98 protein-coding genes, 1 tRNA gene and 3 pseudogenes (1 of these 102 only partly in view) are annotated in these 115,343 nt (G+C 72.1%); 38 read left to right on the top strand and 64 right to left on the bottom strand.

Annotation, left to right across the window (positions count from 1 at the left end):
* The first annotated feature begins 173 nt into the window (after positions 1-173).
* Positions 174-548, top strand: coding sequence for a hypothetical protein (locus tag ABT118_RS25010; protein WP_350672907.1), 375 nt, complete (start codon positions 174-176; stop codon positions 546-548).
* A gap of 53 nt (positions 549-601) precedes the next feature.
* A complete protein-coding gene (locus ABT118_RS25005) occupies positions 602-928 on the top strand; it encodes an ArsR/SmtB family transcription factor (protein WP_350672905.1) in 327 nt (108 codons plus the stop codon).
* A gap of 22 nt (positions 929-950) precedes the next feature.
* Here ABT118_RS25005 and ABT118_RS25000 read toward each other — a convergent pair whose 3' ends face one another.
* The gene (locus tag ABT118_RS25000) at positions 951-2,120 is read right to left on the bottom strand and encodes an aminotransferase class V-fold PLP-dependent enzyme (protein WP_350672902.1); all 1,170 of its coding nucleotides are present in this window, start codon (positions 2,118-2,120) and stop codon (positions 951-953) included.
* A gap of 94 nt (positions 2,121-2,214) precedes the next feature.
* Here ABT118_RS25000 and ABT118_RS24995 point away from each other — a divergent pair, with 94 nt between their 5' ends.
* From ABT118_RS24995 to ABT118_RS24985, 3 genes are all read left to right on the top strand, one after another.
* Entirely contained in the window at positions 2,215-4,287 is a 2,073-nt protein-coding gene (locus ABT118_RS24995) for a S9 family peptidase (RefSeq protein WP_350672900.1), read from the top strand.
* A 247-nt stretch (positions 4,288-4,534) separates the two neighbouring features.
* Entirely contained in the window at positions 4,535-6,916 is a 2,382-nt protein-coding gene (locus ABT118_RS24990) for an immune inhibitor A domain-containing protein (protein ID WP_350672896.1), read from the top strand.
* 175 nt (positions 6,917-7,091) lie between these two features.
* Positions 7,092-8,561 (top strand): helix-turn-helix domain-containing protein, encoded by a 1,470-nt coding sequence (locus ABT118_RS24985; RefSeq protein WP_350672958.1) that lies wholly within the window; start codon positions 7,092-7,094, stop codon positions 8,559-8,561.
* 190 nt (positions 8,562-8,751) lie between these two features.
* Here the strand turns inward: ABT118_RS24985 and ABT118_RS24980 are convergent, their stop codons facing one another.
* The 7 genes from ABT118_RS24980 to ABT118_RS24950 form a co-directional block, all read right to left on the bottom strand.
* Positions 8,752-10,548 carry a glycoside hydrolase family 36 protein gene (locus ABT118_RS24980; protein WP_350672893.1) on the bottom strand — a complete coding sequence of 599 codons (1,797 nt, stop codon included), beginning with the start codon at positions 10,546-10,548 and terminating at the stop codon, positions 8,752-8,754.
* Positions 10,549-10,693: 145 nt separating this feature from the next.
* The gene (locus ABT118_RS24975) at positions 10,694-13,057 is read right to left on the bottom strand and encodes a collagenase (protein WP_350672891.1); all 2,364 of its coding nucleotides are present in this window, start codon (positions 13,055-13,057) and stop codon (positions 10,694-10,696) included.
* Positions 13,058-13,243: 186 nt separating this feature from the next.
* Positions 13,244-14,224 (bottom strand): ABC transporter ATP-binding protein, encoded by a 981-nt coding sequence (locus ABT118_RS24970; protein WP_350672888.1) that lies wholly within the window; start codon positions 14,222-14,224, stop codon positions 13,244-13,246.
* On the bottom strand, positions 14,221-15,201 hold the full coding sequence (locus ABT118_RS24965; RefSeq protein WP_350672886.1) for an ABC transporter ATP-binding protein: 981 nt from the start codon (positions 15,199-15,201) through the stop codon (positions 14,221-14,223). The genes ABT118_RS24970 and ABT118_RS24965 overlap by 4 nt, the downstream gene beginning before the upstream one ends.
* Positions 15,198-16,187 (bottom strand): ABC transporter permease, encoded by a 990-nt coding sequence (locus tag ABT118_RS24960; RefSeq protein ID WP_350672883.1) that lies wholly within the window; start codon positions 16,185-16,187, stop codon positions 15,198-15,200. Before ABT118_RS24960 ends, ABT118_RS24965 begins: the two co-directional genes overlap by 4 nt.
* A complete protein-coding gene (locus ABT118_RS24955; protein ID WP_350672882.1) occupies positions 16,184-17,173 on the bottom strand; it encodes an ABC transporter permease in 990 nt (329 codons plus the stop codon). Before ABT118_RS24955 ends, ABT118_RS24960 begins: the two co-directional genes overlap by 4 nt.
* Positions 17,174-17,189: 16 nt before the next feature.
* A complete protein-coding gene (locus tag ABT118_RS24950; RefSeq protein WP_350672879.1) occupies positions 17,190-18,926 on the bottom strand; it encodes an ABC transporter substrate-binding protein in 1,737 nt (578 codons plus the stop codon).
* Positions 18,927-19,194: 268 nt separating this feature from the next.
* Here ABT118_RS24950 and ABT118_RS24945 point away from each other — a divergent pair, with 268 nt between their 5' ends.
* Both ABT118_RS24945 and ABT118_RS24940 read left to right on the top strand, forming a co-directional pair.
* On the top strand, positions 19,195-20,631 hold the full coding sequence (locus tag ABT118_RS24945) for an aminopeptidase P family protein (RefSeq protein WP_350672878.1): 1,437 nt from the start codon (positions 19,195-19,197) through the stop codon (positions 20,629-20,631).
* Positions 20,632-20,689: 58 nt separating this feature from the next.
* A complete protein-coding gene (locus ABT118_RS24940; RefSeq protein ID WP_350672876.1) occupies positions 20,690-21,088 on the top strand; it encodes a MerR family transcriptional regulator in 399 nt (132 codons plus the stop codon).
* Here the strand turns inward: ABT118_RS24940 and ABT118_RS24935 are convergent.
* From ABT118_RS24935 to ABT118_RS24920, 4 genes are read right to left on the bottom strand one after another with little or no spacing between them, the layout of a single operon-like run.
* Positions 21,067-22,080 carry an NAD(P)H-dependent flavin oxidoreductase gene (locus ABT118_RS24935; protein ID WP_350672873.1) on the bottom strand — a complete coding sequence of 338 codons (1,014 nt, stop codon included), beginning with the start codon at positions 22,078-22,080 and terminating at the stop codon, positions 21,067-21,069. The genes ABT118_RS24940 and ABT118_RS24935 overlap by 22 nt on opposite strands.
* The gene (locus ABT118_RS24930; RefSeq protein ID WP_350672869.1) at positions 22,080-22,793 is read right to left on the bottom strand and encodes a TetR/AcrR family transcriptional regulator; all 714 of its coding nucleotides are present in this window, start codon (positions 22,791-22,793) and stop codon (positions 22,080-22,082) included. The genes ABT118_RS24935 and ABT118_RS24930 overlap by 1 nt, the downstream gene beginning before the upstream one ends.
* 56 nt (positions 22,794-22,849) lie before the next feature.
* Positions 22,850-23,482 (bottom strand): response regulator, encoded by a 633-nt coding sequence (locus ABT118_RS24925; protein WP_350672866.1) that lies wholly within the window; start codon positions 23,480-23,482, stop codon positions 22,850-22,852.
* A complete protein-coding gene (locus ABT118_RS24920) occupies positions 23,479-24,696 on the bottom strand; it encodes a sensor histidine kinase (protein ID WP_350672864.1) in 1,218 nt (405 codons plus the stop codon). The genes ABT118_RS24925 and ABT118_RS24920 overlap by 4 nt, the downstream gene beginning before the upstream one ends.
* Positions 24,697-24,875: 179 nt before the next feature.
* On the opposite strand from ABT118_RS24920, the gene ABT118_RS24915 reads away from it, so the two are divergent.
* Together ABT118_RS24915 and ABT118_RS24910 are read left to right on the top strand one after the other, a co-directional pair.
* Entirely contained in the window at positions 24,876-25,946 is a 1,071-nt protein-coding gene (locus ABT118_RS24915) for an ABC transporter permease (protein ID WP_350672862.1), read from the top strand.
* On the top strand, positions 25,943-26,638 hold the full coding sequence (locus ABT118_RS24910) for an ABC transporter ATP-binding protein (protein ID WP_350672861.1): 696 nt from the start codon (positions 25,943-25,945) through the stop codon (positions 26,636-26,638). The genes ABT118_RS24915 and ABT118_RS24910 overlap by 4 nt, the downstream gene beginning before the upstream one ends.
* Here the strand turns inward: ABT118_RS24910 and ABT118_RS24905 are convergent.
* The 26 genes from ABT118_RS24905 to arc all read right to left on the bottom strand — a co-directional run bounded on the left by ABT118_RS24905 (position 26,635) and on the right by arc (position 51,053).
* Positions 26,635-27,222, bottom strand: coding sequence for a Uma2 family endonuclease (locus ABT118_RS24905; protein ID WP_350672859.1), 588 nt, complete (start codon positions 27,220-27,222; stop codon positions 26,635-26,637). The genes ABT118_RS24910 and ABT118_RS24905 overlap by 4 nt on opposite strands.
* A gap of 100 nt (positions 27,223-27,322) precedes the next feature.
* Positions 27,323-28,000 (bottom strand): hypothetical protein, encoded by a 678-nt coding sequence (locus ABT118_RS24900; protein WP_350672856.1) that lies wholly within the window; start codon positions 27,998-28,000, stop codon positions 27,323-27,325.
* A gap of 107 nt (positions 28,001-28,107) precedes the next feature.
* Positions 28,108-28,818: a GntR family transcriptional regulator gene (locus ABT118_RS24895; protein WP_350672854.1), complete on the bottom strand. Its 711-nt coding sequence runs from the start codon at positions 28,816-28,818 to the stop codon at positions 28,108-28,110.
* A 70-nt stretch (positions 28,819-28,888) separates the two neighbouring features.
* Positions 28,889-29,788 carry an ornithine cyclodeaminase family protein gene (locus ABT118_RS24890; protein WP_350672852.1) on the bottom strand — a complete coding sequence of 300 codons (900 nt, stop codon included), beginning with the start codon at positions 29,786-29,788 and terminating at the stop codon, positions 28,889-28,891.
* The gene (locus ABT118_RS24885) at positions 29,788-30,819 is read right to left on the bottom strand and encodes a proline racemase family protein (RefSeq protein ID WP_350672849.1); all 1,032 of its coding nucleotides are present in this window, start codon (positions 30,817-30,819) and stop codon (positions 29,788-29,790) included. The genes ABT118_RS24890 and ABT118_RS24885 overlap by 1 nt, the downstream gene beginning before the upstream one ends.
* Positions 30,816-32,189: an aldehyde dehydrogenase family protein gene (locus ABT118_RS24880; protein ID WP_350672847.1), complete on the bottom strand. Its 1,374-nt coding sequence runs from the start codon at positions 32,187-32,189 to the stop codon at positions 30,816-30,818. The genes ABT118_RS24885 and ABT118_RS24880 overlap by 4 nt, the downstream gene beginning before the upstream one ends.
* A 157-nt stretch (positions 32,190-32,346) precedes the next feature.
* Positions 32,347-33,348: a proline racemase family protein gene (locus ABT118_RS24875; protein WP_350672844.1), complete on the bottom strand. Its 1,002-nt coding sequence runs from the start codon at positions 33,346-33,348 to the stop codon at positions 32,347-32,349.
* Between the two features lie 74 nt (positions 33,349-33,422).
* Positions 33,423-34,286, bottom strand: coding sequence for a dihydrodipicolinate synthase family protein (locus ABT118_RS24870; protein ID WP_502884661.1), 864 nt, complete (start codon positions 34,284-34,286; stop codon positions 33,423-33,425).
* A gap of 150 nt (positions 34,287-34,436) precedes the next feature.
* Positions 34,437-35,807 (bottom strand): FAD-dependent oxidoreductase, encoded by a 1,371-nt coding sequence (locus ABT118_RS24865; RefSeq protein ID WP_350672840.1) that lies wholly within the window; start codon positions 35,805-35,807, stop codon positions 34,437-34,439.
* Complete coding sequence (locus tag ABT118_RS24860) at positions 35,788-36,102, bottom strand: (2Fe-2S)-binding protein (RefSeq protein WP_350672838.1); 315 nt, start codon at positions 36,100-36,102, stop codon at positions 35,788-35,790. The genes ABT118_RS24865 and ABT118_RS24860 overlap by 20 nt, the downstream gene beginning before the upstream one ends.
* Positions 36,103-36,128: 26 nt before the next feature.
* Complete coding sequence (locus ABT118_RS24855; protein WP_350672836.1) at positions 36,129-37,280, bottom strand: NAD(P)/FAD-dependent oxidoreductase; 1,152 nt, start codon at positions 37,278-37,280, stop codon at positions 36,129-36,131.
* A 112-nt stretch (positions 37,281-37,392) separates the two neighbouring features.
* A complete protein-coding gene (gene tatC / locus ABT118_RS24850; protein ID WP_350672834.1) occupies positions 37,393-38,334 on the bottom strand; it encodes a twin-arginine translocase subunit TatC in 942 nt (313 codons plus the stop codon).
* A complete protein-coding gene (gene tatA / locus ABT118_RS24845; RefSeq protein WP_350672831.1) occupies positions 38,331-38,603 on the bottom strand; it encodes a Sec-independent protein translocase subunit TatA in 273 nt (90 codons plus the stop codon). The genes tatC and tatA overlap by 4 nt, the downstream gene beginning before the upstream one ends.
* A gap of 100 nt (positions 38,604-38,703) precedes the next feature.
* A complete protein-coding gene (locus ABT118_RS24840; RefSeq protein WP_350672829.1) occupies positions 38,704-38,871 on the bottom strand; it encodes a hypothetical protein in 168 nt (55 codons plus the stop codon).
* 11 nt (positions 38,872-38,882) lie between these two features.
* Complete coding sequence (locus tag ABT118_RS24835) at positions 38,883-39,113, bottom strand: hypothetical protein (RefSeq protein WP_350672827.1); 231 nt, start codon at positions 39,111-39,113, stop codon at positions 38,883-38,885.
* Between the two features lie 3 nt (positions 39,114-39,116).
* Positions 39,117-40,034 (bottom strand): helix-turn-helix transcriptional regulator, encoded by a 918-nt coding sequence (locus ABT118_RS24830; protein ID WP_350672955.1) that lies wholly within the window; start codon positions 40,032-40,034, stop codon positions 39,117-39,119.
* 26 nt (positions 40,035-40,060) lie between these two features.
* A complete protein-coding gene (locus ABT118_RS24825; protein WP_350672825.1) occupies positions 40,061-41,038 on the bottom strand; it encodes a helix-turn-helix transcriptional regulator in 978 nt (325 codons plus the stop codon).
* Between the two features lie 125 nt (positions 41,039-41,163).
* Entirely contained in the window at positions 41,164-41,535 is a 372-nt protein-coding gene (locus tag ABT118_RS24820) for an FKBP-type peptidyl-prolyl cis-trans isomerase (protein ID WP_350672823.1), read from the bottom strand.
* Between the two features lie 53 nt (positions 41,536-41,588).
* The gene (locus ABT118_RS24815; RefSeq protein ID WP_350672822.1) at positions 41,589-42,878 is read right to left on the bottom strand and encodes an FKBP-type peptidyl-prolyl cis-trans isomerase; all 1,290 of its coding nucleotides are present in this window, start codon (positions 42,876-42,878) and stop codon (positions 41,589-41,591) included.
* Between the two features lie 120 nt (positions 42,879-42,998).
* Positions 42,999-43,985 carry an FKBP-type peptidyl-prolyl cis-trans isomerase gene (locus ABT118_RS24810; RefSeq protein WP_350672820.1) on the bottom strand — a complete coding sequence of 329 codons (987 nt, stop codon included), beginning with the start codon at positions 43,983-43,985 and terminating at the stop codon, positions 42,999-43,001.
* Between the two features lie 87 nt (positions 43,986-44,072).
* On the bottom strand, positions 44,073-45,434 hold the full coding sequence (gene pafA, locus ABT118_RS24805) for a Pup--protein ligase (RefSeq protein WP_350672818.1): 1,362 nt from the start codon (positions 45,432-45,434) through the stop codon (positions 44,073-44,075).
* A gap of 111 nt (positions 45,435-45,545) precedes the next feature.
* Complete coding sequence (prcA, locus tag ABT118_RS24800; RefSeq protein WP_350672815.1) at positions 45,546-46,286, bottom strand: proteasome subunit alpha; 741 nt, start codon at positions 46,284-46,286, stop codon at positions 45,546-45,548.
* A 36-nt stretch (positions 46,287-46,322) separates the two neighbouring features.
* Positions 46,323-47,165, bottom strand: coding sequence for a proteasome subunit beta (prcB, locus tag ABT118_RS24795; protein WP_350672813.1), 843 nt, complete (start codon positions 47,163-47,165; stop codon positions 46,323-46,325).
* Positions 47,166-47,318: 153 nt separating this feature from the next.
* Entirely contained in the window at positions 47,319-47,537 is a 219-nt protein-coding gene (locus ABT118_RS24785) for a ubiquitin-like protein Pup (RefSeq protein WP_350672810.1), read from the bottom strand.
* Between the two features lie 135 nt (positions 47,538-47,672).
* On the bottom strand, positions 47,673-49,184 hold the full coding sequence (dop, locus tag ABT118_RS24780) for a depupylase/deamidase Dop (protein ID WP_350672808.1): 1,512 nt from the start codon (positions 49,182-49,184) through the stop codon (positions 47,673-47,675).
* Between the two features lie 102 nt (positions 49,185-49,286).
* A complete protein-coding gene (gene arc, locus ABT118_RS24775) occupies positions 49,287-51,053 on the bottom strand; it encodes a proteasome ATPase (RefSeq protein WP_350672804.1) in 1,767 nt (588 codons plus the stop codon).
* 287 nt (positions 51,054-51,340) lie between these two features.
* On the opposite strand from arc, the gene ABT118_RS24770 reads away from it, so the two are divergent.
* Complete coding sequence (locus ABT118_RS24770; RefSeq protein ID WP_350672802.1) at positions 51,341-51,643, top strand: ferredoxin; 303 nt, start codon at positions 51,341-51,343, stop codon at positions 51,641-51,643.
* A 33-nt stretch (positions 51,644-51,676) separates the two neighbouring features.
* Here ABT118_RS24770 and ABT118_RS24765 read toward each other — a convergent pair whose 3' ends face one another.
* The 3 genes from ABT118_RS24765 to ABT118_RS24755 form a co-directional block, all read right to left on the bottom strand.
* Positions 51,677-52,246, bottom strand: coding sequence for a hypothetical protein (locus tag ABT118_RS24765; RefSeq protein WP_350672800.1), 570 nt, complete (start codon positions 52,244-52,246; stop codon positions 51,677-51,679).
* Between the two features lie 149 nt (positions 52,247-52,395).
* On the bottom strand, positions 52,396-53,340 hold the full coding sequence (locus ABT118_RS24760; RefSeq protein WP_350672799.1) for a tRNA (adenine-N1)-methyltransferase: 945 nt from the start codon (positions 53,338-53,340) through the stop codon (positions 52,396-52,398).
* 48 nt (positions 53,341-53,388) lie between these two features.
* Complete coding sequence (locus ABT118_RS24755; protein ID WP_502884658.1) at positions 53,389-54,549, bottom strand: site-2 protease family protein; 1,161 nt, start codon at positions 54,547-54,549, stop codon at positions 53,389-53,391.
* 211 nt (positions 54,550-54,760) lie between these two features.
* Between ABT118_RS24755 and ABT118_RS24750 the strand changes: the two genes are divergently transcribed.
* Together ABT118_RS24750 and ABT118_RS24745 are read left to right on the top strand one after the other, a co-directional pair.
* Positions 54,761-55,753, top strand: a complete 993-nt coding sequence (locus tag ABT118_RS24750) for a RecB family exonuclease (protein WP_350672796.1) — start codon at positions 54,761-54,763, stop codon at positions 55,751-55,753.
* Positions 55,750-56,421, top strand: a complete 672-nt coding sequence (locus ABT118_RS24745) for a response regulator (RefSeq protein ID WP_350672794.1) — start codon at positions 55,750-55,752, stop codon at positions 56,419-56,421. Before ABT118_RS24750 ends, ABT118_RS24745 begins: the two co-directional genes overlap by 4 nt.
* Positions 56,422-56,478: 57 nt before the next feature.
* On the opposite strand, the gene ABT118_RS24740 is transcribed toward ABT118_RS24745, so the two are convergent.
* The 3 genes from ABT118_RS24740 to metH form a co-directional block, all read right to left on the bottom strand.
* Entirely contained in the window at positions 56,479-58,080 is a 1,602-nt protein-coding gene (locus ABT118_RS24740) for an ABC transporter substrate-binding protein (RefSeq protein WP_350672791.1), read from the bottom strand.
* Positions 58,081-58,394: 314 nt separating this feature from the next.
* On the bottom strand, positions 58,395-59,099 hold the full coding sequence (locus ABT118_RS24735; RefSeq protein WP_350672788.1) for an HAD family hydrolase: 705 nt from the start codon (positions 59,097-59,099) through the stop codon (positions 58,395-58,397).
* Between the two features lie 135 nt (positions 59,100-59,234).
* Positions 59,235-62,756, bottom strand: coding sequence for a methionine synthase (gene metH, locus ABT118_RS24730; RefSeq protein ID WP_350672785.1), 3,522 nt, complete (start codon positions 62,754-62,756; stop codon positions 59,235-59,237).
* A gap of 155 nt (positions 62,757-62,911) precedes the next feature.
* Between metH and ABT118_RS24725 the strand changes: the two genes are divergently transcribed.
* The 3 genes from ABT118_RS24725 (at position 62,912) to ABT118_RS24715 (ending at position 66,364) form a co-directional block, all read left to right on the top strand.
* Positions 62,912-63,934 (top strand): glycoside hydrolase family 18 protein, encoded by a 1,023-nt coding sequence (locus ABT118_RS24725; RefSeq protein ID WP_350672782.1) that lies wholly within the window; start codon positions 62,912-62,914, stop codon positions 63,932-63,934.
* 126 nt (positions 63,935-64,060) lie between these two features.
* A complete protein-coding gene (locus ABT118_RS24720; RefSeq protein ID WP_350672780.1) occupies positions 64,061-64,837 on the top strand; it encodes a serine/threonine protein kinase in 777 nt (258 codons plus the stop codon).
* Positions 64,838-64,849: 12 nt separating this feature from the next.
* The gene (locus tag ABT118_RS24715) at positions 64,850-66,364 is read left to right on the top strand and encodes a serine/threonine-protein kinase (protein WP_350672777.1); all 1,515 of its coding nucleotides are present in this window, start codon (positions 64,850-64,852) and stop codon (positions 66,362-66,364) included.
* A 48-nt stretch (positions 66,365-66,412) separates the two neighbouring features.
* On the opposite strand, the gene ABT118_RS24710 is transcribed toward ABT118_RS24715, so the two are convergent.
* The 3 genes from ABT118_RS24710 to ABT118_RS24700 form a co-directional block, all read right to left on the bottom strand.
* On the bottom strand, positions 66,413-66,784 hold the full coding sequence (locus tag ABT118_RS24710; RefSeq protein WP_350672775.1) for a hypothetical protein: 372 nt from the start codon (positions 66,782-66,784) through the stop codon (positions 66,413-66,415).
* 118 nt (positions 66,785-66,902) lie between these two features.
* Positions 66,903-67,532: a TetR/AcrR family transcriptional regulator gene (locus ABT118_RS24705; RefSeq protein WP_350672773.1), complete on the bottom strand. Its 630-nt coding sequence runs from the start codon at positions 67,530-67,532 to the stop codon at positions 66,903-66,905.
* Positions 67,529-67,891, bottom strand: a complete 363-nt coding sequence (locus ABT118_RS24700) for a DUF1304 domain-containing protein (protein ID WP_350672950.1) — start codon at positions 67,889-67,891, stop codon at positions 67,529-67,531. Before ABT118_RS24700 ends, ABT118_RS24705 begins: the two co-directional genes overlap by 4 nt.
* A gap of 212 nt (positions 67,892-68,103) precedes the next feature.
* Between ABT118_RS24700 and ABT118_RS24695 the strand changes: the two genes are divergently transcribed.
* Positions 68,104-69,048, top strand: a complete 945-nt coding sequence (locus tag ABT118_RS24695; protein ID WP_350672769.1) for a PAC2 family protein — start codon at positions 68,104-68,106, stop codon at positions 69,046-69,048.
* Between the two features lie 85 nt (positions 69,049-69,133).
* On the opposite strand, the gene mshC is transcribed toward ABT118_RS24695, so the two are convergent.
* The 4 genes from mshC to ABT118_RS24675 all read right to left on the bottom strand — a co-directional run bounded on the left by mshC (position 69,134) and on the right by ABT118_RS24675 (position 72,754).
* The gene (gene mshC / locus ABT118_RS24690) at positions 69,134-70,363 is read right to left on the bottom strand and encodes a cysteine--1-D-myo-inosityl 2-amino-2-deoxy-alpha-D-glucopyranoside ligase (RefSeq protein ID WP_350672766.1); all 1,230 of its coding nucleotides are present in this window, start codon (positions 70,361-70,363) and stop codon (positions 69,134-69,136) included.
* Positions 70,364-70,468: 105 nt separating this feature from the next.
* A complete protein-coding gene (locus ABT118_RS24685) occupies positions 70,469-71,266 on the bottom strand; it encodes an SCO1664 family protein (RefSeq protein ID WP_350672948.1) in 798 nt (265 codons plus the stop codon).
* A gap of 44 nt (positions 71,267-71,310) precedes the next feature.
* Positions 71,311-71,880, bottom strand: coding sequence for a DUF3090 domain-containing protein (locus ABT118_RS24680; RefSeq protein WP_350672763.1), 570 nt, complete (start codon positions 71,878-71,880; stop codon positions 71,311-71,313).
* 169 nt (positions 71,881-72,049) lie between these two features.
* Positions 72,050-72,754 (bottom strand): histidine phosphatase family protein, encoded by a 705-nt coding sequence (locus ABT118_RS24675; RefSeq protein ID WP_350672761.1) that lies wholly within the window; start codon positions 72,752-72,754, stop codon positions 72,050-72,052.
* Between the two features lie 80 nt (positions 72,755-72,834).
* Between ABT118_RS24675 and corA the strand changes: the two genes are divergently transcribed.
* Positions 72,835-73,815 (top strand): magnesium/cobalt transporter CorA, encoded by a 981-nt coding sequence (gene corA, locus ABT118_RS24670; RefSeq protein ID WP_350672759.1) that lies wholly within the window; start codon positions 72,835-72,837, stop codon positions 73,813-73,815.
* 301 nt (positions 73,816-74,116) lie between these two features.
* Here corA and ABT118_RS24665 read toward each other — a convergent pair whose 3' ends face one another.
* Positions 74,117-74,908, bottom strand: coding sequence for a hypothetical protein (locus ABT118_RS24665; protein ID WP_350672756.1), 792 nt, complete (start codon positions 74,906-74,908; stop codon positions 74,117-74,119).
* A 67-nt stretch (positions 74,909-74,975) separates the two neighbouring features.
* Positions 74,976-75,446, bottom strand: coding sequence for a UCP032817 domain-containing protein (locus ABT118_RS24660; RefSeq protein WP_350672754.1), 471 nt, complete (start codon positions 75,444-75,446; stop codon positions 74,976-74,978).
* Positions 75,447-75,724: 278 nt separating this feature from the next.
* Between ABT118_RS24660 and ABT118_RS24655 the strand changes: the two genes are divergently transcribed.
* Positions 75,725-76,441, top strand: a complete 717-nt coding sequence (locus tag ABT118_RS24655) for a DUF5919 domain-containing protein (protein ID WP_350672946.1) — start codon at positions 75,725-75,727, stop codon at positions 76,439-76,441.
* 2 nt (positions 76,442-76,443) lie between these two features.
* The gene (locus ABT118_RS24650) at positions 76,444-76,914 is read left to right on the top strand and encodes an NUDIX hydrolase (protein WP_350672752.1); all 471 of its coding nucleotides are present in this window, start codon (positions 76,444-76,446) and stop codon (positions 76,912-76,914) included.
* A gap of 113 nt (positions 76,915-77,027) precedes the next feature.
* On the opposite strand, the gene ABT118_RS24645 is transcribed toward ABT118_RS24650, so the two are convergent.
* A complete protein-coding gene (locus ABT118_RS24645; protein WP_350672750.1) occupies positions 77,028-78,074 on the bottom strand; it encodes an LLM class F420-dependent oxidoreductase in 1,047 nt (348 codons plus the stop codon).
* Positions 78,075-78,269: 195 nt separating this feature from the next.
* Between ABT118_RS24645 and ABT118_RS24640 the strand changes: the two genes are divergently transcribed.
* Positions 78,270-79,250 carry an aldo/keto reductase gene (locus ABT118_RS24640; RefSeq protein ID WP_350672744.1) on the top strand — a complete coding sequence of 327 codons (981 nt, stop codon included), beginning with the start codon at positions 78,270-78,272 and terminating at the stop codon, positions 79,248-79,250.
* A gap of 82 nt (positions 79,251-79,332) precedes the next feature.
* The gene (locus ABT118_RS24635) at positions 79,333-81,324 is read left to right on the top strand and encodes a helix-hairpin-helix domain-containing protein (RefSeq protein ID WP_350672741.1); all 1,992 of its coding nucleotides are present in this window, start codon (positions 79,333-79,335) and stop codon (positions 81,322-81,324) included.
* A 68-nt stretch (positions 81,325-81,392) separates the two neighbouring features.
* On the opposite strand, the gene ABT118_RS24630 is transcribed toward ABT118_RS24635, so the two are convergent.
* Entirely contained in the window at positions 81,393-82,010 is a 618-nt protein-coding gene (locus ABT118_RS24630; RefSeq protein ID WP_350672739.1) for a hypothetical protein, read from the bottom strand.
* Between the two features lie 335 nt (positions 82,011-82,345).
* On the opposite strand from ABT118_RS24630, the gene ABT118_RS24625 reads away from it, so the two are divergent.
* Positions 82,346-82,540 (top strand): DUF5703 family protein, encoded by a 195-nt coding sequence (locus ABT118_RS24625; RefSeq protein ID WP_350672944.1) that lies wholly within the window; start codon positions 82,346-82,348, stop codon positions 82,538-82,540.
* 60 nt (positions 82,541-82,600) lie between these two features.
* On the opposite strand, the gene ABT118_RS24620 is transcribed toward ABT118_RS24625, so the two are convergent.
* The 3 genes from ABT118_RS24620 to ABT118_RS24610 form a co-directional block, all read right to left on the bottom strand.
* Positions 82,601-83,440 (bottom strand): chaplin, encoded by an 840-nt coding sequence (locus tag ABT118_RS24620; protein ID WP_350672736.1) that lies wholly within the window; start codon positions 83,438-83,440, stop codon positions 82,601-82,603.
* A gap of 214 nt (positions 83,441-83,654) precedes the next feature.
* The gene (locus ABT118_RS24615; protein WP_350672733.1) at positions 83,655-83,897 is read right to left on the bottom strand and encodes a chaplin; all 243 of its coding nucleotides are present in this window, start codon (positions 83,895-83,897) and stop codon (positions 83,655-83,657) included.
* 280 nt (positions 83,898-84,177) lie between these two features.
* A complete protein-coding gene (locus ABT118_RS24610; RefSeq protein ID WP_350672731.1) occupies positions 84,178-85,515 on the bottom strand; it encodes a M20/M25/M40 family metallo-hydrolase in 1,338 nt (445 codons plus the stop codon).
* Positions 85,516-85,749: 234 nt separating this feature from the next.
* Between ABT118_RS24610 and ABT118_RS24605 the strand changes: the two genes are divergently transcribed.
* Positions 85,750-85,837, top strand: a tRNA-Leu gene (locus ABT118_RS24605).
* 936 nt (positions 85,838-86,773) lie between these two features.
* On the opposite strand, the gene ABT118_RS24600 is transcribed toward ABT118_RS24605, so the two are convergent.
* On the bottom strand, positions 86,774-87,181 hold the full coding sequence (locus ABT118_RS24600; protein ID WP_350672728.1) for a hypothetical protein: 408 nt from the start codon (positions 87,179-87,181) through the stop codon (positions 86,774-86,776).
* A 348-nt stretch (positions 87,182-87,529) separates the two neighbouring features.
* On the opposite strand from ABT118_RS24600, the gene ABT118_RS24595 reads away from it, so the two are divergent.
* The gene (locus ABT118_RS24595) at positions 87,530-88,078 is read left to right on the top strand and encodes a phage tail family protein (protein ID WP_350672726.1); all 549 of its coding nucleotides are present in this window, start codon (positions 87,530-87,532) and stop codon (positions 88,076-88,078) included.
* Between the two features lie 128 nt (positions 88,079-88,206).
* On the opposite strand, the gene ABT118_RS24590 is transcribed toward ABT118_RS24595, so the two are convergent.
* Positions 88,207-88,674 carry a hypothetical protein gene (locus tag ABT118_RS24590; RefSeq protein WP_350672724.1) on the bottom strand — a complete coding sequence of 156 codons (468 nt, stop codon included), beginning with the start codon at positions 88,672-88,674 and terminating at the stop codon, positions 88,207-88,209.
* 127 nt (positions 88,675-88,801) lie between these two features.
* Between ABT118_RS24590 and ABT118_RS32780 the strand changes: the two are divergent.
* From ABT118_RS32780 to ABT118_RS24540, 11 genes and pseudogenes are all read left to right on the top strand, one after another.
* Positions 88,802-88,957 (top strand): annotated as a pseudogene (locus tag ABT118_RS32780) (Gp37-like protein); the annotation flags it as partial.
* 28 nt (positions 88,958-88,985) lie between these two features.
* Positions 88,986-89,288 (top strand): annotated as a pseudogene (locus ABT118_RS24580) (Gp37-like protein); the annotation flags it as partial.
* 202 nt (positions 89,289-89,490) lie between these two features.
* Positions 89,491-89,568 (top strand): annotated as a pseudogene (locus ABT118_RS32775) (hypothetical protein); the annotation flags it as partial.
* A gap of 15 nt (positions 89,569-89,583) precedes the next feature.
* The gene (locus ABT118_RS24575; protein ID WP_350672960.1) at positions 89,584-89,742 is read left to right on the top strand and encodes a hypothetical protein; all 159 of its coding nucleotides are present in this window, start codon (positions 89,584-89,586) and stop codon (positions 89,740-89,742) included.
* Positions 89,743-90,886: 1,144 nt separating this feature from the next.
* Complete coding sequence (locus ABT118_RS24570; RefSeq protein ID WP_350672722.1) at positions 90,887-91,711, top strand: FAD binding domain-containing protein; 825 nt, start codon at positions 90,887-90,889, stop codon at positions 91,709-91,711.
* The gene (locus tag ABT118_RS24565) at positions 91,708-94,467 is read left to right on the top strand and encodes a molybdopterin-dependent oxidoreductase (RefSeq protein ID WP_350672720.1); all 2,760 of its coding nucleotides are present in this window, start codon (positions 91,708-91,710) and stop codon (positions 94,465-94,467) included. Before ABT118_RS24570 ends, ABT118_RS24565 begins: the two co-directional genes overlap by 4 nt.
* A 101-nt stretch (positions 94,468-94,568) precedes the next feature.
* Positions 94,569-95,807, top strand: coding sequence for an MFS transporter (locus ABT118_RS24560; protein ID WP_350672717.1), 1,239 nt, complete (start codon positions 94,569-94,571; stop codon positions 95,805-95,807).
* Between the two features lie 34 nt (positions 95,808-95,841).
* The gene (locus ABT118_RS24555) at positions 95,842-96,957 is read left to right on the top strand and encodes an aminotransferase class V-fold PLP-dependent enzyme (protein ID WP_350672715.1); all 1,116 of its coding nucleotides are present in this window, start codon (positions 95,842-95,844) and stop codon (positions 96,955-96,957) included.
* Positions 96,958-97,376: 419 nt separating this feature from the next.
* A complete protein-coding gene (locus tag ABT118_RS24550) occupies positions 97,377-99,944 on the top strand; it encodes a tetratricopeptide repeat protein (RefSeq protein ID WP_350672713.1) in 2,568 nt (855 codons plus the stop codon).
* Positions 99,941-101,344, top strand: coding sequence for a leucyl aminopeptidase (locus ABT118_RS24545; protein ID WP_350672711.1), 1,404 nt, complete (start codon positions 99,941-99,943; stop codon positions 101,342-101,344). The genes ABT118_RS24550 and ABT118_RS24545 overlap by 4 nt, the downstream gene beginning before the upstream one ends.
* Positions 101,345-101,423: 79 nt before the next feature.
* The gene (locus ABT118_RS24540; RefSeq protein WP_350672709.1) at positions 101,424-101,960 is read left to right on the top strand and encodes a hypothetical protein; all 537 of its coding nucleotides are present in this window, start codon (positions 101,424-101,426) and stop codon (positions 101,958-101,960) included.
* Between the two features lie 30 nt (positions 101,961-101,990).
* Here ABT118_RS24540 and ABT118_RS24535 read toward each other — a convergent pair whose 3' ends face one another.
* The 3 genes from ABT118_RS24535 to ABT118_RS24525 all read right to left on the bottom strand — a co-directional run bounded on the left by ABT118_RS24535 (position 101,991) and on the right by ABT118_RS24525 (position 103,962).
* Positions 101,991-102,521, bottom strand: a complete 531-nt coding sequence (locus ABT118_RS24535; protein WP_350672707.1) for a GNAT family N-acetyltransferase — start codon at positions 102,519-102,521, stop codon at positions 101,991-101,993.
* A gap of 62 nt (positions 102,522-102,583) precedes the next feature.
* The gene (locus ABT118_RS24530) at positions 102,584-103,117 is read right to left on the bottom strand and encodes a CchlQ (protein ID WP_350672706.1); all 534 of its coding nucleotides are present in this window, start codon (positions 103,115-103,117) and stop codon (positions 102,584-102,586) included.
* 80 nt (positions 103,118-103,197) lie between these two features.
* Positions 103,198-103,962 (bottom strand): bestrophin-like domain, encoded by a 765-nt coding sequence (locus ABT118_RS24525; RefSeq protein ID WP_350672704.1) that lies wholly within the window; start codon positions 103,960-103,962, stop codon positions 103,198-103,200.
* 262 nt (positions 103,963-104,224) lie between these two features.
* Between ABT118_RS24525 and ABT118_RS24520 the strand changes: the two genes are divergently transcribed.
* The 3 genes from ABT118_RS24520 (at position 104,225) to ABT118_RS24510 (ending at position 114,716) form a co-directional block, all read left to right on the top strand.
* Positions 104,225-113,008: a DUF7927 domain-containing protein gene (locus ABT118_RS24520; RefSeq protein ID WP_350672702.1), complete on the top strand. Its 8,784-nt coding sequence runs from the start codon at positions 104,225-104,227 to the stop codon at positions 113,006-113,008.
* A gap of 116 nt (positions 113,009-113,124) precedes the next feature.
* Complete coding sequence (locus ABT118_RS24515; protein WP_350672699.1) at positions 113,125-113,727, top strand: hypothetical protein; 603 nt, start codon at positions 113,125-113,127, stop codon at positions 113,725-113,727.
* A 59-nt stretch (positions 113,728-113,786) separates the two neighbouring features.
* Positions 113,787-114,716 (top strand): LysR family transcriptional regulator, encoded by a 930-nt coding sequence (locus ABT118_RS24510; RefSeq protein WP_350672697.1) that lies wholly within the window; start codon positions 113,787-113,789, stop codon positions 114,714-114,716.
* 9 nt (positions 114,717-114,725) lie between these two features.
* On the opposite strand, the gene ABT118_RS24505 is transcribed toward ABT118_RS24510, so the two are convergent.
* Positions 114,726-115,343: the 3' portion of a type 1 glutamine amidotransferase domain-containing protein gene (locus ABT118_RS24505; RefSeq protein WP_350672695.1), read on the bottom strand. Its footprint extends 51 nt past the window's final position; 618 of the gene's 669 nt are visible here — the last part of the coding sequence; its start codon lies off the right edge, out of view; its stop codon occupies positions 114,726-114,728.

The following is a 115,343-nucleotide window of genomic DNA, read 5'->3' as shown; positions in this document are numbered from 1 at the left end:
GGTGATCGGGTCGGATTCGCAGTTGCAGAAGTCTTCAAATCACTGATCGGTGATCACTTCAGGTTCTGCTTCGGTCGATTGCCGACAGACCGCCTGCGGACGGCCCGGTCCTTCCTACAGTCGTCCCACCGAGCCCGCCTTCCGGTGCGGGCTTCGTCGACTGGAGGATCGCGATGTCGAATCTGGAGAGCTCGCTCAAGGAAGCCATGTCCATCGACGGCGCGATCGGCGTCGCCCTGGTCGACTACGACAGCGGGATGGCGCTCGGCACCCTCGGCGACAACACCGAGCTCGACCTCAACGTGGCGGCGGCGGGCAACACCGACCTGGTGCGGGCCAAGATGCGCACCATGCAGATGCTCAACCTGCACGACAACGAGATCGAGGACATGCTGATCACCCTCACCACCCAGTACCACCTGATCCGTCCGCTCACCATGCCCAACGGCCGCGGCCTCTTCCTCTACCTCGCACTCAACCGGCAGCGGGCCAACATGGCGATGGCCCGCCACCAGCTCCGCCGGCTGGAGGCCACCCTTGAGCTCTGACCGGCGCTCGGCCGCCGGCGGATCACGGGCATCAGGGAGAGGGGAGAGCTGCGGTGCCCCAGCTGTACCAGGCCAAGGCGGAGCTGTTCCGGATGCTCGGGCACCCGGTCCGGATCAGGGTGCTGGAGATCCTCCAGGCCGGGCCCACGCCGGTCCGGGACCTGGTGGTGGCGCTGGACATCGAGCCGTCCAGCCTGTCCCAGCAGCTCGCCCAGCTCCGCCGGGCCGGGCTGGTGACCGCCGCCCGGGAGGGCTCGACCGTGGTCTACGCCCTCGCCGGCACCGATGTCGCCGACCTGATGCGGGCCGCCCGCCGGATCCTGACCGAGCTGATCGCCGACCGGGGCGAGCTGCTGGCCGAGCTCCAGGCCGCCGACTGACGCTGCATCAAGCGCCCCCGGCTCAGCGGCCGCCGATCAGCTCGCCGATCCCGGCGGCCAGCGCGCGGTACTCCTCCGGCCGGTTGTAGACCTGCGCGCTGATCCGCAGCACCCCGCCGCCGGACCACGGCCGGATCGCCACCCGGGTGGCCAGCCGCCGCCGGATCGCCACCATCATGGCCTTGGCGGTGTGCTCGCTCTCCGCGCAGCCCGGGGGCAGCCGGACCGCCCGCATCGCCAGACCGGGCATCGACGGCAGCTCGCGCAGCCCGGCCCGCTCCACCAACTGCTGCTGCCCGTAAGCCGCCAGGGCCTCGTTGTGCACCCTGACCCGCTCCACCCCGAGCTGCTCCAGCAGCCCGAACCCGGCCGGTGCGGCCAGCCAGGGCGTGTAGTCGCAGGTGCCGCGCCACTCCACCCGGCCGGGGAAGCCCCGGTCGTGCTCCCAGGAGAACATCAGCGGCCGGACCCGCGAACGCCAGGCCCCGTGCACCGCGAGCACCGCCCCGGCCCGGGGGGCGAAGGCCCACTTGTGCAGGTTGCCGATCCAGAAGTCGGCTCCGCCCGCCTGCTCGCCCAGGTCGACCGGCAGCATGCCGGGTGCGTGCGCGGCGTCCACCACGGTGATCACGCCGCGCGCGCCCAGCTCGGCGAGCAGGACCGGATCGGCGATCTGCCGGGCGGTCGGCGAGCTGACCAGGTCCAGCACGGCGACCCTGGTCCGGTCGTCCACCGCGGCCAGGATCCGCTCCCGGACCGCCTTCTGGTCGGGCGTGTGGACCGAGAGCCGGACCGTCCTGACCCGGGCACCGCACTCCGCCGCCCGCCGCTCGGCCGCCCTGGTGACCACGCCGTAGCCGTGGTCCGTGACCAGGACCTCCTCACCCGCCGCCAGCGGCAGCGAGTCCAGCACCACCGCGATGCCCTCGGTGACGTTGGTGACCAGGGCGAGCCGGTCGGCCCGGCCGCCGAGTGCGGTGGTGATCCGGGCCCTGGCCCGGGCGATCCGGTCCGGGAGCTCGTGGAAGAAGCCGTCCGGGTCCAGCTCCTGCTCGGCCCGCAGCCGGGCCTGGACCCGCTGGACGGGCAGCGGCACCGCGCCGTACGAGCCGTGGTTGAGGTGCGCCACCGCCGGATCGAGGGTGAACAGCGAGCCGGTGCCCGGGAGTTGGTGTGGCGGTTCGATGCTCATCGGGTCCCCTGATCAATGCTGGTACTCATGATGTGTGACATTTCACACTGCATACTTCTAGCCGAACTCCCCCGCCCGGGGCAACCATCGGCCCGTGACCCACACCGATCCCTTCCTCGCCCTGAGCGCCCGCACCGGCCGGTTCGGCTACGGCGCACCCCGCGCCGCCACCCTCGCCGCCGACGGCTCCCGCCTGCTCTACCTGCGCTCCACCGGCCCCGAGGACCCGGTGGAGCGGCTCTGGCTGCTCGACCTGGAGACCCGGCAGGAGCGCCTGGTCGCCGACCCCGCGACGCTGCTCCCCGGCCGGACCGGTGACCCCGCCGACCTGCCCGCGCTGGAGCGCCGCCTGCGCGAACGGCTCCGGCTCTGGGCCCCGGGCATCGGCTCCTTCGCCGCCACCGCCGACCTCTCGGTCGCGGTCTTCGCCCTCGACGGCCGGCTCTTCCGCAGCAGCACCGCCACCGGCGCCAGCACCGAACTCCCGGTCGCCGGGCCCGCGTTCGACCCCCGACCGGCCCACGACGGTGCACTGGTCGCGTACGTCACCGGCGGCGCCCTGCACCTGACCGACCGGGTCGGGCCGTTCAGCCCGGCCGACGGCGCCGTCTGGGGCGTGGCCGAGTTCGCCGCCGCCGAGGAGCTCGGCCGCACCCGGGGCCACTGGTGGTCACCGGACGGCCGCGCCCTGCTGGCCACCCGGATCGACGAATCCGCCCTCCCGCTCCGCCACTTCGCCGACCCGGCCCGCCCGGAGCTGCCCGCCGAGAGCTTCGCCTATCCGCAGGCGGGCGGCCCCAACGTCGACCTCCAGCTCTGGGTGCTCGGCCTGGACGGCACCCGGGTCCGGCTGGACTGGGACACCACCGCCTTCCCGTACGTCTGCGCGGCCGGCTGGGAGGGCGACGGCGAGCTGCTGCTCACCGTCGCCGACCGGCTGCAGCAGACCGTGCTGCTGCTCAGCGCCGACCCGGCCACCGGCGCCACCCGTGAACTCTCGTGCACCGTCGACGAGTTCTGGGTGGACGACCTGCCCGGCACCCCGGCCCGGCTGGACGACGGACGGCTGCTCACCGCCGCCGACACCCCGACCGGCGATGCCCGGGGCGTCGCGCTGGACGGGAAGATCCTCACCGACGAGCGCACCCAGGTCCGCCGGGTGGTCGGCCGGCTGCAGGGGCGGCTGCTGATCGAGGCGGGCCAGGACGACCCGGCCGACCAGCACGTCTTCCTGCTCGACCCGGACAGCGGCGAGCTGGAGCGGCTCAGCTCCGGCCCCGGGGTGCACTCCGCCGTCAGCGCCGGGGAGACCCTGCTGCTCACCTCGGCCACACCGGCCGGCCTCTCCCGCGTGCTGCACTTCCGGGGCGAGGTGGTCCCGCTGCCGGACCACGCAACCCCGCTGCCGTACCAGGTCGCCCCGCAGCTGGCCCGGGTCACCGAACTCGGCCTGCCCACCGCCGTGGTGTACCCGCGCGGCCACGTCACCGGCCGCCGGCTGCCCGTCCTGCTCGACGTCTACGGCGGCCCCGGCTACCAGGCCGTCGCCAACGAGCCGCGCCGCTGGCAGGTCCGCCAGTGGTGGGCCGACCAGGGCTTCGCGGTCGTCACCACCGACAACCGGGGCACCCCGTTCGTCTCGCCCTCGTTCGCCCGGGCGATCTTCCGGCGGTTCTCCGCCGTCGCCCTGGACGACCAGGTCGCCGCCCTGCACGCCCTCGCCGACACCCACCCCGATCTGGACCTCACCCGGGTCGGCGTCCGGGGCTGGTCCTACGGCGGGTACTTCGCCGCCCTCGCGGTGCTGCGCCGCCCGGACGTCTTCCACGCCGCCTGCGCGGGCGCCCCGCCCACCGACTTCCGGCACTACGACACCGCCTACACCGAGCGCTACCTCGGCCTCCCGCAGGACAACCCCGAGGGCTACGCGGCCGACGCGCTGATCGCCGACGCGCCGTCACTCACCCGGCCACTGCTGCTCATCCACGGCCTGGCCGACGACAACGTGCACCCCTCGCACACCCTGCTGCTCTCGCAGGCCCTGACCCGGGCCGGCCGGGCGCACTCGGTGCTGCCGCTGCCCGGCGTCAGCCACATGACGCCCGACGGCGTCAACGAGCAGATCACCGAGGCCGAGCTCGCCTTCCTGCGCGGCTCCCTGGGCTGACGCCCGAACACTCCGAGGCCCGGCGTCCGCACCTGGCGCCGGGCCTCGGGCACTTCCACCGCGGGCGGGACGAGACGGATCTCCCCGCCCCCCGACCCGCTCCGATGTCGCCGCAGGCCGACAAGCCACTGCGGCGAAAGGGAGTTGGCGGCCACATCGGTTCTCCCTGGGCCTTCCATGTGATGGATGACATGTGAAATATTACCCTCGCTCACCCGACCACCCCCGTCCGGAAAGGACCGGTCAGTTGCGCAGACTGTCCGCAGCCGTCACGGCTGCCCTGACCACCAGTGCGATAGCCGCCACCCTGCTGAGTGGCAACGCCTACGCCGCCCCCAAGCCCTCCCCCGCACTGCAGTCCACGGACGCCCCGGCCGAGGCCCAGGTGGGCCCGGAGGGCAAGGAGGCCCCCGAGGGGCCGCTGGCGCCGCAGGAGAAGACCCGGCAGGCGCTCCGCACCAAGGCCCTGGAGCAGCTCAACCAGGGTTCGCTGGCCAAGACTTCGGCGGGCACCGCGCCCAAGAAGGTCAAGATCGGCAACGACTACGTCCAGCTCGCCCAGGAGCGCAAGGACAAGGTCTTCGTGATCCTGGCCCAGTTCGGCGACCAGGTCGACAACTCGACGCTGTACAACGGCGTTCCGCGCTACGCGGGCACCGCCGGGCCGAAGCACAACGCGATACCCAAGCCCGACGGCAGCGACACCCACACCTTCTGGAAGAACGACTTCAGTCGTGCCTACTACCAGCAGATGTTCTTCGACGACAAGGCCGGCGCCAACTCGATGCGGAACTTCTACCGCACCCAGTCGTCCGGCCGGTACGACCTCGAAGGCACCGTCACCGACTGGGTGACCCTGCCGTACAACGAGGCGCGTTACGGCAGCAACAAGGGCCCGCAGGGCAACGGCGCCTGGACCCAGGCGCAGGAGTTCATCCGGGACGCCACCAAGGCCTGGTACGACGGCGAGCTGGCGAAGGGCCGTACCGCGGAGGCCGTCAAGGCCGAGATCAAGCAGTACGACGTGCACGACCGCTACGACTTCGACAAGGACGGGAACTTCGACGAGCCGGACGGCTACATCGACAACCTGGTCGTCGTGCACGCGGGCGTGGACGAGACCTGGGGCGGCGGCGCCCAGGGCGCCGACGCGATGTGGGCGCACCGCAGTTGGGCCCTCCCGGACCCGACCGGCCAGGTCGGTCCGCAGGGCAACAAGATCGGCGGTGCGCCGGTCGGCGACACCGGCGTCTTCGCCTACGACTACGTGCAGGGCGGCGAGAACAGCGGCGTCGGCCTGTTCTCGCACGAGTACGGCCACAACCTCGGCCTGCCGGACCTCTACCCGACCTCGGGCGGCGACAACAGCGTCAGCTTCTGGTCGCTGATGTCCTCCGCCTCCTACCTGGGCCGGGGCAAGAACACCACCGGTGAGTACCCGGGCGACCTGGACGCCTGGAGCAAGCTGCAGTTCGGCTGGCTCAACTACGACGAGGCGCAGGCCGCGACCCGGTCCAGCCACGCGCTCGGCGTCAGCGGCTACAACACCGACCAGGCCCAGGCCGTGCTGGTGCACCTGCCGCCGACCACCAAGACCACCACGCTGGCCGACCCCTTCCAGGGCGCCTCGCAGTGGTACAGCGGCACCGGTGACTCGATCGACAACTCGCTGACCCGGACGGTGGACCTGACCGGTCGCACCGGCTCGGCCGCGATCTCGGCGGCCACCTGGTACGACATCGAGCAGGACTACGACTTCCTCTCGGTCGAGGCCAGCGCCGACAACGGCAAGACCTGGAAGGCCCTGGGCGGCACGGTGGACGGTGCGCCGATCGGCAACACCACCGCCAACACCCCCGGCCTGAGCGGCACTTCCAACGCCTGGCGGCAGCTGAACATCCCGCTGGACGCCTACCTCGGCCAGACCGTGCAGCTGCGCTTCCACGTCACCTCGGACAACAACACCCACGGCAAGGGCGTCCTGATCGACGCCGTCAAGATCACCGCCGGCGGTGCCACCCTGCTCGAGGACGGCGCGGAGAACGGCAACCAGGGCTGGGTGCTGAACGGCTTCACCCCGCTCAAGGGCAAGGACTCGGTCAAGGAGCACCCGCGCGCGTACCTGGTGGAGAACCGCCGCTACGTCGGCTACGGCGCCTACCTGCAGACCGGCCCGTACAACTTCGGGTACAGCGGTGTCGAGGGCAAGGCCGGCGTGATCGACAACTACCCGTACCAGGAGGGTGTGCTGATCTGGCTCTGGGACACCAGCTACCTGGACAACAACACCAAGGACCACCTGGGCGGCGGCCTGATCCTGCCGATCGACTCCCGTCCGCAGGCGATGAAGTTCAAGGGCGGCGTGCTGGTCAACGGCCGGGCGCAGAGCCACGACGCGACCTTCTCGCGCAACCCCACCTCGGCCTTCACCCTGCACAGCGCGGGTGTGGCGACCAAGTACCCGGCGAAGCCCGGCATCCCGGTCTTCAACGACCGCACCGGGGTCTACTCCGACCCGGCCATCCCGCAGCTGGGCGTGGCCGTCCCGAACACCAACACCAAGATCGAGGTCGTCCGGGAGACCCAGGGCGGCAAGCTGACCACCATCAAGGTCGGCCCCGCCTCCTGATCCACCGTCAGCAGCAGCCCCGGTCCGCGCACCCCTGCGGGCCGGGGCTGCGGCCTGCCCGCGTACGATCGATGCAGGTCAGCACGGGTCGACGCACACGCAGGTCGATGCGGGCACAGGCCGAGGCAGGCACAGGTCGAGGCAGGTCGGCGAGGGAGGTACGGTCTTGCTCACGGTGCAGGAGGTCACCCGGCTGTTGAGCCACCTGCGGGGCTCCGGGCCGGTGGACCGGCGCCTGGAGCGCCTGCTCGACTGGCTGGGCGGCGCGGTCGGCGGTACGGCGCAGCTGACCGGCACCCCGGGCGGGGCCCGACTGCCGCCGGAGGCCGCCGAGACGGCCGAACAGCTCACGGCGGGGCGGCTGCGTTCGGCCGCGTTGCAGGACGGTTCGCGGCACCTGCGGCTGACCGCGATCGGGCCCGAACCGCCGTACGCCGTCCTGACCGTGGCCCGTTCGGAGCCGTTCGACGGACGGGCCGGCGCCCTGGTCACCGCTGCGGTGGACCTGATCGGGTCGCTGGTCGAGCTCCGGGCGGCCGCCGCCGACCGGGAACGGCTGCGGACGGTGGCGGCGGCGCTGCGGGTCGCGGTCTTCCAACTGCTGATGGGCGGTGAGGTGACGCTGGCCCAGCGCACCTCCGAGGGCCTGACGGCCGGGCTGCTGGACGCCGAGCAGCAGCGGGTCTACGTGCTGGAGGGCCCGGCGGCCGAGCGGGACGAGCTGGCCCTGCGGTGCACCGAGGCCACGGCGGGGCAGGCTCTGGTGGTGCGCTGCCCGGCGTACGACCAGCACCTGATCGTGGTCGCCCCGCTGCGCGGCCCGGTCACCGAGGACGGCTGGGACCGGGTCGGCCTGGCCCTGCGCGACTTCGTGGCCGACCGGCCGGACCGCTTCCTCGGTGGCAGCGGCCGGCTGCCGCTCGCGCAGACCGCCGGGTGCTACGGCGACGCCACCCGGGCGCTGGCCGTGGCCCGGCTCCAGCCCGGGCGGGCCGCCCTGTACGCGGCGGAGAGCCGGCTCGCCGAGGTGCTCGACCCCCGGGCGGCGGCGGCCTGGGCGGATGCCCTGCTCCGTCCGCTGCACGCACTGCCGCTGAGCGGTCGGGACCAGTTGCTCGGCACTCTGCACCTGGGCCTGGAGTTCCCCGCCACCAGCGCCGCGAAGATCATCGGTATCAGCCGCAACACCGTCCGGGCCCGGCTGGACCGTGCGGGCGACCTGCTCGGCCTGGATCTGACCGGGGTGCGCGAGCGGGCGGTGCTGCACCTGGCGCTGCGGATGGCCGGCCGGGACGGTGCCGCCGCAGCCCCGGTGCCGCCGGTCGAGGTGCCGGCCGAGGTGCTGACCGAGGCACTGGTCGAGGTGCTGACCGCGCCGCCCTCGGTCGAGTGGGCCGGGACGCTGCTCGACCGGCTGTCCGAGGACGGCCGGGAGCTCCGGCGGACCCTGCTCGGCTGGCTCCGGGCGAACTGCGGGGTGGACCTCACCGCCACCGCCCTGGACCTGCACCCGCAGACCGTCCGCGACCACCTGCGCGCGGCCGAGCGCCTGCTGCAGCGTCAACTGCTCTCCGGCGGTGGCGGCGTGTACGAGGTCGTCCTCGCCTTCACCGCCCTCGGCGAGCTGCCGCCCGTGCACGGCTGAGCCCCGGGCGGCCCGGGACCGTGCAGTCGTGCGGTACCGCGCACCGGCGGACCCCGCCTAGAGTCGGTGCCGAGCTCACCGGGCGGGGCCCGCTGCCACGGATCACTCCGTCGGCCCCGCCCGGTGCACAGGGGTGCTCACCGGGCGGACTCCTCCACGGTCCTCCGCCCGGTGGGCGACGGGCCCGCGGTCAGCGACGGAGCGTCAGCAGACCGCCGAGCGGGACGTGCAGGGAGAGTTCGAGCCCCTCCACGTTCGGGGCGGCCTCGGCGACGGTGCCGCCCATGGCGTCCTGGACCAGGACCGTGAGCCGGCCCGGGGGCCGGTCGAAGGTCAGCCGGACCAGCGTGTCGGGGTCGGCGTTGCCGAGCAGCAGCAGGTCCCACTCCCCCGCCACCGCGACCGGCACCGGCGCGTAGCGGCCGAACGCCCGGGCGCCGCCCCGGCGGGACTCGATCAGCGGGTAGGCCAGCTCGGGCCGGTGCGGGCGGAACTCGGAGCGCTGGAGCAGGTCCCGGTGCTCGGCCATGACGGCGAGCCAGAACCGCAGCGCGGCGAGCTGGCCCGGGCCCTGCGCGGCCAGGTCGACCGAGACCTGCGGGGTGGCGAACAGCACCGAGAGCAGCAGCACCGCGATCTGCGCGGGCGCCTCGTCCGGGTGCCAGGTCAGCGGGTCGGCGTGGACCGCCAACGGGCCTGCGGTGAGCCGGAGATCGGCGGTGCGGGTGCGGTTCTCGGTGGCGTTGTGCGGGCAGTCGGTGGCCCGGACCATGGTCGCGTACGGCCACAGGCCGGGGCCCATGTACTGCTGCCGATGCTCGATCAGCACCTCGGGCCGCACCGCGCGGAGCCGGGCGTCGAGTTCGGCCAGCAGGCGGCGGACGCCCTCGGCCACCTCGGTGCAGTCCGGGTCCGGGGAGGCGGTGGTGGGCTCGCGCAGGAAGGTGTCGATGAAGTCGATCTTCAGACCGTCGACGCCGTGCTGCTCCACCGCCGCCGCGAGCCGCTCGACCTGGTGCGCCCGGACCACCGGGCTGCGCGGGTCGAGCACGTACGTCTCCAGCGCCGGCAGGTGGGCCAGCGCGTGCTCGGCCAGCGTGCCGATCGCCGCGCTGCGGTCGCCGGCGAACGGCAGGGCGTGCCAGAGCAGGTAGTTGAGGCCGAGCGCGCGCACCCGCGCGACGTGCTCGGCGAAGTCCGGGAAGCCGACCGGGGCGGGCTGCCAGTCGCCGGTGGTGGCGTAGGAGCGGCCGTTCTCGTCGGTCTGCCAGCCGTCGTCCACGATCAGTGCGCCGAAGCCGAGCGGGGCGGCCAGCTCGGCCAGCTTCTCCACCTCGGTGGCGGTCATCGCCAGGTGCAGCGCGTACCAGGTGCAGAAGACCGGTTCGAAGGCGCTGTCCGGCACCACCGACAGCGGCTGCGAGGCGCCCCACCAGTCGGCCGCGCCCCGGACCGTGTCGGCGAAGTGACGCCCGCTCAGGTCGAGCAGCAGCCGCAGCGTGCCGCCCTCGTGCTCGACCCACCAGCTGAACTCGCCGGTCTCCTCGACCGCGCCTTCGCCGATCGAGACGGGCCGGACGGTCTCGCCGACCGCGAAGGTGCAGAGCGCGGCGTCGGCCGTGCCGACCAGGCTGCCGACCGGCGCCCCCTTGGGCAGCGCGGCGATCCGGGGCAGCGCCCAGGACGGCGGCAGCCAGCGGGTGCCGGTGCCCGGGGTCCAGTAGCCGGTGGCGCCGGTGCACGGCAGCCGCCACTCCACCCGGGCCCGGACCGGTGCCTCGTCGGTGGGGTCCCCGGGGCTGACCTCGATCAGCAGCACCCCCGGCACCTCCTGCGGGGTGACCCGGACCGCGAGGTCGGCGGCGCCGACGGCGGTGGCTCTGACCCGCAGGCCCGCCAGGTCGAGTCCGGTCTCCACCGCGCACGCGGTCTCGGTCCGTCCGGAGGGGTGGGCGCTGCCGTCCCAGCTGAGCGGGGCTGTGGTCACGAGGGGTGGCCTTTCTGAACATGTCGGAACCCGTGCGGGACAACCGCGGAAGCGGTTGGACGGTTGCCCCGCACGGGCGTTGTGGGACCTGGTCGGACGCGGCCCGCCGTTACGGTTCCCCGCCGCGTCCGACCAGGGGCATGGATCACCTGCGGAGCGGACCCTCGCAGGTGTAGTCGGAGGTGCCGGCCTTGCCGCCGGGCCAGACGTTGACCGGCCCGAACCAGCAGTTCATGTCGTCCAGGTTGTTGGCGACGCCCTTGGTCCGGGTCAGCAGGAAGTAGTCGACCGTGTAGGACATGTCCTTGAACACCCGGTCGGGGTTGCCCGCGTCGGCGAGGTTGGCGGTGATGGCGCCGGTGCAGACGAAGCGCATCGGCTTGTTGGCCCAGTCCCCGTTGTCCTTGCAGTTGGGGGTGTTCTGGGTGGCGGCGGCGATCGCGGACTGCACCTCGGCGGGGTAGGCGAACCTGAGCGCCCCGTTGGCGGTGTACGAGGTGCTGGGCACGTACAGGCTGCCGGCCTTCGCGATCTGCGCGTCCAGGAAGGCGTTGTACTCGGCCTGCAGGCCCCGGTCCGCGCCGGTGCGGGTGCGCCAGGCGTCGAAGCCGGCCGGGTCGTCGGCCCGCAGGTAGCCGTACATCTCGCGCAGCCGGGCGGGGTGCTCGGCCCAGAGGAACTCGTAGAACGTCCCGGCGTAGTTGTAGAAGTGGAACGCCGGGGTGTCGTCGTAGCTCGCGTGCAGCAGCTGGTCCACGGTGAGCCGCGGGATGCCGGCCGCCTCGTCGCTGGCCAGCTTGGCCACCAGCGACCTGCGGACCTTGACGCCCTGGTCGCGGGTCGAGCCGTCGAAGAACTCGGCGGTGCCCTCGTCCATCGCGGTGGTCAGGTCCTTGGCGTACCAGCGCGCCTCGCCGAAGTAACCCGGGGTGGCCCAGCGGCCGTTGAGGTAGTGGGTGTACTCGTGCCGGAACAGCTCCTCCAGCGTCAGGTACGACTCCGCCGGGGTGCGCTGGTAGGTGTAGAAGGTGGCGCCGCGCTCGATGTAGATGCCGCCGTTGTTGGTGGCCATCCCGGTCAGCAGCGGGTGGTACACCTCGTAGTCCGAACGCGTCGCGTACAGGTGGATGTTGAGGGTGGCGTTGGTGTCCCCGGCGAGCGGGACATCGGTGCCGAGCACCCGGAAGAACTGGGTCTTCACCTGCTTGGAGGCGTAGTACATCTGGTCCACGGTGGCCCGGTCGAGTGCGGTCCTGACCGCGACGGCGCCGTTGTCGTAGCTGTAGGTGTACGGGAAGAGCTTCGCCTCGATCTTGTCGGTGCAGACCCCGAACTCGGCACAGTTCCCGAAGGTGTTGGCCCAGCCCACCACCTTGATCCAGGGGCCGGAGTACTCGCCGAAGGCTGCCTTGGTGGTGGCCAGCAGGCCGCCGATCTCGGCGGTGATGCCGGCCCGCAGCCCGGCGATCTGGCCGAACCGGCCGTACTCGCCGACGCCGTCCCGGGCCATCCACTCGTTCTGGGTGCCCTTCAGGTGGGCGTAGCCCGCGAAGACCTTGAAGGCGGCCCGGTAGGAGGGGTCGGCGACGACCTGCGGCAGGAAGGCCGGGTCCTGGTTGCCCACCCCGAGGAAGTTGAGGTTGAGCGCGGCCAGGCCGGCCGTGCCCCAGCCCCAGCTGTCGGCGATCCGGGTGCCGGGGGCGAACTTGGCCAGGATCCGCTTGGCCAGGCCGAGGTTGTTCTGCCGCAGGCCCACCGAGCCGGCGGTGGTGGTCATCTCACGGATCGTCACACCGGCGAGCTCGGTGTCGTCGAAGGCGTGCGGGCTGTTCCCGTACGCGGTGACGGCCTGCTGGATCGCGGCCAGCGTGGCGGCGTCGGTGACGTCGATGCCGCCCTGGGTCCAGTCGAAGTAGACGGTGGCGTGCAGGAAGGTCCACAGCTCGTAGAGGTGGGCGGCGCCGGTGCCGTTGTCGGCGGCCGAGAGCTGGGTGATCCGCCGGGCCACGGCCTGGACGTGGGCGTCGTCCATGGTGGTGTTGTACCGGGCGTCCCAGGTCCACAGGAAGCTCTTCAGGCAGCCGTCCACGGTGACGGCCGGGTCGGTCAGGAAGTCGGCGAGCCCGTTCGGGCTCAAGCCGGCCATCCCGTCCACCGTGCACGGCACGCCGGCCGCGGTGGTGGCGGCGCTGCCGCTCGCGGCGAGTTCGGTGGCGGTCGGGGCCGGGGCGCCGACCCGGTCCGGCAGCATGCCGGGGACGTGGCCCGAGCCGAGCGAGCCGCCGCCGGGGGCGGGGGCCGCGGTGCCGGTGCGGGCGACCGCGTCGCCGAGGCGGTCCACCTCGTCGTAGCCGGTGGGCACCGTCGGCGCGGGAGCGGTGGCCTTGGCCGCAGGGCCGGCCACCGGGGTCTGGGCGACGGCCTGCACGGTCTGCACGGCGGGCAGCGCGAGCGAGGCGGTCAGCACGGCGGCGAGCAGGACTCGGCGTGCGGTACGGGGAGTTGCCATGGTTCTTCTCCAGAGGGGGTGGAGACGTGGGGGCGCATCGCGTGGGGGCGGTGCGTGAAGCAGTGCTGCGTGCAGGGGTGGTACGTGCGGGGGTGGTACGTGCGGGGGTGGTACGCGGGGTGGTACGCGCCGCCGCCACCGGTCGAGGGTGCGCGGCGGCGGCGCGGGTCGAGGGTGACGGGGAGGTCAGGCCTCGGGGAAGTGGCAGGCGGCCTGGCGGGCACCGCCCGCCGTGGTGAGCTGGAGCAGCGGCCGCTCGGTGCGGCAGATCTGCTGCGCCTTCGGGCACCGGGGGTGGAAGGTGCAGCCGCTCGGCGGGTTGGCCGGGCTCGGCGGGTCACCGAGCAGCACGATCCGCTCCCGGGCGCGTTCGGCGGCCGGGTCCGGCAGCGGGACGGCGGAGAGCAGTGCCTTGGTGTACGGGTGCGCCGGGTTGGCGTACACCTCGTGCTTGTCGCCGATCTCCACGATCCGGCCGAGGTACATCACCGCGACCCGGTGGCTGATGTGCTTCACCACGGCCAGGTCGTGGGCGATGAAGACGTAGGCCACGCCGAGTTCGCGCTGCAGCCGCTCCATCAGGCCGACGATCTGGGCCTGGATGGAGACGTCCAGGGCGGAGACCGGCTCGTCCGCGACCACCAGCTCGGGGCGGGTGGCCAGGGCGCGGGCGATGCCGATCCGCTGGGCCTGACCGCCGGAGAACTGGTGCGGGTAGCGGTCCAGGTGCTCCGGGGCGAGGCCGACCAGTCGGATCAGGTCCCTGACCTCGCGGTTGAGCTCCGCGGTCGGGGTGTCCTGGGCCCGCAGCGGTGCGGCGATGATCTGCTGGACCGTCTGCCGCGGGTTGAGCGAGGCGAACGGGTCCTGGAAGATCATCTGGAACTTGCGCCGCAGCGGCCGCAGTTCGCGCTGCGTGGTGCGGGTGATGTCCTTGCCCTTGAAGGCGACCTGACCGGCCGTCGGGTCGAGCAGCCGGACCAGCATCCGCCCGGTGGTGGACTTCCCGCAGCCGGACTCGCCGACCAGGCCGAGCGTCTCGCCGGGGCGGACGTCGAAGCTGACGTCGTCGACCGCCCTGACCCCGGCCCGGCGGCCGAGGCCGGAGCGGGGCCCCGGGAAGGTCATGCCGAGGCCCTCGACGGTGAGCAGCGGTTCGGTGGTCATGACGTCACTCCGTCGAGTCGGCAGGCGTTGCGGTGCCCCTCCGCCACCAGGCGGAGCAAGGGGCGCTCCCCGGTGCAGAGTTCACTGGGCTTCGCGGCGTAGACCGGGCAGCGCGGGTGGAAGGCGCAGCCGGCCGGCGGGGCGAGCAGCGAGGGCGGGCTGCCGGGGATCGAGCGCAGGCTCTCCCCCTCGACCGCGTCCACCCGGGGCAGCGAGTCCAGCAGCCCCCGGGTGTACGGGTGCCTGGGGGTGGCGAACAGCGTGTCGGCGGAGGCCTGTTCGGCGGCCGAGCCGCCGTACATGACCAGCACCTCGTCGGCCACCCGGGCGATCACCCCGAGGTCGTGGGTGATCATCACGATGCCGAGGCCGCGGTCCTGCTGGAGCTTCATCAGCAGTTCCAGCACCTGGGCCTGGACGGTGACGTCCAGGGCGGTGGTGGGCTCGTCCGCGATGATCAGGTCCGGCTCGCAGGAGAGCGCGAGCGCGATCATGGCGCGCTGGCGCATCCCGCCGGAGAACTGGTGCGGGTGCTCGCTCGCCCGGCGGGCCGGCTCGGGGATGCCGACGTCGCCGAGCACCTCGACCGCGCGGGCCCAGGCGGCCTTGCGGGTACCGCCGTTGTGCTCCCGGTACGCCTCGGCGATCTGGTCGCCGATGGTGAAGTACGGGTGCAGCGAGGTCAGCGCGTCCTGGAAGACCATCGCCATCCGGCGGCCGCGCAGCTTGCGGACGGTCTCGTCCGGGGCGCCGAGCAGCTCGGTGCCGTCGAACCGGACCGATCCGGTGACCCTGGCACTCCGGTGCAGGCCCATCACGGCCAGCGAGGTGACCGACTTGCCGGAGCCGGACTCGCCGACGATGCCCAGCGTCCGGCCGCGCTCGACCGTGAAGTCGACGCCCTTGACCGCCTCGACCACGCCCTCGGCGGTGTTGAACTCGACGTGGAGATCGGTGACTTCGAGCAGCGTACTCACGCCAGCCTCGCCCTCGGGTCGATCCAGGCGTAGACCAGGTCCACCACCAGGTTGGAGGTCACGATGAAGAAGGAGGCCAGCAGTGTGACGCCCATGATCACCGGTTGGTCGGACTTGTTCAGCGAGTCCGCGAAGAGCTTGCCGACACCGGGGAGGCTGAACAGCGACTCGGTGATCAGCGCGCCGGCCAGCAGCCCGCCGAGGTCCATCCCGAGCATGGTGGCGACCGGGGTCAGCGCGGGCCGCAGCCCGTGCTTGGCGACCACCCGCCGCTCGCGCAGGCCCTTGGCCCGGGCGGTGCGGACGTACGGCTCCTCCATGGTCTCGATCACCGAGTTGCGGGTCATCCGGGCGTAGAGCGCGGCGAACAGCAGGGACAGGGTGATCCAGGGCAGCACCAGGTTGCGGATCCAGCCGACCGGGTCCTCGCCGAAGGCGATGTACCGGGGCAGCGGCATCAGGCCGAGCACGGTGACCACCAGGTAGAGCAGCATCATCGCGGTGAAGTAGACCGGCAGCGCGGCGATGCCGATGGTGCCGATCATGACCGTGCGGTCCACCCAGGTGTTCCGCCGCAGCGCGGAGACCACGCCGGCCGACAGGCCGAGCACCAGCCAGCAGACCGCCGCGCCGAGCGCGAGCGAGGCACTGACCGGGAACCGGTCCATCATCAGGTCCCAGACCGGCTGGGCGCTCTGGAACGAGTAGCCGAAGCAGGGGAAGCCGCACTCGACCGCGTACTGGCCGCTGCCCAGGGTCTGGCCGGCGAAGATGCCGACCAGGTAGCGGCCGAACTGGATCACGATCGAGTCGTCCAGGCCGAGCTGCTGACGGACCATCTCGACCCGCTCGGTCGAGCAGTCCTTGCCGCAGAACTGGGCCGCCGGGTCGGCGGGGAAGAGGTAGAACACCGCGAAGGTCAGCGCGCAGACCACCACCAGGGTGAGGGCGATGCCGATCAGACGGCGGATCAGGAACCCGATCACGACTTGCCGCCCTTCGGGTCGAGGGCGTCGCGCAGCGCGTCACCGAGCAGGGTGAAGCCCAGGACCACCAGGAACAGGCAGGCGCTCGGCAGGATGAAGAACATCGGGTCGACCTTGTAGTAGAGCACCGAGTCGGCGATCATCTGGCCCCAGGACGGCGTCGGGGGTCGGACACCGACGCCGAGGAAGGTCAGCGCGGCCTCGGTGCCGATCAGGCCCGGGATCGCCAGCGTGACGTAGACGATGATCGTGCCGGACAGGTTGGGCAGGATCTCGGTCAGCAGGATCCGGCCGCTGCGGGTGCCGCTGGCGCGGGCCGCCTCGACGTACTCGCGGTGCTTGAGCGAGAGCGTCTGGGCCCGGATCACCCGGGCCACGTACGGCCAGCTGAACACGCCCATCACGATGACCAGCAGCAGGACGCGGTTGACGTCCCGGGCCACCGAGAGCAGCGCGATCATGAAGATCAGGCTGGGGAAGGACATCATGACGTCCATGAACCGGGAGATCAGCGAGTCGATCCGGCCGCCGAAGTAGCCGGCCAGGATGCCCAGGGTCACCCCGATCAGGGTGATCATGATCGCCGCGGAGAAGGCGACCAGCAGGCTGATCTGGGCGCCGTACAGCAGGCGGGCGAAGATGTCCCGGCCGAGCATCGGCTCGACGCCGAGCCAGTGCTCGGGGCTCATCCCGCCGAAGCTGCCCTTGGGCAGGCCGCCGAGGTAGGAGTTGATGGCCTTCTTGTCGGTGTCCGCCGGGCCCGTGCCGCTGATCGCGGTGAGCACCGGGGCCAGCAGGGCGGCCAGGAGGAAGAAGACGATGATGCCGAGGCCCGTGAGTGCGGCCTTCTGGCGGCGCAGCCGGTGCCAGGCCAACCGCCAGGGGGAGGCGGGTTGTTGCCGGCGGTCGGCGGTGGAGACGGGGGCAGCGGGACTGGCCGCCGCCCCCGCTCCCCCGGCCTCGGCCGGAGAGAGCGGGGCGGTCATGGCAGGTACTCCCGACTTACTTCGCGGCCTTGAGGCCGATGACGGCGTAGTCGAGCTGACCCGCCCAGACGGGGTGGGCGAAGGCGCCGGCGATGTTGGAACCGACCAGCAGCGGCTTCTTGGCCCAGACCAGCGGCACGGCCGGCGACTTGTCCATGATCTTGCCGTCCAGCTCCAGCCACGCCTTGTTGGCCTGCTTGACGTCGGCCATCGCGGCGATCCGGTCCAGGTCGGCGATGGTCTCCGGGTCGTTGAACCGGGTGACGTTGCCCTGGTTGCCCTTGTCCTTGATGGTGCGGCCGTCGAAGATCATCGGCAGGAAGGTGGCGGCCGACGGGTAGTCGGGGCACCAGCCGCCGACCGAGAGGCCGGGCTGCTTGGTCTTGTCACCGGTGATCGAGTTGACCGCGGTCGGGTCGACCGTGGTGATGGTGACCTCCACGCCGGCCTTCTTCAGCGCGGCCTGGAGCGCCTCCGCCTGCTGCTTGCCACCGGTGGAGGTGACCAGCTCGGTGGCGAAGCCGTTCGGGAAGCCGGCCTCGGCCAGCAGCGCCTTGGCCTTCGCGGTGTCACCGCCCGGCTTGATCAGGAAGTGGTCGACCGGCGCGCCCTCGGTCAGCACCGGCGGCAGGTACGTGGTGGCCACGTCGGTGAAGGCCGGGCCGCCCATCGCGGCCGCGAAGGCCTCCTTGTCGACCGCGTACTGCATCGCCAGGCGGACCTTGGCGTTGTCGAACGGCGCCTTGGTGTTGTTCATGTCGAGCTTGGTGGTGCAGCCCGCGTTCTCCGAGATCAGCCGCTTCTTCAGCTCAGGGTTGGTCAGCACCTCGCTGATCTTGGAGGGCACCAGGTCGACGTAGGAGATCGCGCTCTGGTCCTCGGCCTGGTCGGCGATCAGGCGCTCGGCCACACCGGTGCCCTTGAGGGTCTGGTCCACCACGATCTTGTCCGGGTAGGCCTTGCGGACCGAGTCGCTCTTCGGGTCCCAGAAGGTGTTGCGGACCAGCACCATCCGCTTGCCGCGGTCATAGCTCTCGATCTTGTACGGGCCGGAGGAGACCGGGTGGTTGTCGTAGTTGGCCCCGGCCTCCTTCGCCTTCGGCACCGGTGCGAAGGTCGGCAGCGTGACGGTGTAGCCGAACTCGGCCACCGGGCGCTGGAGGTGGAAGACGATGGTCTTGTCGTCCGGGACCTCGATCGACTCCTTGCCCAGGCGCTGGCCGGCCAGCGGGCCCTTGTAGTCGGCCGGGGCGACCAGGTAGGTGCGGGCGTAGTCCGGGCCGCCGGGCAGCTCGGGCGAGTAGGACCGCTCGACGTTGTACTTGATGTCGTCGGAGACGATCGGCGTGCCGTCCTCGTACTTGAGGCCGTCCTTCAGCTTGAAGGTCCAGGTCTTGCCGCCGTCGCTGGACTGGCCGAGGTCGGTGGCCAGGTCGGGCTCGATCTTGAGGCCCTCGGCACCCGGGGCCGCCTTGAAGGTGGTCAGGGTGCGGTAGAGGGTGCGGACCCCGAAGTCCATGACCGGCATGGTCCAGCTGCGGGTCGGGTCCAGGTGGTCGAAGTCGGTGTTCGACAGCAGGGTCAGGGTGCCGCCCTTGACGGGCGTCCCGCCGATGATGCCGTTGCCCTCGGTGGTGACACCGCCCTGGGTGGAGTCGTCGCCGCTCCCGCCGGTGCTGGAACAGGCCCCGAGGCCGAGGGTGAGTGCTGCCGCGATCGCTGTCGCGAGGGCGGCATGGGTACGCCTGGTCATAGTGCAACTCCGGGGTGGGAGGCCGCAGTTGCGGCCTTGGTTCGCCCCGGGGCTGATCCGGGGCCACCGAGAGGGCGACCGCTGAGGTCTAGCCGCTCCAAGGTGTGACCCGTAACATAGTAATGTGAAATTGCACTGGCAAGAGATGGAGCCACCCGTTACCGAGCTGTGTCCGGCAGTGGCCCCAACTCCCGTCCGTCGCAAGGTCGTCAACACCCCGCAAACCGGACAGACCACCCTCCCCCGCACCGCCGAAGGAGTCGCAGCCGTGACCACCGACCCCCGCCCGCTCAACACCGGCAGCCACGACCTGCCCGTCTCCGCCGCCCTGGACGCCTTCATGGGCACCGGCTGGGCCACCACCCCGCTGCCCGCGGGCGACCGGGTGCCCGGCTACGCCTCGATGCCGGCCCGCCGGGCCCGGCTCGCCGCCGCCTTCCCCGGCGAGCGGCTGATCGTCCCGGCCGGGCAGCTGAAGGTGCGCAGCAACGACTGCGACTACCGCTTCCGCCCGCACAGCGCGTACGCCTGGCTGACCGGGCTGACCGGCGAGGAGCAGGTCGGCCACGTCCTGGTGGTCGAGCCCAACGGCGAGCCGGTGCTCTACCTGCGCCCGCGCTCACCGCGCGGCGGCGGCAGCCCGTACGGGTCCGAGTTCTTCCGCGACCGCCGCTACGGCGAGTTCTGGGTCGGCCGCCGCCCCGACCTGGCCGAGGCCGAGCAGCTCACCGGCATCCGCACCGCCCACCTGGACGACCTGGAGAAGCTGCTGACGGGCACTCAGCCCGCCACCCGGCTGCTCGGCGGGGTCGACCCGCTGCTGGACGCCCTGCTGTCCGCCGACTCGCAGCTCGCCACCACCCTCTCCGAGCTGCGCCTGGTCAAGGACGCCTGGGAGGTGGACCAGCTCCAGCTCTCCGTCGACCTCACCTCGGCCGGCTTCGAGGACGTGGTCCGCGCCCTGCCCGCCGCCCTGCGGCACGGCCGGGGCGAGCGCTGGCTGGAGGGCACCTTCAACCTCCGGGCCCGGGCCGAGGGCAACGGCACCGGCTACGACACCATCGTCGCCTCCGGTGCGCACGCCTGCGTGCTGCACTGGATCCGCAACGACGGCGCGCTCGACCCGTCCAAGCTGCTGCTGCTCGACGCCGGTGTGGAGACCGACTCGCTCTACACCGCCGACATCACCCGCACCCTCCCGCTCGGCGGCACCTTCTCGCCGGTCCAGCGGCAGGTCTACGAGCTGGTGCTGGCCGCCCAGGACGCCGGCATCGCCACCCTTCGCCCCGGCGCCAGCTTCCGCGACTTCCACCGGGCCGGCATGCGGGTGATCGCCGAGGGCCTGGCCGACTGGGGCGTCCTCAAGATCTCCGCCGAGGAGGCGCTCCAGGAGGACAGCGGCCTGTTCCGCCGCTACACCCTCTGCTCCAGCGGCCACATGCTCGGCCTCGACGTGCACGACTGCGCCAAGGCCCGGGCCGAGACCTACCTCGACGGCGTGCTGGAGGAGGGCCAGGTGCTCACCGTCGAGCCCGGCCTCTACCTCCAGCCCGACGACGAGACCCTGCCGGCCGAGCTCCGTGGCATCGGCGTCCGGATCGAGGACGACCTGGTCATCACCTCCGACGGCGCCCGCCTGATGTCCGGCGCCCTCCCCCGCACCGTCGCGGGCATCGAGGAGTGGATGGGCACCCTGCTGGGCTGACGTCCGGTCAGCGGGACGGGCCTGTCCGGCCCGTCCCGCCAGGCGCGATGATGGCCGCATGACCAACGCCCCCGCTGCCGCCACGGCCCCCGCTGCCACGTTTCTGACGCCCGCTCAGGCGGTCGAGGAGTCCGGCTTCAGCCTGGACACCCTGCGGTACTACGAGAAGATCGGGCTGCTGGGGAACGTGCAGCGGTCGGTGAGCGGGCACCGGCGGTTCAGCTCCGAGGACCTGGCCTGGCTCGGGGTGCTCCGGTGCCTGCGGGACACCGGGATGCCGATCTCGGAGATGCTGCACTTCGCCGAGCTGGTCCGGTCCGGGGACGGGACCTTCGGCGCCCGGCTGGCGCTGCTGGCCGCGCACGACGACCAGGTGGAGGTGCAGATCGCCACCCTGCGCGAGCGCCAGCAGGTGATCCGGCACAAGATCGCGTACTACCGGGACGCGCTGGCCTGAGCCAGCAGCTCCTCCGTCAGCCCGGCCGCCGACCCGGTGCGGGCCAGGCGGTGGGCGGTGCCGGCCCAGAGGTGCATCGCTTCCAGGTCGCCCCGGCGGGTGGCGGCGGCGCGCAGCGGCCGGGTGAGGTGGTGCACCTCGGGGTAGCCGACCGGGGCGTCCGGCTCGTAGCGGTCGATGAAGGCGTTGCGCAGGCCCCGGGCCGGTCGACCGGTGAAGGCGCGGGTCACGGTGGTGCCGCCCCGGTGGGCGGCCAGGGCCTGCTGGTAGCGCGGGTCGGCCTCGGACTCGTCGGTGCGCAGGTACGCCGTGCCGAGCTGGGCGCCGACCGCGCCCGCCCGCAGCACGGCCGCGATCGCCGCGCCGTCCGCCAGCCCGCCGGCGGCGATCAGCGGCAGCGGGGTCACCGCCCGGACGGCGCCGAGCAGTTCGGGCAACGGGCGGCCGTCGGGCACTGCCGCCTGCCGGTGCGTGCCCCGGTGGCCGCCCGCCTCCGGGCCCTGCACGCAGAGCGCGTCCATCCCGGCCTCCGTCGCCGCCCTGGCCTCGGCCGGCGTGGTCACCGTCCCGATCTGCAGGGTGCCGACCGCACGGAAGGCGGCGGCCTCGGCGGGCGAGGGCAGCCCGAAGGTGTACGAGAGCACCGGCACCGGATCGGCCAGCAGTGCCTCGACCTTGGCGTCCCAGTCGTCCCGGTCCGGCGCGATCCGCTCCGGCAGCTCCACCCCGTGCCGCTCGGCCTCCGGCCGCAGCCGCTCCCGGTAGGCGTCGACCAGCGCCCGGTCGGCCGGTACGTCCGGCACGAAGAGGTTCACCCCGAACGGACGTCCCGTCAGCTGCCGGACCGCCCCGATCCGCGCTGCCAGCGCGTCCGCCGACAGGTACCCGGCGGGCAGGAAGCCGAGCCCGCCGCCCTCGTTCACCGCCGCGACCAGCGCGGGCGTGGACGCGCCCCCGGCCATCGGCGCGGCCACCACCACCGGCAACTGCATCAGGACACCTCGCGGAGTTCGTCGGTACGGGCGGTGGCGCCACGGACGGCGTCGGTACGGGCAGCGTCGGTACGGGCGGCGGCGATCCGCTCGGCGGGGCAGCCGGCCAGCCGCAGCGCCGCGTCGGCGACCGCCGGGGCCACCTCGGCGGCGGTCCGGTCCGGGTCCTCCCGGGTGGCGGCCACGCCGCCCTCCAGCAGGCCGACCAGCAGGTCGGTGCGCAGCTCCAGCTCCGGGACCGGGCCCATCCGGGTGAGCAACTCGCGGTAGGCGGAGCGCAGTTCCGCCCTGGCCCGGCGGAACTCGGCGAACCGCTCGCCCCTGACCTCGGGCAGCTGGTACAGCGCGCCGAGATTGTAGAGACCGCCGAAGAGCAGCGCGGAGTCGTACCTGGCCAGCGCCCACAGCGCGGCGGCCGGATCGGCCCCGGGGTCGTCGAGCAGGGTGCGGGCGAAGGCCAGCGAGGGCTCGACCGTGCTCTCCAGCAGGGTGGCGAGCAGGTCCTCCTTGCGGGCGAAGTAGTGGTACATCGACGCCTGCCGCAGGCCCGCCAGCTCGGCCACCGCCCTGGTGGTGGTCGCGGCGTACCCGTTCCGGGTGAACAGCTCGGCGGCGGCCGCCAACACCTGTTCCCGGGGCGACAGTTCGCTGCTCGACGGCCCGGCGGCACGCGGCCGCCCCACCCGGGGCCTGGGGAACGCGGTACCTGACACCTGGTGATCATCGCACAGCGGTACCGGCGGGTACCCGCCGGTCGCGGCGGGAGGGATCAGGACGGCCGGATCAGCCCGCTGGTCAACCCGGAGGCGATGGCCGCCGTCCGGCTGTCCACGCCGAGCTTGTCGTAGATGTGCACCAGGTGCGTCTTGACCGTCGCCTCGCTGATGAACAGCCGCTTGGAGATCTGCTTGTTGGCCAGCCCGAGCGCCAGCAGTTGGAGGATCTCGGCCTCGCGCGGCGACAGCGTCGGCCGCCCGGCCCGCACCCGCCCCAGCAGCCGGGCCGCGACCGGCGGCGCCAGCACCGTCTCGCCCCGGGCGGTGGCCAGCACCGCTGCCGCGAGCTCCTCCGGCGGCGCGTCCTTCAGCAGGTAGCCGGTCGCCCCGGCCTCCACCGCCGCCAGGATGTCGGCGTCGGTGCTGTAGGTGGTGAGGATCAGCACGGCCGGCGGGTCGGGCAGTGCGGTGATCCGGCGGGTGGCCTCGACCCCGTGCATGCCGGTGCCCATCTGAAGGTCCATCAGCACCACGTCGGGACGCTGCGCGAGGCCCTCCAGCACCCGCAGCGCCTCCGCCCCGTCGGCGGCCTCCCCCACCGCCTCCAGCTCGGGCAGCTCGTCCACCATCGCGCGCAGCCCGCGCCGCACCACCGGGTGGTCGTCCACCAACAGCACCCGGATCACTGCGCTCCCGCCTCCGTCAGCACGGCCTCGGCCGTCTCGATCGTCCGCAGCGGCAGCGAGACCGCCACCACCGTCCCCTCGCCGGGCGCCGACTCCACCGTCAGCCGGCCGCCCAGCGCCGCGATCCGCTCCCGCATCCCGTGCAGGCCGAACCTCGGCCCGTCACCCGAGGGCAGCGCCTTCGGGTCGAAGCCCACCCCGTCGTCGAAGACGTCCAGCGTCACCTCGTCGTCCAGGTAGGTCAGCGTCACGGCCACCGCCTCGGCCCGGGCGTGCCGGGCCGCGTTGGCCAGCGCCTCCTGGGTCAGCCGCAGCAGCGCGACCTCCGCCTCCACCGGCAGCGGGTACGGCTCGCCGTCCAGGTGGAACACCACGCCCCGCCCGTCCGCCACCCGGCGCAGCGCCTCGGTCAGCGTCACGTCGTCCAGCGCGGGCGGGGTGAGCGCCTGCACGAAGCGGCGGGCCTCCGCCAGATTGGCCGAGGCCGTCCGCCCGACCTCGGCGATCCGCTCCCGGGCGGCGTCCGGATCGGCCGCCACCGCGGACTCGGCCGAGCGGGCCAGCAGCACGATGCTGGACAGCCCCTGCGCCAGGGTGTCGTGGATCTCCCGGGCCAACCGCTGACGCTCCGCCAGCCGGCCCGCCTCGCGCTGGGTGGCGGCCAGCTCGTCCCGGGCCCGGACCAGGTCGTCGATCAGCCGCTGCCGCTCCCGGCTCTCCCGGTACAGCGCGGCGTACCCGTACGCGGTGAGCAGCGCGACCACCGCGCCCGCGACCGGGCCGAGCACCTTCGCCGTGGTCAGCCCGCCGTCGGTGCCCGCCTGCGCGGCCACCACCACCACGGTCAGCGCGGCCACCGCGGGGACGGCCCAGCGCACCGGCATCAGGTGCAGGCAGACGAAGTAGAGCGGGAAGGCGAGGTAGCAGAACTCGGGGTGCTGGAGCGTCAGGCCGATCCAGAGCAGCAGTACCGCCCCGAGCCAGAGCCCGGCCCACAGCCGGGTGGTGCGCACCCGCTCGACCGCGCCGCCGCTCAGGTAGGCCGCAGCGAGCACTATCGCGGTCAGCAGCCCGCCGGGCCCGAGCCAGCCGTCGGCCAGGCCCCGGGCCACCAGCACCACCAGCAGGGCCAGGAACAGGCCGTGCAGGGCGAGGTTCATCAGCCGCAGCGCGGGGGTGTTCCCGGAGTGGCCGGGCGGTTCGGTACTGGTCACGCCTTCCGAGAGTACGGGGTGCGGGGCCGGGCCCGGTCCGCCGCGGCATCAACCGTTCGATGGATTCCGGGGTGCATCGCCCGCACGAGTGGAGTCCCCCTCCTCTCCCTGATGGAACCGGGCCCGCGCGCCGACAGGGTGGAGGAGTCGTCAGAAACCTCCGTACCGGGAAGGCCGCCGTGTTCGTCGCGCTCCGTGACATCCGCTTCGCCAAGGGGCGGTTCGCCCTGATGGGGGCGGTGGTCACCTTGATAACCACCCTGGTCGTCTTCCTCTACGGCCTGACCGGCGGGCTGGCCTCCGCCGCCTCCTCCACCATCGCCGAGCTGCCCGCCGACCGGATCGTCTTCGGCGCTCCCGCCGGGGCCGCCCCGACGGTCTCGTTCAGCAGCAGCACCGTCTCCCCCGCCCAGGCGGCCGCCTTCGCCGCCGCACCGGGCGTCGGGTCGGTGCAGCCGCTGGGCATCTCGATGACCCGGCTGACGGCCAGCGACTCGGCCGCCTCGGTCAGCGTGGTCGGCGCCCCGGCCGGGCTGCTGCCGCCGCTGGAGTCGGGCAGCGCCCCGGCTGACGGCCAGATCGCGGTCGGTGCCGACACCGCCGCCGAGTACCACCTGACGGTGGGTGAGCAGGTCAAGGTCGGCCCGCGCACGGTCACCGTCTCCGGCCTGACCGCCGAGCGCTCCTACGGGCACGCCCCCACGGTGTGGACCACGGTCGCCACCTGGGAGCAGGTGAGCAGCCAGAGCCAGCCGACCGCGCTGGCGCTGACCGTCTCGGGTGCCGACCTCGCCGCCCTGGACGCGGCGCAGGGCACCGAGACCGTGTCGCTGGACGACTCGCTGTCCGGCATCAACGGGTACTCCGCCGAGCAGGGCAGCCTGCAGATGATCCAGGGCTTCCTGTTCGCGGTCAGCGCGCTGGTGGTCGGGGCCTTCTTCACGGTCTGGACGGTGCAGCGCAAGCCCGACATCGCGGTGCTCAAGGCGGTCGGCGCGAGCAGCGGCTACCTGGTCCGGGACGCGCTGGCGCAGGCCGCCGCTGTGCTGCTCGGCGGGGCGCTGCTGGGCGGGGCGATCGGCGGCGCCGGCGGGCTGCTGGCCGCCGCCACCGTGCCCTTCGACGTCAGCCCGGCGAGCGTGGGCGTCCCGGTCGCGGCGATGGTCGTGCTCGGCCTGCTCGGGGCCGCCCTCGCCGTCCGCCGCATCACCTCCGTCGACCCGCTGGCCGCGCTGGGAGCCAACCGATGACCACCACCGCCCTGACCACCCGTACCGGCCTGGCCCTGACCGACGTCACCCTCACCTACCCCGACGGCGAGGCCCGGCTGACCGCCCTCGACCAGGTCTCGCTGGCCGTCGCGCCCGGCGAGTTCACCGCCGTGGCCGGGCCCTCCGGCTCCGGCAAGTCCTCGCTCCTCGCGGTGGCCGCCACCCTGCTGCGGCCGGACCGCGGGCAGGTGCTGATCGACGGTCAGGAGGTCGGCGCACTGGGCGAGAAGGCCCGCTCGGCGCTGCGCCGGGACCGGCTGGGGATCGTCTTCCAGCAGTCCAACCTGCTCGCCTCGCTGACGGCGGTGGAACAGCTGCTCGTGCTGGAGTCGGTCCGCGGCGGCAAGCCCCGCGCCGCCCGCGCCCGGGCGGAGGAACTGCTCGCCTCGGTCGGCCTGGACGCCTCCAAGCAACGGCGCCGCCCGCACCAGCTCTCCGGCGGCGAACGCCAGCGGGTCAACATCGCCCGGGCGCTCTTCGGCTCCCCGTCGGTGCTGCTGGTGGACGAACCCACCTCGGCCCTCGACCACGAGCGCGGCGCCCAGATCGTCGACCTGCTCGCCACCATCACCCGCGAGCACGGCACCGCCACCGTGATGGTCACCCACGACCGCGACCTGCTGGGCCGGGTCGACCGGGTACTGGAGATGCACGACGGGCGGCTGGTCTAGCCCTTCGCCCCGAGCACGCCGTCCACCGACAGCGTCACGGCCGCCCCGATCGACTCGGGCAGCGTGAAGCTCTGGCCCCGGTGGTGGACGGCGTGCACGCGGTACTCACCCCCGGACGGATCGGTGAGGACCCTGACCTTCTGGGCCTTCCGGTCCAGGATCACGTAGACCGGGACGCCGGCGGTGGCATAGGCACCGGGCTTGAGCTTCAGGTCGAGGTTGTAGTTGGAGGACGTGACCTCCAAGACCATCCGGAAGACCGCCGGGTCGTAGCAGTTGAACTCGACCCGGTGGTCTTCCACGTCCGCGTCGACCACAGCCAGGTCGGGAATGGCATAGTCCGACGGACCGTCCGGCAACCAGATGCCCACCGCCTGCAGGACGGCCGTCTCATCGCTCTGCAGCCCCGCTGCGAGCAGCGGGATCATCACTTTGGTGAGCGAGCGCCCGTGCGAGGCGTCGGCAGGTGGCGTCACGGTGATCTGGCCCCCGATGATCTCGACCCGGTGACCGATCAGCTGGTCGGACATCCTGTCGGCGACCTCGAGCAACGTCGGGTGCTGCTCAACTGCTGCTGCGGACATGGTTTCCTCCGGCTGGCCGGTGTCGAGAGCATCATCGTAGAACGCCCTCGCCGCGCGCGACCCGGTGCCAGGCGGTTCACCCGTACGGGAACGGGACGGTTCAGGACACGGGGTAGCGGGCGGCGAGGTCGGCGTAGCCGCCGGCCTGCCAGATGCGGTGGCGGAACTCCTGGAGGGTGAGCGCCCGGGAGGGTTCGTCCGGGAAGTGGGCCGTGCCGCAGCGGGCGCAGTACCAGGCCGTGGCCCAGAGCTCCTCGGCGGCGGGGCGGCCGGCCAGCCGGGTGCGGACGTCTGCGGTGCGGCGGCCGACGACGATGACGACCAGCACCGCCACGAGCAGGGCGAACCCGGAGATCCAGCCGAGGAAGGCCAGGTCGGGGCGGTCCACCACCGGCGGGCGGAAGCTGCTCGACCAGCTGGTGTAGGGCGAGGCCGCCGGGGCCGGGTCCTCGGAGAACCAGTGCCCGCCGAGCGCGCCGCCGATGAACGTACCGATGGAGACGAGCAGGGCGATGACCCCGAGGAAGCCGATCCCCGCGGTCTTCGCCGCCGCTCCCACCACCAGGTGCTGCGGTACGGGCGAGAGGGCGTCCGACACGGCCGTGGTGACCGTCCGGGTCACCGTGGTCGACCGGCCGTCAGTGTCCCGGGACGGAACCAGGATGCGGTCGCGTCCGGCCAGGTACACCGCCGGGACGCCCTTGACCTCGTCCGTCAGGCCGCAGCTCGGGCAGGGCACCAGGGTGTGCCCCGGTCTGCCGTCGTGGATCTCGCTCATCTGTCCCCCCGCGGGCCCGGCCGGGGAGTCCGGCCGCTGCTCGTCTGCGCAGACGCTGCAACGAGGCGGCCGGTTGCGGCCCGACGGCCCGGCGGACTGACGGACCGTCAGCGCGCGCCGAGGCGGAGGGCCGGCTGCTCGGCTGCCGCGGCCTCTGCGCCGGCGGCCCAGAGGGAGCGGATGTGGCCGAGGTGTTCGGCCATGCAGGTCTCGGCGGCGGGGGCGTCGCCGGAGATCATCAGGTCGAGCAGGGTGAGGTGTTCCTCGGCGGAGGAGACCAGCTCGCCGCGCTGGTCCAGGCGGTTGAGGCCGTAGAGGCGGGAGCGCTTGCGGAGGTCGCCGACCACGTCGACCAGGCGGGCGTTGCCGGCCAGGCCGAGCAGGGAGAGGTGGAACTGGCGGTCCGCCTCCAGGTAGCCGATCAGGTCGTGCTTGCGGGCGGCGGCGACGATGGCCTTGGCCTCGGGGCGGAGCGCCTCCAGCTGGTCGCGGTCGGCGGTGCGGGTGACCCGGCCGATGGTCGGGACCTCGATCAGGGCGCGGATCTCGGTGTAGTCGTCGAGGTCGCGCTCGGTCAGCTCGGTGACCCGGAAGCCCTTGTTCCGGACGGCCTCGACCAGGCCCTCGCGGGCCAGGTCGAGCATCGCCTCCCGGACGGGGGTGGCGGAGACGCCGAAGTCGGCGGCCAGGGCCGGGGCCGAGTAGACGACGCCGGGGCGGAGCTCGCCGGAGATCAGCGCGGCACGCAGGGCGTGGGCGACCTGGTCGCGCAGGCGCTCCTGGACGGAGATGAGGGCGCGGGGCTTGAGGTCCGCCATGGTGTTCCTCCGGGGTGGCTTAGCAGGACACCATTGTACAATGTCACGTTACGTTGATTTGTAAAACAATTCAGGCCGACGCGCCTGTTTCGTACTGAGCCGCCGCCACCGCGAGGTCCTGCCAGGCCATCCCGACGCTCTTGAAGAAACGTGGGCGATCCGTGGGCACAACTGCCTTGCCGTTGACCAGTTCTGACAGGTTAGCAAGCCGGGAACCGGCCACACCAGGAATCAGCAGGTCGCCCGCCTCCCGCAACGCCACCGAACGCGCCTCCACATAGAGCGCCGCCCGCTCCACCAGCGCACTGTCGACCTCGCGCGCCGTCGGCTCGTGCGAGCCCACCGCCGCCACCGCCGCGTGGTCCGGCACCAGCGCGCCGTCGAACAGCGGCTCCCGCGCCGTGGTGCAGCAGACCACCAGGTCCGCCTCGGCCACCGCCCCGGCCCCGCCAGCCGCCGCGTCCAGGCCCAGCCCCCGGGCGTACGCCACCAGCGCGGCGACAGGCTCGGGCGAGCGGCCGACCACGGTGACCCGGGTCAGCGGCCGGATCGCCAGCAGCGCGTCCAGGTGCGCGTACGCCTGCGGGCCCGAGCCGAACAGCACCAGGTGCGCGGCGTCCGGCACGGCCAGCAGGCGCAGGGCCAGCGCGGTCACCGCCGGGGTGCGCAGCGAGGTGAGCGCGATGCCGTCCAGCAGGGCGAGCGGCTGCAGGGTCGGCCCGTCCAGCAGCAGGTAGCTGCCGGTGATCCGGGGCAGGCCCCGGGCCGCGTTGGCCGGGACCACGCCCGCGATCTTCACCCCCGCGTACGCGCTGTCGGCGGCGGGCATCAGCAGCAGCTCGCCCGCCGGGACGGGGATGTTGCTGCGGGCCGGGCAGTCCTCCGGGTCGAGCCCGTTGAGCAGCGCGGCGGCCAGGGCGTCGACGGCCTCGGCGGGGGTGAGGGTGAGCGGCAGCTGGGCGATGGTCATCAGAGCAGGAACCCCGTCCCGAGAGAGTCGTCCGGGTCGAGCAGGAAGCGGTGCTCGCCGGTGCGGTGGGCGGTGCCGGTGACCTCGGTGATCCATCCGTCGCGGTGCTGCCCGGCGAGCCGTCCGGTGAACACGCTACCGATGATCGACTCGTGCCGCAGTTCCTCACCCTCCGTCAGGCGGCCCTCGGCGGCCAGCAGGGCGAGCCGGGCCGAGCTGCCGGAGCCGCACGGGGAGCGGTCGATCTGGCCGTCCGCGAACACGGTGACGTTGCGCTGGCTCGGGCCTGACGGGGTGTCCGGCAGCTCCTCGTACAGGATCACGCCGTAGACCCCGGAGAGCAGCGGGTCGGACGGGTGCCGGGTGGCCGGTTCGTCGGCCAGCGCGGCCCTGATCTCCCGCCCCAGGGCGGTGAGTTCCGGCAGCTCGGCGAGCGAGACGGTCAGGCCGAGGTCGGCCGCCCGGACGGAGGCGTAGCAGGCGCCGGAGTGGGCCAGGTCGACCTCGACGGTGCCGCGCGAGGTGGGCACGGCGAGCTTGCGGGCGGTGACGGCGGTGGGCACGTTCCGGAACGTGACGCCGGTGGTGCGGCCGCCGCTGCGGTGCACGGCGGCGCTGACCCGGCCGGACGGGACGTCGATCCTGACCCGGGCGGTGCCGTCCGCCGGGGCGGCGACCAGGCCGGAGTCGACCGCCCAGGCGCCGAGCGCGATGGTGCCGTGGCCGCAGGCGGTGGAGTAGCCGTCCTTGTGCCAGAACAGCACCCCCAGGTGGGCCTCGCTGTCGTCCGGCGGGACCACGAAGCCGCCGTACATCCCGGCGTGCCCGCGCGGCTCGCGGGTGAGCAGCCGGCGGACGTCGTCCAGCGCGCTCGGGCGCGGGTCGGTGGCGGTGCCGCCCGCGCCGAGCGCGATGGCCCGGCGCTCGGCGACGGTGTCGCCGGGGACCGGCGGCAGCCCGGCGGTGACGATCCGGAACGGCTCGCCGGCGGTGTGGTAGTCGACCGTGTGGACCGGCGTCAGCGCGCTCATCGGGGCGATCCGGCGGGCAGCAGCGTGACGGTGCGCTCGGCGGTGTAGAAGTCGAGCACCGCCTGGCCCTGCTCGCGCGGCCCGTAGCCGGCGCCCTTGGCACCGCTGAACGGGACGTGGAAGTCCACGCCGCTGGACGGCGCGTTCACCCGGACCATGCCCGCGTCGAGGCGGTCGGCGGCGGCCAGCGCGGTGTCCAGGTCCCGGGTGTGCACCGAGGTGGAGAGGCTGTGCCGGGTGTCGTTGGCGACCTCGATCGCCTCGTCCAGGTCGGCGGCCCGCAGCAGCACGGCCACCGGGCCGAAGAACTCCTCGGTGCGCAGCGGGTGTTCGGCCGGCACCTGCTCCAGCAGGGTCGGCTCGATGAACCAGCCCGCGCGCTCGATCCGGCTGCCGCCCGCGAGCGCGGTGGCTCCGGCCGCGACGGCGCTGTCCACCGCCCCGGTCAGCCGCTCCAGCGCGGACTCGTTGATCACCGGGCCGCAGACCTCGGTCAGCGCGGTCGGCCCGGCGATCGCGGTCAGCGCCTTGGCGAGCGCCTCGGCCAGCGGCTCGTACGCGTCGCCGACCGCGATCACCCGGCTGGTGGCGGTGCACTTCTGCCCCGCGTACCCGGCGATCGCGGCGGCCAGGTGGGCGGCGGCCTGGGCGATGTCGGCGTCCGGCAGCACGATCGCGGCGTTCAGGCCGCCCAGCTCGGCCTGCACCGGGATGCCGCGCCCGGTGGTCGCGGCGACCACGGCCCGGCCGACGGCGGTGGAGCCGGTGAACGAGACCACGTCGGCGGCCGCGACCAGCGCCGTCCCCTCCTCGGCACCGCCCGGCAGCACGGTCAGCACGCCCTCGGGCAGGCCCGCGAGCTCGGCCAGCCGCAGGGCGCAGGCGGTGCCCTCGGGAGCGGGCTTGAGCACGACGGTGTTGCCGACCGCGAGCGCCGGTGCGGCCTTCCAGGTCGGGATGGCGAGCGGGAAGTTCCACGGGGTGATCAGCCCGGCCACGCCGTACGGGCGGCGGCGGGTCAGCAGCAGCCCCTCGCCGGCGGCCGGCTCGTGCACCGCGCCCGACGCGGCGTAGGGCGCCTGCGCGTAGTAGCGCCAGATCGCCGCCGTCCGGGCCACCTCGCCGCGGGCCTCGGCGTGCGGCTTGCCGACCTCGCGGACGATCAGGGTGGCGAGTTCGTCGGCGTGGGCCTCGACCGCGTCGGCGGCCCGGCCCAGCGCGGCGGAGCGGCCCGCAGCGCCGATGGCGAGCCAACCGGCCTGCGCGGTACGGGCCTTGTCGACGGCGGCCACGGTGCCGAGGGCCCCGGCAGCTTCGACCTCGATCACCAGATCGCTCGGGTCGGCGGGGTTGTACGAGCTGACGCTCACTTGACAGCCTTTCATGCAGTTGCAGCACCAGGGGCTCGGGGAACGGCGGCGCCGACCTCAGGAGCGTTCAACGTGCGTACAAGGTCAGGCACTTTCGCAGTGACCCGAACGCCAGATCTCGTCGCCGTTCCCCGAGCCCCTGGACAGTGCAACTAGCTCAGAGCAGGAAGCCGGCCGGGAACGGGTCGGTCGGGTCGAGGAAGTACTGGGCGGTGCCGGTGATCCAGGCGCGGCCGGTGACGGTGGGAACGACGGCGGGGAGGCCGGCCACGGTGGTCTCCTCGATCAGGCGGCCGGTGAAGGTGGTGCCGATGAAGGAGTCGTTCCGGAAGTCGCGGTCGAGCGGGAGTTCACCCCGGGCGTGCAGCTGGGCCATCCGGGCGGAGGTGCCGGTGCCGCACGGGGAGCGGTCGAACCAGCCGGGGTGGATGGCCATCGCGTGCCGGGAGTGCTCGGCGGTGGAGCCGGGGGCGAGCAGCTGGACGTGGTGGCAGCTGTGGATGGACGGGTTCTCCGGGTGGACCGGGCGGTCGGCCGCGTTGATGGCGTCCATCAGGGCCAGTCCGGCGTCCAGGATGTCCTGCTTCCGCTCCCGCTCGAACGGCAGCCCGAACTCGGCCAGCGGCAGGATCGCGTAGAAGTTGCCGCCGTACGCCAGGTCGTAGTTCACCGCGCCGTAGCCGGGGACCTCGATCTTCCGGTCCAGCGCGACCGAGTACGAGGGCACGTTGCGGATCGTCACGGCCTTGGCCGCGCCGTCCTGCACGTGCACGTCCGCGATCACCAGACCGGCGGGGGTGTCCAGGCGGACGGTGGTGACCGGTTCGACCACCTCGACCATGCCGGTCTCCACCAGCACGGTGGCCACGCCGATGGTGCCGTGGCCGCACATCGGCAGCAGGCCCGAGACCTCGATGTAGAGCACGCCGAAGTCGGCGTCGGGCCGGGTGGGCGGCTGGAGGATCGCGCCGCTCATCGCCGCGTGGCCGCGCGGCTCGTACATCAGCAGGGTGCGGAAGTGGTCCAGGTGCTCCTGGAAGTGCACCCGGCGCTCGGCCATGGTGGCGCCGGGGATGACGCCGAACCCGCCGGTGATCACCCGGGTCGGCATGCCCTCGGTGTGCGAGTCGACGGCGTGGAAGACGTGACGGCTGCGCATGGATCGGTCCCCTCGGTGGGAGGGCCGGCTGCCCCCGCAGCCGGCCTCTGGTACGTCCCTGGATTGACGCCGGGTCAGATCAGGCCGTCGGCGATGGCCTTCTCGGTCGCGGCCCGGACGGCGGTCTCGATCTCCGGGGAGAGCGGGAAGCGCGGCGGGCGGACCGGGCCGCCGGGGCGGCCGGCGATGTCCATCGACAGCTTGATGGCCTGGACGAACTCGGTCTTGGAGTCCCAGCGCAGCAGCGAGTGCAGCGACTTGTAGAGCGGCAGCGCGGTCTCCAGGTCGCCGGCGACGGCGGCGTGGAACAGCCGGGCGCTGGACTCGGGCAGCGCGTTCGGGTAGCCGGCGATCCAGCCGACGGCGCCGGCCAGGGCCAGCTCCAGCAGCACGTCGTCGGCGCCGATCAGCAGGTCCAGGCCCGGGGCCAGCTCGGCGATCTCGTACGCCCGGCGGACGTCGCCGCTGAACTCCTTGACGGCCACGATCGAGCCGTCCCGGTGCAGGTCGGCCAGGAGCGAGGGGACCAGGTCGACCTTGGTGTCGATCGGGTTGTTGTAGGCGACGATCGGCAGGCCGGCGCCGGCCACCTCGGCGTAGTGCGCCCGGACGGTGGCGTGGTCGGCGCGGTAGGCGTTCGGCGGCAGCAGCAGGACGGAACCGGCGCCGGCCTCGGCGGCCTGCTCGGTCCAGCGGCGGGACTCGGCGCTGCCGTACGCGGCGACACCGGGCATGACCCGGGAGCCGTCACCGGCGGCCTCGACCGCGGTGGTGACGACGCGGGCGCGCTCCTCGGCGGTGAGGGTCTGGTACTCGCCGAGCGAGCCGTTGGGGACGACGCCGTCGCAGCCGTTGGCGATCAGCCACTGGACGTGCTCGCCGTAGGCGTCGTAGTCGACGGAGAGGTCGGCACGCAGCGGGAGCGTGGTGGCGACCATGATGCCGCGCCAGGGACGGGTGGGCTCGTGCGTTGCGGACACGGGGACGACTCCTTGGGAGGTGAGGTGTGACATTTTATTAGATGGAATGAGCTGACACAAGAGGGGCGCGGCGGACGGGCCGCGCCCCGGCAGGGGAAACGACGACGGCTAGTGGTCCACACCATCTGCCAGGCCGGCCAGTGGCACGGGGCAGGCGAGCGGGCGGGAGTCGGGGCGCAGCTCGGCGCTGCCGGAGAGACAGGCCACGGCGGGGCCGCACATCCGGCCCTGGCACCAGCCCATGCCCGCACGGGTGAGGAGTTTGACGGTCCGGGCGTCGGTCGCGCCGAGCTCCTCGACCGCCGCGCGGACGGCGGCGACCGGGACCTCCTCGCAGCGGCAGACATCGGTGTCCGGGCGGAGCCAGTCCGTCCAGCCCGGGCCCGGCCGGTGCGCGGCGGCCATCAGGCCGGCGAACGCCCGGCGGCGGTCGCGGCGGCGGCGCAGCGCGGTCGGCACCGGCGCACCGGCGATCACCCGGGCCGCCAACTCGCCCTCGGCGACGGCCAGATCGGCCCCGCCGACGCCGCAGGTCTCGCCCGCCGCCCAGAGACCGGGCAGGGTGGTGCGCAGCTGGTCGTCGACCTTGAGCGCCACCGTCCGGTCGGCGGTGAGCACGGTCTCGGCGCCCAGCTCGGTGGCCAGCTCGATCTGCGGCAGCAGGCCGTGGCCGATCGCCACCGCGTCGCAGTCGATCCGCCGCTCGGTGCCGGGCACCGGCCGCCACTCGGCGTCCAGCTTCGCCACCGTCACCCCGGTCACCCGGTCGGTGCCGTGCGCCTCGACCACCGCACTGGAGCGCCGCAGCCGGACGCCGCCGCGCAGCAGGGTCGCGCCGTGACCGGCCCCCTCGACCAGCTTGGCCGGGTTGGCCGCCAGCGTGCCGAGGCCCCGGGCGTAGCCGAGGTAACTGCCCGCCTCGACCACCGCGGGGACCTTCGCACCGGCCGAGACCAGCGAGGAGGCGGCCGCCAGCAGGAGCGGGCCCGAGCCCGCCACCACGATCCGCCGGCCCGGCAGGACCAGGCCGGCCTTGAGCATCGCCTGCGCACCGCCCGCGGTCACCACCCCGGGCAGGGTCCAGCCGGGGAACGGGAGTTGGCGCTCGTACGCGCCGGTGGCCAGCAGCACCGCCCTCGCCTCGACCACGACGGCGGCCTCGTCGGCCATCGCGTGCAGCCGCCAGACCTCGAACCGCTCGGCGGTCCAGACCTGGTGCCCGGTCAGATGGGTGACCGTACTGGCGGCCAGCCGGTCGCGCAGGCCGGTGAAGGTGGACCAGCCGTGGTGCAGCCGCTCGGGGTGGGCGGCGCCCAGGCCGGGTGCGGGGTGGCGGTAGTACTGGCCGCCGGGCCGGGCGCCCGCGTCCAGCAGGACGCAGCGCAGGCCGAGTTCGGCGGCGGTGACGGCGGCGGCCAGCCCGGCCGGGCCGGCGCCCACCACCGCGAGGTCGTACGGCTCAGACGGCGAGGTCGGCACGGCCGTGGCCCTCCTGGGTGGTGACGGTGTCGCCCGGCTCGGCGGGCAGCAGGCAGGTGCGCTGGTTCGGGCGGCCGTTGACGGTGGCCAGGCAGTCGTAGCAGGCGCCGATGCCGCAGAAGGCGCCGCGCGGACGGCCGTTCACCCGGGTGGTGCGCCAGGCCAGGATGTCGGCGGCCCAGAGGGCGGCGGCGATGGTCTGGCCCGGCAGCGCCGGGACGGGGCGGCCGTCGAAGTCGATGGTGTGCCCGGGCTCGGGGCGCGCGCCGACCAGTTCGGCGGGGGTTCGGCGCATGGTGCGTCCTCTCCGGGGTTCGGTGCTCACGCGGCGGCCTCGTCGAAGCGGTCGGCGCGGAACGGGGTGAGGTCGAGCTCGGGCCGTTCGCCGGTGAGCTGACGGGCGATCAGCAGGCCGGTGGCGGGGGCCAGTCCGATGCCCGCGCCCTCGTGGCCGCAGGCGTGGTACAGGCCGGGCACCCGGGGGTCGGCACCGATCGCCGGCAGGTGGTCGGGCAGGTAGGGGCGGAAGCCCCGGTAGGCGCGCTGGACCGCGACCTGGCGGAGCACCGGGAAGAGCGCGGCGGCGTTGGCCGCCAGCCGCTGGAGCACGTCCACCGACAGGGTGCGGTCGAAGCCGACCCGCTCCCGGCTGGCGCCGATCAGCACCGGCCCGCCGGGCGTGCCCTCGACCACCGCGGAGGTCTGCAGGGCGGCCGATCCGCTGGCCACGTCGGCCACGTAGTCGGCGGCGTAGACCTTGTGCCGGACGATCCTCGGCAGCGGCTCGGTGACCAGCACGAACCCCCGGCGGGGCAGCACCGGCAGCGCCACCCCGGCCAGCGCGGCCAGCTCGCCGCCCCAGGTGCCGGCCGCGTTGATCACGGCGGTGGCGTCGATCCGGCCCCGGTCGGTGGTGACACCGAGCACCTCACCGGACGGGCCGGTGCGGATCGCGGTGACGGTCTCACCGAGCCGGATCGACGCCCCGGAGGCCCGCAGCAGGTGAGCGGCTGCCAGCGCGGGCTGTACCTGGGCGTCCTGGGGGTAGTGGAAGCCGCCGGCCAGGCCGGGGGCCAGGTGCGGCTCCAACTCGGCCAGCCGGTCGCCGGGGACCTCGGCCGAGACCACCCCGGCCTTGGCCTGCTCGGCGGCGAAGCCGCGCAGCGCGGCCATCCCGGCCTCGGACGAGGCCACCACCAGGCCGCCCTTGGCCTCGTACTCCACCTCGGCGCCGAGCTGCTCGCCGAGCTCGCGCCAGAGGCCGGTGGAGAGGAGGGCGAGGTCCAGCTCGGGGCCCGGCTCCTTGTCGGAGACCAGCAGGTTCCCCTCGCCGGCGCCGGTGGTGCCGCCGGCCACCGGGCCGCGGTCGACGACGGTGACGGCCAGGCCGGAGCGGGCGGCGTAGTAGGCGCAGGCGGCACCGACCACGCCGGCGCCGATCACCACGACACTGTGGGGGGATCTCTTGGACACGGCAGTAATATGTCACATGGTTCGGTCGATGCCAAGGCCGTGGACACGACAGAAAGGCCCCGGCTGCTGGAAGGACCAGCAGGCCGGGGCCTCACCCAGAACCGACACTCTGTCAGGTGATGTCGTCCAGCTGCTCACGGCGCGCCGCCGGGACGGCGGTCGGCAGCCCGGGGGCGGCCGAGGCCTCGATGCCCTCGGCCGAGTCGACCTGGTCCACCGAGAGGTCCAGGTGCGAGGCCTCCTCGTCGTCCAGGCCGGCGTCCGGGTTGTTCCGGGCCTTGCGGCGGTCGTTCAGGATCGCCACACCCACCGCGACGAAGTACAGCAGGATGATCGGCACGGCCAGGCCCAGCATGCTGAGCGGGTCCGTGCTCGGGGTGGCGAAGGCCGCGAAGACGGTGATCGCCATCACCATGCCGCGCCACCAGCCGAGCAGCTTCCGGCCGCTGACCACCCCGACCAGGTTGAGCATCACCAGCAGCAGCGGGAACTCGAAGCCGAGGCCGAAGACCAGCACCATCCTGGTGATGATGTCGAGGTAGTTCTCCACCGGCAGGATCGAGGTGACCCCGTCGGCGCTGAACGCGATCAGCATCTGCGCCGTCACCGGCATGATCAGGTACGCCAGCGCGGCGCCCGCCAGGAACAGCGGGGTGCCGAAGCCCAGGAACGAGAGCGTGTACCGGCGCTCGCTGCGGTGCAGGCCCGGTGCGACGAACCGCCACAGCTGGTAGAGCCAGACCGGGGTGGAGAGCACCACACCGGCCGTGAGGCTGACCTTGAGCACCACGGCGAAGGCGCTCATCAGGCCGATGTTGGAGACCAGCGCGCAGTGGTCGTCACCCGGCTTGGGCTTGCCGTCCACGCAGGCGGGCAGCGGGGCGATCAGGAAGTTGGTGATCTGCCGGTGGAACACCAGCGCGACGATGGTGATCGCGATGATCGCCAGCATCGACTTCACCAGCCGGTTGCGCAGCTCGCGCAGGTGCTCGGCGAGCGCCATCCGGCCTTCGGGGTCCTTGGCCGACTTCACGGCCTTCTCGGACTTGCTCAACCTCGGTCCTCAACTCGTGCGTTCTGGCCGGGGGCGGACTTGATGACCCGGGGGGCCTCGATCGGTTCGGCGGCCCCCTCCTTGGCGGCTGCCACCGTCTCGTCCTTCAGGTCCTTGGCGGCTGCGACCGTCCCGTCCTTCAGGGCCTTGGTCTCGGCCTTGAGAATGCGCGCCGACTTCCCGAGCGAACGGGCCAGGTCCGGCAGCCGCTTGGCGCCGAACAGCAGCAGGGCCAGGACGACGATGATCAGAATCGTGCCGATCCGCATGGACGACCGCCTCTCCTCCAGGGGCAGCACTCCCCCACTTCGGGCGATGGTAGCCCCTGCGGGTGGCCGAGCGGGAACAGGGGCCGCGCCCCGGTCCCCGCTACGCCTCCGGCTTCAGCTGCTCCGCCGCCCCCGCCAGCGCCCGGGACGCACCGTCCACCTCGCGGGCCAGCGACCTGACGTCGAGCCAGAGGCGGCAGGCCAGCGCACCGAGGACCAGCAGCCCCGCGGTGGCCAGCAGGACGGCGGCGGTCATGGTCCACGGCACGGTGGCGACTCCTAACGTTCGACCGGCAGCAGGCGCATGGTGCTGACCCCGGCCCTGGTCAGCGCCGCCACGATCTTCTCACCTGCGGGCTTGCGCACCGCCGCACCGCAGGCCGGGCAGGTGAAGCTGTAGAAGGTCCGCTCCCGGGTGGCGCCGAGCGCCAGCCGGAAGGCGTCCGCCGCCAGCTCCACCTTCTCCCGGCAGTCCGAGCAGTAGACCTTGAACCTGGTGCCTTCGGCCACGGATCAGTCCCGGTACCCGTCGAGGGCCGCCAGGGCCGCGGCCCGGGCCGAGTCGGCCAGCTCGGCCGGCGAGACGATCCGCCCGTCCTTGCCCAGCCGCAGCGCGAGCGGGCGCAGCCCGGCCGGGTCGGCACTGCGCAGGGTGATCCGCAGCCCGCCGTCCGGGAGCTCCTCGGCCGAGTCGTGGGTGTAGTACTCGGCCACCCAGCGGCCGCCGGGGCCGACCTCGACCACCACCTCGGGGTCGTCGGCGGCCGGCGAGACCAGCCCGGCCGAGAGGTCGCGCGGCTCCAGCCGCGGCGGGGCGGCGGGCTCGTCCAGCACCTTGATCTCGGCCACCCGGTCCAGCCGGAACACCCGGCGGTCCTCCGAGGTCCGGCACCAGCCCTCCAGGTAGGTGTGGCCCTCGGTGACCAGGCGGATCGGGTCCACCAGACGCTCCGTCATGCCGCCGCGCCCGTGCGACCAGTAGCGCAGCCAGATCAGCCGGCCCTCGCTCAGCGCCCGGTCGATGTCGGCGAAGACCTGGCCCTCGGCCTCGAAGGTCACCCCGACCCGGGCGCTGGACTCGGCGTTGTCGCCGGCCGCGTCCTCGATCTTGGCGACCGCCCGGGTGAGCGCCTGCCGGTCCCGCTCGCGCAGCCCGGGCAGTCCGGCCACCGCGCGGGCGGCCACCAGCAGCGCGGTCGCCTCGTCCGCGGCCAGCCGGAGCGGCTGGGCCACGTCGTCGACGTTGTGCCACCAGATCCGCTCGCCGTCGGTGTCGATGTCGAGCAGGTCGCCGCCGCGGAAGCTGGTGCCGCACATCGGCAGCACGTTCAGGTCGTTGATCAGCTCCCGCTCGGTGATCCCGAACGCCCGGGCCACCTCGGCCACCTCGGCCCCGGGACGCTCGCGCAGGTAGGTCACCAGCGAGAGCATCCGCCGGGTCTGGTCGATCGCGTTGCTCACTGCTGCCCCTCCAGCGCAAGGCCGGCCACCGCGCGCAGCCGGTCGATGACGTCGGCCCGGAGCTCCTCGGGCCCCAGCACCACCAGGTCCGGGCCGAACTCGGCCAGGTCGGCGGCCAGGCCGTTGCCGTACGGGATCTCCAGCTCGTCCCAGCCGCCGTCCAGCTCCCGGACGTTCAGCGCCTTGGTGCGGAGCGGGAAGCCCGCCCCCCGGCGCAGCTTCACGGTGGCGCTGGCGGTGGCACCCTCACCGGCGAACCGGGCCACCACCGCGCGCACGTCCACGTGCTCGGGGACGGCGCCGGTGAACTGCCCGGCCTTCGAGCGCACCTTGCCGGTGATCCGGCTGAGCCGGAACACCCGGGCGGCCTCCCGGTCGCGGTCCCAGCCGGCCAGGTACCAGTGGCCGCGCCAGCACTCCAGCGCCCAGGGCTCGACCGAGCGCTGCTCGGCGGCCGAGGCACCGGCCTTGCGGTACTCGAAGCTGACGGGCCGTCGGTCCCTGGCCGCCGTCAGCAGCGGCTCGAAGGCCGCCTCCCGGGCCGGGATCCGGGGCTCCAGCGCGCTGTGCTCGTGGTCCTCGTTGAACGGCACCCCGGCGGCGCGAAGCTTCTGCAGCGCCCCGCTGGCCGCACCGGACATCTTGGCCTGCTGCCAGACCCGGGCGGCCAGGCTGAGCGCGGCCGCCTCCTCGGCGTCCAGCGCGATCTCCGGCAGCCGGTTGCGGTCCCGGCGGGCCAGGTAGCCGACCTCGCCGTCCAGGGCGTTCTCGTCGACGTCGATGACCAGCCCGAGCTCGCGCAGGTCGTCCTTGTCCCGCTCGAACATCCGGTTGAAGGCCTCTTCGCTGCCCTGCTGCCAGGCCTCGCGGTACGCCTCGACGGACTCCCTGAGCTCCTTCTTGGAGAGCGGACGTCTGGTGTTCATCAGGCACAGGGCGAGGTTCATCAGCCGCTCTGCCTTGGCGATCGCCATCGCGGACCCTTCCGGTAACTGGGGTGCATCTTGATCCGCCGACGACCGTACCGGTAGCGACCCGGCCGGGGAAAGCCGAGGGCCGCACCCCGCGACTGCGGGGTACGGCCCAGGGTGAGGATCCGTCAGACGCCGAGCAGGTCGACCACGAAGATCAGGGTCGAACCGGCCGGGATCAGCGGGCTCGGGGACTGGTTCCCGTACGCCAGGTGCGGCGGGATGACCAGCTCGCGCCGGCCGCCGACCTTCATGCCCTGGACGCCCTGGTCCCAGCCCTTGATGACCCGGCCGCCGCCCAGCGGGAAGCGGAAGGTCTGGCCGCGGTTCCACGAGGCGTCGAACTCCTCGCCGGTGGCGAAGGTGACACCCACGTAGTGCACGTCGACCATGGCGCCGGCCTTGGCCTCGGCACCGTCGCCCACGACGATGTCGCGGATCTGCAGCTCGGCGGGCGCGTCGCCAACCGGGAAGTCGATCTCCGGCTTGGTAAGGCTCACAACAAAGCTCTTCTCGTTCGGTGATGTTGTAACAGGGCTACGTTACGCGACGACTAGTCGGACCCGCCCACACCCGCGTCGAGAATGTCGATCACGAAGACCAGGGTCGAGTTGGCCGGGATCTTCTCCGAGGCCTTGTCGCCGTAGCCGAGGGCCGGCGGGATGACGACCTCGATCCGGCTGCCGATGGCCTGGCCGACGACCGCCTTGTCCCAGCCCTCGATCACGCTGCCGCCACCGGTGACGAAGCTGAACGCCTGGCCCCGCTCCAGCGAGGAGTCGAACTGCTTGCCGTCCGCGAACAGCGCGCCGGTGTACTGGACCACGACCTTCTCGCCGGACTCGATCTTCCGGCCCTTGCCCGCGACCAGCACCGAGGTCTTCAGCTCGGTCGGCGCCGCGGCACCCGGGACCGGGGTGATGGTGGACGGCTTCTTGCCGTTGTCCTTCACCTTGGGCATGCCCTCGGCGGGCTCCGCCACGTCACCGCTGACGATGGCGTCCGGCGCGGTGGCCTGCTTGATGTCGATCACGAAGACCAGGTTGTCCTTGGGACCGACACCCATCTGCGTGTTGCCGTCGGCGCCGAAGGCGGCCGCCGGCGGGGCGATCACCAGCACCCGGCTGCCGGCCTTCTGGCCGGCCACCGCGTCGTCCAGCGCCGGGATCAGCTTGCCGCCGCCGGCCTGGAACAGCTGCGGCTTCTTGTTGTCGAAGGAGCTGGCCATGTCCTTGCCGGTGGTCCAGTCCTTGCTGGTGAAGTCGGCGGTGACCCAGTTGCCCTTGTCCACCTTCGGACCGTTGCCCTCGATCAGGGTCTTCACCACGAAGTTGCCGTCGGGCGCCTCGGCCGGCAGCTCGATCACGGCCTTCTGGCCGATCTCGCCGGAGACCTTCGGCAGCACCTTGGCGTCGTTCTTGATCGGCGGCACCGGGGCCTGGGTCGGGCTGGCCGGGGCGCTCGGGGCCGCGTCGGCGGCGGCCGGCTTCTTGCTGTCCGGCCGGTTGACCAGGTACAGCGTCACGATGCTGCCGATGATCAGCACCGCGAGCACCGAGCCGAGGATCGCGCCGAGCCGGCCGGCCGAGCCCGGGTTCTCGTCGTACCCGGCCTCCGACAGGTCCTTCTTGCGCACGTTGGACGCGAAGACCTGCGGGGTCTCGTCCTTCTCGCCGCTCTCCACCCGCCTGGCCTCGGCCTGGCCCCAGCCCGCCGACTGCTTCAGGATCGCGGGCGGGACGACGATCGACTCGCCGTCACCGGGCAGCGGCCCACCGGGCCGAGCGGCTGCCGGATCGGCCACCGCACCGTCGTTCGCGCCACCGGCACTCTTGTCAGTCATGACTCCCCATCCATCTCGCCGCGCCGCGCCCTCACCGGGTCCTGACGGACTCCTGCCACAGTGCGCGACAGTATGTCAGGTGGAGGTGAGAGCGCGGTAAGAGGCGGGACCCGGGGATTCTCAGACGGCCTCGAGGATGTCGATCACGAAGACCAGGGTCGCGTTCGCCGGGACGGAGGCCTGCGCCTTGTCCCCGTAGCCGAGCGACGGCGGGACCACCAGCTCGACCCGGCTGCCCACGGTCTGGCCGACCAGGCCCTGGTCCCAGCCCTTGATCAGGCTGCCGGTGCCGACCTGGAGGGCCTGTGCCCCGCCGTGGCTCCAGGAGGAGTCGAACTGCTTGCCGTCGGCCCAGAGCACGCCGGTGTACTGCACCACCAGGGTCTGGCCGGACTGCACCTGCTTGCCGTCGCCCTTCACCAGCACGAAGGTCTTCAGCTCGGTCGGCGGCGCCGGCGGCCCGGCCGGGATCGTGATGGTCGGCGCGGCCTTGCCGTTGTCCTTCACCTGGGGCATGTCGGCCGGCGGCTGGGTGATCGCGCCGCCGATGGTGGAGTCCGGCGGCAGGCTCTCCATCACGTCGAGCACGAAGACCACGGTGTCCCCCGCGCCCACTCCGAGGTCGGCCTTGCCCTGGGTGCCGAAGGCGGCGGCCGGCGGGGCCACCACCAGCAGCCGGCTGCCGACCTTCTTGCCCAGCACGCTCTGGTCGAACGCGGGCACCAGCTGCCCGCTGCCGGCCTGGTACAGCTGCGGCTTGCTGCCGGAGTCGTAGGAGCTGGTGACGTCCTTGCCGGTGGTCCAGTCCTTGGCGGTGTAGTTGACGGTCACCCAGTCGTTCTTGGCGATCGTGGCGCCGTCCCCCTCGCTCACCGTGTTCACCACGAACTGGCCGCTGGGCTGCTCGGCCGGGATGGTGATGGTGGCCTTGCTGCCGAAGCTGCCCGTCACCGTGGGCATCGGCGAGGCCGAGGCCACCGGGCTCGGCACCGCCGCGGCGGAGGCCGAGGAGGTCGAGGACGCCCCCGAGGATGGCGACCCGTCACTGCTGCACGCGGCCAGCAGGACGAGCGGGAGGACGGCGAGCAGACCGGCGATACGACGCACGGTATTCCTAACTGTCGGTCAAGTACGAGTACGGCAAAGCTCGCCCGACAGCGTATGACCCGATCTGCCCACCGCCCGGGAGGCGCACTACATACCGGCGATCAGCTTCTCCACCCGCTCGTCGACCGAGCGGAACGGATCCTTGCAGAGCACGGTGCGCTGCGCCTGGTCGTTCAGCTTCAGGTGCACCCAGTCGACGGTGAAGTCCCGGCGCTGCTCCTGCGCCCGCCGGATGAAGTCGCCGCGCAGCCGGGCCCGGGTGGTCTGCGGGGGCACCGACTTGGCCTCGAAGGTCTTCAGGTCGGTGGTCACCCGCTCCGCCTGGTTCTTGTTCTGCAGCAGGTAGAACAGGCCCCGGCGGCGGTGGATGTCGTGGTACGCCAGGTCGATTTGGGCCACCCGGGGGTTGGACATGCTCATCTGGTGCTTCTCGCGATACCGCTCGATCAGCTGGTACTTCATGATCCAGTCGATCTCGGTCCCCACGCTGGCCAGGTTCTCGGTCCGGACCGCCTCCAGGGTGCGGCCCCAGAGCTCCAGCACCTTGGCCACCGTGCCGGTGTTGATGCCCTTGCGGTCGGCGAACTCCAGCGCCTTGGAGTAGTACTCCTCCTGGATGTCCAGCGCGCTCGCCTCCCGCCCGTTGGCGAGCCGGACCTGGTGGGTGCCGGTCAGGTCGTGGCTGACCTCGCGGATCGCCCGGATCGGGTTCTCCAGCGTGAGGTCGCGCATCACCACGCCGGCCTCGATCAGCCGCAGCACCAGGTCGGTCGCGCCGACCTTGAGCAGGGTGGTGGTCTCGGACATGTTGGAGTCGCCGACGATCACGTGCAGCCGGCGGTACCGCTCGGCGTCCGCGTGCGGCTCGTCCCTGGTGTTGATGATCGGCCGGGACCGGGTGGTCGCCGAGCTGACGCCCTCCCAGATGTGCTCGGCCCGCTGGCTGACGCAGTAGACCGCGCCGCGCGGGGTCTGCAGCACCTTGCCCGCGCCGCAGATCAGCTGCCGGGTGACCAGGAACGGGATCAGCACGTCCGCCAGCCGGGAGAACTCGCCGTGCCGGGCCACCAGGTAGTTCTCGTGGCAGCCGTAGGAGTTGCCGGCCGAGTCGGTGTTGTTCTTGAACAGGTAGACGTCGCCCGCGATGCCCTCCTCGTGCAGCCGCCGCTCGGCGTCCACCAGGAGCCCCTCGAGGATCCGCTCACCGGCCTTGTCGTGCGTCACCAGCTCGGTGACGTCGTCGCACTCGGGGGTGGCGTACTCGGGGTGGGAGCCCACGTCGAGGTAGAGCCGGGCCCCGTTGCGCAGGAAGACGTTGCTGCTGCGGCCCCAGGAGACCACGCGGCGGAAGAGGTACCTGGCCACCTCGTCCGGTGACAGCCTGCGCTGCCCGCGGAACGTGCAGGTGACGCCGTACTCGTTCTCGATCCCGAAAATTCGGCGGTCCATAAGGCTCCTCTTCTCTGCCCGAGGCCTTGCGAAACCCTTCGGCGGACCGGGCCGGAGCACCGGCCGCCGCGGCGGAGCGGGAGCCCGGCCGCGGGCTCCCGCTGCTACCGGCTACTCGGAGGCGTCCGAGTCCTCCGCGGCGGCGGACTCGTCGCCGCTCAGCAGGCGGCCGAGCTGGCCGCCCAGGATGCGCTTGAACTTCCGCTGCTGGAACCGGGTCCGGTCGAGCACCGCGACCTCCAGCTGATCCGGCGTCAGGGTCCGCGGGGTGCCGCCGTTCGGGTCCCTGGCGAGACCGTCGACGGCCAGCTTGAGCGCCCCGGCCAGGGTGAGCCCGGAGCGGTGCTTCTCGCCCAGGTAGTTGCCGATCGAGTCCGCGTTGCCGCCGACCACGACCGCGTTCTTCTCGTCCACCACCGAGCCGTCGGGGGTGAGCCGGTAGATCTGGTCGTCCTCGGTGCTGCTGCCGACCTCGGCCACGATCAGCTCGACCTCGTACGGCTTCTCGCCGGTCGAGGAGAAGATGGTGCCGAGGGTCTGGGCGTACACGTTGGCCAGCCCGCGGGCCGTCACGTCGGCCCGGTCGTAGGAGTACCCGCGCAGGTCGGCGTAGCGCACGCCGCCGATCCGCAGGTTCTCGAACTCGTTGTAGCGGCCGACCGCGGCGAACGCGATCTGGTCGTAGATCTCGGACACCTTGTGCAGCGCCCGGGAAGTGTTCTCGGCGACGAAGAGGATGCCGTCGTCGTAGGTGAGCACGACCACGCTGCGGCCACGCGCGATGCCCTTGCGGGCGTACTCCGCGCGGTCCGCCATGGCCTGCTGGGGCGAGACGTAGAACGGTGTGGACACCGGCGATCGTCCCCTTCCTGGTTGGGAACCGGCGGGTTAGAGGAGTGGGGCCTGCGGACCGTTGGGGTGCTCGAGCCGGCCGTCGGTGATCGAGTGCGCGATCGTGGAGACCTCGTCGTCGGTGAGCCGGCGGAAGCCGTCCTCGGTGATCAGCGAGACGATCGGGAAGATCTTCCGGGCCATGTCGGGCCCGCCGGTGGCGGAGTCGTCGTCGGCGGCGTCGTACAGCGCCTGCACCACCACGGTGGCGGCCTGATCGGCCGTCAGGTCGGCCCGGTAGAGCTTCTTCAGCGAGCCCCGGGCGAAGACCGAGCCGGAGCCGGTGGCCGCGAAGCCGCGCTCCTCCGAGCGCCCGCCGGTGACGTCGTAGGTGAAGATCCGCCCGCGGCCCAGCCGGAGGTCGTACCCGGCGAACAGCGGGACCACGGCGAGGCCCTGCATGGCCATCCCGAGGTTGCCCCGGATCATCGTGGTCAGGCGGTTCGCCTTGCCCTCCAGGGAGAGGACGGTGCCCTCGATCTTCTCGTAGTGCTCCAGCTCCAGCTGGAACAGCCGGACCATCTCGACCGCGAGGCCGGCCGTGCCGGCGATGCCGACCGCGCTGTACTCGTCGGCCGGGAAGACCTTCTCGATGTCGCGCTGGGCGATCACGTTCCCCATCGTGGCGCGGCGGTCGCCCGCGATCACCACGCCGCCGTCGAAGACCGCGGAGACGATGGTGGTGCCGTGCGGCGCCTCGATCGTCAGGCCCTCGGGCAGCTTGCGGCCGCCGGGCAGCAGCTCCGGCGAGTGCTGGCCGAGGAAGTCGTAGAACGACGAGGACCCCGGAGTCAGGAAGGCAGCCGGTAGACGCCCGGTGCCACCAGTGTTGGCTTCCACACGATTCCTTCCAGGTAGATCAACTAGACGCTGCCCCGGACACTACCCGTTTGCCGGGTGTGATCCACCTGACAGGAGGTCCGAAGTTTGCGCGCGGCAACCCCGTGCATTTCTGACGGGATTGCCGCGCGCGACGAGAAGAACTGACGGCGGCTACTGGCCGCCCTTCTGGACGAACTGCCGGACGAAATCCTCCGCATTCGACTCGAGCACGTCGTCGATTTCGTCCAGGACCGCGTCCACGTCGTCGTTGAGCTTTTCCTGGCGCTCCTTGAGGTCGTCCGAGGACTGCGCCTCTACGGCCTGCTCCTCGACCTCCTCGGAGGAACGGTTCGCCCGCTGCTGCCCACCGCCGGTGTCCTTGCTGGCCATGTACCTCACCCCGCTCGCTCGGTTGGTCCGACCCTATCCACCGGCTACGACTTCCGCGTCCGGTTCCTGTACAACGTTCGTCGTTCGTCAGGATGATTCCCCGTCGTGGGATGTTCACCCGTGGTGATCGAAAAGTTACCCGCCGGAGAGGATCCGGACCAGGTCCTCGGCCGTGCGACAGCGGTCCAGGAGGGCCTCGACGTGCTCCCTGGTCCCGCGCAGCGGCTCCAGCGTCGGCACCCGCTGGAGCGAGTCCCGGCCCGGCAGGTCGAAGATGACGGAGTCCCAGGAGGCCGCCGCCACGTGGTCGGCGTACTGCTCCAGGCAGCGCCCGCGGAAGTACGCCCTGGTGTCCTCGGGCGGCTTGGAGACCGCCCTGGTGACCTCGTCCTCGGTGACCAGGCGCTCGAACCTGCCGCGCGCCACCAGCCGGTTGTAGAGGCCCTTGTCCGGCCGTACGTCGCTGTACTGGAGGTCGACCAGCTGGAGCCGGGAGCTGTCCCAGTCCAGGCCGTCGCGCTGGCGGTAGCCCTCCAGGATCTCCTTCTTGGCGATCCAGTCGAGCTGCCGGGACAGGCTCATCGGGTCGTTCTCCAGCCGGCCCAGCACGTCCTCCCAGCGGGCCAGCACGTCCAGGGTCTGCTCGTCGGCATCCTGGCCGTAGCGGTCCTCGACGTACTTGCGGGCCAGCTCGTAGTACTCCAGCTGGAGCTGGACGGCGGTCAGCCGGCGGCCGCTGCGCAGCTGGAGCTGGTACTTGAGCGAGGGGTCGTGCGAGACCCGGTGCAGGGTCCGGACCGGCTGGTCGACGGCGAGGTCGGAGGTGATGAAGCCTTCCTCGATCATCGTCAGGACCAGCGCGGTGGTGCCCAGCTTGAGGTAGGTGGAGATCTCCGAGAGGTTGGCGTCGCCGATGATCACATGGAGCCGGCGGTACTTCTCGGCGTCCGCGTGCGGCTCGTCCCTGGTGTTGATGATGGGCCGCTTGAGCGTGGTCTCCAGACCGACCTCGACCTCGAAGTAGTCGGCCCGCTGGCTGATCTGGAAGCCGTCCGAGTTGCCCTCCTGGCCGAGACCGACCCGGCCCGCGCCGGTGATCACCTGCCGGGAGACGAAGAACGGGGTGAGGTGGCGGACGATGTCGGCGAACGGCGTGGCCCGCTGCATCAGGTAGTTCTCGTGGGTGCCGTAGGAGGCGCCCTTGTTGTCGGTGTTGTTCTTGTACAGGTTGATCCGCTGGCCGTTCGGCAGCTCCAGCGCGCGGGCGGCCGCGGCGGCCATGATCCGTTCCCCGGCCTTGTCCCAGAGCACCGCGTCGCGCGGGTTGGTGATCTCCGGTGAGCTGTACTCGGGGTGCGCGTGGTCGACGTAGAACCGGGCGCCGTTGGTGAGGATGATGTTGGCCAGGCCGATGTCCTCGTCGGTCAGCTGGCTGGAGTCGGCCACGTCGCGCGCGAGGTCGAAGCCCCGGGCGTCGCGCAGCGGGTTCTCCTCCTCGAAGTCCCAGCGAGCCCGCCGCGCCCGGTGCATCGCGGCCGCGTAGGCGTTGACGATCTGGGACGAGGTGAGCATGGCGTTGGCGTTCGGGTGGCCCGGCACGGAGATCCCGTACTCGGTCTCGATCCCCATCACGCGCCGTACGGTCATGCGGCCCTCCTCTGGAATATCCCGAGACGCGCCGTCCGGCTGCGGGGCGGGTGGGCGCCGCAGCCGGACGGTGAGTTGAGCTGTCCTTCAGGTGGAGCGGTGCTACAGGTACTGCCCGGTGTTGGCGACCGTGTCGATCGAGCGGCCGGACTCGGCCCCCTGCTTCCCGGTGACCAGCGTGCGGATGAAGACGATCCGCTCGCCCTTCTTGCCCGAGATCCGGGCCCAGTCGTCCGGGTTCGTGGTGTTCGGCAGGTCCTCGTTCTCCTTGAACTCGTCCACGCAGGCGGCGAGCAGGTGCGCGACCCGCAGACCGTGCTGGCCGGTGTCGAGGAAGGCCTTGATCGCCATCTTCTTCGCCCGGTCGACGATGTTCTGGATCATCGCGCCGGAGTTGAAGTCCTTGAAGTACAGGACCTCCTTGTCACCGTTGGCGTAGGTGACCTCCAGGAAGCGGTTCTCCTCGGTCTCGGTGTACATCCGCTCGACCACGGCCTGGATCATGCCGAGCACGGTCGCGGCGACCGAGCCCTCGTGCTCCTTGAGGTCGTCCGGGTGGAACGGCAGCGAGTCCTTGAGGTACTTGGAGAAGATGTCCTTCGCGGCCTCGGCGTCGGGGCGCTCGATCTTGATCTTGACGTCCAGCCGGCCGGGCCGGAGGATCGCCGGGTCGATCATGTCCTCGCGGTTCGAGGCGCCGATCACGATGACGTTCTCCAGGCCCTCCACGCCGTCGATCTCGGCGAGCAGCTGGGGGACGATGGTGTTCTCCACGTCCGAGCTGACACCGGAACCGCGGGTGCGGAAGAGCGACTCCATCTCGTCGAAGAAGACGATGACCGGAGTGCCCTCGCTGGCCTTCTCCCTGGCCCGCTGGAAGACCAGGCGGATCTGCCGCTCGGTCTCACCGACGTACTTGTTCAGCAGCTCCGGGCCCTTGATGTTCAGGAAGTAGCTCTTGCCCTGCGGGCGCCCGGTCACCTCGGCGACCTTCTTGGCGAGGGAGTTCGCCACCGCCTTGGCGATGAGCGTCTTCCCGCAGCCGGGCGGACCGTAGAGCAGTACGCCCTTGGGCGGGCGCAGCTCGTACTCCTTGAACAGGTCGGCGTGCAGGTACGGGAGCTCGACCGCGTCGCGGATCTGCTCGATCTGGTTGCCCAGACCGCCGATCTGCCGGTAGTCGATGTCCGGGACCTCCTCGAGGACCAGGTCCTCGACCTCCGACTTGGGCACGACCTCGTAGACGTAGCCGGAGCGGGGCTCCAGCAGCAGGGCGTCGCCCGGGCGGAGCTTGATCCCGTGCAGCGGCTCGGCGAGCCGGACCAGCCGCTCCTCGTCGGTGTGGCCGGTGACCAGGGCGCGCTCGCCGTCCTCCAGGACTTCCTTGAGGGTGACGATGTCGCCGATGCTCTCGAAGGCCATCGCTTCCACGACGTTGAGCGCCTCGTTGAGCATCACCTCCTGGCCGCGCCGGAGTTCGTCGAGGTCGATGCTCGGGCTCACGTTCACCCGCAGCTTGCGGCCACCGGTGAAGATGTCGGCGGTGCCGTCCTCGTTCTGGCTGAGGAAGGTGCCGAATCCGGCCGGGGGCTGGGCGAGCCGGTCGACTTCCTCCTTGAGGGCCACGATCTGGTCGCGGGCCTCTCGGAGCGTGGAGGCGAGCCGTTCGTTCTGGGCGGTGACACCGGCCAGGTTGGTCTGGAGCTCGACGATGCGGTCCTCGAGAATCCGAGAACTGCGCGGTGAGTCGGCGAGCTTGCGGCGCAGGGCGGCGACCTCCTGCTCAAGGTACGAGACCTGAGCAGCCTCGTCGGAACCCCGAACGGGCCGGCCGGCGCTGCGGTTGTAGTCGTCATCGTGGGATGCCACGGTCCTCACCTCCTCCTGGGGGAGCTGGACGACCCAAACCTACCTGGGACCAGGGGGGTGTAAACCCCTAGATCAGAAAGTTGGAACGGGCGTGTCCGATCTTCGCCCTCGGATTGCTTCCCCTCTGCTAGGGAGATACCCAGCGCGCACCGGTCAAAGCGGACCAGATGTATCGTCGGTCGGGTCAATATCCGATCGTGACCAGGGGACGCGGTCGGATCAGTGTACGAATGGCAGGAATGCCCCAGGACGGGATAGACCGGACTGGGCAGGAAACGGCAGGGGACATGTCGGTGACCGGCGAGGCCACGACGGGTGAAGCGCTTGAGGTCTGGATCGACCAGGACCTCTGCACCGGGGACGGGATCTGCGTCCAGTACGCCCCCGAGGTCTTCGAGTTGGACATCGACGGGCTGGCCTACGTCAAGGGCGACGACGACGAGCTGCGCCAGCAGCCCGGGGACACCGCACCGGTGCCGCTGACGCTGCTTCAGGACGTGGTGGACTCGGCCAAGGAGTGCCCCGGCGACTGCATCCACGTCCGCCGGGTGGCCGACCGGGTCGAGGTATACGGCCCGGACGCGGACTGACCGTCAGGTCACGGGCGCCCGGGCCGCGGGCGCTCAGGTCTTGGCGGCCGGCTCGGTGGTCCTGCTGCGGAGCCAGTCGCCGCCCTGCCGGTGCCATGACAGCAGCACCGTCAGGTCCGGGGCGTAGCGCGGGATCTCGTCGCTGGAGTAGCCCCGGGCCCGGGCCGTGACCGTGCCATCGCTGCGCAGCCTGAGCTCGGTGACGGTCAGGCCCTCCTCGGGCTTCACCAGGGCGGCCGAGATCTGCGGCCGGCCGTCCTGACCCGGGATCAGCAGGTAGACGCCGTCCGGCGGGGTGCCGTTCTCCGCCGCGCAGTGCGCCGCCGCCACGGTGGTCGGGCGGCCGTCCAGGACGGCGGCGAAGCTCAGCGCCACCGTGGTGGGCAGCGGGCCGCAGTCGAGCGGCAGCAGGGCCCGGCCGGGGTCGGGGGCGGCGGCGCTCGGGAGCGCGCTCGGCGCGGCCGGTCTGGTCGCGGTCGGTACGCCCCTGGCCGGAACCACCGCCAGCGCCCCGGCGATCACCGCTGCGGTGGCCGCCGCCACCAGCACCCAGTGCCGCACCCGGGTCCGGGCGGTCGGGGGCCCGACCTGCTGCTCTGTCATCTGCACCGTCTCGGCCGCGAGTTCCACCAGGCAGTCCCCTCCAGGGTGGGGTGGCATCGAGCGTGCATCATTTCACGCCCCGCGCCCGGGAGACCAAACAGGGGCGCGGAGCCTTCCGGCTCCGCGCCCCTGCTGTGCTGTCGGTGCTGTTACCCGGCGTCCTTGGCTGCGGCCCGGGCGGCCGCGCGCTCGGCCAGCGTGGGCTCCGCCGGACCGGTGCCGTTGTCGTAGTCCTCGCCGTAGGCGCCCTTGGCCGGGCGGCGGCGGCGCAGCGGCGGCTCGACGCCGTCGGCCAGCCGACGGGACGTCAGCAGGAAGCCGGTGTGGCCGATCATGCGGTGGTCCGGGCGGACCGCGAGACCCTCGACGTGCCAGGTGCGGACCATGGTCTCCCAGGACTGCGGCTCGGTGAAGGTGCCGTGCTCGCGCAGCGCCTCGACCGTCCGCGAGAGCTGCGTGGTGGTGGCCACGTAGCAGCAGAGCAGGCCACCGGGGACGAGCGCCGCGGAGGCGACGTCCAGGCACTCCCAGGGGGCGAGCATGTCCAGGATGATCCGGTCGACCTCGGTCTCCACCAGGTTGTCCTGGAGGTCACCGACCGTCAGCTTCCAGGCCGGGTGCGGGCTGCCGAAGTAGCGCTCGACGTTGGCCTTGGCGATGTCGGCGAAGTCCTGGCGGCGCTCGTACGAGGCGAGCAGGCCGGTGTCACCGACGGCGCGCAGCAGGTACGTGGAGAGCGCGCCGGAGCCGACGCCCGCCTCGACCACGCGGGCGCCCGCGAAGATGTCGGCCATCGCCAGGATCTGCCCCGCGTCCTTGGGGTAGATCACGGCGGCGCCGCGGGGCATGGAGAGGACGTAGTCGGGGAGCAGGGGGCGCAGCGCGAGGTACGGGACGTTCCCCGTGGTGCGCACGACGGTTCCCTCGGGGGCACCGATCAGCTCGTCATGGGGGAACGCACCCTTGTGGGTGTGGAACTGGTTCCCGGCCTGGAGCGTGAACGTGTAGTGGCGGCCCTTGGGGTCGGTCAGCTGGACCTGGTCCCCGACCTGGAAGGGCCCGCGTCGGCGGGTGGCACCGGTCGGTTCGGACATGCGGACAATCCTAAGGGAAACGGAACGCTCCGCCGACCAAGTGATCTTTCAGCGGCCGCGGACGGCCGTGCTCAGCCGCTTCTCCAGGTCGGTCAGGGTCAGCACCCCGTACACCGTGCCGTCCGGCCGGACCACCAGGTACTCGGTCGCCGGGGTGGCGCGCATCGCGGTCAGCAGCTGCTCCCCGGTCAGCTCCACGCCGAGGCGCAGGCCCGGCACCACGTCCCTGGCCAGGGCGCCGACCGCGACCCAGGGGCGGCGCTGCTCCGGGACGGCGTTCACCGCCGCCTCCTTCACCAGGCCGGTCGGCTCGCCGTTGCCGTCCACCACCACGACCGCGCCGGCCTGGGCCTCCCGGGCCCGCCGGAGCGCCTCGCCGAGCGGGGTGTCGGCGGTCACCGAGACGCTGCGCCGGGCCAGTTCGGCCAGCCGGAGGCCGGGCAGCGCCGCCTTGAGCCGGGCGTTGCGCAGGGCGCCGCCGGCCCCGTTCCAGATGATCACGGCCAGCACGGCGGCCAGCACGCTGTCGATCAGGCTGTCCGAGGTGGAGCGCTCCGGGCCGCCGCGCGCGGCGGCGTACATCGGCAGGCCGATCAGCACCACCAGGGCCAGCCCGCGGCCGATCCAGGCCGCGGCCACGGTGCCGGCCATCGGGCGGCCGGTGACGCCCCAGACCAGTGCGCGCAGGATCCGGCCGCCGTCCAGCGGCAGGCCGGGGAGCAGGTTGAAGGCGGCCACCACCAGGTTGCTGACGAAGAGTCCGGCCAGCAGCACGCCGGGCACGCTGGACGGCTCGACCGCCTGGAAGACCAGGTAGAACAGGCCGCCGAGGACCAGCGAGAGCAGCGGGCCGACGAAGGCCAGCCAGAACTCCCGGGCCGGGGTCTCGGCCTCCTTCTCGATCTCCGAGACGCCGCCAAAGAACTGGAGCTGGATCCGCTTGGGGTTGAGCCGGAGCCGCAGCGCCACCACGGTGTGCGCCAGCTCGTGCACCAGCACCGAGGCGTAGAACGCGACCGCGAACGAGAACGAGACCAGGTAGCGGGTGCCGCCGAGCTCGGGCAGCACCTCGGTGAGCTGGCCGCCGAAGATCCAGGTGATCAGTGCGGCGATGACGAACCAGGACGGTGTGACGTAGACCGGGACGCCGAACGGACGACCCATCAGGATCCCCCCGGGCCGTTCCTGCCGCCCGCTGGTCTCGCTCACCGTGGCCCCTTTGTCTCGTCGATCGCTGCTGTGTCCGGCCACGGGCCGCTGCCCTGCCACGCTACGTGATCCCGCCCCGGATCGGCCGACCGCCCCGTCCGAGGTTCTCTACCCGTCCAACGCACGGCGGAGTGCCGTCGTTGCCGAGCTGTGTCCGGGCGTGACAGCGGGCTGTCGGCGGGATGACGGCCGGGGGCAATAGGGTCGGGGTATGCACCAGACCGACAGCGCCCATCCCGAGGCTGTCCCCACCGACTCCGCGGCCGACTCCGCCACCGCGGTTCCGGCCCAGCGCACGGCCCGGCCGCCGACCGGGCTGTCGCCGAGCCGGGCGGGCGATTTCATGACCTGCCCGCTGCTCTACCGGCTGCGGGTGATCGACCGGCTGCCCGAACCGCCCAGCGCCGCCGCGACCCGCGGCACCGTGGTGCACGCGGTGCTGGAGCGGCTGTTCGACAGCCCGGCCGCCGAGCGGACCCCGGAGCAGGCCCTGGGCCTGCTCCGCCCCCAGTGGGAGCGGCTGCTCGGCGAGCGGCCCGAGCTCTCCGGGCTCTTCCCCGAGGACCCGGACGGCGCGGCGCTGGCCCGCTGGCTCGGGGACGCGGAGAAGCTGATCGACCGCTGGTTCCGGCTGGAGGACCCGACCAGGCTGCACCCGGTGGAGCGCGAGCTCTACGTGGAGACGGTGCTGGAGTCGGGCCTGCTGCTGCGCGGCTACATCGACCGGGTCGACGTCGCGCCGAGCGGTGAGGTCAGGCTGGTCGACTACAAGACCGGCCGGGCGCCCTCGCGGGACTTCGAGGGCAAGGCGATGTTCCAGATGAAGTTCTACGCCCTGGTGGTCTGGCGGTGGAAGGGCGTCCTGCCCAAGCGCCTCCAGCTGGTCTACCTCGGCGGCGGCGGGGACGTGGTCAGCTACGACCCGGACGAGGCCGACCTGCTCGCGGTGGAGCGGAAGCTGACGGCGCTGTGGGAGGCGATCGGCCAGGCGGTGGCCACCGGCGACTTCCCGGCCACCCGCAACCGGCTGTGCGACTGGTGCGACCACCAGAGCAGCTGTCCGGAGTTCGGGGGCACTCCCCCGCCGTACCCGCTGCCGCTCCAGCGGGGGCCCGGTGCCCCCGGCGAGCGCGATGACGAGCGCGCCGACGCGCGCACCGACGACGGTCCCGTGACGGGACAGACGGGCAAGGAGTCCGAGTGACGATCCGAGTGCTGCTGGTCGACGACCAGCCACTGCTGCGTACCGGCTTCCGGATGATCCTGGAGGCCGAGTCCGACCTGGTGGTGGTCGGCGAGGCCGGGGACGGGCAGCAGGCGCTTGAGCAGGTCCGGGCGCTCCAGCCGGACGTGGTGCTGATGGACATCCGGATGCCCCGGATGGACGGCGTCGAGGCCACCCGGCGGATCGCCGGCCCCGGCCGGGACGGCCCGGCCAAGGTGCTGGTGCTCACCACCTTCGACCTGGACGAGTACGTGGTCGAGGCGCTCCGGGCGGGGGCCAGCGGCTTCCTGCTCAAGGACGTCCCGGCCGAGGAGCTGGTGCAGGCGATCCGGGTGGTCGCGGACGGCGCGGCGATGCTGGCCCCGTCGATCACCCGCCGGCTGCTGGACATGTACGCCACCAAGCTGCCCTCCGGCGACGAGACTCCGCCGCAGGCGCTCGCCTCGCTGACGGAGCGTGAGCTGGAGGTGCTCAAGCTGGTGGCCCGGGGGCTGTCCAACGCGGAGGTCGCGAGCGAGCTGTACGTCAGCGAGACGACGGTGAAGACGCACGTCGGCCACGTGCTGACCAAGCTCCAGCTGCGCGACCGGGTGCAGGCCGCCGTGTACGCGTACGAGAGCGGTCTGGTCCGGCCGGGCGCGCAGTAAGGCACACAGGAAGGGCCCGCCCCCGGTGACCGGGGGCGGGCCCTTCCTGATGAACCGTTACTTCTTGGCGGCGCGGCCGATCTCCCAGAACCGGAACACGCCGGTGGTGTCCACCGTGCCGTCCACCCCGGTGATGTCGGTGCCCGAGGCGTAGAACGCCTTGTTCTGGAACAGCGGCACCAGCGGCGCGGCGTCGGCGACCAGGTTCTGCATCTGCGCGTAGGCGCCACCGGCGGTGCGGTCGGTCTGCTTGATGCTCTCCGGCACCAGCTTCTGGCTGATCCGCGGGTCGTCCCAGCCGGTGTGGAAGGCGCCGCCCTCGACCACGAGCGGGGTGACGAAGTTGTCCGCGTCCGCGTAGTCCGGGGTCCAACCGACCACGTAGGCCTGGTACTTGCCGTCGATCCAGCCCTGCTGGTAGGCGGTCCAGTCCGACTCCTGCTGGACCGTCACCTGGAACAGGCCGCTGGCGTCCAGCTGCTTCTTCAGCTCCTTGGCCTCAGCCTCGCCGGCCCGGGCCCGGGACCAGGTCAGGCTGAGCTTGACCGGGGTGGCCACCTTGGCGGCGGTGAGCAGCTTCTTGGCCTTGGCCACGTCCGGCTCGCCGTAGTGGTCGAAGAACGAGGTGTTGTGGCCGTTGATCCCGGCCGGGACGACCGAGTAGAGCGGCTGCACGGTGCGCGCGTACACGTCGCGGGCCAGCACCTTGCGGTCCACCAGCTGCGCCACCGCCTGCCGGACGGCCGGGTTGCCGGTCACGGCGTCCTTGGTGTTGAAGGCCAGGAACCGGGTCTCGGCGCTCTCGCCCTCGGCGATCTTGATCTTGCCGGTGCCCGCCAGCTGGTCGTCCTTGAGCTTGGCGGCGGTGGCCGGGTCCAGGCCGTTGTCGGCCAGGTCGATCTCGCCCTGCTCCAGCGCGGTCTTGAGCTGGGCGCCGTCGTCGAAGTAGCGCAGCACGAACTTGTTGTTCTGCAGCTTGGCGTCGCCGTGGTACTCCCCGTTGGCGGAGAGCGCGACCTTGCGCAGCCCGGCGTCGCCGTTGGCCTCGATCGAGTCGATCTTGTACGGGCCGGAGCCGACCAGCTTGTCGTTGGCCAGCAGCGCGTCGGCCGGGAAGACCTGGTGGTCGACGATCGAGCCGGCCGCCGAGGCCAGCTTGGCCGGGAGCACCGCGTCCGGGGTGGTCAGCTGGATGGTGACCTCGGCGGCGCCCTTGGCCTCGACCGACTTGATGGTCGAGAGCAGCGCGGAGGGGCCGTTCTCGTCGTTGATCTTCTGCATCCGGCGGATCGAGAAGACCACGTCCTCGGCGGTCAGCGGGTGGCCGTTGGAGAACTTCAGCCCGCTGCGCAGCTCGCACTTGTAGACCAGCGCGTCGGCCCCGGTGAAGGCACAGGACTCGGCCGCGTCGGGCATCGGGCTGGTGGCCCCGGCGGGGAACTTCAGCAGCGACTGGAAGGTGTTGTTGAGGATCAGCCAGGAGCCGGCGTCGTAGGCACCGGCCGGGTCCAGCACCGTGGTGCCGCTGGTGCTCCCCATCGTGATGGCGCCCTTGTCGTCACTGCCGGTGACCGCCTTCTTGGCGGAGGCGCAGCCCGCGGCCGTCGTGGCGACCAGTGTGGCGCATGCCAGCACGGCCAGTCTGTGGGCTGAAGTCATGCGGAACACGTTCCTTCTGCGGGCTGACCGGGGGTGAACCGGTGGCTGCCGTCGTGCGCCCGCCGGGGTGTGGCGGGACGTCTTCGGTCGGGGTCTGATCGGATGTAGCGTGCCATATCGATCACGCACGAATACCATCCGTCGAGATGACCGGACATTTGATGACGGAGCGTCAGGACCGCGGATCTGGCGAGTTGTCAGCCAATGCCCGTTTTCTCCCGCACACAGCGCTGCCCGCCGTCACCGGTCGGCGACGGCGGGCAGCGCGGGCGAGAGCAATCTCACACCCGGAGCAGCACCCGGAGCTGGGGCCCTCAGACCCGGGCGGCCACTACGGAGCGCAACAGGTCCAGGTCGAGCTGCTCCAGCGAGCGCAGCACCGTACGGCCCGGGCCGGGCTCGATCGGGGCCACCGAGGGCACCGCGATCACCGGGCAGCCGGCCGCCTCGCCGGCCAGCACCCCGGTCGGGGCGTCCTCGACCACCACGCAGCGGCCGGGCTCGGCACCGAACCGGGCCACCGCCGCCAGGTACGGGTCGGGGTTCGGCTTGGTGCGGGCCACCTCGTCCCCCGCGATCGAGAAGGCGAAGTGGTGCCGGCCCAGGCTCTCCAGCACGATGTCGATGATGTGCCGGTGCGAGGCGGACACCAGCGCGGCCGGGATGCCGTGCGCGGCCAGCGTGTTGAGCAGCCGCTCGGCCCCCGGCATCAGCGGGACGCCGCCGGCCAGCAGGTCGACGAAGCGCTGGTTGATCAGCCGGGTCAGCTCGGCCGGGCCGATCCCGACGCCGGTGGTGGCGATCAGGTAGTCCAGCACCCGGCTCATCGGACCGCCGACCACGTGCGCCCGGTCCGCCTCGTTCAGCTCGTGGCCGAGCTCGGCGAAGAGCGAGACCTCCGACTGCCACCAGAAGTCCTCGGTGTCGACCAGGGTCCCGTCCATGTCGAGCAGGACGGCCTGGAGGCCGTCACCGGGCCCGTGGTCGAGCAGCTGGATGGCGGTGGAGCTGGTGGTCATGGTGGGCGTCCTTCCGTCCGGCCGTCCCCGGGGATGGCACAGGCCGGCCCGCTGGTCAGCGGACCGGCCCGTTCAAGGGTGATCCAGGATACGCCCCGCGCACCGAAAGGACGCGAACGGAGCGCGGCATCCTGGTTACCTGGCGTTGAAGTACTTCGCCTCCGGGTGGTGGATCACGATCGCGTCGGTGGACTGCTCCGGGTGCAGCTGGAACTCCTCCGAGAGCACCACGCCGATCCGCTCCGGCTGCAGCAGCTCGGCGATCTTGGCCCGGTCCTCCAGCTCGGGGCAGGCCCCGTAGCCGAGCGAGAAGCGGGCGCCGCGGTACTTCAGCGCGAACATGTCCTTGACGTCCTGCGGGTCCTCGTCGCCGAAGCCCAGCTCGAACCGGACCCGGGCGTGCCAGAACTCGGCCAGCGCCTCGGCCAGTTGGACCGAGAGGCCGTGCAGCTCCAGGTAGTCCCGGTAGGCGTCGGCGGCGAACAGCTCGTTGGCCGCCTCGGAGATCCGGTTGCCCATGGTGACCACCTGCAGGCCCAGCACGTCCTTCTGGCCGCTCTCCTCCGGACGGAAGAAGTCGGCCAGGCAGAGCCGGCGGCCGCGGCGCTGCCGCGGGAAGGTGAAGCGGGTGCGCTCGCTGCCGTCCTGGTTGTAGACCAGCAGGTCGTCGCCCTTGGAGGCGGCCGGGTAGTAGCCGTAGACCACGGCGGCCTCCAGCCAGCCCTCGGTCTGCAGCCGGTCCAGCCACATCCGCAGCCGGGGGCGGCCCTCGGTCTCCACCAGCTCCTCGTACGAGGGCCCGCCGTTGCGCGCCGCCTTCAGGCCCCACTGGCCCTTGAACAGCGCGTCCTCGTCCAGCCAGGAGGAGTAGTCGGCGAACGGGATGCCCTTGACGATCCGGTCGCCCCAGAACGGCGGGGCCGGAACCCGGTTGTCCACCGAGACGTCGGAGCGGATCTGGCCGAGGTTGACCTCCTCGACCTCCTCCACCTCGACCCGGGCGTGCCGGCGCTGCTTGAGCTCCGGCAGCACCGCGCCGGGGACGCCGCGCTTGACCGCGATCAGCGCGTCCATCAGGCGCAGGCCCTCGAACGCGTCCCGGGCGTAGCGGACCTCGCCCTCGTAGATCTCGTGCAGGTCCTGCTCGACGTAGGCCCGGGTGAGGGCGGCGCCGCCGAGGATGACGGGGAAGTCCGCGGCGAGCTGACGCTGGTTCAGCTCCTGCAGGTTCTCCTTCATGATGACGGTGGACTTCACCAGCAGGCCGGACATCCCGATCACGTCGGCCCGGTGTTCCTGGGCCGCGTCCAGGATGGCGGAGACGGGCTGCTTGATGCCGAGGTTGACCACGGTGTAGCCGTTGTTCGACAGGATGATGTCGACCAGGTTCTTGCCGATGTCGTGGACGTCGCCCTTGACGGTGGCGAGCACGATGGTGCCCTTGCCCTCGTCGTCGGACTTCTCCATGTGCGGCTCCAGGTGGGCCACCGCGGTCTTCATCACCTCGGCGGACTGCAGCACGAACGGCAGCTGCATCTGGCCGGAGCCGAACAGCTCGCCGACCACCTTCATGCCCGCCAGCAGGGTCGAGTTGACGATCTCCAGCGCCGGACGCTCCGTCAGCGCCTCGTCCAGGTCGGCTTCGAGGCCCTTGCGCTCGCCGTCGATGATCCGGCGCTGCAGCCGCTCCTCCAGCGGCAGCGCGGCCAGCTCCTCGGCCTTGGAGGCCGCGCTGGAGGCCATGCTGACGCCCTCGAAGAGCTGGAGCAGCGTCTGCAGCGGGTCGTAGGCGTCCTCGGTGTCGGTGGCCGGGCGGCGGCGGTCGTAGACCAGGTCGAGCGCGACGGCGCGCTGCGCCTCGGGGATCCGGGCCATCGGCAGGATCTTGGAGGCGTGCACGATCGCCGAGTCCAGACCGGCCTCGACGCACTCGTTCAGGAAGACCGAGTTGATCACCTGGCGGGCGGCCGGGCTGAGGCCGAAGGAGATGTTGGAGAGGCCGAGCGTGGTCTGCACGTCGGGGTGACGGCGCTTCAGCTCGCGGATCGCCTCGATCGTCTCGATGCCGTCCCGGCGGGACTCCTCCTGGCCGGTGCCCAGGGTGAAGGCCAGGCAGTCGACCAGGATCGAGCCCTCGTCGACGCCGTACTCGGTGGTGAGCTGGGTGATCAGCCGCTCGGCGATCGCCACCTTCGTCTCGGCGGTGCGGGCCTGGCCCTCCTCGTCGATGGTCAGCGCGATCAGGCCGGCGCCGTGCTCGCGGGCCAGGCCCGCGATCCGGCCGAACCGGGTGTCCGGGCCGTCGCCGTCCTCGTAGTTGACCGAGTTGAGCACCGCCCGGCCGCCGAGCGCCTCCAGACCGGCCCGGAGCACGTCCGGCTCGGTGGAGTCCAGCACGATCGGCAGGGTGGACGCGGTGGCCAGCCGGCCCGCGATCTCCTTCATGTCGGCGACGCCGTCGCGGCCGACGTAGTCGACGCAGAGGTCGAGCAGGTGGGAGCCGTCGCGGATCTGGTCCCGGGCGATCTCCACGCAGGCCTGCCAGTCGCCGGCCAGCATCGAGTCGCGGAACTTCTTCGAGCCGTTGGCGTTGGTGCGCTCGCCGATCGCCAGGTAGGAGGTGTCCTGCCGGAACGGCACCGGCTGGTAGAGCGAGGAGGCGGCGGGCTCGGGCTGCGGGTCGCGGACGACCACCGGGCGGCCCTGGACCCGCTCGACCACCGCGCGCAGGTGCTCGGGGGTGGTGCCGCAGCAGCCGCCGACCAGCGAGAGGCCGTACTCCCGGGTGAAGGTGTCGTGCGCCTCGGCCAGCTCGACCGGGCTGAGCGGGTAGTGCGCGCCGTTCTTCCCGAGCACGGGCAGGCCCGCGTTCGGCATGCAGGAGAGGCCGATCTTCGCGTTCTTGGCCAGGTAGCGCAGGTGCTCGCTCATCTCGGCCGGACCGGTCGCGCAGTTCAGTCCGATGTAGTCCACGCCGAGCGGCTCCAGCGCGGTGAGCGCGGCGCCGATCTCCGAGCCGAGCAGCATGGTGCCGGTGGTCTCCACCGTCACCTGGACCAGCACCGGCAGGTCCAGCCCGGCCTCGGCCAGCGCGCGCTTGGAGCCGAGGATGGCGGCCTTGGTCTGCAGCAGGTCCTGGCTGGTCTCCACCAGCAGCGCGTCGGCGCCGCCCGCGATCAGACCGGCGGCGTTCTTCTGGAAGCCGTCCCGGAGCAGCTCGTACGGGGCGTGGCCGAGCGTCGGCAGCTTGGTGCCGGGGCCGATCGAACCGAGCACCCAGCGCGTCCGGCCGTCCTGCGCGGTGAAGGCGTCGGCGGCCTCGCGGGCGACCCTGGCACCGGCCTCGGAGAGCTCGAAGACCCGCTCCGGGATGTCGTACTCGGCCAGCGCCGCGTGGTTCGCACCGAAGGTGTTGGTCTCCACGCAGTCGACGCCGACCTCGAAGTAGGCGTCGTGCACCGCGCGGACGATGTCGGGGCGGGTCAGGTTGAGCACCTCGTTGCAGCCCTCGAGCTGCTGGAAGTCCTCCATCGACGGGTCCTGCGCCTGGAGCATGGTGCCCATCGCGCCGTCGGCCACCACCACCCGGGTGGCGAGGGCTTCGCGCAAGGCGTTCGCGCGGTCTTGAGCTGCGGACGAGGGGACGACGGTGGCCATGCGGCTGCTCCCTGGGTGCGACGGCTGTCGGCTTTGCGACCCCTCCCATTTACGGGGACGCACGCGGTCAGCGTATCCGGACACCCGCCCGGGCCGAGAACCCGTTTCGCATCCTGAGCGTCCTCTGCCCACAAGGAGGACAAATGATCAGTTCGATGAGGCGGCGATTCCGGGCCAGGCCGAAGTGGCAGAAGGTGCTGCTCCCGGCCGTGCTGGGGCTGGTGCTGCTGCTGGTCCCGGTGGCTTCGGCGGCGGCCGCGCTCCGGCTCCAGTACGCCGGCGAACCCTCGACCGAGGCCCGCACCCGGGGCCGGGACGCGCTCTGGCTCGGGCACGCCTGGGTCGACGGACGCAAGGGGGAAGCGGATGTCGAGGGGTTGACGCGGCTGCTCGCCGGGACCGGGATCCGGGACCTCTACGTCCACACCGGGCCGTTGGAGTTCGACGGCTCGCTGCGCGCGAACCGCTACCCGAGAGCCGCGCAGTTCCTCGCCGAGGTGCACCGGGCGATGCCCGGGGTACGGGTGCAGTCCTGGCTCGGCCAGGAGGTGGCCCCGGAGAAGCCGGGGCTGCACCTGGACCGGCCGGAGACCGTGGACCGGATCGTGGCGGCGGCCGGGCAGGTGCTGGACGCCGGCTTCGACGGCGTGCACTACGACATGGAACCCGTCCGCCCCGGCACGGCGGGCTTCCTCACCCTGCTCGACCGCACCCACGCGCTGACCACCGCGCGCGGCGTGCCATTCTCCGTCGCCGCCCCGCAGATCGACCCGCTGCCCGGGCTGCACCGGATCACCACCGGGGTGACCGGCCACGGGAAGTGGTGGCCCCAGTCCTACTTCGCCGAGGTCGCCCGCCGGGTGGACCAGGTCGCCCTGATGTCGTACGACACCGGGATGCCGCTGGAGTCCCTGTACGGCGGGTACGTGGCCCAGCAGACCACGCTGGCACTGGAGGTGACGCCCCCTCAGGTCGACCTGCTGATGGGCCTGCCCGCGTACTGGGACGACACCTCCAGCCACCGGGGCTCGGCCGAGACGGTGGCCGCCGCCGTCCGGGGTGCCCGACTCTCGCTCGACCGCGAGGCGCCCGGGCGGCAGGCCTTCGGCCTGGCGCTGTACGTCGACTTCACCGCCACCCCGGCACACTGGGCGGCGTACCGGGAGGGGTGGCACTGAGACCCCGGCGGACCGGCCGCCGCTGACCCGAACGGCCGCCACCCGTACGGATGGTGACCGGCCGACAGCGGAGCGTCTACCATGGTTCGCGCACGACCACCCGTCGCCGTCGGCAGGAGGAACTCCGTGGACACGGTCATCGTCCAGCTGCCGCCCCGCCGGGGTGACGCCCCGTCGGACCGGCCCCGACTGCTGCGGATGGGCCCCGGCGAGCAGGCGGACTTCGGCCGGGGCGCACCGGACTGCCCGGTCGCGATCGAGCTGGCCGACCAGGGGGTCTCCCGCCGGGCCGGCGAGGTGACGGCGGCCGAGGACTACTGGCGGCTGTCCAACTTCAGCTCCACCGCGACCTACGTGGTGGAGAACCTGGAGGGCGCGGGCGAGCACGTCAAGGTGGCACCCGGGCGGCTGGGCGCACCCGTGCCGTTCGAATTCGCCCGGGTGGTGCTGCCCTCGGTCGGCGGGCCGAGCGACTTCAAGGTCTTCGCCCCGCAACACGCCTATCTGGACGGGCTGCCCTCGCACAAGGACGGCGAGCTCACCGTCAGCCCGTTCGCCCTGGACCCGACCGCCAAGTACTTCCTCGTCCTGCTGGCGCTCTGCGAGCCCCGGCTGCGCGACCCCTCGGCGGCGGCCGTGCCCGGGGTGAACGACGTGCTGCAGCGGCTGCACCCGCACCCCGACTGCCGGGCGCTGACCCGATCCGCCGTCAACTACCACATCGACTACCTGGCCGACACCAAGCTCCGGCTCCGGGAGTGCGAGGACGGCGGGCGGACCGGCCGCAAGCGGGAGGAGCTGGTCTCGCTGGCGCTGCGCTTCGACCTGGTCCGGGAGGAGCACCTGGCACTGCTGGCCGCTCCGGCCCCGACCCTGGTCGCCGCCGCCCCGCGCGGCCGCTGAGCCCCGGCCCCGATGGAGCCGCGCGACGCCACCGGCGACGTCCTCGGTAACACCGCCACCGGTGACGCCATCGGTGACGTCCCCGTCGGCTACTCGGTGGCCGGCTACCGGATCTCCGGCCTGATCGGGGCCGGCGCCTGGGGGCGGGTGTACGCGGGGTGCAGCGAGGCCGACGGGAGCCGGGTGGCGGTGAAGGTGCTGCCGCCGGGGCGGCTCACCCCCGGACAGCGCCGGACCCTGGCGGAGCTGACCCGGCGTGAGATCCGCTTCAGCAGGAGGGCCGACCACCCGCAGCTGATCCGGACCCTGGCGGTGGTCACCCTGCGAGACCCGGGACGGCCCGCGCTGGACGGCGCCGTCGCGCTGGTGATGGAGCGGGCCGAGCGCAGCCTCCAGCAGCTGCTCCAGGACGCCGAGCCGGGCCGCCCGCTCCCCCGGGCCGGGCCGATGCTGGCCGAACTGTGCACCGGGCTGGCGCACATGCACGGCCGGGGCTGGGTGCACGGCGACCTCAAGCCGGGCAACGTCCTGCTGATGGCCGACGGCGGTGTCCGGCTGGCGGACTTCGGGCTGACCACGGAGCTGGAGGGCACCCATGCCTACGTCCCTCCGCTCGGCTCGCTGGACCACGTGCCGCCCGAGTGGTGGTCCCAGCGCTCGGGGCCGCGCGGCATCCAACTCCGGCCCGGGGCCGACGTCTGGGCCTTCGGGGTGCTGGCCCATCAGATGCTCACCGGTGGGCTGCACCCCTTCCTCGGTGCGACCGCCCGGGCCCGGGGGCTGGCCGCGCAGGCGTACGCCCGGGGTGTGACGCCGCTGCGGCTGGACGAACGGCTGCCGGCCGGGTGGCGGGCGCTGATCGCCGACTGCCTGGCGGTGGACCAGGCGGTACGGCCGGAGGCCGGCCGGCTGGCGGCCCGCTTGTGGGCGCTGCAAAGTCCACCCCCTCGACGATGGAACCGGATCGGCCGCCTGGTGACGGTCGCTCTGCTGGCCGCCGCCCCGGCGGCCGGTTGGGCCGGCCTGCCCGGGCGGGTCTCTCCTCCGCCGCCTGCGGCGCCGGTGGCCGGCGCCCTGCCACCGGACGCCGACGTGCCGACCGCGTTGCGCGAGCCGATCGACCGGGCCGCCCGGGCCTGCCCCGAGCCGGAGATCAGCCCGGCCTTCCTCGCCGCCCTGCTCAAGGCGGAGAGCGGCTTCGACCCGGCCGCCGCCCGCCCGGAGACACAGGAGTACGGGATCGCGATGTGGACGCCCTCGGTCTTCAAGGCCTGGGCGCAGGACGGTGACGGCGACGGCCGCAAGGACTACATGTCGGCCCCGGACGCCATCATCACCATGGGCAACTACGTCTGCTGGCTGGACCAGCAGCTCAAGCGCCGGGGCACCGGCGGCGACCTGCACGGGCTGGTCGCCGCCGGGTACCGGACCAGTGACAAGACGGTGGCCGATGCCGGCGGCGTCCCCGAGCGAGTCCGCCCCCATGTCGACCTGGTGCTGCGCTACCTGGCGCAGTACGGGGGCTGACCGCTCGTCAGCCGACTGCTTGTCAGCCGACCGCCGGCGGGCCGGCCGTCAGCAGTAGGGCAGCCCGGGGACGGGCTGGTCGTTGCCGCCGCCGGAGATGTAGACCGCGTTCACCCAGACGCCCTTGTTGCCGCTGTCGTCGTCGGTCTTGCCGTACCAGACGTTGTAGTAGTCACCCTCGTACATCCGGGTGCCCTTCGCCTGGCAGTAGAAGTAGTTCTCCCCCGCGTTGAGCGTGCCGGCCCGGACGTTTCCCGGCCAGAAGCTCGGGGCGGTCTTCCACACGTGGCAGTTGTACTTCCCGCCGCCGATCCCGTAGCAACCGCTCGCCGCGTCAGCGCTGACGGCGGTGGCTCCGAGGGAGGCGATGCCGAGCGCGATCGCGGCACCGGCCATGGCCAGCCTGCGTACACCGAACATGAGGACTCTCCTTGCTGGTCGCGACGCGGACTCTCCCGCGCCGAGACTCAGCGAACCACCGGGCTGGACTGCCCGGTACCTGACACCTGTCAGGGTCCCCTGGCGGAGCCAGGCGGAGTCAGGCCGGGTCAAGTGGCGTCCGGTGCAGGGCGATCAGCAGCCGCCAGCTCCGGCCGGCCAGCTTCTCCGGCGTCGCGGCGATCCCCCCGTGCAGCCAGTCGGCCAGCAGCCCGGTGAAGGTCGCGGCCACCGCGGTGGCCACCAGGCCGGCCTGCGGCGCACCGGCCAGCTCGCGCTCCCGCCGACTGTACTCGCGCAGCTCACGGTGCATCAGTTCGCCGAGCGGACCGCCGCCCTCGGGGGTGAGCAGCGCCCGGTACAGCGGGCCGTGCCCGGCCAGCGTGCCGAGGAAGCGGGCCAGCGCGGGCGGCGGCACCGCCGGGTCGGGCAGGCCGCGCCAGGCGTGCAGCGCCTCTACCCCGGCCCGGACCACCTCGGCGCAGGCGTCCACCGCGAGCGCCTGGAGGTCGGGGTAGTGCAGGTAGAAGGTGGCCCGGCCGACGCCCGCCCGCCGGGTCAGCGCGGCCACGCCGAGCTCGGCCAGCGGCCGTTCGGCGCACTCGGCGAGCAGCGCCGCCCGCAGCCGGGACCTGGTCCGCTCGGTCCGCGGGTCCTGGTCTGGCCCCGCCTGCCCCGGGCCCGTCTGCCCCGGGCCCGCCTGCCCCGGCCCCACCTGCTTGGGGCTCATCCGGCCACCAGCACCGCGGCCAGCGCGATCGCACCGGGCAGCGCCTGGGCGAACAGGATCCGCCGGTTGGCGGTGGCCGCCCCGTACAGCCCGGCAACCACGACGCAGCCCAGGAAGAAGACCTGCACCCGGTGGCCGGTCGGGTCGCCGGCGATCAGGCCCCAGACCAGTCCGGCCGCCAGGAAGCCGTTGTAGAGCCCCTGGTTGGCGGCCAGCGGGGCGGTGGCCCGGGCCATCCCGGCGTCGAAGCCGGAGAGCTTGCGCCCCGGCCCGCGCTCCCACAGGAACATCTCCAGCACCAGGATCCACGCGTGCAGCGCGGCCACCAGGCCGACCAGGACGTTCGCGGCGATCTGCATGACCGTCTCCTTCTCGAGTCCGAACTTCATGGACAACTGTCCATGATTCCTGGACATCTGTCCAGTTTCCCCGATAACTGACTGTGTCGCGGCAGCCGCGCCGGGATAGGCTCGACCCCTCTCGGCCGAGGCATCAAAGCTCGTAGGCTGGGCAGGTAGGGACCATGGAACGGACCGTTCCATGCGGAGTCAGGTCCGGAGGGAGACGCTGGGTGATCGAGCTGGAAGATGTTCCCGAGTTGATCGACCCGGTGATGGTCTGCGCGTTCGAGGGCTGGAACGACGCGGGAGACGCCGCTTCGGCGGCCGTGGGGCATCTGGACGAGACCTGGGGCGGCAAGGTGTTCGCCGCCCTCGACGCCGAGGACTACTACGACTTCCAGGTCAACCGGCCCACGGTCTGGCTGGACGGCGGGGTGCGCCGGATCACCTGGCCGACCACCCGGCTCTCGGTGGTCCGGGTGACCGAGCCCAAGCCGCGTGACCTGGTACTGGTCCGGGGCATCGAGCCCAGCATGCGCTGGCGCTCGTACTGCAACGAACTGCTCGGCTTCGCCCACGAGTTGGGCGTCGAGCTGGTGGTGATCCTGGGTGCCCTGCTGGGCGACGCCCCGCACAGCAGGCCGGTGCCGGTCAGCGGGGTCACCTCGGACGCCGACCTGGCCCGGACGCTGGACCTGGAGGAGAGCCGCTACGAGGGCCCGACCGGCATCGTCGGGGTGCTCCAGGAGGCCTGCGCGCACGCCGGGGTGCCGGCCGTGACGCTCTGGGCGGCGGTGCCGCACTACGTGGCCCAGCCGCCGAACCCGAAGGCCTCGCTGGCGCTGATCAACAAGCTGGAGGACCTGCTCGACCTGCGGATCCCGCCGGGCGAGCTGACCGAGGACGCCCGGGCCTGGCAGCTCGGGGTGGACCAGCTGGCCGCCGAGGACAGCGAGATCGCCGAGTACGTCCAGCAGCTGGAGGAGGCGCAGGACACCGCTGAGCTGCCCGAGGCCTCCGGCGACGCGATCGCCCGCGAGTTCGAGCGCTACCTGCGCCGCCGGGACAACCTGGGGCCGACCGGCGAGAAGCCGGTCTCCGGCCATGCCACCGCCGAGCGCCCGACCGAGCCGGAGCCGCGCACCGACAACCCGCCGGACGAGCCGGAGAGCTGAGCCCGGCCAGCCCGGCTCCGGGCACGGACACGGTGAAGGGCCGTCAGCACCGGTGCTGACGGCCCTTCACCCGTTCAGGTCCGGGTTACAGCGCGACGCCCAGCAGGGCGTCGACCGTGCGCGAGACCAGGCCCGGTGCACCGAGGTCCGTCCCGCCCTCGGCGGCCTGCTGCTCGGCCCAGCGGTCCACCGCCGCGAGCGCGGCGGGGGCGTCCAGGTCCTCCGCCAGTGCGGCCCTGACCTCGGTCAGCAGTGCGTCGGCCGACGGGCCGTCGGGCCGGGAGACGGCCGCGCGCCAGCGGGCCAGCCGCTCCTGCGCGCGCTCCAGGTCGTCCTTGGTCCACTCCCAGTCGCTGCGGTAGTGGTGGGCCAGCAGGGCCAGCCGGATCGCCGCCGGGTCCACGCCGTCCCGGCGCAGCGCCGAGACGAAGACCAGGTTGCCGCGCGACTTGGACATCTTCTGCCCGTCCAGCGCCACCATCCCGGCGTGCACGTAGGCCCGCGCGTAGGGGTGGGTGCCGCTGGCCACCTGGGCGTGCGAGGCGCCCATCTCGTGGTGCGGGAAGGCGAGGTCGGTGCCGCCGCCCTGGATGTCGAACTCCATCCCCAGGTACTCGAGCGCGATCGCGACGCACTCGATGTGCCAGCCGGGCCGGCCGTGGCCGAGCTCGGTGTCCCAGGCGGGCTCGTTCGGCCGGGCGGCCAGCCAGAGCAGGGCGTCCAGCGGGTGCTTCTTGCCCGCCCGGTCCGGGTCGCCGCCGCGCTCGCCGAAGACCGGCAGCATGGCCTCCCGGGTCAGCCCGGAGACCTCGCCGAAGTGCGGGTCGGACTCGACCGAGAAGTAGATGTCGCCGTCCAGCTCGTAGGCGGCGCCGCTGGCCAGCAGCTTCTTCACCAGCGGGACGATCCACGGGATGGACTCGACGGCGCCGATGTAGTGGGCCGGGGGCAGGATCCGCAGCGCGGTCATGTCCTCCCGGAACAGCGCGGTCTCGCGCTCGGCCAGCACCGTCCAGTCCTGACCCGTGGCCACCGCGCGCTCGAGCAGCGGGTCGTCCACGTCGGTGACGTTCTGCACGTACAGGACGTCGTGGCCGGCGTCCTTCCACACCCGCTGCACCAGGTCGAAGGTGTTGTAGGTGGCGGCGTGACCCAGGTGGGTGGCGTCGTAGGGGGTGATCCCGCAGACGTACAGGCGGGCGGTCGGGCCCTGCGGGACGACCTCCCGGACGCTGCCCGTGGCGGTGTCGTGGATTCGGAGGGGAAGCCCCTGACCAGGCAGGGCGGGTACCTCGGAGGCGGGCCAGGAATGCATGGCTCCGACTCTAACCTTGCGATCATTTGAAAGGCTAACCAGTGGACGAGATCGGCCGGAATGAGTTTCCGACCGGTCCTGACCGTTCGGGCCCGGGACCGGTGCTCAGACCGGCGGCCAGGGAATCGACGGCCAGTCAGGGGCGGGCAGCGGGTGCTTCCCGGTGCGACGGAGCTCACCCACCCGGGCCCGGGCGGCGGCCAGCTCGACCGGAGTGAGATGGGGGCGCAGGCTCTCCCCCAACGCGCCCTCCAGCGCCTCGGCCAACCCGGTCAGCACCTCGACCGCCCCGTCCGGCAGCGGCTGACCGGCCCAACCCCAGAGCAGCGTACGGAGCTTGGCGGGCTCGGCGAAGGTGACGCCGTGGTCGATCCCGTACAGCCGGCCGTCCACGGCGGAGATCCAGTGGCCGCCCTTGCGGTCGGAGTTGTTCAGCACCGCGTCCAGCACCGCCAGTCGGCGCAACCGCTCGTCCTCCCGGTGCACCAGCAGCGCGGTCCGGCCGCCGCCGACGTCGGCCCGGACGATCGGCAGCCAGCCCGGCTCGGGGCCGGCCGGGTCCTGCAGGTCGATCAGGTCCTCGGCGGACTCGTCCGGCTCCACCCAGAGCTGCACCGTGCCCGGGCCGTGCGGACCCTCCCGGAGCACGGTGGGCGGGATCAGCCCCCAGCCGGTGGCGGCCGAGACCAGGTAGGAGGCGAGCTCGCGCCCGGCCAGCGTGCCGTCGGGGTAGTCCCAGAGCGGGCGCTCGCCGGCCACCGGCTTGTAGACGCAGGGCGCCGTCCGGCCGTCCAGCGTGACGGTGCAGTAGAGCACCCCGTTGGAGGCGGTGGTGATCCGGCCGTGCACGGCCAGCTCGCCCCGCTCCAGCAGGTCCAGCGCGGTCGGCGGGTCGGCGGCCAGCGCTGCGCTGGCCACCGGGTCGGCCACCGGCACCGTCTCGGCGTTCAGCGCCGGTACCCGTTCGCGCGGGGGCAGAGGTGGCCCTCCGGGTCGAGCGGCAGGTTGCAGAACGGGCAGGGCTTGCGGCCGGCCGCGACCAGGTCGAGCGCCCGCTTGGCGAACACCCGGGCCATCGCCCCGCTCAGCCGGACCCGGAGCAGGTCGGGACCGTGCTCCTCGTCCTCGAACGAGGAGGTGTCGTCCTCGCCCTCCTCCTCGGCCTCGGTCACCGCCTGTGCCTCGACCACCAGGCACTCGTCGTTGCTGTCCCAGGCCAGGGCCATCGTGCCGACCCGGAACTCCTGCTCCAGCGGGAGGTCGAGCGGCGCGGTGTCGATCAGCTCGGCCGGTGCCACGGGCGGGATGTCGGCCTCGCCGTCGGTGCGCCGCAGCGCCTCGTCGAGCACCTGCTCGACCCGCTCGGCGAGCGCCGCCACCTGGGCCTTCTCCAGCAGCACCGAGGTGATCCGCCCGCGCGCGCTGGCCTGCAGGAAGAACGCCCGGGCGCCGGGCTGACCGACGGTGCCTGCGACGAACCGCTCGGGCTGGTCATAGAAGTGGACCTGACGGGTCACTCGCTCGCTCCGGGTTCTCAGACCGACCGGCAAGCTGCGGTCGGCCTTATCGATCGTGGTCTCACCGGTCACCCTACGGCCTGGGCGCCGCAGTTGGGAGACCGGACCGTGGTGGTGCGTCAGGTGATCATCCGGTCTCCGTGAGCACCGGAGTCAGCGGGCGCCGGTGTCAGCGGGCGCCGGTGTCGCCGCCGACCACCGCGTCGCCCTCGTCCCCCGCGGACTCGGCCGGGGCCGGGGCGGGCGCCAGCGAGGCCAGGCTGCCGGTGTCGCCGACCCGGAGCACGAACGGCCGGTGCGGGGTGTACCGGATCGCGGTGACCGAGCAGGGCTCCACCGAGATCCGCTGGAAGTGGTCCAGGTGCAGGCCGAGCGCGTCGGCCACCACCGCCTTGATCACGTCCCCGTGCGAACAGGCCACCCAGACCGCGCCCGGGCCGTGCTCGGCGGCGACCTTCTCGTCCCACTCCCGGACGGCGGCCACCGTCCGGTGGCTCAGCTCGCGCAGCGACTCGCCGCCGGGGAAGGCGGCGGCCGAGGCGTGGTCCTGGACGGTCCGCCAGAGCGGCTCCTTGGCCAGCTCGCCCAGCGGGCGGCCGGTCCAGTCGCCGTAGTGGCACTCGCCCAGCCGCTCGTCCTGCGCCGCCGGGCCGAGCTCGGGGCGGGCCGCCAGCAGCGGGGCCAGCGTCTCGCGGCAGCGCTCCAGCGGGCTGGTCACCGCCTGCACCAGCGGGATGCCCGCCAACCGCTCGGCCAGCCCGGCCGCCTGGGCCTGGCCGGTGTCGTCGAGGTGGACGTCCGGTGTCCAACCGGCGAGCACCCCGGCCGTGTTGGCGGTGGAGCGGCCGTGGCGGACGAGCAACAGGGTCGGCATGGGGCCAGCGTACGACCTCCGGACGGTGCGGCTGCCGGATATGGTGCCCTTTCAGGTCGTCGGACAGCAGAATGGACCGCATGATCGTCGACAGCGCCACCTACCGCGGCGGCCACCGCACCGAGGGGCCCGAGGACTACTCGGACGCCCTGGCGGCCGCCCGGCAGTCCGGCGACGCCTTCGTCTGGCTCGGCGTGGTCGAACCGACCGCCGAGGAACTCGACCTGATCAGCGACGAGTTCGGCCTGCACCCGCTGGCGGTCGAGGACGCCGTCTCGGCGCACCAGCGGCCCAAGCTGGAGCGGTACCCGGACTCGCTGTTCATCGTGCTCAAGACCCTCGGCTACGAGGCCGACGGACACACCGTCAGCACCGGCGAGCTGATGCTCTTCCTCGGCGACAGCTACGCGATGACGGTCCGGCACGGCACCGAGAGCCCGCTCTCCGGGCTGCGGGCCGAGCTGGAGAAGGACCCGGAGCTGCTCGCCCAGGGTCCGGCCGCAGTGCTCTACTCGGTCGCCGACCTGGTGGTCGACCAGTACCTGGAGGTCGCCGCCGCACTGCAGGCGGACCTGGACGACCTGGAGGCCGAGGTCTTCGCCCCCGGCCGCCCGGCCCGCGGGCTGGCCGAGCGGATCTACGCCTTCAAACGGCAGGTCACGGCCGTCCGCAAGTGCACCGGCCCGCTCCAGGACCCGCTGCTCCGGCTGGCCGACGGCAGTGTCCCGGCCCTGCCGGAGAAGCTCCGCCCCTACCTGCGCGACGTGGCCGACCACCTGGCCCGGGTGAACGAGCAGGTGGAAGCGCTGGACCGGCTGCTCTCGGACATCCTGAACGCCAACCTGGCCCAGGTCAGCGTCCAGCAGAACAACGACATGCGGAAGATCTCGGCCTGGGCCGCGCTGGCCGCCGTGCCGACGATGATCGCGGGCGTGTACGGGATGAACTTCGAGCACATGCCGGAGCTGCGGCAGCCCTGGGGCTACCCGGCAGCGGTCGGGCTGATGGTGGCGATCTGCCTGGTCCTGCACCGGGTGTTCAAGCGCAGCGGCTGGCTCTGAGGCCGCCCGCCGGGCTCCCCTGACCAGGCGAACCCGGCCCGCTCCAACGCCTCGCCGCCGGGGCCAGATCCGTTGATCCCGTAGCGAGTACCCGGACGGCGTAAAGCCCTCGTCACCCGTAGGACGTCCTACGGGTGACGCAGCACGTCCGTCCACCGCCGGTCGCGCAGCACCGCCTCGTAGGCCGGCGAGACGGCCACCTCCGGCCTGCCACGTCCGCCGGGGCCGCCCTGCCCGGACTCCGCCTCAGCCTCAGCCTCAGCCGACCGAGGTGAGCAGAGCCGGACGCCCGGGTCGGCGGTCACTCGTACGCCGCGGCCCACGCCTCGGCCGCCTCGGCGAGCCTCACGCGCTGCGGTAGAGCCTCCTCCGCTGTCCGGCTCGCCCACGCGGCACGGATGGTCCGGGCGAACACGGCCAGCCGGTCGGGGTCGGCTTCCCGGTACGCGGCGACGGTCCGTGCAGCTCGATCGGCACCGTCGAAGCTGTGCCCAGCAGCGATCAGCCGGGGCACCCACAGCGCAGCGTCCGTCCACTCCGGCCCCGGGCACGACAGGGCCCAGTCGATCACCCGGACCGAGGCACCTGAGGAGATCAGGTTGAACTCCCCCATGTCCGTGTGCGCCAGCGAGTAGCCGTCCAGAGCCCCCATTCCATCCGTCGGGATGAAGCGGGCCAGGCGGCCACTCAGCGGCTTCTTACGGATCGTCACTGGCCACGGGAAGGAGGACACCACGGCCAGCGTCGCGGCCACGAACGGCAGGTCGGCGGACTCCGGGGAGAAGTCGGGGTGACGGCCGGGCCAGAACTCGTACCCGTAGAAGCTCCACCCGCCGCCCTCCGAACGCCACTTCGGGAACGCTGCCAACGGGGCCGCGGCGGACACGTCCGCCTCGTGGCGGTAGACCCATGCCCCCGGAGCATCCGTCGGTACGCCTTTGACGAACACCTCATCACCGTCCATCTGCAAGAGACTGGCAAACGCAGAGTTGACCCCGTTGTCCGCGCTCTGCGCCTTGACGACAGGTCCGGTCAGAGCCTCGACGGCTTGCCTCGCCTCGGAGGGAAGTCGGTTCCATTCGGTGCGCGCCACTGCTGAGTTCCGATCGTGAGTCAAGGTGGGCCGGGGCCCACAGCGGAGCCCCGGCCGAACGGCGAACCTACTGGCCCGTGAACGGACTGTCGGAGCAGTTGGCATGGCACTGCGAGCAGTTGGCCGACTCGATCTCCGGCCAGAACGTGTCCTCCAGCAGGAAGCCCAGTGAGGCCATCACGTCGATCGCCCGCGCCCGGAGCACCTTCCCGCCACCGTGCTCCTCCGGGTCCAGGAACCCGGGCTTGTGGTGCACCATCTTGCCGAAGCTGGCCATGCACCAGTCGGCGTACGCCTCAGTGTTGAGCACGAAGGCATGCCAGTAGTCGTCCACCTCCGGTGACGGGCTCAGCGGCCGGTCGCTGACCGCACACGCCGTCAGGAAGGCAGCCATCTGACCCACGCCCTGTTCGGTCCGGACCTCCGTCACCTCCGGGTGGTTCGCCCGGTAGGTGACGAGGATCAACTCTCGGACCTCCGGGCTGATCAGGTCGCGCGGGTCCGTGGTGAGAGCCACAGGCGTACGGGTGTCACTCATGGTGCCTACCTCCGTGCGGAGTTGTGAAGTCTCCCGGCAGACGACTGTGTCTGTCGGGCTGTGCAACCCCGTCCGCCCCGGAGCGCGGACGGGAGATCAGGCGCAGCACGGTCGGCGAACCACGCGTGCCCAGGGCATTCCTGCTGCTCATCCATGGCGCTGATGATTGGGCAAGGCACCGGGACGAAGGAACCTCACACGAACCACACTTCGGGACGTCCCACGTCATGTAGAACGTCCCTATGGGCACGGCACCGAATGAACGCCTTCGCGAAGTCATGGCGGGCGGCGGCTGGACACACGCCGCATTGGGCGAGGCCACGGGGGTCGACCCCAAGTCAGTTGAGCGCTGGGTCAACCTCGGTAGAACACCTCGGCGAGTCACAGCCATGAAGGCGGCAGAGACCCTGGGCGAGGACGTTCACGCTCTCTGGCCGTCCCTGCGGCAGGCCCGACCGACGCGGGCCGTCAGCGCTGAACTGGTCACCCTGTACGAGCAGCGTGCCGACGTACCCGCGTCCAGCTTCGTGGAACTCCTCGGCAGCGCCCGGGGACAACTGGACGTGCTGGTGTACGCGGCCGTGTTCCTCCACGAGGCGTATCCGCGTCTCAACGAGCGGTTGAAGCAGCAGGCGGCAGCCGGGTGCCGAATCCGGATCGCCCTTGGTGACCCGGACAGCGACAACGTCCTGCAGCGCGGCCAGGAAGAGAAGTTCGGCCACGGGATCGAGTCGCGGTGTCGGCTCGCGGCCATGCACTACCGGCCATTGCTCGGCGTGCCCGGCGTAGAGGTCCGCGTGCACGGAACAACGCTGTACAACAGCCTCTACCGCGCAGACGACCAGATGATGGTCAACGCCCACGTGTGGGGCGTGAACGCGTTCGGGGCCCCCGTCTGGCACCTACGGCGCGCAGGGGACGGCGGGATGTTCGACACCTACGCTGAGAGCTTCGATGCCGTCTGGTCGACGGCAACGCCCCTGGCGGAAGGCTGACTATGGCACGCACCGAGTACTACGACGACCCGTCGGCCCCGGCCCCGAACAGCATGGTCGTAGCGGCCTCGGCCGTCGTCGCCGACGACGCCGGGCGGATCCTGATGCAGCGTCGGGCGGACAGCGGGCTCTGGGCCCTGCCCGGCGGCGGGATGGAGTTGGACGACTCACTGCCCGGCACGGCCGTCCGGGAAGTCAGGGAGGAGACCGGCCTTGACGTCGAGATCACCGGACTCGTGGGCACCTACACCGACCCCCGGCACGTCATCGCGTACACCGACGGCGAGGTGCGGCGGCAGTTCAACGTGTGCTTCACCGCTCGGGTGGTCGGCGGGAGGCCGGCCGTCTCGGACGAGTCCCTGGAGCTGCGCTGGGTCGCGCCGGACGAGACGGACGGCCTCCCGATGCACCACACGCAGCGACTCCGGGTCCAGCACTACCGCGAGGCCCGGCCGACGCCGTACCTGGGCTGAGTCGGAGAGGTCCCACGGTGGGACCTCGGTCCTGGCGCCGGCAGGGTCCCCAGCGGCCGGGGCGGCTCACGTCGCTGAACGCGGGCGGACCCGGCCGCTGGGGGTGCCCACCGTCAGGCGAGGCCGGCCCGCTCCAGGGCCTCGACGCCGGTGCGCAGGGCGGTGATCCGCTCCTCCAGGGTGAAGCCGGCCGGGGCCAGCGTCAGCGTGGTGACGCCCGCGTCGGCGTAGGCCTGCATCCGGTCCGCGATCCGCTCGGTGGTGCCGAGCAGGGCGGTGGCGTCGATCAGGTCGTGCGGGACGGCGGCGGCGGCACCCGCGTAGTCCTTGGCGAGGTACTTCTCCTGGATCTCGTCGGCGGCCTGCTCGTACCCCATCCGCCGGGCCAGCTGGTTGTAGAAGTTCTTCTCCTTGCTGCCCATCCCGCCGATGTACAGCGCGGCGTACGGCCGCTGGACGTCGGCGGCGGCCTTGATGTCGTCGCCGACCGAGATGGTGACGGTCGGGCAGAGGTCGAAGCCCTCCAGGGTCTGCCCGGCCTTGGCGCGGCCGGCCACCAGCGGGTCGATCGAGAGCGCGGCGTGCTCGGGGGCGAAGAAGATGCCGAGCCAGCCGTCGGCGATCTCGCCGGTCTGCTCCAGGTTCTTCGGGCCGATCGCCGCGATGTACAGCGGGACGTGCTCGCGCACCGGGTGCACCGTCAGCTTGATCGGCTTGCCCGGGCCGCCGGGCAGCGGCAGGGTCCAGTGCGCGCCGTCGTGCACCAGCCGCTCGCGGGACATCGCCTTGCGGACGATCTCCACGTACTCCCGGGTCCGGGCCAGCGGCTTGTCGAACTTGACGCCGTACCAGCCCTCGGAGACCTGCGGCCCGGAGACGCCCAGGCCGAGCCGGAACCGGCCGCCGGAGAGGGTGTCCAGGGTGGCGGCGGTCATCGCGGTCATCGCGGGGGTGCGGGCCGGGATCTGGAAGATGGCCGAACCGACGTCGATCCGCTCGGTCTTGGCGGCCACGTAGGAGAGCACGGTGGCGGCGTCGGAGCCGTACGCCTCGGCGGCCCAGCAGACCGAGTAGCCGAGCCGGTCCGCCTCCTGCGCGACGGCGACGTTGTCGGCGTCCATGCCGAGTCCCCAGTAACCGAGGTTGATGCCGAGTCGCATGTGGATGCCTTCCGGAGAGTCGTGAGTGGCCGCCATGGGAGCGTAGCCGCTGGACCTACTCACCGGTAGGTGTGCCACGGCCGACCCGTCCTGCGGGTCGGCGCGGCACGCCGGGCCCGGTTCGCTACGCTCTGCCGACAAGGGGGCGGCACCTCGCCCACCTGCGTGTCCGCCGGCCGACGGAGGTTCTGCCCGATGGAGAAGCGTCACCTCGGACGGACCGGACTGCGGGTCTCCAGACTCGGCCTCGGCACCATGACCTGGGGACGGGACACCGACGAGCACGACGCCGCCGAACAGCTGAAGACCTTCGTCGACGCGGGCGGCACCCTGCTGGATACCGCCGACGTCTACGCGGACGGCGGCGCCGAGTACCTGATCTCCCGCCTGACGGACAGCCTGATCCCCCGCTCCGAGCTGGTGATCGCCACCAAGGCGGGCAGCGTCCCCGACCCGGACCGCCGCTTCGACACCTCGCGCGGCAGCCTGCTCTCCGCCCTGGACGCCTCGCTGCGCCGGCTCGGCACCGACTACGTCGACCTCTGGCAGGTGCACGCCTTCGACCCGGCCACCCCCGACGAGGAGACGCTGTACGCGCTCGACCTCGCGGTCGCGACCGGCCGGGCCCGCTACGTCGGCGTCTCCAACTACTCGGGCTGGCAGCTCGCCAAGGCCGCCGCCTGGCAGCGCGCGCACCCCGGGCGGGTGCCGCTGGCCGGGACGCAGATGGAGTACTCGCTGCTCCAGCGCGGCATCGAACGCGAGGTGCTGCCCGCCGCCCTGGACGCCGGGGTCGGCCTGATCGCCTCCTCGCCGCTCGGCCGGGGCGTGCTCACCGGCAAGTACCGGCACGGCGTGCCGCCCGAGTCGCGCGGCGCCTCGCCCTATCTGTCCGGCTTCGTCCAGCCCTATCTCGGCGACCGCTCCCGGCGGATCGTGGACGCCCTCGCCACCGCCGCCGACGGGCTGGCCAGCAGCCCGCTCGCGGTCGCGCTGGCCTGGGTCCGCGACCGGCCCGGCGTGGCGAGCGCGCTGATCGGTTCCCGGACGGCCGGTCAGCTGCTTGCGGCGCTGTCGGTGGAGGCGCTTACGCTTCCGGATGAGATCCGCGGTGCGCTGGACGACGTGTCGGCACCGGTGCACCGCTACCCGGACCAAGACTGGACGGAGCTGTAGGAGCGAAGTGGTGGGCGACGTGGAGGAAGTACAGGACGTGGCCGAGGACGCTCCGGAGGTCGGGCCGGCATCTCAGGACGGCGTGACTCCCACTCAGGAGACGGCAGCGGACGGGCCGCAGGCACCGGCCCCGGCTCGGAACGCCGATGCAGTGGCCGCGCTGGCCGAGGCGATCCGGACGGTCGGATCGGGCGGTTCGGCCGGACCGGGCGGGAAGCCCGGGACGGCGGAGGGGGCCGGAGCGGCCGCTCCCGCCACCGACGCGCAGCGCGAGCAGGCACTGCGCGACACCGCCGAGGTGCTCGCCGCCGGCGGCGCCCCGGCCGAGTTCGCCACCGCTGCGGTGGCGCTGCTGGGCGACGGCGCGGCAGCCGCGCTCCGCGAGGACCCGTGGGCCGTGCTCGGGCTGCCCGGCGTCCGCCCCGACCAGGCCGACGGCTTCGCCCGGGGCCTGCTCGGGGCGGAGGCCGGCCCGGGCGACCCGCGGCGGGCGCAGGCGCTGGTGCCGTGGGTGCTGGAGCAGGCCGCGCTGCAGGGCCACTCGGCGATGGAGATCGGCGAGGTGGCGACCGGGCTGGAGAAGCTCGGGCTGCCGGACGCCGCCGCCGCGCTCCAGGAGGTCGTGGTGGACGGCCGGGTGATGGCCTTTCAGGAGGAGCTCCCCGGCCACCGCCCGTCCGACGACGAGGAGGACGAGCCGCCGATGCGGACCCTGCTCGCGCTGGAGCGGCTGGCCCTGGCGGAGGAGAGCCTGGCCGACGGCCTGGTCCGGGTGATGTCCACCTTCGTCCCGGGCACCGACGACGCACCGGCCGAAGCGGACGATGCGGACAGTGCGGACGAGGAGACCGAGGCGGGTGAGGAGGCCGGGGACGGAGACGTTCCCGTCCAGCCCGGCCCGGCCGCCTGGGAGGCGGCCGCCGTGGCCGCCCCGTCCTCCTCCGCGACAGCGCTGGTCCGGGCGGTGGCCGAGAGCGCCGTGGTGCTGCACACCGGCGGCGAGGCCGCCCGGGCGGAGGCCGCCGCGGTGCTCACCGCCGCCCGCGGCCTCGGCCTGCGCGCCTGGGCCGCGACCTGGACAGCGGAGGGCAGAGACGCTCTCCGCGGCTCCACCGACAGCGCCGAGGTGGCCGTGCTGGCCGAGCTGCTGGCCGGCGCCGCCGGCCCCGGCCGGGCGCCGGACGGCTCGCTCGCGCTCGACCTGCTGATCGTGCTGGACGCCCCGCTGCTCGACGTCGAGCTCGCGGCCACCCTGCTGGAGTCGCTGGCCGACGGCACCCGGCTGGTGCTCAGCGGCGACCCGGGCCAGCTCTGGTCCGCCGGCCCCGGCCGCTTCTTCGCCGACCTGCTGGCCGCCAAGGCCTACCCCGCCGTCGCCTCCCGGACGCCGGACTTCGGCCCGATCGGCGAGCTGGTCTCCGCCATCGGCATCGGCGAGCTGCAGCCGGTCGAGGCGCCGGACAAGGAGGTGGTGATCCTCACCGCCAAGGACGGCGGCGAGGCGGTGCACCGCGCGGTGCAGCTGCTCACCGACTCGATCCCGCGCGCGCTCGGCATCCCTGCCGAGCAGGTGGTGCTGCTGACGCCCGGCCACGGCGGCACCGGCGGCACCCGGGCGCTCAACGCGGCGGCCAAGGCCCGGCTCAACCCCGGCCCCGGCCGGTTCGGCGGCTTCGACCCGGGCGACCGGGTGGTGCACTCGCCCGCTCCCGGCGTGGTCCGGCTCGGCCGGGTGCTGGACGGCGACGCCGCCGGGCTGCACCTGGAGCTGACCGACGGCTCCCGGCTCACCCTCTCGCCCGCCCAGGCCGCCGGCCTGCGGCACGGCTGGGCGCTGACGGGCCATCAGGCGGTCGGCCGGCGCTGGCCCGGGGTGGTCGCGGTGCTGCCCGAGGACGCGGCCGCCGGGCTGACCAGGCAGTGGGTGTACACCGCCTTCGGCCGGGCCGAGCGCCATCTCTCCGTGGTGCACGCGGCGGGCCAGGCCCTGCCGCAGGCGGTCGCCGAGCGCCCGGCCCGGCCGCGCACCACCCGGCTCCGCGCCATCCTGGCGGAGCAGGCCGAGCAGTACTAACCCGCACCGGACGGGTATGAAGGAGGGGCGGAGCCGCAGCGGCTCCGCCCCTCCTCGCCGCGTGGTGGCTACTCCTCGTCCAGCGCGTCCAGGTCGTCGTCGTAGACCTCGCTGACGTCGAACCGGCAGATCAGCAGCTGCGGGTCGGCCCCTTCGAACGGCTCCGGCAGCCACTCCCCCGGGTCGGCCGGCTCGGTGGCCGCCACCCAGAGCGTGGAGTCGCCCTCCTCCAGGCCGAACTCCTCGCACCGGGCCGCGATCTCGTCCGGCTCGTACTCGCCGAACAGCACCCCGATCGCGGCGTTCACCCCGCCGCCCTCCGGGACCGAACCCGGGGTGAGCGACTCGTCCACCCGCTCGGCCTGCTCGCGCAGCCGCTTCGGGTCCGCGATCAGGTAGTCGCGGCGGATCAGCACGCTGATCGCCTCGGGGTGTTCCGGGCCGGAGTACCCGCCCGCTCCCTCGTCGCCGGGCACCTCGAACGGGGTGACCTCGTCGTAGACCTCGTACAGGATCTGGTCGTAGGCGATGGCCGCCGCAGCGAGCTCCTCGTAAGCGCTGGCCACGACGGGATCGTCCGCCGTGGTGGGGCCGGAGACCGCGGCCAGGTGGCGGTCGATGGCGGCCTTGACCGCCTCGGCGGCGGCCCGTACCTCGATGATGGAGAGCTGCGCGGCATCAGACATGGTGCTGACGCTATCTCCCTCCGGGCACGACGCGCACAGGGGTTGTCGTCTAGTTCCGGGAATTCACGGCAACTTCCGCCCTGATGTCCGGTCCGGACGGTTCTGTACCGCACCCGGAGCAGTGCATCCGCACCCCGGACCGGGCGCGTCACGTCCGCCCGCGCGGGGTATCTCGTCAGTGGTACGAAAACTGATTGACTGTCAGCAGCTCCCGAGCGCAGGCTCGCCCGAGGCGGCAGGTGCACTCGGCGGCCCGGGCAGCCGTGAATGTCGCAGGCGGGTCGTACCCTTGCCTGCAAGCGTCCCGCAGGAGGAGAGCCTTGACCCCACCCAAGCTGGTTCGGCAGCCGGAGTACGAGTACCAGTCGCTGAGCATCCCGCGCGGCACCAGCCGCAATGCCGCCCGGCAGCTGCTCACGGACCACGCCGAGTACGGGCACTGGGAGCTGGACAGGCTGAAACTCTTCCCGGACGGCCGTCGTACCGTCCGGCTGCGCCGCCGCATCATCCGGCAGGTCCGCAGCTGGTGACAGCAGGCACAGGGGGCGGGCCGGTCCACCGGCCCGCCCCTCACGTCACCCGGTGCGCCGTCAGCGGGCGCCGACCCGGGAGCGGCGGTACAGCACGCCGCCACCGAGCATCAGGGCCGCGCCCGCCACGGTGAGCAGCTGCAGGCCCTCCGAGCCGGTCTGGGCCAGCTGCGCCCGGCCCGCCGCGGCGTGCGCCGGAGCCGGGGCGGGCGGCGGGGTCTGGAGGTAGGAGGCGGGCTGGGCGACGGACGCTGCCGGGGTGCCGATCTCCTCCGAGCCGGGCAGGCCGCCCCGGCCCGCGCCGTGGCCGGAGCCGCCGCTCTCGCCGCCGGTCTGGGTGGTGCCGGGCGGCTGGGTGCTCGCGGGCGGCGGCGGGTTGTGCGCCCCGGGCGGGCAGTCCTCGTCCTGGGCGGGCGGGGGCGGGGTGGCCACGTTGCCGCAGTCGTTGCCGAAGGCGGGGTTGCCGATGCCGACCACGTTGACCGAGTCGCCGCAGGCGTTGAGCGGGACGGAGACCGGGGCGTGGATGTTGTTGCCGGAGGCGATGCCGGGCGAGTTGGTGGCGGCGCCCTGGGCCTCGGCGCCCCTGGTCCCGCTGTCGTGGCCGCCGCCGTGGCTGCCGTGGCCGCCATGGCCCTCGGCGCCCTTCCCCGGGCCCGAGGAGTTGGCGCAGTCGTTGCCCATCGCGGGGTTGAGCAGGCCGACCACGCTCACCGTGTTGCCGCAGGCGTTGACCGGGATGTCGATCGGCGCCTGGATGTTGTTGCCGGACCCGATGCCGGGTGAGTTGGCGGCGGCACCCTGCGCATCCGAGCTCGCGTAGGCGTAGCCGGAGGCCGAGGCCAGTACGCTGCCGGTGGCGACTGCGGTGAGGATGCCCTTCTTTGCGACCTGACGCATGTACTCCCCTGATGAGTTGTGATTGTCGGAATTCCTGACGCGGTCTTCCCCGGTACACCGAACAACGAGTCCGGGCGTTCTCCGGTTGAGCCGAACGAGCGCTTTCACCCCATCGAGTGAGTTCCGGACATGCCGACGGGCCCCCGGCATCAGCCGGGGGCCCGTCGGTCTCACTGCCTCAGCGGTCGATCCGGCCGGGACGGCCGGCGACTGCTCAGAAGTTGGCGCAGTTGTTGCCGAACGCCGGGTTCAGCAGACCGATCACGCTGACGGTGTTGCCACAGAGGTTCACCGGCACGTGCACGGGGACCTGGACATTGTTGCCCGACAGCACGCCCGGGGAGTTGGTCGCGAAACCGTTCGCGGCCGCGCCACCGTGAGCGGCGGCGGCACCCGCACCCGCGAGCACCAGACCACCGGTGGCGGCGACAACGGCAACGATCTTCTTGACCTTCATGGGTATTCCTCCTGGTCGATTCCTGTGTTCCACAGGCCGTTGTTCCGGCCTGCATATGAGTGAACGAGGCTGGGCCGAACGGGGTACGGAGTGGATCACCCATTCACCCGCAGCGGTGACAACTCGCACACGCAGTCGACCAATTGACCACTGGAGGAATCCTTTCTGCATGCGGCGTTTCGCCGCTCCGCTCGTCATTCGCTCCGACAATGCGGACGGCCCGCCCCCGGGAACCCCGGGGGCGGGCCGTCCGATCGAACCGTGGACCGTGGACCGTGGATCAGCAGGCGTCGATGAAGCGGTCCAGCACCCGCACACCGAACTTCAGGCCGTCCACCGGCACCCGCTCGTCCACGCCGTGGAACATGCCGGCGAAGTCCAGCTCCGGCGGCAGCTTGAGCGGCGCGAAGCCGAAGCAGCGGATGCCCAGGTCCTGGAAGGACTTCGCGTCCGTCCCGCCCGACAGGCAGTACGGCACCGCCCGGGCGATCGGGTCCTCGGCCTGGAGCGCCGACTGCATCGCGTCCACCAGCGCGCCGTCGAAGCTCGTCTCCAGCGCCTTGTCGTAGTGCAGGCTCTCCCGCTTCACCCGGGGACCGAGCACGCTGTCCAGCTCGGCCAGGAACTCCTCCTCGTAGCCGGGCAGGAAGCGCCCGTCCACGTGCGCGGTGGCCTGGCCGGGGATCACGTTCACCTTGTACCCGGCGCCCAGCATGGTCGGCTGGGCGGTGTTGCGCAGCGTGGTGCCGATCATCTTGGCGATGCCGCCGAGCACCCGGAGCGTCTCGTCCATGTCGTTCGGGTCGAGCTTCACGCCCAGCGCGTCCGACAGCTCGTTCAGGAACGCCTGCACGGTCTTGGTGATCCGCAGCGGGAAGGTGTGCTTCCCGAGCCGGGCCACCGCCTCGCACAGCTCGGTGATCGCGTTGTCGTCGTTCTCCATCGAGCCGTGCCCGGCCCGGCCCTCGACGGTGAGCCGCATCCAGTGCATGCCCTTCTCCGCCGTCTCCACCAGGTACAGCCGGACCTGGTCGTTGACGGTGAAGGAGAAGCCGCCGACCTCGCCGATGCCCTCGGTGACGCCCTCGAACAGCTCCGGGTGCTTGTCCACCAGGTAGCGCGCGCCGTACGTGCCGCCCGCCTCCTCGTCCGCGACGAAGGCCAGCACCAGGTCCCGCGGGGGCTTGCGCCCGGTCCGCAGCCGGTCGCGGACGACGGCCAGCGTCATCGCGTCCATGTCCTTCATGTCCACCGCGCCGCGGCCCCAGACGCAGCCGTCCGCGATCTCGCCGGAGAACGGGTCGTACGTCCAGTCCGCCGCGTTGGCCGGCACCACGTCGGTGTGGCCGTGGATCAGCAGCCCGGGACGCGAACGGTCCTCGCCCTCGATCCGCACCACGGTGGAGGCCCGGCCCTTGGCCGACTCGAAGATCTTCGGCTCCAGGCCGAACTCCGCCAGCTGCTCCGCGACGTACTCCGCCGCCTTCCGCTCCCCCGGCCCCGACCCGTCACCGTAGTTGCTGGTGTCGATCCGGATCAGGTCGCGGCAGATCTCGGCGACCTCCGACTCGGCATTCACCTTCGGGCCGCCCACCTGCCCCGCCTTCGACTCGCTCACGGTGTCTCCTCGTCGTCTCGCCCACCCGGCGCACCTCCACGCCGCCACGGCACCCAGCACCGCGGCCGGCAGGCACAGTCCCGCCATCCTCCCCCAGCCGCCGCCCCACCCCAAGGCCATTCCCCCGGATCGAAGCCGCACGACCCCCACCAGGGACGGTTTTGGGTCCTGGAGCCGATCCTTGCTACAGTTACACATGTCGACGCGGGCAACAGGCCGCAGAGACAACACCCGGTCCGGGTGGCGGAATGGCAGACGCGCTAGCTTGAGGTGCTAGTGCCCTTTATCGGGCGTGGGGGTTCAAGTCCCCCCTCGGACACCAGCTAAGACCCCACTTCACGTGGGGTTTTTTGCTTTTCCGGGCTCCGTGCAGTGGCTGCGTGACCCACTGCGTGACCCACAGGAATGATCTTGCTCTAGATGGGCGCAGCACGACCCACGCGCGGGGCGAGTGGTGCCCGGCGTTCGCCGACACCTCCACCGGATTCTCTCCGCTTCGAGATCGTTGCTGATCCGGCTGTGCCGTAGGTCGTGGATGCGGAAGCCCTCCGGGAGGTTCAGGCGGGCACGAACAGTCCGCCATCGAGCCGGGACCTTCTCGGGGTCCTGCGGGCCCCCTGCCCCGCCCTCCTTGAACAGCTTGAAGCCGTCCCTGGCGAACACGAGATCGTTCTCGTCCCACCCGATGATCAGAGCATTGTCGTCACCGTCCTTACTGCGCCGCAGTCCGGTCGGGGCCCAGACGGTCCACAAGGGAGCGTCACGCAGGCAGTCGTGGAACGGGTCGCACTTGCGGTTGCCACACGGGTCCCAGATCGAGGCCAGGAAGCGTGCGGTGTCGGAGTCGTCCACGATCTCGAACCGCTTCTCCTGGGACCGGATCTGACGCTCGGTCGGCGGGTTGGCCGTGGACGCCGGTCTCAACTACGCGGTGTCCCGCTGCGGGGGCCGGCTGGCCCAATGCCCTCTCGGGCACCCGGGGCTACTGGACCGGGACCAACAGCACCTCACCGGGCCTGGCCCTGATCGGCGAACACGGCCCGAACTGGTCGACTTCCGAGGAGGTGAACGCGTCCACAACGCCAGCTCCACGGCCGAGATGCTCGGCGGGCGCCGCTACGAGGCCAAGCACGAGGACACCACTCAGGCCACCCTCAGGGCACTTCAGCAGCTGGAGGTGGTGTACGGAATCTGATCAACAGAAGCGAGTGGCCCGGCAGTTGCCGGGCCACTCTCAATTCTGGGGGTCCCGGACCTACTACGGCCTGTTCAGCCAGATCGAGTTGATCGGCGTCATGTCCACCACCACGGCAGTGTTCCAGCCGTTCGGCTGGACGTTAACGACCGTGCCGGTGCAGTTTCCGCCCCAGTAGTTGTAGCACATGACTGCGGTGGCGTTGCTGCCCCCGGTCTGGTTGTTGACTACCCAGTGGTTGCCGTTGACGTTGTCCAGGTTGTTGGCGCCGTACCGCTCGAAACGGGCGATGATGTTCCCGTTCTGGAGGGAGCCAATAGTGCTGTCGGCGTAGACGCACACGAAGCCGGGCTGGCAGCCGAAGGCGGAGGAGGCTGCGTGCGCCGGGCCTGCCGCAATAATCCCCCCACCCAGTGCCATGAAGCCGGCGGCCACCGTCGAAGCAATCTTCCTGCGGATCAACATGATCATCCCCTAATCATCCGAGCCGGGCAGGTCACCCACCCGCGCGCACCCAAGGGTGAGGCCGCAGGGCCTCGGGAGGAACCTGCAACCTCATAGGTTGACTGCGGGTCCGAAATTGCACAACCTGCTTTGTCACTAAGGCACTTCAGCAAATGGAGGTCATGCACGGAATCTGACGATCAGGAGACTCTATGCCCATTCCCGCTGTACTGGTCTGAGCCGAAGAGACACCAGCACCTCCACCCGGTCTGCCGGAGGCCGTCCACTGGCAGCACACCTACGTGACCATCACCGGCAGCAACGGCCACAGGGCGAGGAGATCGCCCTCACCGGCTTCGCCGGCCCTCGAGCATCATGCAGGCCGGAGCACTCGGCCTGGACGCACCGCCCATCGAACTGCACGCCGACGACAGCCCGAACCTGGACGGCGGGCTCTTCCGGGGCACCCGCGCCGTGGCCCGCGAGGTCCTGCTCCCCGTCTACATCTACAGCCCCGACCGGCGCACGCTGAAGGAGACGAAGCGGCGCCTCGTGGCCGCGCTCAACCCCCGGCGCGGGTACGCGCTGCTGCGGTTCACCGAGTCCGACGGGCAGTCCCGATACCTCTACGGCTACTACAAGGACGGCATGGAGGGGAACGAGGCCGAGGACCGGACCGGGTTCCGGTGGGTGAAGTATGGCATCAAGCTCATGTGCTTCGACCCCTGGTTCTACTCGGACGAAGTCCGCTCCGAGAGCTGGGACTTCGGCAAGGGGCTGCCATTCCTTCGGTCCCCTTTCCTTCTGCTGACCCTCAGCGAGGGCATCGAGTCCGGGGCTCCGGTCATCGAGGCCGGCCGGACCCTGACCATCGACACCCGTCCCGGCCACAAGAGCGCCAAGGACGACCAGGGAACGAATTAATACCCCGAACTCGCGTCGAACCCACAGATGTTCAACCTGCCGCCGGGGCGCTCGACCGTCCGCTTCGATGTCGTCGCGGGCAGCGGAAAGCCGTCCGTCCAGCTGACTTTCCGGCCCCGCTACAACTCCTACTGACCGGTTTGCCTCTCCGGCCACGTCTTACCCTCGCAGACGACCTGCAAGATGGTCACGCCGCTGATCACCGAACTGCTGCTGGCGGCCGTCGGCCTGGCCAAGAGATCGTCCGCGTAGCCCCGCGTCTGTCCCGCCAGCCTCTCAATGTTGTTACTGACATCTGCGTGCTGAGCCAACTTGCGGGCCTGGTCCAGCTCATCGGCCATGCCCCTGACCTGTGCCACCATGCTCGTGTTGCCAGGCGTGTCGGACAGATACAGGAGGGACTTGAAGACGCGCTCAGCCGCCACGCATCCCGGATCTTTAACCCGGCTGGGCGATATCTTCTCCTCCCCCACCAGCGAGGGCCCAAGCCCCCCGAGTGTCTGCGGAAGGAGGCTGATCACCCAAAACGCTCCCATCGCAACAATCGGCACGATCACAAGAGTGATCCACGGTGAAATCCTTCGAATCTCTGGCATGCCCATCCCCCGTAGCAGCAGCGAGCCACAGTCTGCGTATCCAAATCCCTTCTCGCCAGGCTGAGTTGCCAAACCAAAGCTATCGAGGCTTGGTGCTCCCCAACCCGCCCAACTAGGCAGAACCGAGGTGATAACCCTGGGTTGCCGCATTGAAGTGCGAGACCGTGACATGAGGCGCGTCGGCGAGATCGACACGTGGATCAAGCTGGACCTCACCGTCCGGTACAGCCAGATGGGCAGCTGGCAGCTGCTGGTGAAGTCCGGCACCGAGCAGGTCGAACTGCTCCCAGAAGGGAGGCGGTGTCGCCGTCTACCAGGACGGAGTGGAGCTGCCGCTTCTGACCGGCCGCATCGACTCATTCCAGGAGTACTGGACGGTCCAGCAGCACACCGAGCAGGGGTCGCTGAACGTCGGCGGCAGGTGCGACAACGCGCACGCCTACAGCCGCCTGGCCTTCCCCGACCCGGCCAAGCCGGTCGGCCAGCAGTACACGGCCGCGGAGTCCCGGACGGTCTCCGCAGTGCTGCGGCAGGAGCTGAACACCTCTCTCGGCCCCGGCGCTCTTCCCGACCGCCAGGTGCCCGGCATCCTGATGGACCCTCAGCCCACTGTCGGGGCTGTCGTCTCGGACGTGCAACGGGATCGAGTACTCGGACATCAAGGAGGGGGCGAACGCCAAGTTGGGCGTCGCCACCCTCGCGGCCGGCACCGTGACCGTGCCCACCACCGCGTGACCACACCCGCCAGATCAATGCTCACCGCCCAGGCTCCCGGCGGCACCCCGGGCGCTCTGTGGGTCAACGCCCGCACGGGCGGGCGCCTCGTTCGTCATCAAGTCCACCGGCGCATCCGACACTTCGAGCGTCGCGTGGCTAATCGTCGACCCCGCCTGAGAGGAGGCAGCACGAATGAACTCAACCGAGGTGTTCGCCTTCGCCGGCACGGCGGTCTCCGTGACCGCTGCCCTGGTGATGCTCCGGGCTGCCTGGCAGATCAACACCGCCAAGATCTGGCGCGAAGAGGCCGAGGCCCAGAAGACCCGCGCCGACGCCTCCAGGCGGACATGAATGAAATCAAGGACCGGCTGACGAAGATCGAGGCCGAGAACTCCCGCCCGGTCGAGCTGATGACCGCGCTCGACCCGGCCCGGATTCTCAACCGCTGACAAGCACCGCCGCGATGACCAGCACCACCATGCCCACCACCGTCATGAAGCACCCAGATCTGTTCATCGGCCAGTTCCCCCGAACCACATCGCTGTGAGGCCGCCCCGCCCTTCGGGACGCGAGCCCACTCTTTCCGCTTCGGTCGTGAACTGTCCACCCGATCAAGGAAGTTGCATGGCCCACTCCGCTTGACAGCTCAATTCATTCACTCACCAACGAGGGGCCGACAACGCGTCGGCCCCTTTCGCGTTCCCGAACGGAGAGAGACCAAATGACCCAAGCTTCTGCCCTGCTCAGCCTCGCTCGCCGGGCCTGGGCCTGGTCGGCCTCCGGGGAGGTGAACGCTTCCGCAATGCACGAGCTGCTGCCGGGCGGCGTCGGAGGTCTGGACGAGTATGAGCGGGCAGTCGTTTCCGTAGCCGCCCTTGCACAGACAGAGCATCCACTGGTCCGTCTGCTTGTTGACGACGAGGTGCGGGCCTTCGTAGTTGTAGATCTTGTACGCGCCGCGCTTGTTCCACATGCTCTGAATGCCCGACTCGACGGACGTGCCCTAGTAGATGCAGGCGTAACCCGAGGGGCAGTCGGTGGCCGCCTGTGCGGGTGCCGCCGCCGCGATCTCCGTTCGACGTCCCGGCCACCTCTCCCGGGACGGTCATCGCAGCGGGGTGAACTCTCACCCTCGACACCGGCCCGGGCACAAGAGCGTCCCGTGGACCTGATGGCCGGCGGCCTCGGTTGGGGCGCGCTCACCAATCCGGGATCGAGGCGGCGATGACGAGGAACCACGACACGGCAGCCGCCAGGGCGACGACCACCAGGAGCGCCACGAAGCACCCGAACGCCTCCCAGCCGACGGACCGTTCCCGGCCGTCGCTGCGCGCCCTTCGCGTTCCCGGGCCGGCCCCGACCCGTCGTCGAGGTGCCGTGAGGATGGTGGATCCTCCAGTCCGTCGGGCGGTCACTGGTGTGCGAATCCACTCGTTCCCGCAGGTGGGGCGTTGCTTCAATCTCCGTATCGAGCGGTCGAGGACGGGGCAACGGCGTGGATCTGAACACGGTGGTGGAGGTGCGCGACGCCCGTCGTCGCGAGGCGTGGCAGCCGGGGGACGCGTGGCTGGGCGGCGGGACGTACCTGTTCTCGGAGCCGCAGCTGCACGTCCGGCGGCTGATCGACCTGGGCCGGATGGGGTGGGAGCCGTTGACGGTGGGGGCGGAGGGCGGGCTGGAGATCGCGGCGACCTGCACGATCGCCGAGCTGTCGCAGTTCCCGAAGCCGGCGGAGTGGGCTGCGGCGCCGCTGTTCGAGCAGTGCTGCCGGGCCTTTCTCGCCTCCTGGAAGATCTGGCACATGGCCACCGTCGGCGGGAACCTGTGCAACGGGCTGCCCGCCGGGCCGATGATCTCGCTGACCGCCGCCCTGGACGGGGTCTGCCTGCTGCTGTCGCAGAGCGGTGCGGTGCGCGAGGTGCCGGTGGCGGACTTCGTCGTCGGGGCCGGGATGAAGGACCTCCAGCCCGGCGAGCTGCTGCGCTCGATCACGCTGCCGGCCCGGGCGCTGGCGGGCCGGACCGCGTTCCGGCAGGCCTCGCTGTACGGGCTCGGCCGCTCGGGGGCGCTGGTGATCGGGGCCGTCGACCCGATCGACGGTGAGCTGACCATCACCGTCACCGCCTCGACCGTACGGCCGATCCAGCTGCGGTTCGCGCTGCCGCCGAATGCGGAGGCGCTGCGCGAGGCGCTCGAGTACGGCATCGCGGCGCACGAGTACTTCGACGACATCCACGGACTCCCCGCCTGGCGACGGCACATGACGTTCCGTTTCGCCGAGGAGATCCGCCGCGAACTGACCGAGGAGGCCGGACGATGAGCTTCTCGATCCGCGTCAACAACGAGGACTTCGACGCCGAACCCCGGCCGGGCCAGTGCCTGCGCACCTACCTGCGCGACCGCGGCTGGTTCGGGGTGAAGAAGGGCTGCGACGCCGGGGACTGCGGCGCCTGCACCGTGCAGGTGGACGGCCGGCCGGTGCACAGCTGCATCTACCCCGCCGTCCGGGCCGAGGGCCGCGCGGTGACCACCGTCGAGGGGCTGGCGAAGGACGGCGAGCTGCACCCGATGCAGCAGCGGTTCCTGGACGCGCAAGGCTTCCAGTGCGGCTTCTGCACGGCCGGCTTCCTGATGACCACCTCGGCCCTGAACGAGGAGCAACTCACCGACCTGCCGAGGTCGTTGAAGGGAAACCTGTGCCGCTGCACCGGCTACCGGGCGATCGAGGACGCGATCTGCGGGGTGAAGCACACCGAGGAGCCCGGTGCCGGGCAGGCCGTCGGCCGCAGCCCGGGTGCCCCGGCCGGACCGCAGGTGGTCACCGGCACCGCCCGCTACACCTTCGACGTCGAGGTCGAGGGCCTGCTGCACATGAAGCTGCTCCGCTCCCCGCACCCGCACGCCCGGATCGTCTCCATCGACACCGCCCACGCCCTGCGGGTGGCCGGGGTGCACGCGGTGTTCACCCACCACGACGCCCCCGACAAGCTGTACTCCTCGGCCCGGCACGAGCACCCCACCGAGGACCCGGACGACACCCGGGTGCTGGACGACGTGGTCCGCTTCGTCGGCCAGCGGGTGGCGGCCGTGGTGGCCGAGAGCGAGGGGGCCGCCGAGGAGGCCTGTCGGCGGATCGAGGTCGAGTACGAGCTGCTCCCGTTCGTGGTCGACCCCGAGCTGGCGATGCTGCCCGGCGCGCCGGTGATCCACCCGAAGGGCCCGGAGTCGCGGATCTTCCGCGCCGAGGACAACGTCTGCGGCGAGGTGCACGGTGAACTCGGCAGCGTGGAGCAGGGGTTCGCGGAGGCCGACGTGGTCTACCAGGAGACCTTCCAGACCCAGCGGGTGCAGCACGCCAGCCTGGAGACCCACGGCTGCGTGGTCTACTTCGAGGAGCGGGAGGAGGGCGGCGGGGAGCGGATCGTGGTCCGGTCCAGCACCCAGGTGCCGTTCCTGACCCGGCGTGCGCTGTGCGACCTGTACGACCTGCCGAAGGAGCGGGTCCGGGTGGTCGCGGGCCGGGTCGGCGGCGGCTTCGGCGGCAAGCAGGAGATGCTCACCGAGGACATCGCCGTGCTCGCCGCGCTCCGGCTGCACCGGCCGGTCAAGCTGGAGTTCACCCGCCCCGAGCAGTTCTACGGCGCCACCACCCGCCACCCGTTCAAGGTCACCGTGAAGGTCGGCGCCAAGGCCGACGGCACCCTGACCGCGCTTCAGTTCCGGGTGGTCTCCAACACCGGCGCGTACGGCAACCACGGCCCGGCGGTGATGTTCCACAGCGTCGGCGAGTCGATGGGCGTGTACCGGGCGCCGAACAAGAAGGTGAACGCGTACTCCGTGTACACCAACTGCGTTCCGGCCGGGGCGTTCCGGGGCTACGGGCTGGGCCAGGTGACCTTCGCGCTGGAGTCGGCGATGGACGAGCTGGCCCGTCGGCTGGACCTCGATCCGCTGGTGCTGCGGGAGAAGAACGTGATCGGCCCGGGCGACCACATGGAGGGCCCCTGCGGCGAGGAGGAGGACCTGCACATCGCCAGCTACGGCCTGGACCAGTGCCTCCAGGTGGTGCGCGACGCCCTCGCCGACGACACCAGCGCCGAACTGGCGCCCGAGGGCTGGCTGGTGGGCCAGGGCTTCGCGATGGCCGCGATCGCCACCGGGCCGCCCGGCGGCCACTTCGCCGACGCCACCGTGAAGCTGCTGGACGACGGTACGTACGACATCGCGGTCGGCACCGCGGAGTTCGGCAACGGGACCACCACGGTGCACAAGCAGATCACCGCCGGTGCGCTCGGCACCACGGTGGACCGGATCGCGATCCGGCAGTCCGACACCGACGTGGTGAAGCACGACACCGGCGCGTTCGGCTCGGCCGGCACCGTGGTGGCGGGCAAGGCGGTGATGAAGGCCGCCAACGCGCTGGCCGAGCAACTGCTCTCGTTCACCGCCGAGTACGCCCGCACCCCGCGCAGCCTGCTGCGGCTGACCGCCGACGCGGTGGAGTGCGACGGCCGGGTGGTGACCCTGAAGGAGGTCTTCGAGGCCGCCCGGGGCAAGGGGGTCGAGCTCTCGGCGGACGGGCACTGGGGCGGTACGCCGCGTTCGGTGGCCTTCAACTCGCAGTGGTTCCGGATCGCGGTCGACCCGGACAGCGGGGAGATCCGGATCCTGCGCAGCGTCCACGGCGCCGACGCCGGCAAGGTGATGAACCCGATGCAGTGCCGCGGCCAGGTCGAGGGCGGCGTCGCCCAGGCGCTCGGCGCGACCCTGTTCGAACGGGTGCTGGTCGACGACCGGGGCGAGGTCACCACCGCCGCGTTCCGCCGCTACCGGCTGCCGGCCTACGCCGACATCCCGCGCACCGAGGTGCACTTCTCCGAAACCTCGGACGCCATCGGCCCGTTGGGCGCGAAGTCGATGAGCGAGAGCCCCTTCAACCCGGTCCCGCCCGCCTTCGCCAACGCGCTGCGCGACGCCACCGGCATCCGTTTCACCGAGGCCCCCTTCCTGCGCGACCACGTCTGGCGGGCCCTCGACGAACACCGGCGCAACGGGGCGGGTGCGTCCCGCGCCTGAGGCCGGCGGCGGCCCTCTACCCAGATCGATCATCCGCTGGGACGCTGGTCCCCGTCGAACGGGGAGAGCGAAGGGGTGCGGCTGATGTTCCTGGTGCAGCAGTGACTCGGACCGAGCCCCGGGCCGCGGGCACCGGACCGGGGGCCTCGGCGAGCCGTCGTGGCCTGGGGGTGCTGCTCGCCGCCAAGACGATCTCGGACGTCGGGTACGCGCTCGACTTCATCTGCCTGTCGGTGTTCGTCTGGGAGCGCAGCCACTCGGCCCTCGCCACCGGGCTGCTGAGCGCCGCGCTCTACGCGGGCGCCATCGCGGGCGGCCGGCTCGGCCACCGGTACGGCGACCGGTGGGACCGGCGGCAGGTGATGATCGCCGCCGACCTGGTCCGGATGCTGATGCTCGCCCTGCTCGCGCTGCTGCCGGACTCGGCCCAGAACTGGTGGCTGTACGCCGCGGTCGCGCTGATCGGCACCGGCCGCTCGGTCTTCGAGGCCACCCTGTCGGCCGCCACACCGGTGCTCGCCGGGGAGCGCACCCAGGCGGTGAACAGCATCCTGGCCGGGCTCAAGGGCGTCGCCTTCATGGTCGGCATGGGCCTGGCCACCGTGCTGGTGCCGCTGATCGGCTACCGGGGCGTGTTCGCGCTGGACGCGGGCACGTACGCGCTCTCGGCGCTGGTGCTCACCGCGCTCCGGCTGCGGATGCGCGAGCCCGGCGCGGCGGGCGGCGCCCGGCGGGACCGGACCGGCGCCTGGCCGATGCTGGTCGGTGCGGGCCTGGCGGTGCTGGTGGTGCTGCGCGGCCTGGACGCCTTCGGCAGCTCCTCGCAGCACGTCGGACTCCCCATCCTGGGAAGCGAGTTGCGGCCGGATTCACCGACCTTCGTGTCCGGCGCGGTCTGGGGCTGCTGGGCGGCCGGGCTGCTGCTGGCCGGCTTCGTGCTCCGCCCGCTGGCCAAGCGGGTGGTCGAGCGCAACCCGCTGCTGGTCTTCTGCCTGGCCACGATGGTGATGTCGGCGGGGTTCATCGGCATCTTCTGGCTCTCCGGCTGGTGGCCCCGGCTGCTCTGCGCCGTGGTGGCCGGGCTCGGCGACGCCCTGAGCGAGATCACCTTCAAACAGGCGATGCAGCGCCTGCCGGACGACCGGCGCGGCCGGGCCTTCGGCCTCGGGCAGATCGTCGTCAACAGCGGCTTCATGGCCGGACTGCTCGTCACCGGCCTGGTGCTGCAGCCCTCCTGGGTACCGGAGTGGGTGCTGCTGCTGCACGGCGTGCCGCTGCTGGTCGCGGCCTGGGCGGCGGTCACCGCCCGCTCCAGGAACGCGCTGCTGCCCGCGAGTTGACATCCCGTCGAGGACCATCGGAGGAGACCGTCAGGTGACGGAGAGCGCGTATCTGGACCATGCCGGCTTCGGCCGGCTGCGGCCCGCCGCGGTGGACGCGATGCGGACCGTGCTGGAGGAGGTGATGCCGTACGGGAGCACCCGGATCGGTGGCCTGTTCGCGGCCCGGGCCGCCGCCCGGCGGGCGATGGCGCGGCTGCTCTCCTGCACGCCGGAGGAGGTGGCCTTCGTGCCCAACACCTCGACCGGCGTGCACCTCGTCGCGGACGGGCTGGACTGGCACCGGGGCGACCGGGTGGTGGTCTTCGACCGCGACTTCCCGGCCAACGTCCGCCCCTGGAGCAGGCTTTCACGGCACGGCGTCCAGCTCGACTGGGTGCCGATGCACGCCGGCGGCTACCGTACCGAGGACATCGCCGCCGCGATCGGCCCGCGCACCCGGCTGGTCGCGGTCAGCCACGTCAACTTCGCCACCGGCTTCCGGATCGACCTGGACGCGGTCTGCGCCCTGGCGGGCCGGGTCGGCGCGCTGGTCAGCGTGGACGCGGTGCAGAGCCTCGGCGCACTGCCGCTCTCGCTCGCCGACACCCCGGTCGACTTCCTGGCGGCCGGCGCGCACAAGTGGCTCGGCGGGCCGCCCGGGACGGGCGTGTTCTTCTGCCGGACCGGGCGGCTGGAGCTGCTGCGGACGGTCCCGACCGGCTGGTTCGGCTTCGACGGCGCGCCGGAGCTGATGAAGGGCAAGGGCCCGCTGAGCTACCAGCTCCCGGAACGGGCCGGCACCGCCCGGGTCGAGGGCGGTATGTACGACCTGATCGGCATGGTCGGCCTGGCCGCCGCGCTGGCCGAGTTGGAGGCGGTCGGGCTGCCCGCCGTGACCGCGCGGGTGCTCTCCCTCGCGGACCGGATCAGAACGGGAGTTTCCGCGGCCGGCTTTACTCCCGCCACTCCGGCGGACCCGGCCTCGGACTCCGGGATAGTCAGCTTCTCCGGCGCCCGGACGGACAGCGCCGAACTCGTGGACAGACTGGTCGAATCTGCGGTACAGGTATCGGTACCGGCCGGGCTGGTCCGCGTTTCCCCGCACTTTTGGACCACCGACCGGGAAGTCGATCTCTTCCTGTCCCGGCTTTCGGAGCTGACGGCCTGATCAGGCCGGATCAAGCCCTGCGGCGCGCCGGCCGCAGGGCTCGTCCGCATTTCCCGGAACACCGATTTCACCGTCCTGACGACACCTGACGACACCTGATGAATTACTGCCGAAATGGTCGGGAAAGCCTTGACGCTCCTCGGCGGCTGCCCTAGCTTTCCGAACACCAGCACCGGCGCGAATATACGTGTCCGGTCATTCGGTGAAGGGAGTACGAAATGTCGTACGAGTCCTGGGAGTCCCTTGCGGACGAGGTCGAGATCAGCACCGGCGAAGCCGACTGCTGGACCTGTCTGATGGACGACGCCACCTGATCCGTCCTCCTGGTGGTGCGCCCTGTGCCCTTGCGGCCCAGGGCGCATCTCGGCTTTCCGAGACACGTCTTTCCGAGGGCACGTCAGAGACGAGGGAATGGCACCGTGGACCGCTGGCAGTTCAGTCACGGCACTGTCGGGGTGAACGCCCCCAGCTGGATGACCTTCGAGGTGCACCGGCCGTACTTCGACGGCGCCGGGACGCCGTCGACGGTCATCCAGGCCAGGGCGGCGGTGCTGGCGGCCCGTCGGTTCGAGGCCCGGGCGCCGCGGGCGCTGCGGTTCGGCATGACGATGCCCGCGAGCTACCGGCGGCTGCTGGTCGAGGAGTCCAGGCTGCACCGCTACCGGGCGTCGACCCCAACGGACCTGCCGGACGAGCTGGCCTCGCCGGCCTGGCGCCGGATGGCGGAGGCCTACCGGCACCGGGCCGACCTGGACACCGTGGACCGGGCCGGGCTGGCGCACTGGCTGGTCGCCGCCTGCCTGCTGCCCGCCGTGCTGGACGTCGTACCGGAGGACCTCGACCCGGCCGACTGCCGGGACGCGGTGCCGGCCGGGCTCCAAGGCGCCCGCGCGGTCGCGCTGTTCGGCCTCGAAGGCCTGACCGACCGGACCACGGCCGCGTACCGGCCCCTGGTCGAGCACCCGGCACCCACGGTCACGCACGTGCAGGCGGTGGCGGGCTGGGGCTACCTGCTGGCCCGGCACGGCAGCGACGACTCGGCCGTACCGCACCACCTCGACCGGGCCAGGCAGCTGCTCGCCGGCCTGGTGGGCGAGTTGAGCGGCTTCGAACGCACCGTGCTGGAGGCCAGGCTGGCCCTGCGCGAGGTGATGTACGCCGAGCGGCAGCAGGACTTCGCCGGGGCGGCGGCCCGGCTGGCGGTGGCTCAGCAGGCCGTCGACGAGCTCCCCGCGCCGGACGGCGACGACGCCATGGTGCTGCTGGAGACCCGGCGGCGGCTGATCGACCGCCGGGTGGAGATGGCGGTCAGGCTCGGTGACACCGAGGCCGAACAGCTGGCCCTGGCCGAGGGGTTGGCGATCGACCCGAGCTGCGTGAAGCTCCGGATGCAGACCGCGCAGGCGCACCGGCGGGCGGGCCGGACCGAACAGGCCCTGGCGGGCTTCCTGCACGCGGCCCGGCTCGGCCCGTACGGGACCGGGTTCGCACTGCTGCACGCAGCCGGCTGCGCCGCCGAGACCGGGCAGGACGAGTTCGCCCGGGTGCTCACCGAGCGGGCCTTCCGGGCCGCGCCGCGCGCCGCCACCACCCGCGACCGGCTGGTGGCGAGCTGCCTGGCGGCGGGCGACGAGCCGCTGGCGGAGGTGGTCCGGCAGGCCGCCGAGCGCGACCCGCAGCGCCCGTACGCCAACAACTGGCACTACCGGATGCACGCGGCGTACTTCAACCTCGGCGAGTCCGCCTCCCCCGGCCTGTACGCCAAACTCCCCACCCTGGCCTTCGAGTTCGCCGAGCGGGGCACCCCGCCGACGGTGAACTGGCAGCGGTTGATGCCGCCCGCGTTCCGGACCAACCTGATCCGCGAGTCGGGGCTGACCGAGTTCGCCGTCGCGCACCCGGCCGAGCTGCCGGCCGGGCTGCGGACGCCCGCCTGGGACACCCTGTGCGAGTGGGTGGCGGAGTTCGGCGCCTACGACGCCGAGCGGCAGCACCAGGTGGCGGTGGTGCTGTTCCGGCTCGGATTCCTGAAGCTGGTGCAGGAGTTGATCCCGTTCAGGCCGGCTGCCGAGCTGCGGACGGCGGCCGAGCTGCGGCTGCACCACTGGCTCGACATCGTCCGCTGGGTCGGCTCGGTCGGCCGGGCGGCCGTGGTCGCCCCGGCCAACTCCCGGGCGATCGCCGAGCACCCGGCCTGCCCGACCCGGCTCCGGTTCGTGATCGCGGTCTTCTCGGTCATCTACGAGGCGCGGGAGACCCGTTCGCTGGAGGCCGCGCTCGACTGGCGGGCGATCGGGGAGAAGGCGCTGGCGGAGCTGCTGGCCGATCCGCAGTACTCCCCGTTCGAGAAGACCATGATGGAGAGCCGGTTCTACCGCAGCGTCAGCTACGTGCCGTTCCTCCAGCGGGACACCGTGCAGCTGGCCGCCGACATGGACCGGGCCGAGGAGCTGGCCCGGGCGGTGCCGGCCGTCGGCGAGTACCAGGAGTTCCTGCGCCGGGAGAACCTGCGGGCCTGCGTGGAGAGCCGGTCGAAGGAGTTCTACGCCTTCGGCGAGAACGACCGGGCGCACCGGCTGGTGGCCGAGGCGCTGGCCCTCGACCCGTACGAGCCGAAGACCCACATCGAGGTCGCGGAGGGCCTGCTGAAGGAGGGCAACCCCGAAGAGGCGGCCCGCAGTTACCTGCGGACGGCCCGGCTGGGGCCGGTCTCCACCGCCTTCGGGTACGCGGCGGCGGGCGACTGCTTCGCCCGGGCCGGGCGGCCGCTGCTCGCCGAGGACTGCTACCTCCAGGCGCTGCGGATCGACCCGCACGCGATCTCCGCCGCCCGGGGGTGGGCCGCCGTGGGTGCGGCGAACGGCATGGGCGGGCTGGCCGAGCAGTACCTGGCCGACCTGGAGGCGTGGGGTGCGGCCCGCCGCGCCGCCCGCGCAGGGGCCGAGGCGGGGACCGAGACCAAGGCTGGGGCCGGGGAGGGCTTGTGAGCGTCGAGTGGCGGCTGACGCCGGTTCAGGCCGACGATGTCGAAGCCGTGGTGGTGCCGGCCTGGTCCGACGCCCTGCCGGCCGGGCTGAGCCCCGCCTTCCTCGCGGGGAGCGGCTTCTCCGGTGCCCCCGGGCAGACCCTGCACCTGCCGGGCGAACCCGTCACCGTCCTGCTCGGCTGCGGCCCCCGGGGCGGGTACGGGCGCGCCACCGCCCGTGCGGCGGGCGCCCGGCTGGCCCGGGCGGTGGCCGGCTACGGTCGCCTGGCCGTGCAGGCCCCTGCTGCCGAACTCCGCCCACTGGTCGAGGGCTTCCTGCTCGGCGGGTACCGCTTCGCCGGGTACTTCTCCGCCCCGCCCGCGGCCGGCCAACGGATCGACCTGGTCACCGCGGACACCGCCGGGGCCCGCGCCGAACTCGCCGCCGGGGTGCGGGTCGGCGAGGCCGTCCTGCTGGCCCGCGACCTGGTGAACGAGCCCGGCGAGGCCCTCACCCCACCGGAGTTCGCCGACCGGGCGGTGAGGATCGCGGCCGGTTCCGGCCTGGAGTGCGAGGTCTGGGACGCCGGGCGGATCGCCGCCGAGCGGCTCGGCGGCCTGCTCGGGGTCAGCCGGGGCTCCCTGGTGCCGCCCCGGCTGGTCCGGCTGCGCTACCGGCCCGCCGATCCGGCGGCGCGGCGGATCGCGCTGGTCGGCAAGGGCGTCACCTACGACGCGGGCGGTCTCTCGCTGAAGCCGAACGCCGAACTCGCCGCCATGAAGGCCGACATGGCCGGGGCGGCGGCCGTGCTGGCCGCGATGTCCACCCTGACCGCGCTGAACTGCCCGGTGGCGGTGGACGGTTGGCTGCCGCTGACCGAGAACATGCCGAACGGCGACCCGATCCGGGTCGGTGACGTGCTGCGGATGCGCAGCGGCAGCACGGTCGAGGTCCGGCACGCCGACGCCGAGGGCCGGCTGATCCTGGCCGACGCCCTCACCCTGGCCGGGGAGACCGCCCCGGACGCCGTCATCGACCTCGCCACCCTCACCGACGCGGCCGCCGTCGCCCTCGGCCGCCGGATCACCGCCGTCATGGGCACCGACGAGGCCCTCACCGACGCGCTCCGCACCGCCGGGCGCCGGGCCGGCGAGGAGCTCTGGCCACTGCCGCTGCCCGATTCCTACCGGCCCCAACTCGCCTCCCGGGTGGCCGACCTGGCCAACTACACCATCGGCGTCCGGCACGGCACCGCCCTGCTGGCCGGCCTCTTCCTCCGCGAGTTCGTCCCGCCGGGCATCCCCTGGGCCCACCTCGACATCCAGGGCACCGCCCTGTCCGACACCGACGACGGCGAGTGGGTCCCCGGCGGCACGGGCGTCGGCGTCCGCACCCTGATCGAGTACCTGCTCTCCGACTGACCCCGCCCGCGACCGGTCCGACTGCGCTCAGTAGGCTGCCGGTCACACAATCGGCCACCAGGCAGACAGGGCAGGGGACATGACCCAGAGACAGACGGTACGGCCCGGCAAGCGGACGAGAATAGCCTTCGGCCTCATCGCGGGCGTGGCCCTGCTCACCTCGTGCGCCCCGAGCGCGACGGGCCGCGTGGTGGAGAACCCGGCACCGTCCGTCTCCGTGGCCGCGGCGACGGCGAGCCCGACGCCCGTCCCGTCGGCGCCGGCCACGACCGCACCCGCCACCACCGCACCGGCCGCTCCGACCGAGGCCGTCAGCCCGCCGACCACCGCACCCGCGGCCGTTCCGACGACCAAGTCGCCGGCCGCCCCCCGGGCCGCCACCACCACCGCCCCGGCCCCGGCCCCTGCCAGGACCACCGCCAAGCCGCCGGCGCCCGAGCCGACCCGGACGGCCGATCCGGCCGGGGCCGGGTGCTATCCGAAGGCCAACAGCGGCAACTGCTACAAGTCGGGCCAGTTCTGCCGCGCCTCCGACCACAACGTGGTCGGCCGGGACGCCACCGGACGCACCATCAAGTGCGTGGACAACAACGGCTGGCGCTGGGACACCGTCTGACCGGGTCGCCCACCCGCCCGGGTCGCGCCGTCAGTGGTACTGCGTCAGGTCGATCGCGTGGACGGTCAGCCGGTGGCCGTACTCCGGGTGGGTGATCTCCCGGTCGAGTTCCATGCCGAGTTTGCGCATGACGTTCTCGGAGGCGTCGTTGCCGGCCCGGGCGATGCTGACCACCCGGTCGAGGCCGCGGTCCTCCAGGGCGAACTCCAGGGCGGCGTGGGCGGCTTCCGAGGCGTAGCCCTGGCCCCAGAACTGGCGGCCGAGGCGCCAGCCGATCTCCACGGCGGGCAGCACCTCGGGCAGGAACCAGGGGATCGAGAGGCCCGTGAAGCCGGCCAGTTCGCCGGAGGCGAGCAGTTCGACGGCGAACAGGCCGAAGCCCTCGTCGTCCCACTCGTGCTCCCAGCGCTCGATCGCCGCGGCGGTCTGCTCCGGGTCGAGCACGGAGCCGTCGCGGATCCAGCGCATGACGTCCGGGTCCGCGTTGATCTCGGCCATCGGGGCGAGGTCCTGCTCGGTCCAGCGACGGAGCAGCAGGCGGGGGGTGCGAATCTCGGTCATCCGGCCATCCTGTCGAACCCGGGGGCCGATCCGGTAGTCAACACGGGGGCGGGAGGGCCGGTTCAGCCGGCGGCCGGGAGTTCGCCCCGGCAGCGCGGGCAGCGTTCGCGGCCGTCCCAGGCGGCCCAGCCGAAGACCGCCGGGGAGAGTGCCTGGCCCTCCAACTCCGCCCGTACCACGACCCGGTAGGCCCAGACCGCCTCGATGTAGGGGTGGTAGGCGTCGTGGAAGGCGGCCGAGGACTCGACCGCGCCCCCGGCGACCGCCCGGCGCAGGGCCCGCAGTCGTTCGAACATCCGCTGTCCCGCTCCGGCCACCTCGGGGCTGGCGTCGATGTAGAGCCGCTCCCGGACCTGGTAGAGCCCGGCCTCCACCAGTGCGGCCCGGCTGGCCTCCTCGGCCCCGGTGTCGGCGTCCCCGGTCTGGGCGAGCCGGCGCAGCTGCGTGTGCGCGGTGCCGGCCGCCGAGATGAAGTCGGTGTACACCTCCCGCCGCCTGGCGTCGAGGCCGCGGTCGGTCTCCTGCCGGGTGCGCAGCCGGTCGGCCAGCACCGTCCCGGATATCGCGATCACGGCGCCGCCCAGCGTCGCGACCAAGGTCCCCCACTCCACCCGTACTCCCCTGACTGTCGACGAAGCCTGCACCGTAGTACGCCACGGGCCGAGGCGTCATCCGGTCAGAACCCGGTGGCCTCGATCAGGTGGATCCGGTCGATGGCGTCGTAGAAGGCGCCCGGCATCACCCGGATCCCGGCGCCGTAGGGGTGGTTGATCTGGAGCACCAGCCAGATCGAGAAGGCCAGCAGTCCGCCGACCACCGCGATGGTGACGATCCCCCGGCGGCCCCTGGGCCAGCCCAGCAGCAGCAGGAACAGCACCGAGAGGACCGCCGCCCCGATCAGCGTGACCAGCAGGAAGGGTGGCGCGCCGTCACCGGCGGCCGTGGTCCGCACCCGCCGCTGCGCCAGCACGTCGGCGACCGCCTGCCGGGCGTCCCGCACCGCCATCGTGGGCGCGGTGGCGGGCAGGTCCAGCACGATCTGGCGGAGCTGGTAGGTGGTGCGGAAGGTGGTCAGGTCGACGTGGCCGGTCGCCATCTGCGGCCACTCCACCTCGATCACCTCCCGCAGGTAGTCCTCCGACTTGCTGCGGATCTGCTGCTTCGCCGGTTCGGGGAGCTTCTCGGCGGCGAGGTAGAGGTCGATCACCGCCCCGGCCTCGGCGTAGTTGTTCTGCCGGGCGGTGGAGAGTGCGCCGGTCGAGTTGACCAGCAGGAAGGCCATGGTGACGACGAAGAAGGAGAGCACCGCGCCGGCCGCCGTGCCGAGCGCGGGGCCGGTGTCCGGCAGCCGGGTGCGGTAGACCGTCCGGTGGCTGAGCCAGGCTAGCGTCGCGGACGCGACCGCCGCGGCGAGGACGACGAGCAGCGCTGACAGTGCCATGTGTGCGTGGGGCTCCCCTGCTCCGACGGGTGTACGGGCTGCGGCTCCCCCTGTGCGTACCACCGCCAATGCGCCGGTAGCTCCGCCGGTCCGCAGATTGACCCGAACGGGCGCCGCCATGACGCACCGTCACTCCTGGTCGGGGGCCGTACGGGTGGCTCGGCCGTGGCGGAACCGGCTCGCGCGCCACCGGTCGCGCAACGTTCTGATCACATGAACTGCTGGGCACACCATGTGCGCGGCTGAGCTGCTGGAGCAACCGGTGAAGCGTGTGACGGTACTGGCCGACCAGGGGCGGCGACTGCTCGTCCTCGCCCTCTCCCTGGCGCTGCTCGCGGTCACTCCGCAGGTCGCGTTCGCCACCGACTTCGGGATGCAGCGCGACGCCGGTGCCACCGTCGACTGCGATCACCTGTACTACTCGAACTACCGGTCGGGGTCGGTGTTCGACAACGACGGCAGCGGGCACCCGGTCATCACCAACCGGGTGATCTCACGCCGGGCGGTGGCGACCAGCCCGCCCAACTACTGGTCCAGCAGCATGGCCGCCGGACGTGATCCCGACACCGGGAAGCCCGCACTGTTCTACGCGAACTACACCACCAGCAACCTGACCCTCTACAAGCAGGTGCAGGGCGCGAACGCGGCGACGGACAACATCTACGGCAGCACGACCATCAACCTGCCCGCCGGGGTGAACTGGGGCGGCCTCGGCGCGGACCCCAACAGCGACACGCTGTTCGGCGCGGAGAACCTCAGCACCAACAAGACCTTCTTCACGATGAACCTCAGGACCGGCGCCTCCACGGTGTTCCGGCCGACCGGCCCGGCCGGGGACACCATCTGGTCCTCCGGCGCGACCATCCCGGACATCTTCGTCGACAGCGACGGCTTCCCCTACATGGGCGTCTACTACGGCTCGGCCAGCTACGTCTACCGGATCGATCCCGTCAACCACACCGCCGTCCGGGCACTCCAGATCACCGGGCCCGGCGCCCTGGGCAGTTCGCTCTACGGCATGGCCTTCCACAAGGACGCCGTCTACGTCGGCTCCTACGACGGCAGCCTCTACCGGGTCGACGCCGCCACCGGTGCCTCCACCCTGGTGTCCGGCGGCAAGGTGGAGGCCAACACCACCGGCTCCCCGATCGCCGAGACCGGCGGCAGCTGGCCGATCACCGACCTGGCCAGCTGCGCGGTCTCCCCGCCGCTGGTGCCCACGCTCAAGGTGAAGAAGACCCTGGCCGTGAACGGGGCCGTCCCGACCCGGGTGATGCCGGGCGACCGGGTCACCTACACCGTCACCCTCACCAACACCAGCGCCGTGCCCTACCCCGCCGCGACCCTGAGCGACTCGCTGGCCAACGTGTTGAACAACGCCACCTACAACAACGACGCCACCGCACGGAACGCGGCCGGCACCGCCGTGGGCGCCTTCACCGCGACCCCGCCGCCTTCGCTGGCCTGGCAGGGCGACGTCCCGGCCGGTGCCACCTACACCCTCACCTACTCCGTCACGGTCCGGGCGAACGCGACCGACGGCGCTGCCCTGCGCAACACCGTGGTCAGCAACACCGGCACCAACTGCGCCACCGGGTCCACCGATCCGGACTGCTCGACCAGCGTGCCGATCGTGGTGGTCAAGGTCGCCGTGACCAAGACCTCCGCCCCGGCCGCCCCGCTGCCGGGCGACAAGGTCACCTACACCATCACGGCGGTCAACAGCGGCAGCACCGCGTACGCCGGTGCCACCATCGGCGACGACCTGTCCGGGGTCCTGGGCGGCGCGGACTACAACAACGACGCCACCGGGAAGGACGGCAGCGGAGCAGTGCTGACCGCACCCACCTACACCGCGCCCCGGCTGAGCTGGACCGGGCCGGTGCCGGCCGGGGGCCGGGTGGTGATCAGCTACACGGTCACGGTGAAGAACCCCGTCCCGGCCGGGAAGACCACCCTCACCAACGCGGTCACCACCAACATCCCCGGCCAGTGCCCGGCCGGCTCCACCGACCCCAACTGCACCACCGTCACCAAGCTGCCCCGGCTCGACGTGACCAAGACCGCCGCGCCCAACCCGGCCAAGGTCGGCGACACCATCACCTACACCGTCACCGCGCGCAACACCGGTGACGCCGACTACCCGGGCGCCACCATCGGCGACGACCTGACCGACGTGCTGACCGGCGCCGACTACAACGGTGACGCGGCGGCGAAGAGCGGGACCGGTACGGCGCTGGCCGCGCCCACCTACACCGCGCCCCGGCTGAGTTGGACCGGCACCGTCGCCAAGGGCGCCTCGGTGGTGATCACCTACACGGTGAAGGCCACCGGTGCGACCAGCCGGACCCTGGTCAACAAGGTCACCGCCTCCGGCAGCAACTGCCCGCCGGGGTCGACCGATCCGGCCTGCACCAGCACCGTCCCGCTGGCCTCGGTCACCGTGGTCAAGACCTCCAGTCCGGCCGCGCCCAAGCCGGGCGGCACGCTGACCTACACCGTCACGGTCAGCAACACCGGCCAGGCCGACTACACCGGCGCCACCGTCAACGACGACCTGTCCGGTGTGCTGGGCGGGGCGGACTACAACAACGACGCCACCGCGAGGACCGGCACGGGCACCACCCTGACCCCGCCCACCTATACGGCGCCCAGGCTGAGTTGGACCGGCACCGTCGCCAAGGGCGGCACGGTGGTGATCACCTACACGGTCAAGGTGAAGAACCCCGTCCCGGCCGGGAGGACCACCCTCACCAACGCGGTCACCACCAACATCCCCGGCCAGTGCCCGCCCGGCTCCACCGACCCCAACTGCACCACCGTCACCAGGCTGCCCCGGTTGGAGGTGAGCAAGACCGCCACGCCCACCGAGGCCAAGACCGGCGACACCGTCACCTACCGGGTGACGGCCCGCAACACCGGCGAGGCCGACTACCCGGGCGCGGTGGTCACCGACGACCTGACGAAGGTGCTGACCGGGGCCGGCTACAACGGTGACGCGGCGGCCACCGGCGGCGGCACCGTGACGTACGCCAGCCCGAAGATCACCTGGACCGGGACGATCGCCACGGGTGCCACCGTGGTGATCACGTACACCGTGAAGGTGACCGGTTCGACGGACGGCAAGCTGGTCAACGTCGTCACCGCCGACGGCAGCAACTGCCCGGCCGGCTCGACCGATCCGGCCTGCACCAGCACGGTGCTGCTCAAGCACCTGACGGTCCGCAAGTCCGTCGACCGCACCGATGCCAAGCCCGGCGACAAGGTCACCTACACCGTCACCGTCACCAACGACGGCCAGACCGCCTACACCGGGGCCTCGTTCACCGACAACCTCGGCCAGGTGCTCGACGACGCCACCTACGGCAACGACGCGGCGGCGACGGCCGGCACGGTCTCGTACAGTGCACCGACGGTCAGCTGGACCGGCGACCTCGCCAAGGGCGCCGTCGCGACGGTCACCTACTCGGTGACCGTCAACAGCCCGCTCACCGGCGACGGGAAGCTCGGCAACGCGGTGGTCTCCCCCGACGGCGGCTGCCCGGCCGGCTCCACCGACCCCAAGTGCAGCAACGAGGTCAGGATCCGCCACCTCACCGTGGTGAAGACCTCGTCCGCCGCCGAGGTCAAGGCGGGCGGCAGGATCAGCTACACCGTCACCGTCACCAATGACGGCCAACTGGACTACACGGCAGCCACGTTCACCGACAACCTGAGCAAGGTCATCGACGACGCCACCTACAACGGCGACGCGACCGCCACCACCGGCACCGTCGGCTACACCGCGCCCACGCTGACCTGGACCGGCGCGCTGAAGGCCGGCCAGAGCGCCAGCGTCACCTACTCCGTCACCGTCAACAACCCCCTCACCGGCGACGGCGTCCTCACCAACGCGGTGGTCTCGCCCGACGGCGGCTGCCCGGCCGGCTCCACCGACCCCAAGTGCACCAACGAGGTCAGGATCAAGCACCTCAAGGTCCGCAAGACCGCCGACCGGACGGAGGTCCGGGCCGGGGACAAGGTCACCTACACCCTGGTCGTCACCAACGACGGCAAGGTGAACTACCCCGGTGCCACCTTCACCGACGACCTCACGAAGATCGTCGACGACGCCGTCTACGGGAACGACGCAGCCGCCGGCAGCGGCCGGGTGGTGTACTCCGCTCCCCGGCTGACCTGGACCGGCGATCTCGCGGCCGGCGCCAGTGCCACCGTGACGTACTCCGTCGTCATCAACAACCCGTACACCGCCGACGCCCGCCTCGACAACGTGGTGGTCGCACCGGACAGCAACTGCCCCACCGGATCGACCGATCCGGCCTGTTCGGTGCACATCCCGGCGCGCAACGTGAAGGTGGTGAAGACCTCCACCCCGTCCCAGGCCAAGCCCGGCGACAAGGTGACCTACACCGTCACCGTCACCAACCTCGGCGACGCGGTGACGGGCACGACCTTCAGTGACGACCTGACCCAGGTGCTGGACGACGCGGTCTACGGGAACGACGCGACCGCCAGCACCGGAACGGCGACGTACGCCGCTCCGGTGCTGACCTGGCGGGGCGACCTGGCCAAGGGCGCCGTCGCGACCGTCACCTACTCGGTGACCGTCAACAACCCCGCCACCGGCGACCGGAAACTGACCAACGCGGTGGTCTCCCCCGACGGCAGCTGCCCGCCCGGCTCCACCGACCCCGCCTGCCACACCACCGTGCTGATCCGCTCGATGAAGGTGGTGAAGACCTCCACCCCGGCCCAGGCCAAGCCCGGCGACAAGGTGACCTACACCGTCACCGTCACCAACGACGGCCAACTCGACCTCACCGGCGCCTCGTTCACCGACGATCTGACCAAGGTGATCGACGACGCCACCTACGGCAACGACGCGGCCGCCAGCATCGGCACCGCCGGCTACACCGCCCCCAATCTCAGCTGGACCGGCGACCTCAAGGTCGGCGAGAAGTCGACCGTGACGTACTCGGTCACCGTGAACAAGCCGCTGACCGGCGACGGGAAGCTCGGCAACGCGGTGGTCTCCCCCGACGGCGGCTGCCCGCCCGGCTCGACCGACCCCGCGTGCAGCAACGAGGTCAGGGTCAAGCACTACAAGGTGGTGAAGACGTCGACTCCCGCCCAGGCCAAGCCCGGTGACAAGGTCGGCTACACCGTCACCGTCACCAACGACGGCCAGGTGGACCTCACCGGCGCCACCTTCACGGACGACCTGACCAAGGTGCTGGACGACGCCGTCTACAACAAGGACGCGGCTGCCACGGCCGGCGGCGTCACCTACGCGGCGCCGACCATCAGCTGGACCGGCGACCTCAAGGCGGGTGCGATCGCGACGGTCACCTACTCGGTGACGGTCAACAACCCGCCCACCGGGGACAAGAAGCTCACCAACGCCGTCGTCTCGGCAGACGGTGACTGCCCGCCCGGCTCCACCGACCCCAAGTGCAGCAACGAGGTCAGGATCCGCCACCTCACGGTGGTGAAGACCTCCACCCCGACCCAGGCCAAGCCCGGCGACAAGGTGACCTACACCGTGACCGTCACCAACGACGGCCAACTCGACTACGCGGCAGCCACGTTCACCGACGACCTGACCAAGGTCATCGACGACGCCACCTACAACGGCGACGCGGCCGCCACCATCGGCACCGCCGGCTACACGGCACCCACGCTGAGCTGGACCGGCGCACTGAAGGTCGGCGAGAGCGCCACCATCACCTACTCCGTCACCGTCAACAACCCGCCCACCGGCGACAAGAAGCTCACCAACGCCGTCGTCTCCGCCGACAGCAACTGCCCGCCCGGCTCCACCGACCCCAAGTGCAGCAACGAGGTCAGGATCCGCCACCTCACGGTGGTGAAGACCTCCACCCCGGCCCAGGCCAAGCCCGGCGACAAGGTCAGCTACACCGTCACCGTCACCAACGACGGCCAACTCGACTACGCGGCGGCCACGTTCACTGACGACCTGACCAAGGTGACCGACGACGCCACCTACGGCAACGACGCCACCGCCTCGACCGGCACCGCCGGCTACACCGCGCCGACCCTCAGCTGGACCGGCGCCCTGAAGGTGGGTGAGCAGGCCACCGTCACCTACTCGGTCACGGTCAAGAGCCCGCTGAGTGGGGACGGCAGGCTCACCAACGCCGTGGTCGCGCCGGACGGCAACTGCCCGGCCGGCTCGACCGACCCCGCCTGCACCAACACCGTCCTGGTCAAGCACCTCAAGGTGGTGAAGAAGGCGGACAAGGCCTCGGTCAGGCCCGGCGACCGGATCACCTACACCGTCACCGTCACCAACGACGGCCAGGTCCCGTACCCGGCCGCCTCGTTCACCGACGACCTGACCAAGGTGACCGACGACGCCACCTACGGCAACGACGCCACCGCCACCATCGGCACCGCCACCTACACCGCGCCCACCCTCAGCTGGACCGGCAACCTCCCGGTCGGCGCGAGCTCGACCATCACCTACTCGGTCACCGTGAACGACCCGGACACCGGCGACAAGAAGCTCACCAACGCCGTGGTCGCGCCGGAGAGCAACTGCCCGCCGGGTTCCACCGATCCGGAGTGCAGCACCGTCGTACCGGCCCGCAACATCAGGATCGTCAAGACCTCCACCCCGGCCCAGGCCAAGCCCGGCGACCGGGTGGCCTACACCGTCACCGTCACCAACCTCGGCGACCAGACCGCCGTCGGAGTCGCCTTCACCGACGACCTGACCAAGGTGATCGACGACGCCACCTACAACAAGGACGCGACGGCCACCGTCGGCAAGGCCGCGTACACGGCCCCGACGATCAGCTGGCTCGGCGACCTCGCCAAGGGCCAGGCCGCGACCATCACCTACTCGGTCACCGTCAACAACCCGATCAGCGGCGACGGGAAGCTCACCAACGCCGTGGTCTCGCCCGACGGCGCCTGCCCGACGGGTTCCACCGACCCGGAGTGCAGCAACGAGGTCAAGGTCCGTCATCTGACCGTCGCCAAGACCTCCTCCACCACCGAGGTGACCGCCGGCGGAAAGGTGACCTACACCGTCACCGTCATCAACGACGGCCAACTCGACATTCCGGGATCCTCGTTCACCGACGACCTGACCAAGGTGATCGACGACGCCAGCTACGGCAACGACGCCACCGCCACCATCGGCACCGCCACCTACACGGCGCCGAAGCTCACCTGGACCGGCGACCTCAAGGTCGGCGAACGGGCCACCGTCACCTACTCGGTCACCGTCAACAACCCGCTGACCGGCGACCGCAGGCTGACCAACACCGTCGTCTCGACCGACAGCAACTGCCCGCCGGGGTCGACCGACCCCAGCTGCGGGACCGTCACCCCGGTCAGGCACCTCAAGGTGGTCAAGAAGGCCGACAAGGCCTCGGCCACACCCGGCGGCAGGATCACCTACACCGTCACGGTCACCAATGACGGCCGGACCTATTACCCGGGCGCGACCTTCAGCGACACGCTGGCCAAGGTGATCGACGACGCCACCTACAACGGCGACGCGACCGCCACCACCGGCACCGCCACCTACGCCGCCCCCGTGCTCAGCTGGACCGGCGACCTGCTGGCGGGTGACACCGCGACCATCACCTACTCGGTCACGGTCAACAGCCCGCCCACCGGCGACGGAAGGCTCACCAACGCGGTCGTCTCCCCCGACAGCAACTGCCCGGCCGACTCCACCGACCCCGACTGCACCAGCACCGTCCCGGTCCGGCACCTCAAGGTCACCAAGACCGTGGACCGCGCCGAGGTCAAGGCCGGGGACAAGGTCACCTACACCGTCACCGTGCTCAACGACGGCGCCTCCCCCTTCACCGGCGCCTCCTTCACCGACGACTTCTCCGGCCTGCTGACCCACGCCGACTTCAACCGGGACGCCACCGCCTCGGCCGGCACGGTGACCGCCGCCGACCGTTCGCTCAGCTGGACCGGCGACCTCGCCGTGGGCCAACAGGAGACCGTCCGCTACTCGTTCACCGTCAAGTCGCCCGTCCCGGCCGGGGCGGCCGAGGTGAGCAACCTGGTCTTCGCCACCGACAGCAGCTGCCCGCCCGGCTCCACCGACCCCGCCTGCACCAAGGTCACCCCCGTCAGGCGGCTGGAGCTGGTCAAGCAGGCGGACAAGTCGTCGGTGCAGCCCGGCGACCGGATCACCTACACGGTCGTCATCACCAACACCGGCGGCGCTCCCTTCGACGACGCCACCGCCACCGACGACCTCAGCCGCCTGCTGGACGACGCGGCCTACGGCGGCGACGCCACCGCCTCCACCGGCACCCTGACCTACGCCGCGCCGAAGCTGACCTGGAAGGGCGGCCTGGCCGTGGGGGCGAGCGCCACCGTGACCTACAGCGTCACCGTCAACCGGCCCGCCACCGGTGACGGCGACCTCGACAACACCGTCACCGCGCCGGACAGCAACTGCCCGATCCCGATGCCCCGCAGCGTCCGGGCCGGGGGCGCCGTCGACCCGCGCTGCTCCAGCCACCTGACCTGGCGTCACCTGACGGTCCGCAAGCAGGCGGACCGGGACCGGGTGCAGCCGGGTGAGCGGGTCACGTACACCGTGACCGTGACCAACGACGGTGCGGCGCCCTACCCGGGGGCCTCGTTCAGCGACGACCTGACCGGGGTGCTCGCCAACGCCCGCTGGAACGGCGACGCCCGGGCCGGTACCGGCACCGTCGAGTTCCGGTCACCGGTCCTGCGCTGGCAGGGCGACCTCGCGCTCGGCGCGACGGCCACCGTCACCTACTCGGTCACCCGGACCGGCGACGGCCGCCTGGTCAACGCCGTGACGGCACCGGACAGCAACTGCCCGCCCGGGGCAACCGACCCGGCCTGCACCAGCACCGTCGACCCCGGCCCGAAGCCGCCCGTACCGCCCGTACCGCCCACGCCGTTGCCCGGTACCGGCAGCGAGCTGCCCGCCGGGATGCTCCTGACCGTCTCCGGCAGTGCGCTCCTGCTGGGCGGCCTGCTCCGCCTCACCACCCGCAGGCGCCGGAACCCTTGACCCGGTGGGGGCCGACCGGGTGGACTTCCTCCGCCCGGACCGGCCCTCACCGCCTGCCGACCGTTCGTGGTGATCCGATGGTCCTACCACCCGTTCGGCGAGCTGGAGCGTGTCCCATGCCCAAACCCGTCCTCGGTACCGCGGCCGCCACCGTGCTGGCCGTCCTCCTCCTCACCGGTGCCGCACCGGCCGACCAGCCCGTCCCCCGGCTGTCGGTCGCGCTCGACAACGGCCGGGACCAGGCCGACTCCGGCGACCGGGTCACCTGGACCCTGACCGTGCGCAACCTCGGCCCCGAACCGGCCACCGAGCTGCGGATCGAGCAGTCGCTGCCCAGCGGCGCCACCCCGGCCCGCTCCGCCGACTCCGCCACCTCGGCCGATGCCACCGTCCTGGGCGGAACGGCCTCCTGGCAGCACGTCAGCCTGGCGGGCGGCACCGAGAAGAAGCTCACCTTCACCGCCGACCTGCCGCCCGCCGACGCCCGTACCCTGCGCTCGGCCAGCACCGCCTGCGTCTACCCCGCCGACTCCCCCGCCCCGGTGGTCTGCGCCAGCGACCTCGACCTCCTCCCGGCCGGCCGGCGCGCCCTCGCCGACGCCGCCCGCCCCGCCGGGGCTCCGCCTGCCTACTGGTGGACCGCCGCCGCCCTCCCCGTCCTCGCCATCGGCGCCTACCTGGCCTACCGCCGCCGCTTCCGCACCACCGCAAGTTCCTGACCCCTCGGCCCACCGCCCTATGCTGGTGGGTCGGTTGGGCCGGAGGTCGGAGGCGCGGGGTGCAGGACCAGTCGGTGGACGGCGGGGGCAGGCCGGTCGACCTGAATCTGCTGCGGACGTTCCTGGCGGTGTACCGGGCCGGTTCGTTCACGGCCGCTGCTCCGCAGCTGGGGCTGTCCCAGCCGACGGTGACCTCGCAGATCCGTTCGCTGGAGCGGCAGTTGGGCCAGGGCCTGTTCGAGCGGCAGCCGCGCGGGGTGGTCCCGTCCGGCCCGGCGCACGACCTGGCCGCCCGGGTGGGGGTGGCGCTGGACTCGCTGGCGGCCACGGTCGGCCCGACCGCCGTCCGGGCACCGCACGCGCCGGTCCGACTCGCGGGCCCGGCCGAGATGTTGGCCGTCCGGGTGCTGCCCGCGCTGGCCGGGCTGACGGCGGAGGGGGTCCGGCTGCAGGTGGGCGCCGGTCTGACCGAGCCGCTGCTGGAGGAGCTGCGGGCCGGACAGCACGACCTGGTGTTCGCCACCATCAGGCCGCGCGGCCGGACGCTCAGCTGGGTGCCGCTGATGGACGAGGAGTTCGTGCTCGTCGCGGCGCCGCGCTGGGCCGGGCCGGCCGGCCACCGGGCCCCGGTCGACGCCGACGGGCCCGAACTGCTGGCCGACGTCCCGCTGGTGGCGTACGCCGAGGACCTGCCGATCGTCCGCCGCTACTGGCGGCACGTGTTCGGCCGCCGGCTGGACCGCCCGGCCGCGCTGACCGTCGCCGATCTGCGGGGCGTGCTGTCGGCGGTCACGGCCGGTGCCGGGTTCACCGTGCTGCCGCGCTACCTCTGCGCGGCCGAGCTGGCGGCCGGGACGCTGGTGGTGCTGCACGAGCCGGCCGAGCCGCCGATCAACACCGGGTACCTGGTCCAGCGCCCCGGGGCCGGGGGCAACCCGCACGTCGCACTGGTCCGCGACCGGATCGTGCGGGCTGCCCGGGACTGGTGAGCGGGCGGCTCAGCCCAGCTGCTTGAGCAGCTCGATGGCCAACGGGGCGGAGGAGGAGGGGTTCTGGCCGGTGGTCAGGTTTCCGTCCACCACCACGAACGGGGCCCAGGGCTCGCCCTCCTGGTAGTCGGCACCGAGCCCGACCAGCCGGTCCTGGAGCAGCCAGGGCGCCTTGTCCGCGAGCCCGGCCTGGGTCTCCTCGGCGTTGCTGAACCCGGTCAGCCGGCGGCCGGCGAACGGCGAGGTGCCGTCGGGGCGGGTGGCGGCGAGCAGGGCGGCGGGGCCGTGGCAGACCACCGCGAGCGGCTTGCCGGAGTCCAGTGCGGCGGTGAGCAGCGCGCCCGAGACCGCGTCGACGGCGAGGTCCTCCATCGGGCCGTGGCCGCCGGGGTAGAACACCGCGTCGTAGTCGTCCAGGTCGACCTTCTCCAGTGCGACCGGCGCGTTCAGCGCGCCGATCCCGGCCAGTTCGGCCTCCGCGCCCTCGGTCAGGCTGGCCCGGTCGACGGTCGGGCGCACCCCGCCGGGGGTGGCGACGGTGACCCGGTGCCCGGCGACGGTGAGGGCCCGGTACGGGGTGATCAGCTCCTCCGCCCAGAAGCCGGTCGGGTGCCGGGTGCCGTCGTT

Origin of the sequence: Kitasatospora sp. NPDC002040 (assembly GCF_040296785.1) — a bacterium.
In the GTDB taxonomy this organism is placed as follows: Bacteria; Actinomycetota; Actinomycetes; order Streptomycetales; family Streptomycetaceae; genus Kitasatospora.
Note: the sequence above shows the minus strand (reverse complement) of the source record. Positions and strands in the feature narration are given on the sequence as shown.

Coding starts and splice junctions, on each gene's coding strand:
- ABT118_RS25010 (WP_350672907.1), top strand. CDS start 174: ATGTCGAATCTGGAGAGCTCGCTCAAGGAAGCCATGTCCATCGACGGC.
- ABT118_RS25000 (WP_350672902.1), bottom strand. CDS start 2,120: ATGAGCATCGAACCGCCACACCAACTCCCGGGCACCGGCTCGCTGTTC.
- ABT118_RS24975 (WP_350672891.1), bottom strand. CDS start 13,057: ATGGCAACTCCCCGTACCGCACGCCGAGTCCTGCTCGCCGCCGTGCTG.
- ABT118_RS24970 (WP_350672888.1), bottom strand. CDS start 14,224: ATGACCACCGAACCGCTGCTCACCGTCGAGGGCCTCGGCATGACCTTC.
- ABT118_RS24955 (WP_350672882.1), bottom strand. CDS start 17,173: ATGACCGCCCCGCTCTCTCCGGCCGAGGCCGGGGGAGCGGGGGCGGCG.
- ABT118_RS24950 (WP_350672879.1), bottom strand. CDS start 18,926: ATGACCAGGCGTACCCATGCCGCCCTCGCGACAGCGATCGCGGCAGCA.
- ABT118_RS24940 (WP_350672876.1), top strand. CDS start 20,690: ATGACCAACGCCCCCGCTGCCGCCACGGCCCCCGCTGCCACGTTTCTG.
- ABT118_RS24935 (WP_350672873.1), bottom strand. CDS start 22,080: ATGCAGTTGCCGGTGGTGGTGGCCGCGCCGATGGCCGGGGGCGCGTCC.
- ABT118_RS24910 (WP_350672861.1), top strand. CDS start 25,943: ATGACCACCACCGCCCTGACCACCCGTACCGGCCTGGCCCTGACCGAC.
- ABT118_RS24905 (WP_350672859.1), bottom strand. CDS start 27,222: ATGTCCGCAGCAGCAGTTGAGCAGCACCCGACGTTGCTCGAGGTCGCC.
- ABT118_RS24900 (WP_350672856.1), bottom strand. CDS start 28,000: ATGAGCGAGATCCACGACGGCAGACCGGGGCACACCCTGGTGCCCTGC.
- ABT118_RS24895 (WP_350672854.1), bottom strand. CDS start 28,818: ATGGCGGACCTCAAGCCCCGCGCCCTCATCTCCGTCCAGGAGCGCCTG.
- ABT118_RS24890 (WP_350672852.1), bottom strand. CDS start 29,788: ATGACCATCGCCCAGCTGCCGCTCACCCTCACCCCCGCCGAGGCCGTC.
- ABT118_RS24885 (WP_350672849.1), bottom strand. CDS start 30,819: ATGAGCGCGCTGACGCCGGTCCACACGGTCGACTACCACACCGCCGGC.
- ABT118_RS24875 (WP_350672844.1), bottom strand. CDS start 33,348: ATGCGCAGCCGTCACGTCTTCCACGCCGTCGACTCGCACACCGAGGGC.
- ABT118_RS24870 (WP_502884661.1), bottom strand. CDS start 34,286: ATGGTCGCCACCACGCTCCCGCTGCGTGCCGACCTCTCCGTCGACTAC.
- ABT118_RS24860 (WP_350672838.1), bottom strand. CDS start 36,102: ATGCGCCGAACCCCCGCCGAACTGGTCGGCGCGCGCCCCGAGCCCGGG.
- tatA (WP_350672831.1), bottom strand. CDS start 38,603: ATGCGGATCGGCACGATTCTGATCATCGTCGTCCTGGCCCTGCTGCTG.
- ABT118_RS24830 (WP_350672955.1), bottom strand. CDS start 40,034: ATGCTCTCGCTGGTGACCTACCTGCGCGAGCGTCCCGGGGCCGAGGTG.
- ABT118_RS24825 (WP_350672825.1), bottom strand. CDS start 41,038: ATGGCGATCGCCAAGGCAGAGCGGCTGATGAACCTCGCCCTGTGCCTG.
- ABT118_RS24815 (WP_350672822.1), bottom strand. CDS start 42,878: ATGACTGACAAGAGTGCCGGTGGCGCGAACGACGGTGCGGTGGCCGAT.
- pafA (WP_350672818.1), bottom strand. CDS start 45,434: ATGGACCGCCGAATTTTCGGGATCGAGAACGAGTACGGCGTCACCTGC.
- ABT118_RS24785 (WP_350672810.1), bottom strand. CDS start 47,537: ATGGCCAGCAAGGACACCGGCGGTGGGCAGCAGCGGGCGAACCGTTCC.
- dop (WP_350672808.1), bottom strand. CDS start 49,184: ATGACCGTACGGCGCGTGATGGGGATCGAGACCGAGTACGGGATCTCC.
- ABT118_RS24770 (WP_350672802.1), top strand. CDS start 51,341: ATGTCGGTGACCGGCGAGGCCACGACGGGTGAAGCGCTTGAGGTCTGG.
- ABT118_RS24765 (WP_350672800.1), bottom strand. CDS start 52,246: ATGACAGAGCAGCAGGTCGGGCCCCCGACCGCCCGGACCCGGGTGCGG.
- ABT118_RS24760 (WP_350672799.1), bottom strand. CDS start 53,340: ATGTCCGAACCGACCGGTGCCACCCGCCGACGCGGGCCCTTCCAGGTC.
- ABT118_RS24750 (WP_350672796.1), top strand. CDS start 54,761: ATGCACCAGACCGACAGCGCCCATCCCGAGGCTGTCCCCACCGACTCC.
- ABT118_RS24740 (WP_350672791.1), bottom strand. CDS start 58,080: ATGACTTCAGCCCACAGACTGGCCGTGCTGGCATGCGCCACACTGGTC.
- ABT118_RS24735 (WP_350672788.1), bottom strand. CDS start 59,099: ATGACCACCAGCTCCACCGCCATCCAGCTGCTCGACCACGGGCCCGGT.
- metH (WP_350672785.1), bottom strand. CDS start 62,756: ATGGCCACCGTCGTCCCCTCGTCCGCAGCTCAAGACCGCGCGAACGCC.
- ABT118_RS24725 (WP_350672782.1), top strand. CDS start 62,912: ATGAGGCGGCGATTCCGGGCCAGGCCGAAGTGGCAGAAGGTGCTGCTC.
- ABT118_RS24715 (WP_350672777.1), top strand. CDS start 64,850: ATGGAGCCGCGCGACGCCACCGGCGACGTCCTCGGTAACACCGCCACC.
- ABT118_RS24710 (WP_350672775.1), bottom strand. CDS start 66,784: ATGTTCGGTGTACGCAGGCTGGCCATGGCCGGTGCCGCGATCGCGCTC.
- ABT118_RS24705 (WP_350672773.1), bottom strand. CDS start 67,532: ATGAGCCCCAAGCAGGTGGGGCCGGGGCAGGCGGGCCCGGGGCAGACG.
- ABT118_RS24700 (WP_350672950.1), bottom strand. CDS start 67,891: ATGCAGATCGCCGCGAACGTCCTGGTCGGCCTGGTGGCCGCGCTGCAC.
- mshC (WP_350672766.1), bottom strand. CDS start 70,363: ATGCATTCCTGGCCCGCCTCCGAGGTACCCGCCCTGCCTGGTCAGGGG.
- ABT118_RS24675 (WP_350672761.1), bottom strand. CDS start 72,754: ATGCCGACCCTGTTGCTCGTCCGCCACGGCCGCTCCACCGCCAACACG.
- corA (WP_350672759.1), top strand. CDS start 72,835: ATGATCGTCGACAGCGCCACCTACCGCGGCGGCCACCGCACCGAGGGG.
- ABT118_RS24660 (WP_350672754.1), bottom strand. CDS start 75,446: ATGAGTGACACCCGTACGCCTGTGGCTCTCACCACGGACCCGCGCGAC.
- ABT118_RS24655 (WP_350672946.1), top strand. CDS start 75,725: ATGGCGGGCGGCGGCTGGACACACGCCGCATTGGGCGAGGCCACGGGG.
- ABT118_RS24650 (WP_350672752.1), top strand. CDS start 76,444: ATGGCACGCACCGAGTACTACGACGACCCGTCGGCCCCGGCCCCGAAC.
- ABT118_RS24645 (WP_350672750.1), bottom strand. CDS start 78,074: ATGCGACTCGGCATCAACCTCGGTTACTGGGGACTCGGCATGGACGCC.
- ABT118_RS24640 (WP_350672744.1), top strand. CDS start 78,270: ATGGAGAAGCGTCACCTCGGACGGACCGGACTGCGGGTCTCCAGACTC.
- ABT118_RS24630 (WP_350672739.1), bottom strand. CDS start 82,010: ATGTCTGATGCCGCGCAGCTCTCCATCATCGAGGTACGGGCCGCCGCC.
- ABT118_RS24620 (WP_350672736.1), bottom strand. CDS start 83,440: ATGCGTCAGGTCGCAAAGAAGGGCATCCTCACCGCAGTCGCCACCGGC.
- ABT118_RS24615 (WP_350672733.1), bottom strand. CDS start 83,897: ATGAAGGTCAAGAAGATCGTTGCCGTTGTCGCCGCCACCGGTGGTCTG.
- ABT118_RS24600 (WP_350672728.1), bottom strand. CDS start 87,181: ATGATCATGTTGATCCGCAGGAAGATTGCTTCGACGGTGGCCGCCGGC.
- ABT118_RS24595 (WP_350672726.1), top strand. CDS start 87,530: ATGCAGGCCGGAGCACTCGGCCTGGACGCACCGCCCATCGAACTGCAC.
- ABT118_RS24590 (WP_350672724.1), bottom strand. CDS start 88,674: ATGCCAGAGATTCGAAGGATTTCACCGTGGATCACTCTTGTGATCGTG.
- ABT118_RS24575 (WP_350672960.1), top strand. CDS start 89,584: ATGAACTCAACCGAGGTGTTCGCCTTCGCCGGCACGGCGGTCTCCGTG.
- ABT118_RS24565 (WP_350672720.1), top strand. CDS start 91,708: ATGAGCTTCTCGATCCGCGTCAACAACGAGGACTTCGACGCCGAACCC.
- ABT118_RS24540 (WP_350672709.1), top strand. CDS start 101,424: ATGACCCAGAGACAGACGGTACGGCCCGGCAAGCGGACGAGAATAGCC.
- ABT118_RS24535 (WP_350672707.1), bottom strand. CDS start 102,521: ATGACCGAGATTCGCACCCCCCGCCTGCTGCTCCGTCGCTGGACCGAG.
- ABT118_RS24525 (WP_350672704.1), bottom strand. CDS start 103,962: ATGGCACTGTCAGCGCTGCTCGTCGTCCTCGCCGCGGCGGTCGCGTCC.
- ABT118_RS24515 (WP_350672699.1), top strand. CDS start 113,125: ATGCCCAAACCCGTCCTCGGTACCGCGGCCGCCACCGTGCTGGCCGTC.